Source organism: Pseudophaeobacter sp. (assembly GCF_048267565.1).
Lineage (GTDB): Bacteria > Pseudomonadota > Alphaproteobacteria > Rhodobacterales > Rhodobacteraceae > Pseudophaeobacter > Pseudophaeobacter profundi.
Genome location: NZ_JBLWXG010000005.1, coordinates 1 through 111,195, shown reverse-complemented (window position 1 = coordinate 111,195; position 111,195 = coordinate 1). Strand labels below are relative to the sequence as shown.

The 111,195-nt window shown below is 60.0% G+C and carries 108 protein-coding genes and 1 pseudogene (1 of these 109 only partly in view); 56 read left to right on the top strand and 53 right to left on the bottom strand.

What is annotated here, in order from left to right:
* On the bottom strand, positions 1–1,288 hold the 5' portion of the coding sequence (locus ACN0VH_RS13170; protein WP_417700840.1) for a KpsE/RkpR family capsule polysaccharide export protein. 464 nt of this gene lie to the left of the window's left edge; 1,288 of the gene's 1,752 nt are visible here — the first part of the coding sequence; it begins with the start codon at positions 1,286–1,288; its stop codon lies beyond the left edge, outside the window.
* Complete coding sequence (locus tag ACN0VH_RS13165; RefSeq protein WP_278923002.1) at positions 1,266–1,925, bottom strand: ABC transporter ATP-binding protein; 660 nt, start codon at positions 1,923–1,925, stop codon at positions 1,266–1,268. The genes ACN0VH_RS13170 and ACN0VH_RS13165 overlap by 23 nt, the downstream gene beginning before the upstream one ends.
* Positions 1,926–2,016: 91 nt before the next feature.
* Between ACN0VH_RS13165 and ACN0VH_RS13160 the strand changes: the two genes are divergently transcribed.
* Genes ACN0VH_RS13160 through ACN0VH_RS13150 form a run of 3 tightly spaced genes read left to right on the top strand, consistent with a single transcriptional unit; the run spans position 2,017 to position 3,658 of the window.
* Positions 2,017–2,220 carry a hypothetical protein gene (locus ACN0VH_RS13160; RefSeq protein ID WP_278923001.1) on the top strand — a complete coding sequence of 68 codons (204 nt, stop codon included), beginning with the start codon at positions 2,017–2,019 and terminating at the stop codon, positions 2,218–2,220.
* A 59-nt stretch (positions 2,221–2,279) separates the two neighbouring features.
* Positions 2,280–2,870, top strand: coding sequence for a uracil-DNA glycosylase family protein (locus ACN0VH_RS13155; protein WP_417700839.1), 591 nt, complete (start codon positions 2,280–2,282; stop codon positions 2,868–2,870).
* Entirely contained in the window at positions 2,867–3,658 is a 792-nt protein-coding gene (locus ACN0VH_RS13150) for an SseB family protein (RefSeq protein ID WP_278922999.1), read from the top strand. Before ACN0VH_RS13155 ends, ACN0VH_RS13150 begins: the two co-directional genes overlap by 4 nt.
* A gap of 445 nt (positions 3,659–4,103) precedes the next feature.
* On the opposite strand, the gene yghU is transcribed toward ACN0VH_RS13150, so the two are convergent.
* Positions 4,104–4,985 (bottom strand): glutathione-dependent disulfide-bond oxidoreductase, encoded by an 882-nt coding sequence (gene yghU, locus ACN0VH_RS13145; RefSeq protein WP_278922998.1) that lies wholly within the window; start codon positions 4,983–4,985, stop codon positions 4,104–4,106.
* A gap of 290 nt (positions 4,986–5,275) precedes the next feature.
* On the opposite strand from yghU, the gene ACN0VH_RS13140 reads away from it, so the two are divergent.
* The gene (locus tag ACN0VH_RS13140) at positions 5,276–5,791 is read left to right on the top strand and encodes a YHS domain-containing (seleno)protein (protein ID WP_278922997.1); all 516 of its coding nucleotides are present in this window, start codon (positions 5,276–5,278) and stop codon (positions 5,789–5,791) included.
* A 175-nt stretch (positions 5,792–5,966) separates the two neighbouring features.
* Here the strand turns inward: ACN0VH_RS13140 and ACN0VH_RS13135 are convergent, their stop codons facing one another.
* The gene (locus tag ACN0VH_RS13135; protein WP_278922996.1) at positions 5,967–6,560 is read right to left on the bottom strand and encodes a GcrA family cell cycle regulator; all 594 of its coding nucleotides are present in this window, start codon (positions 6,558–6,560) and stop codon (positions 5,967–5,969) included.
* Positions 6,561–6,720: 160 nt separating this feature from the next.
* Here ACN0VH_RS13135 and ACN0VH_RS13130 point away from each other — a divergent pair, with 160 nt between their 5' ends.
* Entirely contained in the window at positions 6,721–7,563 is an 843-nt protein-coding gene (locus ACN0VH_RS13130; protein WP_417700838.1) for an ABC transporter permease, read from the top strand.
* Here the strand turns inward: ACN0VH_RS13130 and ACN0VH_RS13125 are convergent.
* Complete coding sequence (locus ACN0VH_RS13125; RefSeq protein ID WP_417700837.1) at positions 7,553–8,476, bottom strand: DMT family transporter; 924 nt, start codon at positions 8,474–8,476, stop codon at positions 7,553–7,555. The two genes, ACN0VH_RS13130 and ACN0VH_RS13125, sit on opposite strands and share 11 nt — an antisense overlap.
* Before the next feature lie 385 nt (positions 8,477–8,861).
* Between ACN0VH_RS13125 and ACN0VH_RS13120 the strand changes: the two genes are divergently transcribed.
* From ACN0VH_RS13120 to ACN0VH_RS13110, 3 genes are all read left to right on the top strand, one after another.
* Positions 8,862–10,037, top strand: coding sequence for an aspartate aminotransferase family protein (locus ACN0VH_RS13120; RefSeq protein ID WP_278922993.1), 1,176 nt, complete (start codon positions 8,862–8,864; stop codon positions 10,035–10,037).
* A gap of 69 nt (positions 10,038–10,106) precedes the next feature.
* The gene (gene argF / locus ACN0VH_RS13115; protein WP_278922992.1) at positions 10,107–11,033 is read left to right on the top strand and encodes an ornithine carbamoyltransferase; all 927 of its coding nucleotides are present in this window, start codon (positions 10,107–10,109) and stop codon (positions 11,031–11,033) included.
* A gap of 94 nt (positions 11,034–11,127) precedes the next feature.
* Complete coding sequence (locus tag ACN0VH_RS13110; protein WP_417700836.1) at positions 11,128–11,721, top strand: isochorismatase family protein; 594 nt, start codon at positions 11,128–11,130, stop codon at positions 11,719–11,721.
* 103 nt (positions 11,722–11,824) lie between these two features.
* On the opposite strand, the gene ACN0VH_RS13105 is transcribed toward ACN0VH_RS13110, so the two are convergent.
* Positions 11,825–13,309, bottom strand: a complete 1,485-nt coding sequence (locus ACN0VH_RS13105; protein WP_278922990.1) for an inorganic phosphate transporter — start codon at positions 13,307–13,309, stop codon at positions 11,825–11,827.
* Positions 13,310–13,402: 93 nt separating this feature from the next.
* Positions 13,403–13,861: an NUDIX hydrolase gene (locus ACN0VH_RS13100; protein WP_278922989.1), complete on the bottom strand. Its 459-nt coding sequence runs from the start codon at positions 13,859–13,861 to the stop codon at positions 13,403–13,405.
* A 314-nt stretch (positions 13,862–14,175) separates the two neighbouring features.
* Between ACN0VH_RS13100 and ACN0VH_RS13095 the strand changes: the two genes are divergently transcribed.
* Positions 14,176–14,925 (top strand): SDR family NAD(P)-dependent oxidoreductase, encoded by a 750-nt coding sequence (locus tag ACN0VH_RS13095; protein WP_417700835.1) that lies wholly within the window; start codon positions 14,176–14,178, stop codon positions 14,923–14,925.
* 184 nt (positions 14,926–15,109) lie between these two features.
* Here the strand turns inward: ACN0VH_RS13095 and hrpB are convergent, their stop codons facing one another.
* The gene (gene hrpB / locus ACN0VH_RS13090) at positions 15,110–17,584 is read right to left on the bottom strand and encodes an ATP-dependent helicase HrpB (protein WP_417700924.1); all 2,475 of its coding nucleotides are present in this window, start codon (positions 17,582–17,584) and stop codon (positions 15,110–15,112) included.
* Between the two features lie 188 nt (positions 17,585–17,772).
* Between hrpB and meaB the strand changes: the two genes are divergently transcribed.
* The 4 genes from meaB to ACN0VH_RS13070 all read left to right on the top strand — a co-directional run bounded on the left by meaB (position 17,773) and on the right by ACN0VH_RS13070 (position 20,354).
* The gene (gene meaB, locus ACN0VH_RS13085) at positions 17,773–18,753 is read left to right on the top strand and encodes a methylmalonyl Co-A mutase-associated GTPase MeaB (protein WP_278922988.1); all 981 of its coding nucleotides are present in this window, start codon (positions 17,773–17,775) and stop codon (positions 18,751–18,753) included.
* A 283-nt stretch (positions 18,754–19,036) separates the two neighbouring features.
* Positions 19,037–19,327: a 50S ribosomal protein L28 gene (gene rpmB / locus ACN0VH_RS13080; RefSeq protein WP_232405101.1), complete on the top strand. Its 291-nt coding sequence runs from the start codon at positions 19,037–19,039 to the stop codon at positions 19,325–19,327.
* Between the two features lie 139 nt (positions 19,328–19,466).
* The gene (locus ACN0VH_RS13075; RefSeq protein WP_417700834.1) at positions 19,467–19,817 is read left to right on the top strand and encodes a DUF2946 family protein; all 351 of its coding nucleotides are present in this window, start codon (positions 19,467–19,469) and stop codon (positions 19,815–19,817) included.
* Between the two features lie 57 nt (positions 19,818–19,874).
* On the top strand, positions 19,875–20,354 hold the full coding sequence (locus tag ACN0VH_RS13070; RefSeq protein WP_417700833.1) for a copper chaperone PCu(A)C: 480 nt from the start codon (positions 19,875–19,877) through the stop codon (positions 20,352–20,354).
* Positions 20,355–20,444: 90 nt separating this feature from the next.
* Here ACN0VH_RS13070 and ACN0VH_RS13065 read toward each other — a convergent pair whose 3' ends face one another.
* Together ACN0VH_RS13065 and ACN0VH_RS13060 are read right to left on the bottom strand one after the other, a co-directional pair.
* The gene (locus ACN0VH_RS13065; protein ID WP_278922984.1) at positions 20,445–21,446 is read right to left on the bottom strand and encodes a LysR family transcriptional regulator; all 1,002 of its coding nucleotides are present in this window, start codon (positions 21,444–21,446) and stop codon (positions 20,445–20,447) included.
* Positions 21,447–21,734: 288 nt separating this feature from the next.
* Positions 21,735–22,076: a hypothetical protein gene (locus ACN0VH_RS13060; RefSeq protein ID WP_417700832.1), complete on the bottom strand. Its 342-nt coding sequence runs from the start codon at positions 22,074–22,076 to the stop codon at positions 21,735–21,737.
* Between the two features lie 711 nt (positions 22,077–22,787).
* Here ACN0VH_RS13060 and lepA point away from each other — a divergent pair.
* The 6 genes from lepA (at position 22,788) to ACN0VH_RS13030 (ending at position 29,273) form a co-directional block, all read left to right on the top strand.
* Complete coding sequence (lepA, locus tag ACN0VH_RS13055; RefSeq protein ID WP_278922982.1) at positions 22,788–24,587, top strand: translation elongation factor 4; 1,800 nt, start codon at positions 22,788–22,790, stop codon at positions 24,585–24,587.
* A gap of 253 nt (positions 24,588–24,840) precedes the next feature.
* A complete protein-coding gene (locus tag ACN0VH_RS13050; RefSeq protein WP_278922981.1) occupies positions 24,841–25,146 on the top strand; it encodes a TraR/DksA family transcriptional regulator in 306 nt (101 codons plus the stop codon).
* 211 nt (positions 25,147–25,357) lie between these two features.
* A complete protein-coding gene (locus tag ACN0VH_RS13045) occupies positions 25,358–25,891 on the top strand; it encodes a PhnA domain-containing protein (protein ID WP_417700831.1) in 534 nt (177 codons plus the stop codon).
* Between the two features lie 115 nt (positions 25,892–26,006).
* On the top strand, positions 26,007–26,660 hold the full coding sequence (locus ACN0VH_RS13040; protein WP_417700830.1) for a protein-L-isoaspartate O-methyltransferase family protein: 654 nt from the start codon (positions 26,007–26,009) through the stop codon (positions 26,658–26,660).
* Positions 26,661–26,773: 113 nt separating this feature from the next.
* The gene (locus ACN0VH_RS13035; protein ID WP_278922978.1) at positions 26,774–28,186 is read left to right on the top strand and encodes a TolC family outer membrane protein; all 1,413 of its coding nucleotides are present in this window, start codon (positions 26,774–26,776) and stop codon (positions 28,184–28,186) included.
* Between the two features lie 73 nt (positions 28,187–28,259).
* The gene (locus ACN0VH_RS13030) at positions 28,260–29,273 is read left to right on the top strand and encodes a hypothetical protein (protein WP_417700829.1); all 1,014 of its coding nucleotides are present in this window, start codon (positions 28,260–28,262) and stop codon (positions 29,271–29,273) included.
* 146 nt (positions 29,274–29,419) lie between these two features.
* On the opposite strand, the gene ACN0VH_RS13025 is transcribed toward ACN0VH_RS13030, so the two are convergent.
* Together ACN0VH_RS13025 and ACN0VH_RS13020 are read right to left on the bottom strand one after the other, a co-directional pair.
* Entirely contained in the window at positions 29,420–30,919 is a 1,500-nt protein-coding gene (locus ACN0VH_RS13025) for a cobyric acid synthase (RefSeq protein ID WP_417700828.1), read from the bottom strand.
* Positions 30,920–31,191: 272 nt separating this feature from the next.
* Positions 31,192–31,509 (bottom strand): DUF6280 family protein, encoded by a 318-nt coding sequence (locus ACN0VH_RS13020; RefSeq protein WP_009811619.1) that lies wholly within the window; start codon positions 31,507–31,509, stop codon positions 31,192–31,194.
* A gap of 218 nt (positions 31,510–31,727) precedes the next feature.
* On the opposite strand from ACN0VH_RS13020, the gene efp reads away from it, so the two are divergent.
* Positions 31,728–32,291: an elongation factor P gene (efp, locus tag ACN0VH_RS13015; protein WP_278922975.1), complete on the top strand. Its 564-nt coding sequence runs from the start codon at positions 31,728–31,730 to the stop codon at positions 32,289–32,291.
* 79 nt (positions 32,292–32,370) lie between these two features.
* On the opposite strand, the gene ACN0VH_RS13010 is transcribed toward efp, so the two are convergent.
* Together ACN0VH_RS13010 and ygfZ are read right to left on the bottom strand one after the other, a co-directional pair.
* Positions 32,371–32,946 (bottom strand): invasion associated locus B family protein, encoded by a 576-nt coding sequence (locus ACN0VH_RS13010; RefSeq protein ID WP_417700827.1) that lies wholly within the window; start codon positions 32,944–32,946, stop codon positions 32,371–32,373.
* Positions 32,947–32,988: 42 nt separating this feature from the next.
* Complete coding sequence (gene ygfZ, locus ACN0VH_RS13005; RefSeq protein ID WP_278922973.1) at positions 32,989–33,723, bottom strand: CAF17-like 4Fe-4S cluster assembly/insertion protein YgfZ; 735 nt, start codon at positions 33,721–33,723, stop codon at positions 32,989–32,991.
* A gap of 138 nt (positions 33,724–33,861) precedes the next feature.
* Between ygfZ and ACN0VH_RS13000 the strand changes: the two genes are divergently transcribed.
* Entirely contained in the window at positions 33,862–34,554 is a 693-nt protein-coding gene (locus ACN0VH_RS13000; protein WP_417700826.1) for a TIGR04283 family arsenosugar biosynthesis glycosyltransferase, read from the top strand.
* 69 nt (positions 34,555–34,623) lie between these two features.
* On the opposite strand, the gene ACN0VH_RS12995 is transcribed toward ACN0VH_RS13000, so the two are convergent.
* Positions 34,624–36,483 carry an ABC transporter ATP-binding protein gene (locus ACN0VH_RS12995; RefSeq protein ID WP_278922971.1) on the bottom strand — a complete coding sequence of 620 codons (1,860 nt, stop codon included), beginning with the start codon at positions 36,481–36,483 and terminating at the stop codon, positions 34,624–34,626.
* A gap of 292 nt (positions 36,484–36,775) precedes the next feature.
* On the opposite strand from ACN0VH_RS12995, the gene ACN0VH_RS12990 reads away from it, so the two are divergent.
* Complete coding sequence (locus ACN0VH_RS12990; RefSeq protein ID WP_278922970.1) at positions 36,776–37,999, top strand: pyridoxal-phosphate-dependent aminotransferase family protein; 1,224 nt, start codon at positions 36,776–36,778, stop codon at positions 37,997–37,999.
* 35 nt (positions 38,000–38,034) lie between these two features.
* Here ACN0VH_RS12990 and ACN0VH_RS12985 read toward each other — a convergent pair whose 3' ends face one another.
* Both ACN0VH_RS12985 and ACN0VH_RS12980 read right to left on the bottom strand, forming a co-directional pair.
* Positions 38,035–38,259, bottom strand: a complete 225-nt coding sequence (locus ACN0VH_RS12985; RefSeq protein ID WP_278922969.1) for a histidinol phosphate aminotransferase — start codon at positions 38,257–38,259, stop codon at positions 38,035–38,037.
* 107 nt (positions 38,260–38,366) lie between these two features.
* On the bottom strand, positions 38,367–39,491 hold the full coding sequence (locus ACN0VH_RS12980; protein ID WP_417700923.1) for a pyridoxal phosphate-dependent aminotransferase: 1,125 nt from the start codon (positions 39,489–39,491) through the stop codon (positions 38,367–38,369).
* Positions 39,492–39,583: 92 nt separating this feature from the next.
* On the opposite strand from ACN0VH_RS12980, the gene ACN0VH_RS12975 reads away from it, so the two are divergent.
* Both ACN0VH_RS12975 and ACN0VH_RS12970 read left to right on the top strand, forming a co-directional pair.
* Positions 39,584–40,666 carry an SMP-30/gluconolactonase/LRE family protein gene (locus ACN0VH_RS12975; RefSeq protein ID WP_278922968.1) on the top strand — a complete coding sequence of 361 codons (1,083 nt, stop codon included), beginning with the start codon at positions 39,584–39,586 and terminating at the stop codon, positions 40,664–40,666.
* A gap of 141 nt (positions 40,667–40,807) precedes the next feature.
* Positions 40,808–41,593, top strand: coding sequence for a crotonase/enoyl-CoA hydratase family protein (locus ACN0VH_RS12970; RefSeq protein WP_417700825.1), 786 nt, complete (start codon positions 40,808–40,810; stop codon positions 41,591–41,593).
* A 260-nt stretch (positions 41,594–41,853) separates the two neighbouring features.
* On the opposite strand, the gene ACN0VH_RS12965 is transcribed toward ACN0VH_RS12970, so the two are convergent.
* The 3 genes from ACN0VH_RS12965 to secG form a co-directional block, all read right to left on the bottom strand.
* Positions 41,854–42,750 carry a fructose bisphosphate aldolase gene (locus ACN0VH_RS12965; RefSeq protein WP_417700824.1) on the bottom strand — a complete coding sequence of 299 codons (897 nt, stop codon included), beginning with the start codon at positions 42,748–42,750 and terminating at the stop codon, positions 41,854–41,856.
* A gap of 215 nt (positions 42,751–42,965) precedes the next feature.
* Positions 42,966–44,609, bottom strand: coding sequence for a CTP synthase (pyrG, locus tag ACN0VH_RS12960; protein ID WP_278922965.1), 1,644 nt, complete (start codon positions 44,607–44,609; stop codon positions 42,966–42,968).
* 177 nt (positions 44,610–44,786) lie between these two features.
* Positions 44,787–45,158, bottom strand: a complete 372-nt coding sequence (secG, locus tag ACN0VH_RS12955) for a preprotein translocase subunit SecG (RefSeq protein WP_417700823.1) — start codon at positions 45,156–45,158, stop codon at positions 44,787–44,789.
* Positions 45,159–45,389: 231 nt separating this feature from the next.
* On the opposite strand from secG, the gene nthA reads away from it, so the two are divergent.
* The 5 genes from nthA to ACN0VH_RS12930 all read left to right on the top strand — a co-directional run bounded on the left by nthA (position 45,390) and on the right by ACN0VH_RS12930 (position 48,724).
* Entirely contained in the window at positions 45,390–46,025 is a 636-nt protein-coding gene (gene nthA, locus ACN0VH_RS12950; protein ID WP_417700822.1) for a nitrile hydratase subunit alpha, read from the top strand.
* The gene (nthB, locus tag ACN0VH_RS12945) at positions 46,022–46,717 is read left to right on the top strand and encodes a nitrile hydratase subunit beta (RefSeq protein ID WP_278922962.1); all 696 of its coding nucleotides are present in this window, start codon (positions 46,022–46,024) and stop codon (positions 46,715–46,717) included. The genes nthA and nthB overlap by 4 nt, the downstream gene beginning before the upstream one ends.
* A complete protein-coding gene (locus tag ACN0VH_RS12940) occupies positions 46,714–47,046 on the top strand; it encodes a nitrile hydratase accessory protein (RefSeq protein WP_278922961.1) in 333 nt (110 codons plus the stop codon). The genes nthB and ACN0VH_RS12940 overlap by 4 nt, the downstream gene beginning before the upstream one ends.
* Positions 47,047–47,174: 128 nt before the next feature.
* Positions 47,175–48,488, top strand: a complete 1,314-nt coding sequence (locus ACN0VH_RS12935; RefSeq protein WP_278922960.1) for an adenylosuccinate synthase — start codon at positions 47,175–47,177, stop codon at positions 48,486–48,488.
* A complete protein-coding gene (locus ACN0VH_RS12930; protein WP_417700821.1) occupies positions 48,488–48,724 on the top strand; it encodes a DUF2842 domain-containing protein in 237 nt (78 codons plus the stop codon). Before ACN0VH_RS12935 ends, ACN0VH_RS12930 begins: the two co-directional genes overlap by 1 nt.
* A 159-nt stretch (positions 48,725–48,883) precedes the next feature.
* On the opposite strand, the gene ACN0VH_RS12925 is transcribed toward ACN0VH_RS12930, so the two are convergent.
* Positions 48,884–51,259, bottom strand: a complete 2,376-nt coding sequence (locus ACN0VH_RS12925) for a chemotaxis protein CheA (RefSeq protein WP_417700820.1) — start codon at positions 51,257–51,259, stop codon at positions 48,884–48,886.
* 139 nt (positions 51,260–51,398) lie between these two features.
* Between ACN0VH_RS12925 and ACN0VH_RS12920 the strand changes: the two genes are divergently transcribed.
* On the top strand, positions 51,399–52,070 hold the full coding sequence (locus ACN0VH_RS12920; RefSeq protein WP_417700819.1) for a thiamine diphosphokinase: 672 nt from the start codon (positions 51,399–51,401) through the stop codon (positions 52,068–52,070).
* Here the strand turns inward: ACN0VH_RS12920 and ACN0VH_RS12915 are convergent.
* The 3 genes from ACN0VH_RS12915 to ACN0VH_RS12905 form a co-directional block, all read right to left on the bottom strand.
* Positions 52,036–53,064 carry a DMT family transporter gene (locus tag ACN0VH_RS12915; RefSeq protein ID WP_417700818.1) on the bottom strand — a complete coding sequence of 343 codons (1,029 nt, stop codon included), beginning with the start codon at positions 53,062–53,064 and terminating at the stop codon, positions 52,036–52,038. The genes ACN0VH_RS12920 and ACN0VH_RS12915 overlap by 35 nt on opposite strands.
* 70 nt (positions 53,065–53,134) lie before the next feature.
* Positions 53,135–54,508, bottom strand: a complete 1,374-nt coding sequence (locus ACN0VH_RS12910) for an L-serine ammonia-lyase (RefSeq protein WP_417700817.1) — start codon at positions 54,506–54,508, stop codon at positions 53,135–53,137.
* Complete coding sequence (locus ACN0VH_RS12905; protein WP_278922954.1) at positions 54,508–55,215, bottom strand: glutathione S-transferase family protein; 708 nt, start codon at positions 55,213–55,215, stop codon at positions 54,508–54,510. The genes ACN0VH_RS12910 and ACN0VH_RS12905 overlap by 1 nt, the downstream gene beginning before the upstream one ends.
* Positions 55,216–55,431: 216 nt before the next feature.
* Here ACN0VH_RS12905 and rpiA point away from each other — a divergent pair, with 216 nt between their 5' ends.
* The 6 genes from rpiA to ACN0VH_RS12875 all read left to right on the top strand — a co-directional run bounded on the left by rpiA (position 55,432) and on the right by ACN0VH_RS12875 (position 62,733).
* On the top strand, positions 55,432–56,220 hold the full coding sequence (rpiA, locus tag ACN0VH_RS12900; protein WP_278922953.1) for a ribose-5-phosphate isomerase RpiA: 789 nt from the start codon (positions 55,432–55,434) through the stop codon (positions 56,218–56,220).
* Between the two features lie 14 nt (positions 56,221–56,234).
* Entirely contained in the window at positions 56,235–57,590 is a 1,356-nt protein-coding gene (gene gor / locus ACN0VH_RS12895; protein ID WP_417700816.1) for a glutathione-disulfide reductase, read from the top strand.
* Positions 57,591–57,659: 69 nt separating this feature from the next.
* Positions 57,660–58,838 (top strand): FtsH protease activity modulator HflK, encoded by a 1,179-nt coding sequence (gene hflK, locus ACN0VH_RS12890; protein WP_278922951.1) that lies wholly within the window; start codon positions 57,660–57,662, stop codon positions 58,836–58,838.
* Positions 58,838–59,719: a protease modulator HflC gene (gene hflC, locus ACN0VH_RS12885; protein WP_417700815.1), complete on the top strand. Its 882-nt coding sequence runs from the start codon at positions 58,838–58,840 to the stop codon at positions 59,717–59,719. The genes hflK and hflC overlap by 1 nt, the downstream gene beginning before the upstream one ends.
* 517 nt (positions 59,720–60,236) lie before the next feature.
* Complete coding sequence (locus tag ACN0VH_RS12880; protein WP_417700922.1) at positions 60,237–61,766, top strand: Do family serine endopeptidase; 1,530 nt, start codon at positions 60,237–60,239, stop codon at positions 61,764–61,766.
* A 400-nt stretch (positions 61,767–62,166) separates the two neighbouring features.
* Positions 62,167–62,733, top strand: coding sequence for a thermonuclease family protein (locus ACN0VH_RS12875; RefSeq protein ID WP_278922948.1), 567 nt, complete (start codon positions 62,167–62,169; stop codon positions 62,731–62,733).
* Between the two features lie 85 nt (positions 62,734–62,818).
* Here ACN0VH_RS12875 and ACN0VH_RS12870 read toward each other — a convergent pair whose 3' ends face one another.
* A complete protein-coding gene (locus ACN0VH_RS12870; protein ID WP_278922947.1) occupies positions 62,819–63,487 on the bottom strand; it encodes a Crp/Fnr family transcriptional regulator in 669 nt (222 codons plus the stop codon).
* A 228-nt stretch (positions 63,488–63,715) separates the two neighbouring features.
* Positions 63,716–64,243, bottom strand: coding sequence for a peptidoglycan-binding domain-containing protein (locus ACN0VH_RS12865; protein WP_417700814.1), 528 nt, complete (start codon positions 64,241–64,243; stop codon positions 63,716–63,718).
* 247 nt (positions 64,244–64,490) lie between these two features.
* Between ACN0VH_RS12865 and ACN0VH_RS12860 the strand changes: the two genes are divergently transcribed.
* A complete protein-coding gene (locus tag ACN0VH_RS12860) occupies positions 64,491–64,814 on the top strand; it encodes a 2Fe-2S iron-sulfur cluster-binding protein (protein WP_278922945.1) in 324 nt (107 codons plus the stop codon).
* An 834-nt stretch (positions 64,815–65,648) separates the two neighbouring features.
* Here the strand turns inward: ACN0VH_RS12860 and ACN0VH_RS12855 are convergent.
* Positions 65,649–66,260 carry a LuxR C-terminal-related transcriptional regulator gene (locus ACN0VH_RS12855; protein WP_278922944.1) on the bottom strand — a complete coding sequence of 204 codons (612 nt, stop codon included), beginning with the start codon at positions 66,258–66,260 and terminating at the stop codon, positions 65,649–65,651.
* Between the two features lie 251 nt (positions 66,261–66,511).
* Positions 66,512–67,777 carry a phosphoribosylamine--glycine ligase gene (gene purD / locus ACN0VH_RS12850; RefSeq protein WP_417700813.1) on the bottom strand — a complete coding sequence of 422 codons (1,266 nt, stop codon included), beginning with the start codon at positions 67,775–67,777 and terminating at the stop codon, positions 66,512–66,514.
* Positions 67,778–67,970: 193 nt separating this feature from the next.
* Between purD and xseA the strand changes: the two genes are divergently transcribed.
* A complete protein-coding gene (gene xseA / locus ACN0VH_RS12845; RefSeq protein ID WP_417700812.1) occupies positions 67,971–69,422 on the top strand; it encodes an exodeoxyribonuclease VII large subunit in 1,452 nt (483 codons plus the stop codon).
* On the opposite strand, the gene ACN0VH_RS12840 is transcribed toward xseA, so the two are convergent.
* On the bottom strand, positions 69,419–69,841 hold the full coding sequence (locus ACN0VH_RS12840) for a hypothetical protein (protein ID WP_417700811.1): 423 nt from the start codon (positions 69,839–69,841) through the stop codon (positions 69,419–69,421). The genes xseA and ACN0VH_RS12840 overlap by 4 nt on opposite strands.
* A gap of 159 nt (positions 69,842–70,000) precedes the next feature.
* On the opposite strand from ACN0VH_RS12840, the gene ACN0VH_RS12835 reads away from it, so the two are divergent.
* From ACN0VH_RS12835 to ACN0VH_RS12820, 4 genes are all read left to right on the top strand, one after another.
* Positions 70,001–70,648, top strand: a complete 648-nt coding sequence (locus ACN0VH_RS12835) for a lysoplasmalogenase (RefSeq protein ID WP_417700810.1) — start codon at positions 70,001–70,003, stop codon at positions 70,646–70,648.
* A 75-nt stretch (positions 70,649–70,723) separates the two neighbouring features.
* The gene (gene ftsY, locus ACN0VH_RS12830; RefSeq protein WP_417700809.1) at positions 70,724–71,842 is read left to right on the top strand and encodes a signal recognition particle-docking protein FtsY; all 1,119 of its coding nucleotides are present in this window, start codon (positions 70,724–70,726) and stop codon (positions 71,840–71,842) included.
* A 130-nt stretch (positions 71,843–71,972) separates the two neighbouring features.
* Positions 71,973–72,875, top strand: a complete 903-nt coding sequence (locus tag ACN0VH_RS12825; RefSeq protein ID WP_278922938.1) for an EamA family transporter — start codon at positions 71,973–71,975, stop codon at positions 72,873–72,875.
* Between the two features lie 66 nt (positions 72,876–72,941).
* A complete protein-coding gene (locus tag ACN0VH_RS12820) occupies positions 72,942–73,571 on the top strand; it encodes an inner membrane-spanning protein YciB (protein WP_278922937.1) in 630 nt (209 codons plus the stop codon).
* 93 nt (positions 73,572–73,664) lie between these two features.
* On the opposite strand, the gene ACN0VH_RS12815 is transcribed toward ACN0VH_RS12820, so the two are convergent.
* A complete protein-coding gene (locus ACN0VH_RS12815; RefSeq protein WP_278922936.1) occupies positions 73,665–74,348 on the bottom strand; it encodes a glutathione S-transferase N-terminal domain-containing protein in 684 nt (227 codons plus the stop codon).
* Between the two features lie 354 nt (positions 74,349–74,702).
* On the opposite strand from ACN0VH_RS12815, the gene ACN0VH_RS12810 reads away from it, so the two are divergent.
* The gene (locus ACN0VH_RS12810; RefSeq protein WP_278922935.1) at positions 74,703–74,966 is read left to right on the top strand and encodes a spike base protein, RCAP_Rcc01079 family; all 264 of its coding nucleotides are present in this window, start codon (positions 74,703–74,705) and stop codon (positions 74,964–74,966) included.
* Between the two features lie 35 nt (positions 74,967–75,001).
* Positions 75,002–75,754: a hypothetical protein gene (locus ACN0VH_RS12805; RefSeq protein WP_417700808.1), complete on the top strand. Its 753-nt coding sequence runs from the start codon at positions 75,002–75,004 to the stop codon at positions 75,752–75,754.
* Positions 75,755–75,917: 163 nt separating this feature from the next.
* Here ACN0VH_RS12805 and ACN0VH_RS12800 read toward each other — a convergent pair whose 3' ends face one another.
* The gene (locus ACN0VH_RS12800) at positions 75,918–76,172 is read right to left on the bottom strand and encodes a hypothetical protein (RefSeq protein ID WP_278922933.1); all 255 of its coding nucleotides are present in this window, start codon (positions 76,170–76,172) and stop codon (positions 75,918–75,920) included.
* Between the two features lie 182 nt (positions 76,173–76,354).
* Between ACN0VH_RS12800 and ACN0VH_RS12795 the strand changes: the two genes are divergently transcribed.
* Together ACN0VH_RS12795 and ACN0VH_RS12790 are read left to right on the top strand one after the other, a co-directional pair.
* On the top strand, positions 76,355–76,546 hold the full coding sequence (locus tag ACN0VH_RS12795; protein ID WP_417700807.1) for a hypothetical protein: 192 nt from the start codon (positions 76,355–76,357) through the stop codon (positions 76,544–76,546).
* A gap of 277 nt (positions 76,547–76,823) precedes the next feature.
* On the top strand, positions 76,824–77,102 hold the full coding sequence (locus ACN0VH_RS12790) for a hypothetical protein (protein WP_278922931.1): 279 nt from the start codon (positions 76,824–76,826) through the stop codon (positions 77,100–77,102).
* 183 nt (positions 77,103–77,285) lie between these two features.
* Here ACN0VH_RS12790 and ACN0VH_RS12785 read toward each other — a convergent pair whose 3' ends face one another.
* Positions 77,286–77,603 (bottom strand): excinuclease ABC subunit A, encoded by a 318-nt coding sequence (locus tag ACN0VH_RS12785; protein ID WP_417700806.1) that lies wholly within the window; start codon positions 77,601–77,603, stop codon positions 77,286–77,288.
* A gap of 164 nt (positions 77,604–77,767) precedes the next feature.
* Positions 77,768–78,796 (bottom strand): glycosyltransferase, encoded by a 1,029-nt coding sequence (locus ACN0VH_RS12780; protein ID WP_278922929.1) that lies wholly within the window; start codon positions 78,794–78,796, stop codon positions 77,768–77,770.
* Positions 78,797–79,129: 333 nt separating this feature from the next.
* Between ACN0VH_RS12780 and ACN0VH_RS12775 the strand changes: the two genes are divergently transcribed.
* Entirely contained in the window at positions 79,130–79,336 is a 207-nt protein-coding gene (locus ACN0VH_RS12775) for a cold-shock protein (RefSeq protein WP_278922928.1), read from the top strand.
* Positions 79,337–79,510: 174 nt separating this feature from the next.
* Here ACN0VH_RS12775 and ACN0VH_RS12770 read toward each other — a convergent pair whose 3' ends face one another.
* On the bottom strand, positions 79,511–80,173 hold the full coding sequence (locus tag ACN0VH_RS12770) for a GntR family transcriptional regulator (protein WP_278922927.1): 663 nt from the start codon (positions 80,171–80,173) through the stop codon (positions 79,511–79,513).
* Between the two features lie 223 nt (positions 80,174–80,396).
* Here ACN0VH_RS12770 and ACN0VH_RS20875 point away from each other — a divergent pair.
* From ACN0VH_RS20875 to ACN0VH_RS12755, 3 genes and pseudogenes are all read left to right on the top strand, one after another.
* A pseudogene (locus ACN0VH_RS20875) lies at positions 80,397–80,531 on the top strand (dihydrodipicolinate synthase family protein); the annotation flags it as partial.
* A 218-nt stretch (positions 80,532–80,749) separates the two neighbouring features.
* Positions 80,750–81,682 (top strand): 4-hydroxyproline epimerase, encoded by a 933-nt coding sequence (locus tag ACN0VH_RS12760; protein WP_417700804.1) that lies wholly within the window; start codon positions 80,750–80,752, stop codon positions 81,680–81,682.
* A 353-nt stretch (positions 81,683–82,035) separates the two neighbouring features.
* Positions 82,036–84,333 carry a methyl-accepting chemotaxis protein gene (locus tag ACN0VH_RS12755; protein ID WP_417700803.1) on the top strand — a complete coding sequence of 766 codons (2,298 nt, stop codon included), beginning with the start codon at positions 82,036–82,038 and terminating at the stop codon, positions 84,331–84,333.
* Positions 84,334–84,461: 128 nt separating this feature from the next.
* Here ACN0VH_RS12755 and ACN0VH_RS12750 read toward each other — a convergent pair whose 3' ends face one another.
* The 9 genes from ACN0VH_RS12750 to ACN0VH_RS12710 all read right to left on the bottom strand — a co-directional run bounded on the left by ACN0VH_RS12750 (position 84,462) and on the right by ACN0VH_RS12710 (position 94,170).
* The gene (locus tag ACN0VH_RS12750; RefSeq protein WP_278922923.1) at positions 84,462–85,622 is read right to left on the bottom strand and encodes a M56 family metallopeptidase; all 1,161 of its coding nucleotides are present in this window, start codon (positions 85,620–85,622) and stop codon (positions 84,462–84,464) included.
* On the bottom strand, positions 85,612–86,028 hold the full coding sequence (locus ACN0VH_RS12745) for a BlaI/MecI/CopY family transcriptional regulator (RefSeq protein ID WP_417700802.1): 417 nt from the start codon (positions 86,026–86,028) through the stop codon (positions 85,612–85,614). Before ACN0VH_RS12745 ends, ACN0VH_RS12750 begins: the two co-directional genes overlap by 11 nt.
* Before the next feature lie 308 nt (positions 86,029–86,336).
* Entirely contained in the window at positions 86,337–86,615 is a 279-nt protein-coding gene (locus tag ACN0VH_RS12740) for a DUF2160 domain-containing protein (RefSeq protein WP_417700801.1), read from the bottom strand.
* Entirely contained in the window at positions 86,615–87,412 is a 798-nt protein-coding gene (locus ACN0VH_RS12735) for a carbohydrate ABC transporter permease (RefSeq protein ID WP_417700800.1), read from the bottom strand. The genes ACN0VH_RS12740 and ACN0VH_RS12735 overlap by 1 nt, the downstream gene beginning before the upstream one ends.
* Before the next feature lie 14 nt (positions 87,413–87,426).
* Positions 87,427–88,290 carry a carbohydrate ABC transporter permease gene (locus tag ACN0VH_RS12730; protein WP_027239267.1) on the bottom strand — a complete coding sequence of 288 codons (864 nt, stop codon included), beginning with the start codon at positions 88,288–88,290 and terminating at the stop codon, positions 87,427–87,429.
* Complete coding sequence (locus ACN0VH_RS12725) at positions 88,287–89,390, bottom strand: ABC transporter ATP-binding protein (protein WP_278922920.1); 1,104 nt, start codon at positions 89,388–89,390, stop codon at positions 88,287–88,289. Before ACN0VH_RS12725 ends, ACN0VH_RS12730 begins: the two co-directional genes overlap by 4 nt.
* Positions 89,391–89,399: 9 nt before the next feature.
* Positions 89,400–90,491 (bottom strand): ABC transporter ATP-binding protein, encoded by a 1,092-nt coding sequence (locus ACN0VH_RS12720; protein WP_278922919.1) that lies wholly within the window; start codon positions 90,489–90,491, stop codon positions 89,400–89,402.
* Positions 90,492–90,652: 161 nt separating this feature from the next.
* Positions 90,653–92,386 (bottom strand): ABC transporter substrate-binding protein, encoded by a 1,734-nt coding sequence (locus ACN0VH_RS12715; protein ID WP_278922918.1) that lies wholly within the window; start codon positions 92,384–92,386, stop codon positions 90,653–90,655.
* Positions 92,387–93,006: 620 nt separating this feature from the next.
* Positions 93,007–94,170, bottom strand: coding sequence for an S-(hydroxymethyl)glutathione dehydrogenase/class III alcohol dehydrogenase (locus ACN0VH_RS12710; protein WP_417700799.1), 1,164 nt, complete (start codon positions 94,168–94,170; stop codon positions 93,007–93,009).
* A 122-nt stretch (positions 94,171–94,292) separates the two neighbouring features.
* Here ACN0VH_RS12710 and ACN0VH_RS12705 point away from each other — a divergent pair, with 122 nt between their 5' ends.
* Positions 94,293–95,315, top strand: coding sequence for a GlxA family transcriptional regulator (locus ACN0VH_RS12705; protein ID WP_417700798.1), 1,023 nt, complete (start codon positions 94,293–94,295; stop codon positions 95,313–95,315).
* Between the two features lie 35 nt (positions 95,316–95,350).
* Here ACN0VH_RS12705 and ACN0VH_RS12700 read toward each other — a convergent pair whose 3' ends face one another.
* From ACN0VH_RS12700 to ACN0VH_RS12680, 5 genes are all read right to left on the bottom strand, one after another.
* Positions 95,351–95,998: a DUF1826 domain-containing protein gene (locus ACN0VH_RS12700; protein ID WP_278922915.1), complete on the bottom strand. Its 648-nt coding sequence runs from the start codon at positions 95,996–95,998 to the stop codon at positions 95,351–95,353.
* A gap of 29 nt (positions 95,999–96,027) precedes the next feature.
* Entirely contained in the window at positions 96,028–96,501 is a 474-nt protein-coding gene (locus ACN0VH_RS12695; protein WP_278922914.1) for a metal-independent carbonic anhydrase family protein, read from the bottom strand.
* A gap of 77 nt (positions 96,502–96,578) precedes the next feature.
* On the bottom strand, positions 96,579–98,498 hold the full coding sequence (thrS, locus tag ACN0VH_RS12690) for a threonine--tRNA ligase (protein ID WP_417700797.1): 1,920 nt from the start codon (positions 98,496–98,498) through the stop codon (positions 96,579–96,581).
* Positions 98,495–98,719, bottom strand: a complete 225-nt coding sequence (gene yidD, locus ACN0VH_RS12685) for a membrane protein insertion efficiency factor YidD (RefSeq protein WP_278923131.1) — start codon at positions 98,717–98,719, stop codon at positions 98,495–98,497. Before yidD ends, thrS begins: the two co-directional genes overlap by 4 nt.
* An 87-nt stretch (positions 98,720–98,806) precedes the next feature.
* On the bottom strand, positions 98,807–99,952 hold the full coding sequence (locus ACN0VH_RS12680) for a CobW family GTP-binding protein (protein WP_417700796.1): 1,146 nt from the start codon (positions 99,950–99,952) through the stop codon (positions 98,807–98,809).
* A 90-nt stretch (positions 99,953–100,042) separates the two neighbouring features.
* On the opposite strand from ACN0VH_RS12680, the gene hisI reads away from it, so the two are divergent.
* Positions 100,043–100,516, top strand: coding sequence for a phosphoribosyl-AMP cyclohydrolase (gene hisI / locus ACN0VH_RS12675; RefSeq protein WP_417700795.1), 474 nt, complete (start codon positions 100,043–100,045; stop codon positions 100,514–100,516).
* 678 nt (positions 100,517–101,194) lie between these two features.
* Here hisI and ACN0VH_RS12670 read toward each other — a convergent pair.
* The 5 genes from ACN0VH_RS12670 to ACN0VH_RS12650 all read right to left on the bottom strand — a co-directional run bounded on the left by ACN0VH_RS12670 (position 101,195) and on the right by ACN0VH_RS12650 (position 104,885).
* Positions 101,195–101,470, bottom strand: a complete 276-nt coding sequence (locus ACN0VH_RS12670; protein ID WP_417700794.1) for a hypothetical protein — start codon at positions 101,468–101,470, stop codon at positions 101,195–101,197.
* Between the two features lie 187 nt (positions 101,471–101,657).
* Complete coding sequence (locus ACN0VH_RS12665; RefSeq protein WP_417700793.1) at positions 101,658–102,290, bottom strand: tyrosine-type recombinase/integrase; 633 nt, start codon at positions 102,288–102,290, stop codon at positions 101,658–101,660.
* Between the two features lie 867 nt (positions 102,291–103,157).
* Positions 103,158–103,346, bottom strand: coding sequence for a formyl transferase (locus ACN0VH_RS12660; RefSeq protein ID WP_417700792.1), 189 nt, complete (start codon positions 103,344–103,346; stop codon positions 103,158–103,160).
* Positions 103,343–103,567 carry a hypothetical protein gene (locus ACN0VH_RS12655; RefSeq protein WP_417700791.1) on the bottom strand — a complete coding sequence of 75 codons (225 nt, stop codon included), beginning with the start codon at positions 103,565–103,567 and terminating at the stop codon, positions 103,343–103,345. The genes ACN0VH_RS12660 and ACN0VH_RS12655 overlap by 4 nt, the downstream gene beginning before the upstream one ends.
* A gap of 184 nt (positions 103,568–103,751) precedes the next feature.
* Positions 103,752–104,885: an AraC family transcriptional regulator gene (locus tag ACN0VH_RS12650; RefSeq protein WP_417700790.1), complete on the bottom strand. Its 1,134-nt coding sequence runs from the start codon at positions 104,883–104,885 to the stop codon at positions 103,752–103,754.
* Positions 104,886–105,038: 153 nt separating this feature from the next.
* On the opposite strand from ACN0VH_RS12650, the gene ACN0VH_RS12645 reads away from it, so the two are divergent.
* The 4 genes from ACN0VH_RS12645 (at position 105,039) to ACN0VH_RS12630 (ending at position 110,816) form a co-directional block, all read left to right on the top strand.
* Positions 105,039–105,959 carry an SH3 domain-containing protein gene (locus ACN0VH_RS12645; RefSeq protein ID WP_417700789.1) on the top strand — a complete coding sequence of 307 codons (921 nt, stop codon included), beginning with the start codon at positions 105,039–105,041 and terminating at the stop codon, positions 105,957–105,959.
* Between the two features lie 197 nt (positions 105,960–106,156).
* Positions 106,157–106,498: a hypothetical protein gene (locus ACN0VH_RS12640; RefSeq protein WP_417700788.1), complete on the top strand. Its 342-nt coding sequence runs from the start codon at positions 106,157–106,159 to the stop codon at positions 106,496–106,498.
* A gap of 25 nt (positions 106,499–106,523) precedes the next feature.
* Complete coding sequence (locus tag ACN0VH_RS12635; RefSeq protein ID WP_417700787.1) at positions 106,524–108,560, top strand: alpha/beta fold hydrolase; 2,037 nt, start codon at positions 106,524–106,526, stop codon at positions 108,558–108,560.
* A gap of 270 nt (positions 108,561–108,830) precedes the next feature.
* Entirely contained in the window at positions 108,831–110,816 is a 1,986-nt protein-coding gene (locus ACN0VH_RS12630) for an alpha/beta fold hydrolase (protein ID WP_417700786.1), read from the top strand.
* The last annotated feature ends 379 nt before the right edge of the window (positions 110,817–111,195 follow it).

Sequence of the window (111,195 nt, the reverse complement as noted above, 5' to 3'; positions counted from 1 at the left end):
GCGACAGGATGACGCCTTCAGGATCCAGCACCGTGCCATCTTGTTGCAGCTCGACCAGGCGGCGCTGGGCTTCGCGGCGTTTGGTTTCGGCCAGCACCAGGGCGGCTTCGGATTCGCGCACCTGATCCGCGCGCTTTTGTTCCGACAGGTGGTTCACTTCTTCCTGGGCATAGGAAATCAGGCGACGGGAAAAATCAGCCGAGACCTCGGGGTCGGCGGCTGAGACCTCCATGCGGACCACGCCTTCGGTGGGATCATAGCCGATTTTCACGTTGCGCTTGTAGGTTTTATAGGCCTGTTCATTGGTTGCATTCGGATCCAGCCGCTGGATCGGGTCGATCCAGTCCTGGGAAAAATGGGATTTGAAGCCGATTTCATCATCCAGGCGCAGCATGGCGCCCTTGGATTCCAGGTAGCCTTGTACCGCGATGGAATCCTGGCTGGTGGCAAACTGGGTGCCGCTCAGCAAGCCACTGACAGCGCCGGCACCATCAGCCTTTAGCACCAGAAAGGCGGATTTGGTCGCATACATCGGAGTGGCGACAACGTAAAAGAAATAGCCGGTGATCAGGGTTGGCAGCATGACAAAAAAGGCCAGACGCCCCATCAACAGAACCAGTTTACGACGGCGTCGTCTGGCGATATCTTGCTGAATTTCCTGAATTTCCCGGTTGCGTCGTTCTGCCGGGCTCAGATCGGTTGAGGGCAGATTGGTCTTGGCTGTCGGCACGGTCTGGGGCAGTTGTACCCGGCTGTCACCACCGGGGACACCGTCTGGCTTGGCCTTGTTTTGCGGCACCACCAGTTCCAGCATGTTGGCATGCTTAAAGGGGTCAATGCCCTTTTCGCGCAGCAGCCGCACGGCCTCAAAATCCGAGGTCGCCGGCAGGTTATGCTTTTGTGCGACGCGGCGTGCCATGCGCAGTTGTCGCCCCGTCAGCCCCTCGCTTCGGATCGCATCCATGTTGGTTTCCAGCTGGGTTTCACGGGCGGAACTGACCTCACCTGACAGGGCGTCCCCCGGTTTTGGCGCGGCCTTAGCCTTGTCGGATCCAGACGGTGCCCGGCTGGCAGAGCCGCTGACCTGCGCGGCATCGGACGGTATCGTCTCAGCCTGCCGAGAGCTGGCCGGGGCCATCTGGGCAGAGGCGCTGGCAGCGTCAGCACTGCTTTGGGCACTCGGCGCTGGGACTGCGCGTGCAGCTGCTGGTTCTGTCGCGGGACTGCCCCCCGCGGTTGCGGGGTTGCGGCGAATTCTGAACTTTTTAGCCTTGGGTTTGATAGTCATAGAGCTGTTTCGCTTCTTCCAAGGTTTCAAACTGATTTAATTGCCCGTCCAGCAGCACAGCCGCCGAGCGGGCAAATTTTTCCAAGGTCTTCGCCTGATGCGAGACGATGATGATGGTGGTGGTCTGCAAGCGTTCCTGCAGGATCGTGCCAGCCTTTTTGTTGAACTCCACATCGGTGGTGCTGGGCATGCCTTCGTCGATCAAGTAGATGTCGAAGTCCAGAGCCAGCATCAGCGAAAAGCTGAAACGGGCGCGCATGCCTGAAGAATAGGTGCCAATGGGCTGGTCGAAATATTCGCCCAGACCACAAAGCCAGCGGCAATAGGCTTCGACATAGTCGGGGTCCAGACCGTAAAGATTGGCGATATAGCGTGCGTTGGCCAGGGCAGACAGGCGGCTGACAACCCCCCCCATGAAGCCAAGCGGAAAAGAAATCTTGCAGCCGCGCCTGATTTCGCCCTCATCCGGTTTTTCCAGCCCGGCCATCATATTGATCAGGGTTGTCTTGCCCGTGCCATTGGGGGCCAGGATGCCAAGAGATTTGCCCAGCTCAACCCGAAAAGACGCCTGGTCGAGGATGACCTTGCGCTGGGTTCCAGTCCAGAAGGACTTGCTGACATTTTCAAATTCAAGCATCGTTTGTTCCGGTTGGTGCTGGTGGTCGGCTGGCTTTCTGGCCTTTGTGCTGGCCCGATGGGGCGAAGAATATATCAGGAATGTTAAGGGTATGGCCTCTGACTTGGGCTTTATTATGTCGAATTATGGCATAATTATTCAATCATTGAGTAACCAATTGGGCCAAGGTCAAGCAGGCATCATGCGCGAAACGATGGTGGATTATACCTTTAACTGTTTTGATTTTGGAAACAATGCGCTTGCGCAGCGCCATGCAGATAACTCTGTCGCGGCGCGGGCGGGTTGGCACCGGTGACGTAGCGCCGTAGTCGCGCGTCGGATCAGCCGTCGGGCCGCGATGAACAGGAGGAAACGATGCAGGCAGACGAGCTTTGTGTGCAGATCAGCGCCTGCCGAATTTGTGCCGATCGGTTTGCCAAGACGCAGACCGCGCACCAGCCGCGCCCGGTGGCCTGGTTTGCCACTGGCGCGCGCATCCTGATTGCGGGGCAGGCGCCGGGGCTGCGGGTGCATGACAGCGGGCGCCCCTTTACCGATGCCTCGGGGGATCGTTTGCGCGACTGGTTGGGGCTGGAGAAGGCGCAGTTTTATGATCGCGCACAGGTGGCTATCGTGCCGATGGCTTTTTGCTTTCCCGGCTATAACCGGCAGAAATCGGATCTGCCCCCGCCGCCGATCTGTGCCCGCACCTGGCATGACAAGGTGCTGCAGGCACTGCCGAATATAGAGCTGACCGTTCTGGTCGGTGGCCATGCGCAGTGCTATCATCTAGAAGGGAAGACCCCGGTCAATCAACGCGTTGCCGCCTGGCGGGACTATGCGCCGCGCGTCTTTCCCTTGCCTCATCCCTCCTGGCGCAATACCGGGTGGTTGAAACAAAACCCCTGGTTCGCGGCAGACCTGCTGCCGGTTCTGCGGGGCCGGGTAAAGGAGCTGATGAGATGAGCGAGACAACCCCACTGGATCAGGCGCATGCAGCCATGCAGGCCGCACCGGAGGATGATGGCGTCAGGCTGCGCTTCTATGAGCGGCTGGCGGATAGTGAACTCTTTATGATGCTGAGCCAGGAGGCCGATGGGGATCGCATCTCACCGGAGCTGTTTGAAACGCCAGAGGGGCGGTTTGTCCTGGTCTTTGACCGCGAAGACCGGCTGGCACAGTTTGCCGGGCGTGCGGTGCCCTATGCCGGGCTGGCCGGGCGCGGGGTGGTCGAAATGCTGGCGGGGCAGGGGATTGGCCTTGGCGTGAACCTGGAGGTTGCGCCCTCATCGACGCTGCTGGCAGCACAGGCCGTTACCTGGCTGCATGAGACCTTGCAGAATGTGCCAGATCAGGTGGAGGCTGCGATCCAAGAGCTCTTGCCACCTGGCGGTCTACCCGAGGTTCTGCTGGGGGCCCTGGATGCCAAACTGGCAACCGCTGCAGGTCTGGCCGCATCTGCCTATCTGGTCTCTCTGCGCTATCAGGGGGGTGGCCAGGGGCATTTGCTGGGCTTTGTCGATGCCAAGCCCGAGGCCGAAGGTGCCCTGGCCAAGGCGGTTGGCGAGGCACTGACCTTTTCGGGGATTGCCGCCGGGGCTCTGGATGTGGGGTTCTTCGCCGGGTCGGATCAGATGGCGGCCCGGCTGGCACGGGTTGGGTTGCGGTTTGATCTGCCACTGCCGGAAGAGCCAAAGATCTACCAGCCGCGCATTCCGGGCAGCGACCCGGAGAACCCGCCAATCCTGAAATAGTTGGGCCGACAGAACGTCATGTCGGCGGCTTTAGAGTATGATCACCCTGCAGGGGTAGGCTCCCGCCCGTCATCCCCCCTTGCGGGGGTCTTCCCGTTGGGCCCAGCGCCGCGCGATGCGCGGCGATAGTGGCTGGCGACAGCGAGTGGCAAGAGCCTGAGTGCTGCGATTTGTTGCGGACTTGCACCGGTATGGGGCACCGGGATGGGGCACTGGGTTCGCACATTGAGTTCAGGCACCGGGTCGGGTTCTGCCGATCCGGCAACGGCGTGGCCAAAGCATGTCCTGCTGGTGCAAATGCCGTGGCCACTCGCCATTGCAGCTTGCAGTATTGCGGTAGCGCACTGCGCTTTTGCGCAGTGCCGGGCCCAAGGCCATTGAGGTCATTTGGCCTTGGCCAAACGACCTCTGGGCGCGGGAGCCCCCGCCTGCTCGTGTTCTGGCGTTAGCTGTTGGTTTCGACCGCTTCCAGCTTGTCCTGCGTACGGGTGTCAAAGTCACTGGCGTCGTGGCGCTCGTGCAGCTGGGTGTGTGGCTCGCCAAAGGCGCGGTTGACCATGCGACCCCGGCTGACGGCGGGGCGGGCGTCGATCTCTTTGGCCCAGCGCATGACGTGCTCGTAGGATGCCACATCCAGGAATTCGGCCGCGCTATACAACCGTCCCAGCACCAGCTGGCCGTACCAGGGCCAGATCGCAATATCGGCAATGCTGTAGTCCTCGCCCGCGATAAAGCGGTTGTCAGCCAGCTGCCGGTTCAGCACATCCAGCTGACGTTTGGTTTCCATGGCGAAGCGGTCGATCGGGTACTGCCATTTTTCCGGCGCATAGGCGTAGAAGTGGCCAAAGCCGCCGCCCAGATAGGGCGCACTGCCCATTTGCCAGAACAGCCAGTTCATCACTTCGGTCCGGGCCGGACCTGATGCAGGCAGGAATTCGCCAAACTTTTCCGCCAGATGCACCAGCATTGAACCGGATTCAAATACCCGCAGAGGGGTCTCTCCGGTCAGGTCATGCAGGGCAGGGATTTTGGAATTGGGATTGATCGCAACAAAATCAGAGCCAAACTGATCGCCTTCACCGATATTGATCAGCCAGGCATCATATTCCGCGCCGCTATGGCCCTTGGCCAGCAGCTCTTCCAGCATCACCGTGACCTTTACCCCGTTGGGCGTCGCCAGCGAATAAAGCTGGAAGGGGTGCTTGCCGACAGGCAGTTCCTTGTCATGGGTCGGGCCGGAAATGGGGCGGTTGATCGAGGCAAACTGGCCGCCATTGCCCTTTTCCCAGGTCCAGACGGCTGGTGGGGTATAGGTTGTATCGCTCATCGTGTGAAAACCCTGTCTTATGTGAGTGATGGCCCCTGCGCCGAAAACGCCAGGCCGCTGCGTAAGCTAGATAAGACCCTTGCTTAATATTCCAATGACTGGAAGGTCTATTCTGATCAACTTTTTGCGTCATCACAATAACGCCGGGGAAGACACAGTGGCGTGAGCCCCCGTTTCGCGGTGCCTGGGAACCGGCTAGCTTGCTGTCATGCGGGCTGATCGGCCTGTCTGTTGCGGCTATGGCTGCCGCAGCTGTGAATGTAGAATAGATAGATAGGAGAGTGAGCCTGATGAAGAGATTTGCATATGCAGCCCTGGCAGCCCTGAGCTTTGGCCTGCCTGCCTTTGCTGGTGAACAATTTGTCGACCAGACCGGCTTTGCGGTCTCTGGCTATGACGTGGTGGCCTATCGCAGCCTCAAGCAGAGCCCAGTTGGCACGATGCAGGTGGCAGCCGTTCCTGGGCAGGCGGATATCACCGCAGAATACAATGGCGCGACATTCGCCTTTGCCAGCCAGGAGAACCGCGACATGTTCCTGGAAAACCCCGAATATTTTGTGCCGCAATATGATGGCCACTGCGCCTATGGGGTCTCCAAGGGGGGGAAGGTGCCGGGAAACCCCAATCTGTGGCGCATCGTGGATGACCGGCTTTATCTCAACATCACCAAGAATGTTGTTGGCTTCTGGGAAGAGGATATCCCCGGTAATATCACCTTGGCCGAAGGCAATTGGCCGGGGATCGAGCCAGACGCTGCCTCTGAAAACCCAATTCCCAATTTCACCTCTCAGGCGCCAGCGCAATAAGATCGCGCGCGCAGGCGAGGCAGAACAGGCAGGTGAGGTGGAATTGCCTGGCCCCGCATAGCAAAAGCCCCGCGCCATAGGCTGCGGGGCTTTTATCAAAATAGATCGCTGCGGACGAACGCTTGCGCATATTTTCAGCGACGCAATACTGGTCGCCACTATTGCATGGGGGGCTCTAACGTTTGCGGTCGCGGCGGGCACTCATTGGCTGGAAGGCGACGCCAACATGCGCCTCGCAATAGGGTTTACCCTGCTGCACTGGCAGGCCGCAGAACCAGAAATCTTCGGTGGCGGGGTCACCAACGGGCCATTTGCAGGTGCGCTCAGTCAGGTCCATCAGGGACAGTTTCTTGGCTTTTTTCTCAACCTCGTTGACCTTGGCAAGGGCCTCTGGGCTGATTTCATTGGCCGAGGGCTGCGGCGGCAGTGGCTGACCAGCCGGGATGATCTGCTTGCGGGCAGGCACCACGGGGCGCGATTCTGTGGTTGTCGCCGTATTTGCGGCTGGCGGGGTCGTGGGGCGCGCGGGTTCTGTCTTGGGTTGCGGTTTGGGCTTTGGCGCTGGTTTGGCGGCCGCGGCAGGCTTTTCCTTTGGCTCGGCTGCGGCCTTGGCGCCGGTGGTCGCACGGTTGGACAGGCCGAGGCGATGCACCTTGCCAATCACTGCGTTGCGGGTCACCCCGCCCAGTTCTTTTGCGATTTGGCTGGCCGACTGACCTTCGCCCCACATCTTTTTGAGCAATTCGACGCGATCGTCTGTCCAGGACATCTGTTGCCTTCCCAAGCTAAAAGCGGCCCCAGAATCCTGTGGCCGCCATCGAGTTCCATATTCTGGTCCTATCTTAATCACTGGTGAGCGAGTTACAAGAGACCTTGCACCTCAGAACCCAGCGGCTATGCAGGGAAAACACAACAAATGTGGGGAAATCATGCGTGACCATTCGTCAGACCAGCCGTCAAAGCCGCTGAACGGCTATCAAATCTCCCTCGGAGAGCGCAGGTTTGGCCGGATCAACTGGCTGGGGTTACAGACGCTGGCAGGGCGCGAAGTGACTCGGTTTCTGGTGGTCTGGACCCAAACACTTCTGGCACCACTGATGACGGCGGCCCTGTTCCTGATGATTTTCAACCTGGCCATCGGTCCTAGACGCGGTGATGTGATGGGGGTGCCGTTCCTGCATTTTCTTGCGCCAGGCATCATGATGATGACAGTGATCCAGAACGCCTTTGCCAATACGTCCTCTTCGATTGTGATTTCAAAGGTGCAGGGCAATATTGTCGATACCCTGATGCCGCCGCTTTCGGGGCTAGAGATCCTGCTGGGCTATCTGGCGGGCGCGGTGGTGCGGGGCACATTGGTGGCCTGTGGCATCGGGTTGGGGCTGGCGCTGGTCTTGCAGATGATCCCGGCGCATCCGCTGGTGGCCCTGGTCTTTATCGTGCAGGGGGCTTTGTTTCTTGGTGGCCTGGGTATCGTCGCCGGTGTTTTTGCGGATAAGTTCGACCAGATGGCGGCGATTACCAATTTCATCGTCACGCCCTTGGCCTTTTTGTCGGGGACCTTTTATTCGGTGCAGGCGCTGCCGCCGGTTTTGCGGACGCTGTCGCAGTTCAACCCGGTGTTCTACCTGATCGACGGGCTGCGCTTTGGCATGATTGGTACATCGGACAGCCCGCCGTTTGTGGGGATGATGATCTGCTCTGGTGCCAGCTTTGGTATCTGCCTACTGGCCTGGGTCATGCTGCGCAGCGGTTATCGCCTCAAGGCCTAAAGGCTGGGGCTTGGGGGGTACCCTCTGGCAGGCGCGGCTTTTGCCGCCCCTCACGCCAGGCCAGCACCGCCGCCCCAGTCAGGATTGCACCCGCCCCGGCAAGGGTCACGGCATCCGGAATGACGCCAAAGCCGAGATAGTCATAGAGGCTGGCAAAGATCAGCGTCGCATAGCTGAACGGTGCGGCAAACGATGCATCTGCCCGCGCCATACCATTGATGAAACAGGCCTGGGCACAGGCCATCAGGGTGCCAAGCGCCGCCAAAGCGCCCCATTGCATTGGGGTTGGCGCTTGCCAAACCGGAAGCACTGCCACGGTGGCGATCACCATTCCCAGCGCATTGTTGAACCATAGCACCTGCAGTGGGCGTTCGCGCCCGGCGAGCTTTTTGATAAAGATCAGCTCTAATCCGATCACCGCGGCGGCGCTCAGCGCCAGCAGGGCAGTGGGCTGAAAACTGTCCCCGCTGGGCCGCAGCAGGATCATTGCCCCGAGCAGGGCCAGCCCAGCCGCGCCCCAGCGCCAGCGGCCCACCCGCTCCCCCAGCAGTGGGATCGCCAGCAGCATGGCAAAGACCGGGTTCAAAAAGGCAATTGCGGTGGCGTCTGCCAGCGGGATATGCGCGACAGCAGCAAACATCAGCGTAATCCCCAGCCAGCCACAGCTGGTGCGCCCCAGATGCAGCCGCCACTGCGGCCCCTGCAAGCGAAAGCGCAGCAGCACGACGGCGCTGGAAATCACCATAAAGGCAAAGAGAAACCGCCCATGGCTGATCTGCAGCGGGTGCAGCGGCGTGCCAAGCGTATCGGTCCCCAGGGCTTTGGCCAACAATGTGGTCGCCGCAATAAAGACCGAGGCCATGGTGATCAACGCGGCAGCCAGGGGCGGGTTTTGTGGTGTGGTATGCATCATGATCCGCAGCTTTACCGCTTTCGCGGCATTTGCAAGACTTGCTGCTGCAAAACCCGCCCCGGCTGTTTCGCCTTATCGCAGTAGGGGATAACGGCAGGCGCAGGGGCGGCGGAACTGCGGCAATAGGGTGGTTGCCAAATTGTCCGTCTGTGGTGGCAAAAGGGCTTTCATTTTGTCAAATCCTCCGATATGGAGCTGACTTATGATCAAAGCCACGCATATCCCTTTGTTGCGACGTCGACGCCGACTGGCGTAATTCGACCACTTTGACCTATGGCCTGGCCGCTTTTGCGGTGCATTGGCACAAAACCATTCTCTCTTTCTTGACCCCTTGGCCCAGCTCATGCACTGCTTTGGCCGCAACCTGTGAAAAAGGATGATCCCGATGATCCCGTCCGTACTGCCCACCTACAATCGCGCTCCGTTGGAGTTTGTCAAAGGCGAAGGTTCCTGGCTGTTTGAGGCGGATGGACGCCGATTCCTGGATCTCGGCTCTGGGATTGCGGTGAACGCGCTGGGCCATGCGCATCCAAAGCTGGTTGATGTGCTGACCACCCAGGCGCAGAACCTCTGGCATGTTTCCAACCTCTACCGGATCCCGCAGCAGGAAAAGTTGGCCGATCTGCTGGTGGAGCACACATTTGCCGATACGGTGTTCTTCACCAATTCCGGCACCGAGGCCTGTGAATTGGCCGTCAAGATGGCGCGCAAGTATTTCTATGACAAAGACCAGCCAGAGCGGGTGGAGATCATTACCTTTGACGGGTCGTTCCACGGTCGTTCTTCTGCGGGTATTGCAGCGGCAGGCACGGAAAAGATGGTCAAGGGCTTTGGCCCGCTGCTGCCGGGCTTTGTGCATCTCACCTTTGGCGATATGGATGGCCTGACAAATGCCATCAGCGATCAAACCGCTGCGGTTCTGATCGAACCGATACAGGGCGAGGGCGGCATTCGCCCGCTGCCGGATGCCGAGCTGAAGGCGCTGCGCCAGATCTGCGATGCGGCAGGCATTCTGCTGATCCTGGACGAGGTGCAATGCGGTGTCGGGCGGAGCGGTAAATTCTTTGCCCATGAATGGGCCGGGGTCACGCCCGATATCATGATGGTGGCCAAGGGCATTGGCGGCGGCTTTCCCCTGGGCGCGGTGCTGGCCACGGAAGAGGCCGCGTCTGGCATGACTGCGGGCACCCATGGATCCACCTACGGCGGTAACCCCTTGGGCTGTGCCGTTGGCTGCGCGGTAGTCGAAGAGGTGATGGCGCCGGGCTTCCTTGCGGATGTGAACCGGCGCGCGGGCCTGTTTCAGCAAAAACTGGAAGGCCTGGTTGCCGCCCACCCGGATGTGTTCGAAGAGCTGCGCGGCGCCGGGCTGATGCTGGGGCTGAAATGCAAGGCTGCGAACATGGATGTCGTGCAGGCAGGCTACGACAATGAGGTGATCACCGTGCCGGCCGCCGATAATGTCATCCGTCTGTTGCCGCCACTCACCGTGAGCGACGACGAGATCAGTGAAGCCATTGCCCGTCTGGACAGGGCCGCCACCCAGGTGGCAAGCGCCTGAATTTCCAATCTTACCTTTCCCCGTTCGCAGGCAACCGCCTGTGGGGCTGATATGAAAAGCGAATACCCCATGAACCACTTTCTTGATATTCACAAAACCAGTGCCGCCGATCTACATGGCATTATCGACCAGGCCAAGGCGATGAAACAGGCGCGCCAGGGGCGCCCCAAGGGCATGCTGGACGACGAGCTGCCCCTGGCTGGCCAGATGGTGGCGCTGATCTTTGAAAAACCATCAACCCGGACGCGCATTTCCTTTGACGTGGGGGTGCGCCAGATGGGCGGCCAGAGCATGGTTCTGTCGGGCAAGGATATGCAGCTGGGCCATGGTGAAACCATTGCGGATACAGCGCGGGTGATGTCGCGTTATGTCGATCTGATCATGATCCGTACCTTTGACGAAACCGTGCTGACCGAAATGGCGGAATATGCCACGGTGCCGGTGATCAACGGGCTGACCGATCGCACCCATCCTTGCCAGATCATGGCCGATATCCAGACCTATGAAGAACACCGCGGCCCGATTAAGGGCAAGAAGGTGGTCTGGGCGGGAGACGGCAATAATGTCTGTGCGTCTTTCCTGCATGCGGCGGCGCAGTTTGGCTTTGACCTGACCTTCACCGGCCCGGCACAGCTGGATCCAGAGGAGGAATTTGTCGGCCTTGCGCGCAGGGCGGGCAGCAAGGTGGTGATTGAACGGGATGCGGTCAAGGCGGTAGCTGGCGCCGATCTGGTGGTGGCCGATACCTGGGTCAGCATGCACGACAGCCAGTCCTCAAAAGAGCGGCGGCACAACATGCTGCGCCCCTATCAGATCAATGACGCGCTGATGGCCCATGCAAAGGAGGATGCGCTTTTCATGCATTGCCTGCCCGCCCATCGCGAAGAAGAGGTGACCTCTTCGGTGATGGATGGCCCGCAGTCGGTCATCTTTGACGAGGCCGAAAACCGGCTGCACGCCCAAAAAGCCATCATGCGCTGGTGTCTGGGCCTCTGAACTGCCTGTGCCCCCGCCTGGGCGGGGCCTGCGGCTGGTAAACGCGGAAAATTTCTGCAACCCTCGCGCAGCACAACCTGCGCGGGGGATTATTTTGACACAAACAACAGATCAGGCCATGGGGTCAAATTGCGCGCTATTGGTGGTCGATATGCAGATGGAAATGGCAAATGCCACCGCTGCGGGACGTCCACGCGCCAACCCAGATGCCGAAGACAATGTCGCAAGCCTGCTCGCGGGCTTTCGTGGGGCTGGGTTACCGGTGCTACATGTGCTGCATGATGATCCGCGCCCCGAGAGTAAATTTCGCCGGGATCTGGCCTCTGGTCAGCCAATGCCCTGTGCGCAGCCGCTGCCCAGTGAAACGCTGTTCTGGAAAACCGGGTCTTCGGGGTTCGTTGGCACCGGGTTGGCTGCCACGCTAGAGGCCGAGGGGATTACCAATCTGGTTATCGTGGGCGGGGTGGCGGCGTTTTGCGTCAATTCCACGGCCCGTTCGGCGGCCAATCTTGGTTTTCAGATCGAGGTGGTCGAAGATGCGCTGATCGCCTTTGCGATGCCCGCGCGAAACGGCGGAGACATTGATGCGCATCTGGTGCTTGAGGTCACGCTTTCAGGTCTAGCGGCGGGTTTTGGCGCGGTGGTGCCCACGGCAGAGGTTTTGGCGCGGCTAAGCGTTGCTGCATGACCGCCCCCCCCCAAGGCGCTGCATGTAGCGCTAGTCGGGGAGGGGTGTTTTGGACCCGTCGGCAGGGCATTCGGTGACCCTGCCGGGGTGGCGGGGCAGCCTTCTAGTGGGTGACTGTTGCCAGCAGCAGGTAAATACAGCCGGAAAGCAGCGCGGCAGCCGGAACGGTTATCACCCAGGCGGCGGCAATGGTCATAAAGTGGCTGCGCCGGACCAACTTGCGGCGGCGGCGTTCTTCAGGGGCGATGCGTTTTTCTACCGGGCGGCCCACGGCGGATTGACGCGAGCGGCGCTCGTGATGCCATTCGCGGAAGAAGCCAACCCCAAAGACAGCCCCAACCGCAATATGGGTCGAGGAAACCGGCAGCCCCAGCCAGCTGGCGACAATCACCGTGATCGCAGCCGAGAGCGACACGCAGAAGGCGCGCATCGGGTTCAGCTTGGTGATCTGGCTGCCGACCATGCGGATCAGCTTGGGGCCAAACAGGAACAGACCAAAGGAAATCCCAAAGGCGCCAATAACCATGACCCAGGTGGGGATCGCCACCTTGGAGGCAAAGTCGCCAAACTCGGAGGCATGTACGATGGCGGCCAGCGGGCCAACCGCATTGGCCACATCATTGGCCCCATGGGCAAAGGACAGCAGCGCGGCGGAAATGACCAGCGGGATCCGGAACAAAACCTTCAGGGATTTGTTGCGGTTCTCCATGCCCTCGGACTGGCGCCGGATCAGCGGGGCGGTGATGACATAGGCCAGCGCCCCAATCATTGCACCGATCAACAAAGCCGTCTGCAGGTCAATCTTGACGATACGTTTCAGACCTTTAAGAGCCAGATAAGAGGCAAAGGCGCCAGCCATGATGCCGACCAGAACCGGCACCCAGCGCCGCGCGGCGGCAATTTTGTCGTCCTGATAGATGATCTTTGCTTTGATCAAGGCCAGGAACAGGGCGGCGACAAGACCGCCCAGAAGTGGTGAAATCACCCAGCTGGCCGCGATCTTGCCCATGGTTGCCCAGTTCACCGCGGCAAAGCCTGCTGCGGCAATACCTGCGCCCATGACGCCGCCAACAACCGAATGTGTGGTGGAGACTGGCGCCCCAATCCAGGTGGCAAGGTTGACCCAAAGCGCCGAAGAGACCAGCGCGGCCATCATGGCCCAGATGAAAATTTCCGAGGTGGCGACCACCTGCGGGTCGATGATGCCCTTGGAGATGGTGGAGACCACGTCGCCGCCCGCCAGAAGCGCGCCGGCGCTTTCGAATACGGCGGCGATGACGATGGCGCCGCCCATGGTGAGCGCATTGGCGCCCACTGCCGGCCCCATGTTGTTTGCCACGTCATTGGCGCCGATATTGATCGCCATATAGGCGCCAAAGACTGCAGCAGCCACCACGATCAGATTGGTCTGGCTACCCCCAAAGAGCATGGCAGCCCCAAGGCCGGCCAGAACCATGAACACCAGGGCGATACCGGGGGCGACCATGGGGCGGGCGACATATTGGGTTGCGGATTCAAGGTGCGAAAACCGGTGCAAGTCCCGGTCAAGCGTTTCGTGGTGATTGGCGTCGTTTGATGGGGTGCTCAAGATGATCGTCCCTTTGGCAGGCAGTTTGGGGACGCACTAAGTGAGCCCGCCGGATGGGGCAAGCTTAGCTGTCATAAAAATGTCGCGCGCGTGTTACAATTGACGCAGGATTTCCTGCAGCTCGGGTTCGCGTACCAGATTTGCAGCCTCTTGCGCAGAAAACCATTTGCGCTGCCGTTGGTGTGACTCGGGGTAGGTATCTGACAGCTCTACGTCGCCAACTGTATAGACATAGGTCTGAACCGGGATCGGCAGGCCTGTCTTCAACTCTTTTTCATAGCTGAAGGCACCAATGGGCGCGCCTTCGACACGGCCGTTTTGTACGCCAGCCTCTTCCCAGGCTTCCTGAAGGGCGGACTCACCGCCATCTTTGCCGTTGATTGGCCAGCCCTTGGGCAGGATCCAGCGTCCGGTGCCGCGACTGGTGATCATCAGGACTTCGGTTTCGCTGCTGGTTGTCCGGTGGCACAGGGCAGCAACCTGAACGCGCTTGGGGCGAAACAGAATAGGCTTGATCATTTCTTCCCAAGCCTGGGCGAAAATGTTGCTCATCTTGAACTGCCTTAATCGTGACTTTTTTTGGCAACTGTGCTGGTGAGTGAGATACATCACCGCCGCTGCGTTTTCCTTAACTGCCTTTAAATTAGGGCTTCGTGGATAAAGTACAACCCTTCAACAGGTTAAAGTACAGCCCATTTACATGTTGTGTGGCGCTGCCGCCGCAAAAAGGCAGTGCCGCTCTTGCCGATCTGGGGGGGCATGCCTGGGGGACAGGGCGGGGTCATGATGACTTTGCAAGGGCTGGGTTGACTCTGCAAAGGCTGGCGGGCTCAGTGACGGGACTAGGGTTTTGAATGGGCAAAATGATGAAAACAGCACTGATTACAGGCGCGGCGCGCGGAATTGGCCTGGCCACGGCGCGGGGGCTGCAAGAGGCAGGATGGCAGGTCGCGCTGATGGACTGGGACGGGCCAGAGCTGGCAAAGGCGGCGGCCCAGTTGCCAGAGGCGCTGGTGATTGAGGGCGATGTCTCCAAGCCACAGGATGTGGCGGGGGCGGTTGCCGAGGTCACGGCACAGTTTGGCCGTTTGGATGGTTTGGTCAATAACGCAGGCGTGGCAGATTTTGGCCCGATCCGCGAAACGACATTTGAACGCTGGCGCCGGGTGATGGAGACCAATCTGGACGGCCCCTTTCTGATTACGCAGGCCTTTACCGATTTGCTCGCGGCTGATGGTGGTGGGGCGGTGGTCAATATCACCTCAATCTCTGGTCTGCGGGCCAGCACACTGCGGGTCGCCTATGGCACGTCAAAGGCGGCGCTGGCGCAGTTGACTCTGCAGCAGGCGGTGGAACTGGGAGAATTGGGTATTCGCGTCAATGGCGTTGCGCCGGGGCCGGTGGCGACAAAGCTCGCCATGGCGGTCCACAGCCCCGAGATCATTGCGGCCTACCACGATGCGCTGCCGCTGAATCGCTATGGCTCAGAAGATGAAATTGCCGCGGCTATCAATTTTCTGCTGTCTGACAAGGCTAGTTTCATCACCGGCCAGATCCTGGCTGCCGATGGGGGCTTTGAGGCGACCGGGATTGGTTTGCCAGCCTTGCGATCCTGACAGAGCGGTGAATTGCTTCATATGTTGCACGCTGGTCTTTTGATGCGAGGCTCTGCCTCGCGCTCCGGGATATTTGAGGCCAAATGAAGAGGCAGCAGTTTTCATTTGGCCAGAAATATCCTGGGGGTGAGCGTCTTGGACGCGAGGGGGCAAAGCCCCCTCATTTGGCAGAGTTGTCCTGGTATCATCGGCGCTTTTTTGCCCGCAGGGTTGGGTCTTCGCGGGTGGGATCCTCGGGCCAGGGGTGGCGCGGGTATTGTGCGCGCATGTCCTTGCGCACATCGGCGTAGGAGCCAGTCCAGAACCCCGGCAGATCGCGGGTGATCTGGATCGGGCGCTGGGCCGGAGACAGGAGCGTGATCTTGAGGGGCACACCGCCGACGCTGGGATGTCGGGTGACGCCAAACAGTTCCTGCAGGCGGACCGAAATTTCCGGTGCCTCGGCGCCATAGGTGATCGGGATCTTGCGGCCCAGCGGCGTGGTGAAACTGCCCGGTGCCTCGCGGTCCAACAGTTGGGTCTGTTCCCAGTTGAGCGCGGCGCGCAGAGCGGGCAGCAGGTCGAATTGTTTCCAGGCAGCGGCTGTTTTTACCCCGCCCAGCATTGGTAGCAGCCAGCTTTCCAGGTTTTCCATCAGGCCGGGCATGGAAAAATCGGGCAGGTCATGGCCATCGGCGCGCAGCAATTCAACCCGTGCGGCCAGCCGTGCGGCGGCGCCGTCCAGCCGCAGGCCCAGATCCCCCACGCCCTCTAGCATGGCCGTGGCCACCTGGTCTGCCGGGGCGTCTTTCCAGAGTCGGTCATCCAGGGCAATGGCGCCAAAGCGTTCCTGCTGGCGGGTGATCACCCGGCGATCGCGTTTGGACCAGTGGCAATTGTCCTGCCATTCGATCTGATCGGCAAAGAGCGCGCGGATTTCCCCGAGCGTTATCTGGCAGGCCATGCGCACGCGGGCTTCACGCGGGTTGCCATCGGTATCCAGTGCCACGATGAAGGGCGCGGCAGCAAGCGGGTCGCCGGGATCAAGCACAACGCCCTTGCCGCCCGAGAGCACATAGCGCGGCTGATCCCCCTTGCGGCGCTGCCCGACGCGATCGGGATAAGCCAGGGCAGCCATCGCCGCCGACGAGAGATGGACCCGGTCTTTTGGAGCCGAATCTCCATGTTTTTGCAAGCGTCGCGTTTCGCTGCGAATGCGCTCAACCACTGGATGGAAGAGCTGATAGGAGCGGTTGCGCTGAAAGCCCTTGGGGTTTTTCAACGCTTCAAGGCGCAACGCCAGATCGGTTGGGGCACCACGCAGCGGGTCGCGCTCTGCCAAAAGCGCTGCCAGCTCGGCGGCTTTGGGACCGGCGCGCAACAGCATATGGCCCAGACGGGGATGGAGCGGCAGTTTGGCCAGTGCCTTGCCGTGATGGGTCATCCTGGTCTGCTGATCCAAGGCCCCCAGCATCTGCAACAGCCTGCGGGCCTCTGCCATGGAGCCGCTGGGCGGCGGGGTGAGAAAGGCAAGATCGTCAGGCGCAGCGCCCCAAAGAGCCAGTTCCAGCGCCAGCCCGGTCAGATCCGCCGAGGCGATTTCCGGCGGTGGGAAGGCCGCCAGCGCGCCTTCCTCGCCCTTGGTCCACAATCGATAGGCGGTGCCGGGGGCCACCCGGCCAGCCCGGCCCTGCCGCTGGGTGGCCTCGGCGCGGGTGACCTTTTCGGTGATCAGCCGCGACATGCCAGAGCCAGGATCAAACCGGGCCCGCCGCGCCTGGCCCATATCGACGACAACGCGGATGTCCTGAATGGTCAGCGAGGTTTCGGCGATTGAGGTCGCCAATACAATCTTGCGCCCGGATGTCGCGGGGCGGATGGCCGCCTGTTGTTCCGCAAAGGGCAGCGATCCAAACAGTGGCTGGATCAGACAATCGCCGGGCAGGCGGCCTTCCAGGTTTTTGGCGGCGCGGCGGATTTCGCCCTCGCCGGGCAGGAAGACCAGGATGCCGCCGCCCATCTGGGCGCCCCGGGCGGTATCGCGGCTATCGGCTTCAGCCCGCACCACCAGATCGCACAGCGCATCCAGGCGTCGCACCTGCGGGGCCAGCGGGCGATCAAGCCAGCGGGTTTCAACCGCAAAGCTGCGCCCCTCGGAGGTGACAAGTGGTGCCTGCATCAGCTCGGCCACCGGGGCGGCATCAAGGGTGGCAGACATGGCCAGCAGGATCAGATCGTCGCGTAGGGCGCCTGCTACCTCTAGACAGAAGGCGAGGCCAAGATCAGCATTGAGGGAGCGTTCGTGAAATTCATCAAAGATCACCGCGCCGACGCCGGGTAGGTCGGGGTCCGATTGCAGCATCCGGGTGAGGATGCCCTCGGTGACCACTTCGATACGAGTGGCTGTGCTGATCTTGGCCGCGCCGCGAATACGGTAGCCGACGGTTTGACCAACCGGCTCTTCCAGGGTTTCGGCCATGCGTTCGGCAGCGGCACGGGCGGCCAAACGGCGGGGTTCCAGCATCAGGATCCGCTGATCCGTCAAGCCCGCTGCGCGTATGGCCAGCGGCACCTTCGTTGTCTTCCCGGCCCCAGGCGGCGCCTGAAGCACGGCGCGGCGGTGCTGTTTCAGGGCGTCGATCAGCGCTGGCAGCGCGTCATCAATGGGAAGGCGAGGGATTGAAGGCTGTGTCATGCCCTGCTTATCGCCAAAGCGCCTGCCGGGGTCCAGAGCCGAGCTGTTGTGCAGACCCAGCAGGGGCCGACCTGTACCTGGCCTGCGCCAGCTTGGCTCTGGACAAGGGGTTCGCGGCTGCGTCAAGAAGGGCGGAGAAATTTCAAGACCTGACGAATAACGGGAGACCGGGCATGCAGATCGCCGCGTTGAGTGAGAAAATCCTTGAGGGAGATCGCCGGGCGCTGGCGCGGGCCATCACGCTGGTTGAAAGCGGGCGCGAAGATCACCGCGCCGCCGCAACAGAGCTGCTGGAGCGGTTGGCGAAATCCGGGCGACAGGCGCTGCGCATCGGCCTGTCGGGCACGCCAGGGGTGGGGAAATCCACTTTTATCGAAAGTTTTGGCATGATGCTGGTGGCGCAGGGGTTGCGGGTGGCGGTGCTGGCGGTGGATCCCAGTTCCGCCCGGACCGGCGGATCCATCCTGGGCGATAAAACCCGGATGGAACACCTGAGCCGCGAAAAAGCCGCCTTCATCCGGCCATCGCCCAGCCAGACCAACCTGGGTGGCGTCGCGCGGCGCACCCGCGAGGCGGTGGCCCTATGCGAGGCGGCTGGCTTTGATGTGGTGCTGGTAGAAACCGTGGGGGTGGGGCAATCGGAAACGGTTGTGGCGCAGATGTCGGATCTGTTCTTGCTGCTGCTGGCACCGGCCGGCGGGGATGAGCTGCAGGGCGTCAAGCGGGGCATCATGGAAATGGCCGATATCATTCTGGTGAACAAGGCCGATGGCGATTTGAAATCGGCAGCCATGCGTACCTGCGCTGATTATTCTGGTGCCCTGCGCCTGCTGCGCAAACGGCCACAGGATCCAACAGGTTTTCCCAAGGCGCAGACGGTTTCCGCCCTGCAAGAGGCTGGGTTGGAAAGCGCCTGGCAAGAGATGCAGGCCTTGGTGACCTGGCGGCGAGAGCAGGGCCACTGGGACCGAACGCGGGCCGAGCAGGCGCGCTATTGGTTTGGCGAGGATGTGCGCCAGGCGCTGTTGGCACGGTTGCAAACCCCCTGGGCGCGCGAACGCATGGCAGAGCTGTCGGATCAGGTGGCCGCAGGGGGCATGTCGCCCACCGTGGCAGCGCAGGATCTGCTCAAGGGGCTGGGGGTCTCGGCCTAGCGGTTTCGCGCGGCGAGGGCAGGTTGATACGAAAGGCAAAGAAGACTCGTCAAGGGGGATAAAAGCCCCTATAGCGCTGTTGAAAATCACGGGTTGGGGTGGGTTTTGCCATTTCATCGGAGGGTTGCCACAAAACGCCGTCATATGGCTTGACCCCTGCGGCGATTCCTCCTAAACGCATCCAACCAGTTTTCGGGCGTCGCCAATGGCTGCGCCCTTTGAGATATGGTAGATGATTCGAGGACTGCCCTCGGATACTGCCCCAGATACGAAGGATGAACCTATGTCGCGCCGTTGCGAACTGACCGGAAAAGGCCCGATGACTGGCAACAATGTCAGCCATGCTAAAAACAGAACTCGTCGCCGGTTTCTGCCCAACCTGAACGATGTCACCCTGCAGTCCGAGACGCTGGGTCGCGGCATCAAGCTGAAGATCTCTGCTGCAGCTCTGCGCACCGTTGATCACCGCGGTGGCCTGGACGCCTTCCTGGCGAAAGCCAAGGATGAAGAACTGTCCAACAGCGCGCTGAAAGTGAAAAAAGAAATCGCCAAGGCGCAGTCCGTAGAGGCCTGATCTCTGGCGCGTCTGGTCCCGTACCAGCGCATGTGATTTAAAACGTCGTGTATCTTTGCGGATACGCGACGTTTTGCCGTTATATGCACATTTTATTTACAACTTGCAGCCCCTGCCGGGTGGGGGCATATGCTTGGGCATGGCACATCTCCTGCGGATATCTTTGGCCCTTGTTCTGGCCTTGGTGGTGACCCTGACGGGGCATGCCTCTGCCGCTGCGCAGGGGGCGCGGGATGCCAGTGGCCAGATGGTGATCTGTTCCGGCAGCGGCCCCGTGACCATCTATATCGACGATCAGGGGCAACCGACCCAGCCGCCGCATTATTGCCCGGACTGCGTGATGCATCTGTTGGATGCTATCCCTGCGCCGGATGCTCTGGCCCTGCCGTCCTATGCCGGGCAGGCCTATGATCGCAGCTGGGTGAGCCTGCGCCTGCGTCATCGGCCCAAGCTGACCGCAACGGCACGGGCGCCTCCCGTCGCTGTCTGACGATCCAACAGCCAGAATTACACCTACAATTTCAGTAACTTGAGAAAGGAGACAGAGATGTCCCTGAAATCCGTTTTGTTTGCGGCGGTTGCCGCCGTGTCGCTTGCTGGTGCTGCCTCTGCCGAGGGCGCCAAGATCATGGTGCAGGACCAATATGCCCGCGTCTCTACCAAGATGGCCACTAGCGGGGCTGCCTTTATGAACATCATGAATATGAGCTCCGAAGCAGATCAGCTGCTTGCGGTGCGCTCTGACGTGGCCAAGCGGGTTGAACTGCACACCCATATGGAAAGCGGCGATGGCATCATGAAGATGGTGCATGTAGAGGATGGCTTTGCCATCCCGGCTGAGGGCAGCCATCTGCTGCAACGCGGCGGTGACCATGTGATGTTCATGGGCTTGACCGAAACGCTGGAGCATGGCGATGTGGTCCCCCTCACGCTGGTGTTTCAGAACGCCGGTGAGATCAGCATCGAAATCCCTGTGGATCTGGAACGCAAGCCCGGTCAGGGTGGCCATATGAAGCACACGAACTAAGCCGCAAGGCAGAGAGGGAGGCGGCGCGACCGTGCGGCCTTCCTCTGTATCGCGCTTGAGGGACCCGGCAGGGCAAACCGAGGCGCGAGGTTACAGCAATTCGTCCAGCAGCCGGAAGTCCTGCGCCAGCCAGGGCAGGCGGGCGATGGCGGGGGCCACCATCTGCCGCTTGATCAAGCCCTGGGTTGTCTGCGCCACAGTGCGGGGCAATTGATCGGCCCAGTCCTTGCCGGCAAAGAGCGATATCTTGCGTGCAGAAAGCCCGTCAGAGGGGCCGAAGGGCAGCGGAAAGGCGTCGATTTCATCGTGGAACCGCGCCGCACGCATATAGCCCAGTGGCGTTGTCACCGCCCAGCCGATACGGCGCGCTACCATGGCCATCAGCGCCAGGTGTGATCCAATTTCAAACCGATTTTCAAAGGCTTGTTCCTGCTCTAGCGCCTGTGTGCGATCCTGGACCAGGGCTTCGATTTGCTGCGAAATCAGCTGGTCGGCAGCATAGCGCAGAAATGGCAGCCGACCGAGCTGCTCTGCGGTGACCTTGGGTGTGGGGTAATAGCCCTTGGGGGCCACCAGAATAAAGGGATCGCGCACCAGCGGGAATTCTATCAGCCCGCCTTGCGGGGCGCCGGTGGTGGCGGTGATCGCCAGATGAAGCTCCCCGGCTTCGATGGCGCGCAGGATGTCATGGCTGGAGGCGGTGATCATCTTGAACCGGCATTCAGTCAAGCTCTCGGCGAGGGACGTCACCAGACGGGGGGTGAGATCGTTGTCAAAGTCATCAATCAGACCAATCGACAGCTCTGGCAGGTGGCTCAGATCCATCATTGACAGCTCGCTCTGTGCCAGTCGCAGTTCGGACAAAACCGCATGGGTCCGGGCCAGAAAGTTCCGCCCGGCAGAGGTTGGCACCATGGGGCGGCGGCTGTGATCGACCAGCTCTGTTCCCAGAGCTTTTTCAAGGTTGCGCAGCTGTTGGCTGACCGCAGGCTGGCTGAGGCCCGTCACATCGGCGGTCTGCGCAACCGAGCCGGTCTTGGCCAGGGTTTCAAAAACCTCTAACCCTCGAAGGGTGACCCCCTTGATCAACATGCCCGCGCTCCTGAAAAAAATGTTTGCCTGACGATAGTTTCCTCCAGCGCTTGCTGGTGGGTCAAGGGTGCCAATCCCCCGGCTATTCCCCCCCAAGGTCGCATCTGACGAGGGTTGAAAGCCCGGATGCGGAGGGAAGGGGCCGTATTGGTGTCGGCTTTGAGTTTCTGAAATCATCCCGCGTCGCGGTCTGTCGCTGCCGCCTGGGGGCAGGCCGGGCCTGTCTGATCTGCCTGTCTGGCCGACCTGTTCAATCGGTGTGTATTGGGGAAGGGGCGGACTGGTGCCTTAGCCGCAGGTCTTGGCGGCGGTGTCACCAAAAACCTTGTAGCGCAGCCAGAGCTGTTCGTCGCGCTTATTGCTGGACTGGCGCACCACCTGGGCCTGATGCGGGTCGGCAAACCATTTGGACACAGTGCGCCGCTCGGAAGAGGAGAGCTGCTGGTTGGCCACCTTCTGGATGCAGTTGCACAGGGCCGGGCTGGCGGCGAGCCGGTCAGAGCTGCGGCAGGCCCGTTCGATCGCACCGGCCTGGGCGGGCTGTACAAACACGATCTGCGCAGTAAGAACCTGAGCAGCCAATACGGCACAAAGCCCTGCAGGACGCAGGCAGGTGGGCAGCAATCTCATCAAATGTCCCTCGTGTGTTTACCCCGGATCCCGTGCCCGGTTTTGCGGGAATATGGCGAAGCGCGGGGTAAGTTTCAATCGTGGTTAAATTCGCTTTACAAATGCGCAACATCTTGCCGGGTTCGGGACTGGGTTGGGAACCGGTGTGGGGCGTGCCTGACCCTGGGCAGGTGCGACGCCATGTTTCCTCAAAGAGGTGGGGTGCGATCAGCTGAGGTTTTGACCGGAGGCCCCCCGGTCAACGCCCGACCTTCACCACCGGAGGGTGCTTCGCCCCCACCCGTGGTCAGGCGCTGACCTTTGTTGGACTAAAGCAAACCCAAAATACGCAGGCAAACTTGCGCAATGGCATAAAAAGTAGATGGAGTGCCGTACCGTCCACGTGTACCAGGCGTGCCGTCTTGATCTCATTGCGGTCGAAGACTTTCGCGCCGTTCTTCGTTGCGACAGGCATTTTCGATACTCGACAAAACACCCGTTTGTTGCGTCTGCGCGGATATGACGCTGGCGTGCAGTGTGGCGCGGGTGGTGATTGCGCGGCTGATGCTTTCATCTTGCGGCATTGGCCAGACATCCAGCGGGGCCAAATTTTTGCATTTGTCCACATCTGCCAAGCTCAATACGCCTTTGACTGCCGATTTAGATAAATAACTTCATCGCAGCATAGACGCGCGCTTGACCAGGACAAGAAACCAAATCATATCCACTTGCATGACAGATCTCGCCAAAATCCGCAATTTCTCCATCGTCGCCCATATCGACCATGGCAAATCCACTCTCGCTGACCGGCTCATCCAAGAGACGGGCACTGTGGAGGTGCGTGATATGAAGGCGCAGCTCTTGGACTCGATGGATATCGAGCGCGAGCGCGGCATCACCATCAAGGCCAATACGGTGCGCATTGACTACAAGGCGGACGATGGCGAGCAATACGTGCTGAACCTGATCGACACCCCTGGTCACGTCGACTTTGCTTACGAGGTCTCGCGCTCGATGCGTGCGGTTGAAGGCTCTTTGCTGGTGGTCGACAGCACGCAAGGGGTTGAGGCGCAGACATTGGCCAATGTCTATCACGCGATGGAGGCCGACCACGAGATCGTGCCGGTGCTGAACAAGATCGACCTTCCGGCCTCGGACTGTGACCGGGTGGCAGAGCAGATTGAAGATGTCATCGGCATCGAGGCCACCGGCGCCATTCGGGTTTCGGCCAAGACAGGCCAGGGCATCCACGAAACACTGGAAGCCATCGTCAATGAACTGCCTGCACCGACGGGCACCCGCGACGCGCCGCTAAAGGCGATGCTGGTGGACAGCTGGTATGACGCCTATCTTGGCGTGATCGTTCTGGTGCGGATCATGGACGGGGTGTTGAAAAAGGGTGAGCGGATCAAGATGCTCTCCAATGGCTCTACGCACCATGTGGATCGCATCGGCGTCTTCCGCCCGGCCATGACGGTGATTGACGAACTCGGCCCCGGCGAGATCGGCTTTCTGACCGCCTCTATCAAACAGGTGCGCGATACCCGGGTAGGCGACACCATCACCCATGAGAAAAAAGGCACCGAAGATGCTTTGCCAGGCTTTAAGCCTGCGCAGCCGGTAGTGTTCTGTGGCTTGTTCCCAGTTGATAGTTCCGAATTTGAAGATCTGCGCGATGCCATCGACAAGCTGGCGCTGAATGACGCGTCTTTCAGCTTTGAGATGGAAACCTCGGCGGCGCTGGGCTTCGGCTTCCGCTGTGGCTTCCTTGGCCTTTTGCACCTGGAAGTGATCCGCGACCGGGTCGAGCGCGAGTATGACATTGATCTGATCACCACCGCGCCTTCGGTGGTTTATCACGTCTATATGCGTGATGGCAGCATGGTAGAGCTGCACAACCCCGCCGATATGCCGGACCTGACCATTGTTGATCACCTGGAAGAGCCGCGCATCAAGGCGACCATCCTGGTGCCGGATGAATATCTTGGCGATGTGCTGAAGCTCTGCCAGGATCGTCGCGGCATCCAGCTGGATCTGACCTATGCAGGCAGCCGCGCCATGGCGGTCTATGATCTGCCACTGAACGAGGTGGTGTTTGATTTCTATGACCGGCTGAAATCGGTGACCAAGGGCTATGCCTCCTTTGATTACCAGATGACCGGCTACCAGCAGGACAACCTGGTCAAGATGTCGGTGCTGGTGAATGATGAACCCGTCGATGCCTTGTCGATGATGGTGCACCGCGACCGTGCCGAGGCCCGTGGCCGCGCCATGGTTGAAAAGCTGAAAGATCTGATCCCGCGCCATATGTTCAAGATCCCGATCCAGGCGGCGATTGGTGGCAAGGTGATTGCCCGCGAAACCCTGTCTGCGATGCGCAAAGACGTGACCGCCAAATGCTACGGTGGCGACGCAACCCGGAAGAAAAAGCTGCTGGAAAAGCAGAAGAAGGGTAAGAAAAAGATGCGCCAGTTCGGCAAGGTCGACATTCCGCAGGAAGCGTTTATCTCGGCGCTCAAGATGGATAGCTGAACGCCGTCCGGGGGTAGGGCGCTTTGCGCCCACCCTGGGTTCGCCGCTGTCCTTTGTTTTGTCGTGGCCGCTGTAGCTATTTCTAGATTGTCTGAAATTCACGCATGTGGTTGTGATTTTATGCGTTGCGCAAGCGGTCTTCGCGAAATTGTCGCAAGTTTTTGCTGATCTTCCCTCATTTTTCACGTCGTGAACTGCCTGTCCCTAACCTATGGTAGGATCGGGGCAGGTCACTGATTTGGGAGGGTCGGGGATGAGCTATTCAGCACAAAAAGCGATACTGGAGGCGCGTCGCCGGGCGCTGACGGTACCGGCGAAAGAGGCCGCACAGGTCTTTTCTGGCGCGCGACAGCAGGGTGGGGTACTGCCTGATCTGTTGCTTTATCCAGGTAGGCCTTTGGGTGACCAGTATGCGGATGAGTTGCACCAGATTGATGCCGCTCTGGCCCGCTTGCAGGAAGGCACTTACGGGTATTGCCAGATTTGCGGTGAAGAGATTGGCGGCCAGTTGCTGGATTCGGTGCCGTCGACCCGCTTTTGCAGCACCTGCGCCGAATAGCGCCCGGTTGCCCGTCGTCATGTGGAGCACAGGATGGCCTGTGTCGAGGGGGGCAGAGGGCGACGTATTGTCGGCGCTCGCGCGGGGGCTTTGCCTGGGCGGTGGCAGCTGCCCTGTAGGCCCGCGAGAGGCCCGCGAGGCTTTTCTTCCATGGAAGAAGCCGCTAAGGCGAGGGCAACCTAACCTTATTTCCTTTTTCCGGAGCCCCGCCATGTCCGCCGCCACACCAGCTTCCCCGGTTTGTGATCTGTGTTCTGCCGCGCAAGAGACCCGTTTTTATGCTGTCCCGGGCGGCCCCGAGGATGCAGGGGTGCAGATCTGCGCCACCTGTCAGACGCAGATCGACGGCGATCTGGATGCGGCGCATTGGCGCTGCCTGGGGGCGTCCATGTGGTCGTCAGAGCCCGCAGTGCAGGTTCTGGCCGCGCGGCTCTTGGCCCGGCTGGCAGAGCACGACTGGGCCCGCGATCTGGCAGAACAGCTCTGGCTGGAGGATGAGACCCGTGCCTGGGTGGACAACCAGGTGGCGGCTGGTGGCCATGTTGACAGCAACGGCGCGCCGCTTGCGGCTGGCGACAATGTGGTGTTGATCAAGGATCTGCCCGTCAAGGGCGCAGGCTTTACCGCCAAGCGCGGTACCGCGGTGCGGGGCATCTCTCTGGTGCAGGACAATCCCGAGCACATCGAGGGCCGCGTTGAGGGCCAAAGAATTGTTATTTTGACCAAATTCGTGAAGAAGAAATAGCTCTCAGTGCAACAGGACCTGCTTTTTGCCGCTGCGCGAGGTTATGCGTCGTTGCTGTAGATGCTGTGATATGGCACAATATCCCGCAAACAGACTGAACAAAAGAGTTTAGCATATGACCGACTTTGCCGAACGTCGCCGCATGATGGTTGACACCCAGGTCCGCCCTTCGGATGTGACCAAATACCCGATCATCGAGGCGCTGCTGGCTGTTGCGCGCGAAGATTTTGTTCCCGATGCACAACGCGAAGCCGCCTATGCGGACCGCAACATGGATCTTGGGGCCGGGCGCGCATTGATCGAGGTGCGCACGCTTTCGAAAATGCTGGACGCGCTTGATATCCAGCGGAATGAACTGGTGCTCGATGTGGGTTGCGGGCTGGGCTATTCCACCGCCGTCGCCGCCCAGATGGCGCAGATGGTGATCGGCGTCGAAGAAGATGAAGAAATGTCCGGTGAGGCCCAGTCGCAGCTTGCAGAGGCGGGCGCTGATAATGCCATCGTCCATGTCGGCCCGCTGACCGAGGGCGCTGCCGAACATGGCCCCTATGATGTTATCCTGGTGCAGGGCGGCGTCGAAGTCCTGCCCGACCAGTTTCTGGCGCAGCTGAAAGACGGCGGTCGCATTGCCGTCATCTTCATGACCGGAGCCCTGGGCGAGGTGAAGGTGGGATATAAACAGGGCGATCAGATTTCCTGGCGCTTTGAATTCAACGCAACTGCGCCGGTCATGCCAGGGTTTGAACGGGCTGCGGCCTTCGCGCTTTAGGGGGGCTTTGGTTCGGGGGCGTTGCAATGATATGCTAGGTCCGGCTGAATGTGGGGCCTGATACATAATAATCTTCCCGCGGCTGGCGGCGCGGCAAACGAATAGGGTTACCGATGTACAAGAAGAATTTGGCAAGTTTGTTTAAGGCTTTTGTATTCGCAGGCACTGCGGCGCTTGCCTTCACACTGCCAAAAGCCGCCAGCGCGGATAATCTGTCAGACGCACTGATTGGCGCTTATAAATCCAGCGGCTTGCTGGAACAAAACCGGGCTTTGCTGCGGGTGCAGGACGAAAACGTCGCTGCCGCCGTTGCCGGGCTGCGCCCGATTATCAACTGGACGATCACTGCCAGTCACCGAAACAGCGATACGGGGCTTTCAGCCCGCGACATTACGAACGATGAGCTGAGCACGGGACTGAACTTGAGCCTGCTGTTGTTTGATGGCGGCGCGACGCGCCTTCGACAGTTGGCTGCGCAGCAAACTGTTCTGGCCACTCGGCAAAGTCTGATCAACATTGAACAACAGGTGCTGTTCAATGCGGTGCAGGCCTATGTGAACGTGTTGCTGCAAAATGAAATCGTGCGGCTTCAGGGCAACAACCTGCGTTTGCTGCAAGAAGAGCTGAAGGCCTCGCAGGATCGCTTTGAAGTTGGCGAAGTCACCCGCACCGATGTTGCCTTGGCGCAGAGCCGCCTTGCTTCGGCCCAGGCCAATCTGATTGAAAGCCGTGGTAATCTGCTGGAAGCCAAAGCCTCCTATGTTGAGGCGGTTGGCAACCCCATCGGGACTGTTGCCGGCGCGCCCCCTTTGCCTAAGCGGGTGGCCTCTTTGTCCTCTGCCGAAGCCATCGCCAACCGCAATCACCCCAGCCTTCTGGCGCAGCAGCATTCGGTTAAGGCAGCTGATTATAGTGTTGAAGCCGCGCGCAAGGGGCTTGGCCCAAACGTCAGGTTTAGTGCGGATGTCAGCACCACCCTCGGGCTTTCCTCGACGGCTGACTCTGATACATCTGGTGCCAGCATCACCTTGACCCAGCCAATCTATGCCGGCGGTGCGCTGGCTTCGGCCCTGCGTTCCAGCATGGCCTCTGGCGATGCGGCGCGCGGCCAGTTGATCACCGTACAGCGGGCCGTGACCCAGGATGTCGCAGCGGCCTATGTCACGCTTGAGGCCGCCTCGGCCAGCCTTGTGTCCTCTAACGAAAGTGTGCGGGCGGCGCAGGTCGCCTTTGACGGGATTCGCGAAGAGGCCACCCTGGGTGCGCGTACCACGCTGGATGTGTTGCAGGCGGAACAGGATTTGCTGAATGCGCTGACCTCGCGGGTACAGTCGCGGGCCAACCAGGCGACCGCTGCCTATGCCCTGTTGCAGGCGCAGGGGCTTTTGACGGCTGAACACCTTGGCCTGGCTGTCGAAATCTACGACCCAACGCTGTATTATAACCTGGTCAAAAGTGCGCCAGCCCAGGTCAGCCAACAAAGCCGCGATCTGGATCGTGTGCTGCGGGCCCTGGGAAAAAACTAAAAGGCAGCAGAAATGTTGTGCGTGTGCAGCGGGGCAGCTACACTCGCGTAAAGGCTAGAGTGGTTTAAATACTATGTCCGATCCTGTAACGCAGGCTGAAATCGAAGATGTGCTCTCCTCTATCCGCCGTTTGGTGAGCGAAGATGGGCGCGTGGCCCCACCTGCGAGCGCGGCGGCAACGCCAAAGTCGCGGTTGGTTCTGACGCCTGCTTTGCGGGTGGCCGAGAGCGCACCGGAAGACGCCCCCGCTGCCGCAGAACAGGACGCAGTTCCCCCCCTGCAAGATGAAGCGGCTATCGTACTGGATGCACAGCCGGAGCTTGATCCAGCCGAGGTGTTGAGTTTTCAGACCAATAGGGACGTCAAGGATGGTCCGCTGCCAGGACTGACAGCGGAGATTGCCGAGGCGGCGCAGGCAGCGACTTCAGAGGCAGAACCGCCAGAGACCGTGGTCGCCGATGCCGAGATGGAAACCCCGGATGACACTGCCCCCTGGCAGGAGCCGGGGGCAACTCTGTTTGGTGCAGCAGATCCCTTTGCCGCCCCGCAAGAGACTCTGCACGGCGCGGATGCGCCTGCCAGCCCGGATGCTGCGCGCCAACCTTCAGAGGTGCAACTGACGCCGGAGCTGGATGGCAGCGAACGGGTTTCGGCTGTGGTGCAAAAGATTGCCGAGCTTGAGGCCAAGGTGGCGCGGGCGCAGGACCAGTGGGAGCCTGATGGCGATTCCAGGGATCCCTATGCCGGCACCAATATCGAAACGCTGGAATGGCAGGACGACATTGTCGCGCCTGCAGAGGACGCAGCCGAGACCGCGCCTGCATCAATTGCAGATGAACCGGCTGAGCAAGAGCCTCTGGATGCGGCAGATCTGGTGCAGGACGCGGTGACCCGCGAAACTCTGGACCTGTTGGAGCAGGGTGCCGGGGATGATCGCTACCTGGACGAAGACAGCCTGCGCGAAATGGTGGCAGAAATTGTCCGAAGCGAGCTGCAGGGGGCGCTCGGCGAGCGGATTACCCGCAATGTGCGCAAATTGGTACGCCGCGAAATCCAACGTGCCCTCGCGGCGCAGGATCTGATCTAGCGCATTTAAGACATGCGAAATCAAAGCCTATAGGCCTCCGTATGCTATCGGCATGTCGCCCCCGCCTGCCAAATCCGCTAGATTCCATGTCGATGGCTGTTAGGTCGCAGCACCCATCTGTGCCCGTATTTGGTGCCTCGTGGGGGCTATACTGTCAGATTTGGGGTGGGATCCGGTGACGGGATCTCTGTTGCCAAGGCCAGCAGTTGGTCCAGATCCATATGCTGCTCCAGATGGTTGGCCAGCGCGTCAAGCGTGGTTTCAACGCCTTCGTCATAGGGGGTCTGGCTGCTGTGGCCCAGTCCGGCCAGATACTGGCCGCGAAAGCGATCAGAGCTGAACAACCCATGTAGATATGACCCCAGTACCCGCCCATCGGGTGAGGCGGCGCCCTCGCGTCGGTCGCCGACCTGAAGCCAGGCGCGGGCGCAGTCGGCGCCGGTGGTGCGCCCCATGTGAATTTCATAGCCGCTGACTGGCAGCCCGGCCTCAAACAGGCCACCGCCCAGGCTTTCGGCCTCGGTCAGGGTGACGCGTTTGCTCTCGGCCATCACCGTATGCACATCCAGCAGCCCCAGCCCGGCAACCTTGTCTGGCCGCCCCTCGACCCCATGCGGATCGTCGATGGTCTGGCCCAGCATCTGATAGCCACCACAGAGCCCGAGCACATGGCCGCCGCGCCGGTGATGGGCCAGAATGTCGATGTCCCAACCCTGGGCGCGTAGATAGGCCAGATCGGCGATGGTGGATTTGCTGCCCGGTATCAGCACCAGATCCGCATCCCCCGGCAGCGCTTTGCCCGCGGGGACAATTTCAACCGTCACTTCTGGCTCTACCGCCAGCGGATCGAGATCATCAAAGTTTGCCATCCGTTCCAGCTGGGGCACGACGACCTTGCAGGCGCCGCCCTTGGTCGAGACGATATCCATCATGTCTTCGGCGGGCAGTTTCCAGGCCTCCCAGAACCAAGGCACCACCCCCAGTGATGGCCAGCCGGTACGTCGGGCGATGTCATCGCGCCCGGCGTCAAACAGGCTGATATCGCCGCGAAAGCGATTTACGGCAAAGCCAACAATGCGGTCGCGGTCCTGCTGGTCCAGCACCGCCTGGGTGCCGACGATCTGGGCAATTACTCCGCCACGGTGGATATCCCCGACCAGCACCACCGGCGCCTGCACCGCGCAGGCAAATCCCATATTGGCAATGTCGCCCCGGCGCAGATTGGTTTCCGCAGGCGATCCAGCGCCCTCGATCAGCACCAGATCAACCCCCTTGGCCAGCCGGTGATAGCTGTCCAGGGCCGCCTCCATCAGGCCGGTCTTGTCGCGCATGAAAGAGCCCGCAGCCTGACTGCCGCGCCGCTTGCCCTGAACGATCACCTGGGCGCCGGTATCCGTTTCGGGTTTCAGCAGCACCGGGTTCATATCCACATGTGGTGCGCGCCCTGCAGCCCGCGCCTGCAGCGCCTGGGCCCGGCCGATTTCTCCGCCTTCTGGGGTGACGGCGGCATTGTTGGACATGTTCTGCGCCTTGAAAGGTGCCACCTTCAGGCCGCGCCGATGAAAAGCGCGGGCAAGACCCGCCACAAGCATGGATTTGCCAACATTGCTGCCGGTGCCCTGAATCATGAGTGCGCGTGCCACCATTGGGGTTCTCCTGCCTGTGCTGTGGTTTGACCTGTGATTGCCGATTGGGCGACAGAGGAAAAGCCCTTTTTGATCAGGCTAGCGCATTGGCGGGGTGGGGGGCGGAAATTTACGCCCCAAAGTGGCACCTGCGCGACAGCTGCCCTGGGCCTGGGCGCGGGGAGAGGCGCTGCAAAGGGTAGTGCACAAAAGAAAAACGCGCCCCCCAGGACGCGTCTTTCTATAGATCGTTGGTCTGTCCCGGCCCTTCTGGGCCATGGCCAAGTTTAGCTTCAGGCAGCTTCTGCCTGGGCTGCATTGCGCCGTTCGCTTTCTTCGCGCGACAGGGCAACGGAGGTCCGAACCCCACGTCCGACAAAATCCATCAACCCGCCGACAACCCGTTCGTTCGGGTCAATGCCAGCACAGCTGAGGACTTCGCGCCCATCGCGTGAGCGTGCCCAGCGGGCAATTTGTTCAGGGCCGTTGCCATATTTTTTATCATCGGCAATGGCGTCATCCAGCGCGGCCAAAACAACAGCGGCAAAGAGCTTGCGTGCTCGGTTGCCCTGTTCATTGTTGTACGCGGTGCCGTCAACGAAATCTCGCATCCCGTTTCCTTTATTGTTCTTGCTATTGCAATTCGCGGCGTGGCGTTCCTTATGACGGAACTATGACGATTCGGATAGCCCGTGTGTGCATAGCTTTCATGCAAAATTTGCATGGCTTTAGTGCTTTACCTACGAGATATCGTTGTCTTGCCAGCGATGACCACGCCAGATATAGGGTCTCTTAAGATATCATCAACCTTCCCAGATGGATTTTTCAGATGCCCAAGATCAATGGTAACGAGATCCGCCCCGGCAATGTTCTGGAGCACAACAACGGTCTGTGGGCCGCAGTCAAGGTCGATCACGTGAAGCCTGGCAAAGGAGGCGCCTTTGCCCAGGTAGAGCTGCGCAACCTGCGCAATGGCTCAAAGCTGAACGAACGTTTCCGCAGTGCCGACAAGGTCGAGCGCGTGCGGCTGGAGCAAAAAGACCAGCAGTTTCTCTATGAAAGCGACGGCATGCTGGTGTTCATGGATGCCGAAACATACGAACAAATCGAATTGTCTGCCGAACTGCTGGGCGATCGCCGCCCCTTCTTGCAGGATGGCATGACCATCGTGATGGAATTCTACGAAGAGGAAGCCCTGAACGCGACCCTGCCGCAGAAAGTGACCTGCAAGATTGTCGAGACAGAGCCGGTGGTAAAGGGGCAGACTGCTGCCAATTCCTTTAAGCCTGCCATCCTGGAAAATGGCGTCAAGGTCATGGTGCCGCCCTTTGTCGGTCAGGACGAAATGATCGTGGTCAATACCGAAACCATGGAATACGCGGAACGCGCCTGATATTGGCGGTTCTGCCAGTTTAGATTTCTTCTAGCCCCCGCTGCCAGATCCTGGCGGCGGGGGTTCTGTCTGTTTTGTGTCAGTTCATCTGATCGACGAGTTCGATGCTGAAGCCGCATTCATCCATCATCTTGCCATAGGCCGCAGTAAAGCCCGCCAGCGAGACCTGCAGCACGGGTTCACCGGCACCATAGGGCTGCACCGTACGGATATCGATGTTCTGCCCGGCCTTCATCCAGCGCAGCATGTTTAGACTATCCTGCCAACGTGGCGATACCCGCGCCTGGGCAAAGCCATCGGCGTCATAGTAGCCATCCGCAATGCCATAAAAGGCGGCCTGCTTATCAAAGACAAACCCCAGCGCCTGACCGTTTTGCACCTGGGTCCCATGGCCGCGCGGGGCGCTTTCTTCTAGGGTTGGGGCGGGGTAGTCGGTGGGCGGGCCTGCATCCAGGTCATGCACCGTAAGGCTGAGCACGGGCAGCCCATCGCCGCCAGTGGAGGCCCGGCAGGTGCGGCTGACGTGTTCGGTGGTTTCCTGCACTGTGAGCGAGACGCGCCAGTCGCCAAATTCCCAATATTGGTTCTGTGCCTGGGCAGGCAGCGCCGTCAGTGCAGGGAGCACCGAAAGGGCAAGGGGAAGGAAATGTCGCATATTGTCTCCGAAAAATTGATTTGTGACATAAGAAGGCGCGTGTCAGGGCGTCCAGTGGAGCTGGGCGGTCTCGGCCTGCATATCGCCCTTGGCACGGTCAAAGCGGAGATAGGCGATGGCCTGGCCATGCGCCTGGCTGTACAGGGTGCCAACAGGTTTGCCAGCGGCGGTGATGGCACTGCCTACGGGTGCGGTGCCGGTGATATTTACCCGGCGCAGGCCTTTTCGCAGCTCGGTCTTGTGCTTCATGCGGGCGGTGATTTCTTGGCCGACATAACAGCCCTTGCGAAAATCAACGCCGTTCAGCGCCTCAAAGCCGGCTTCCAGGATATAGCTGTCCTGCCCCAGCTCAATGCCGCTTTGCGGAATGCAATGGGCCACATGCAGCCCGGTCCAGTCGCTATCGTCCTCGCCGGTTTCAGCGCCAATCAGCCGCCAGCCTAGCGACGGGTGGCGCGGATCGGCCAGTGCGCCGTCGGGGGCGGGGCCTGTACCGCGTGTGACGCCAAGGTCGGTAAGGGCAATGTCGACCTTGGCCCGCAGCCGGTACATGGTCAGCCGCTTCATCAGCGCCTCGGCCTGTTCGGCGTCGGCATCCAGCAGCACGGCGTCGCCGTCAGCGGCAAGAAAGAAATCCGCGAGGTATTTACCCTGAGGCGTCAGCAGGGCGGCATAGGTCAGGCCCTGATCGATCTTGTTGATATCATTGGTGATCAGCCCCTGCAGAAAGTCTCGGGTATCGGGGCCCGACAGGCGAAGGATCTTGCGCGCGTGCATGGCGTGGTCTCCTGATGGGTCCACCCATTTGGGTGGCGCGGTGATACGATCATGGGATGGCTGGCCCGCCAACTGGGGCGTGGCCAAGTCCGGGACCAGTGATATAGAAATAAGACCTGAATTGAATAGGAAAATCCCATGACGGCGCCAATTACTGTTGTGATACCAACCTTGAATGCGGCGCAGGCCCTGCCGGGGTGCCTGGGTGCGCTGATGGAAGGTCTGGGCGAGGGGTTGATCCGCGAGCTGGTGATCAGCGATGGCGGGTCTGATGATGCCACAGCGCAGTTGGCCGATGAGGCCGGGGCGCAGCTGGTGTCGGGGGCTGCCTCGCGCGGGGGGCAGTTGCGGCGCGGCTGTGCGCAGGCCCGTGGGGATTGGCTCTTGGTGCTGCATGCCGATACTGAACTGGCCCCCGGTTGGGCCGCAGTTGTGGCGCAGCATCTGCAGGCCGGGGAACAGGCCCCCGCCTATTTCCAGTTGCGGTTTCGCGCTAGGGGCTTTTGGCCCGTTGTGGTGGCGGGCTGGGCCAATCTGCGGGCGCGGCTGTTTGCCTTACCCTATGGCGATCAAGGGCTGCTGATCCCGCGTGCAGCCTATCTTGCGGCTGGTGAATACCCGGATCAGCCGCTGATGGAGGATGTCGCCCTGGCGCGCCGTGTAAGGGCGCATCTGGGGAGGTTCAAACCCTTGCAGGTCTTGGCGTACACCAGTGCTGCGCGGTATCAAGAAGAAGGCTGGCTGCGGCGCGGGGCGGCCAATCTGTGGACCTTGTTGCGCTACGCCCTGGGGGCTGATCCTGCAACCCTGGCGCGGGGCTATCAGAAATAGCCCGCGCCAGAGGATCGTTGTTTTCACTCGGTCTGATCCGGGTATGTCTTCGGCGACAGCCGGAATGGGTTAGCCGAGCAGGCGGCCCACAACCCGGCGAAGCCAGCCGGATTGTTCTTCTGGATCCTGTGGCTTGGCCTCTGACAATTGTGCAGCCATGCCTTGGCGGTCCAGCAAGGTCTTGCCGTCCTGAAATTGCAAGCGGTAGAGATCGGCATAGATGCCACCGCGCTCCAGCAGCTCTTCGTGGGTGCCTTGGTCGACAACCTTGCCGCGGTCCATCACGATGATCTTGTCGGCGTTGCGTACGGTCGACAGGCGATGTGCGATCACCAGCGTGGTGCGCCCACCTGCCAGGCGATCCAGTGCCTGCTGTACCACCTTTTCAGACTGCGCATCCAAGGCCGAGGTCGCCTCGTCCAGCAACAGCACCGGTGTATTGCGCAGCAGGGCGCGGGCAATAACCACCCGCTGACGCTGACCACCCGAAAGCGCAGAACCGCGCGGCCCCACCAGGGTCTGGAGCCCGTTTGGCAGTTTTCCCAGGAAATCAGAGACATGCGAATCCTTGAGCGCCTTTTGCAACTCTTCCTCGCTGACGTCTTCGCGCCCCAGTATGATATTTTCGAGCAGGGTTTCGTCGAACAGCAGCCCCTCTTGGGTGACAACTGAAAACAGCCCGCGCAGATCGTCGGTCGACAGATCGGCGACGCCGATCCCGCCAACCTGGACCGCGCCGGACTGTGGATCAACCATTCGGGTCAGCAGATTGAAGATGGTGGATTTACCGGCCCCCGAGGCACCAACCAGCGCAGTGGTCTTCCCAGCCTCGGCCTCTAGGTTGAGGCTATGCAGGATTTCGGCCTCACCATAGTTGAGATCCACGTTTTTCAGGCTGATGGAAGGCAGGCCCTTGGGGGGGGCGACTGGATTTTTAGGCGAGGTCAACAGGATCGGCGCATCCATCAGCGCCTTGATGCGCTCTAGTGCGGCGGCGGCTGCCTGCCAGATGCCGGCAATATTCGCCAATCGGCGCATGGGCTCAAAGGACAGGCCGATCGAGGTAAAGAAGCTCATGAACTGGCCGACGGTTTTGTCGCCCGCAATAATTTCGGACCCGCCATAGAGCAGCACCGACATGAAACCGACCCCGGCCATGATATCGGTCATGCCGGAAATGGCCGAGGTCCCAAAGGCAGATTTGACCTCGGCGTTCACAAAGCTTTCTGTGCTCTTGGTGAACCGGCCAACCTGATAGTCTTCCAGCTTGTTCAGTTTGATCGGCACGATGCCGTGAAAGATTTCATCCAGGCGGGTGGCCAGGCTGGCACCGAGATCACGCGCCGTAGAGGCTTGGCGGCGCACAAATTTCTGCAACAGGGAAATTGGCAGCAACATCAGCGGCACCCCGATAAGCAGAATTGCGGTCCAGCGCCAGTCGATGCTGATGGCGACGCTTAGCACCGCGATCAGCGCAACAGTGTCGCGCCCTGCACCGGTGATCATCGCCTGCCAGACGGCATTGATGGCACCAACGTCGCTTTGCACCCGTTGAAGCAGCAGGCCGGGGGCATGGACTTGGTGAAATGACGGGTCCTGCCGGATCAGCCGGGCCAGCATATCCTTGCGCAGATGCGCCGCAGATGTCTGTGAGACTTTGCTCAGCAGTACCTTTTGGGTGACGCTGGAGATGCCACGCAGGGTGAAAATGGCAAGAAAGGCAAGGCTGACCCAATACAGGGCATTGGTGTTGCCGGCGACAAAGATCAGGTCGAACATCGGCTGCATCATGTAGCCGAGCGCGCCCATGGTGGCACCTTCAAGCAGCATAAAGACCACGGCTATCGACAAGAGCCCCATGTAGTGCCGCAGATAGCCACGCCAAAGCCAGCCAAGCAGCTCGCGCGAGGAAGTGTATTCAGTTTTCATGAGGGGCAGACCTGATTGCAATAACGGCGGAATTGAACTGTCATTTTGCGCTTTCTAGTTACTTGCTGGCGCCATTTAAGCAGCTCATGGCTCAGGTGCAAGCGTTCTACCTTGCAGCGGTGGGGCAGTGGCCCTTGCTGGATGGGGCAAAGGGGCAATGTCGCGGCAGGCGCAAAGGCCCTGCGCCGGGCGTTTCGGCAATTGACCTCAGCCGGGTGCAGGCTAGGGTTGCGCCAGCGATAATCTGGCCGGGACACCGTCATGGCATCCCGGCCCCTGCGAGGGAGTGCAGATGAGCACCACAACAAACCTATCAGCCGGTCGGCCCTATCTTGCCATTCCTGGTCCCTCTGTCATCCCGGATGCGGTCCTTCAGGCGATGCATCGGCCCTCGCCCAATATCTATGCCGGCGAATTGCTAAGCCTGACCGATAGCCTGATCCCCGATCTGAAGGCGCTGGCGCGGACAGAACATTTTGTCGCAATCTATATTGCCAACGGCCATGGTGCCTGGGAAGCGGCGCTGACCAATACCCTGCAACCCGGTGACAAGGTTCTGGTGCCGGCCTCGGGTCGGTTCGCTATTGGTTGGTCGGAAATGGCCGCGGCCCTGGGAATCGAGATCGAGATCCTTGATTTTGGCACCGCCGCCCCCTGGGATCTTGAACAGGTGGCAGCGCGTCTGCGCGCCGATCCCGGCCATCAGATCAAGGCGGTTTTGGGTGTTCACGTCGATACCTCCAGTTCGATCCGTAATGACGTCGCGGGCCTGCGCGCAGTAATGGACGCGGCGCAGCATCCGGCGCTATTGATGGCTGATTGCATTGCCTCGCTGGGCTGTGATCGGTTCGAAATGGATGCCTGGGGCGTCGATGTCATGGTGTCGGCCTGCCAAAAGGGGTTGATGACGCCGGCTGGGATGAGCTTTGTTTTCTTCAATGACAAGGCAGCAGCGGCGCGGGCAAAACTGTCGCGTGTCAGCCGGTATTGGGACTGGACGCCGCGCGCCAATCCGGCTGAATTCTATCAGTATTTTGGCGGCACCGCGCCGACACATCATCTATATGGTCTGCGGGCGGCACTGGATCTTGTTCAGCAGGAAGGCCTGGAGCAGGTCTGGGCCCGCCATGCCCGTCTGGCCGAAGCCATCTGGGCCGCGTGCGAAAGCTGGGGGGCGATCGACGACCCTATGCAGGGGCTGCGGTTGAATGTTGTTGACCGGGCGCTGCGCTCGCATGCTGTGACGGCGCTGCATCTGCCCGCGCCCAGTGCTAGCAACCTGCGGCAGTGGCTGGAAGAGAACCTTGGCCTGACGCTTGGCATCGGGCTGGGGCTTGCACCTGCGGGCAGCCCCGAGTGGCATGGCCATTTCCGTCTGGGTCATATGGGGTATGTGAACGGTCACATGATCATGGGGCTTTTGGGCGGTATCGAAACCGGGCTCAAGGCGCTGCATATTCCGCATGGGCAGGGCGCGCTTGCCGCCGCCGCTACGGTTCTGGCACGGCCTGCGTAATCAGTGCCCCTCGCAGGGACAGGCCTTGCGGGGGGCTAGGACTGTTCCTGCGCGATGCGGTCTTCCAGCCGGTTGATCATATGGTTCAGCAGCAGGGCGAAGAACAGCACTGGCACCAGGCCAAACAGCATCCAGATGGCTAAGAAGAGCCAGATCAGATTAAGGCCGATAAACGACAGCGCGTTGGCAAACAGATCAAGCGAGGCCACCGGCTGCTGGCGCAGCCCATGCAGGTGATTGTTGCCTTTGTCATGGGACATGCGGGATCCTCCTGGGACATCTCTGCCAGGAAGGGTAGCGCGCAGGGAATGAAAACCAGGTAAAAACACCACAGCGCATCGGTACCATATGTGTTTTATTACGATGCTTAGGTTGATGCAGCCATCTGCGTCCGCGCTGACGTCAAGGCAATGGGTAGCGCTGCCGCAAAAAGGGCAAGGTCCTCTTCGGGGCCGCAGCTGACGCGGATGCAACGGTCCTGTGGCGCAGCAAATGGCATCCGCACAAAGACATCCTGGGCAAGCAGCGCCTCAAGCACGGCCTTGGCAAAGGCTCCGTCGCTGCCGCAGTCAACGGCGACAAAATTGGTTGCCGAGGGCAGGGCGGTCAGCCCATTTTCTGCGGCGATATCAGCAATGTGGCTGCGTGCTGCGGCGATTTCCCGTTGCACGTGCGATAGCCAGTCCTGATCCAGCAGAGCCGCCAGAGCACCAGCCTGGGCGGTGCGGTTCATGCCAAAATGATTGCGCACCTTATTGAAGGCCCGGATCAGATCAGCCTGCGCAAGGGCATAGCCGACCCGCGCGCCCGCCATGCCATAGGCCTTGGAGAAGGTGCGCATGCGGATGACGCGGGGATCATTGATGTCCACCGGCGCGGCGGTACCTTCCGGGGCGCATTCGACATAGGCCTCGTCCAGCAACAGCAGGCAGCCTTCGGGCAGGTCCTGCAGCGCGGCAACGATGTCGGCCCCGCTGTGATGGCTACCCATCGGATTGTCGGGATTGGCAAGATACACCAGCTTTGCGTCCACTTCCGCAGCCTTTGCAAACAGGGCCTGAATATCCTCGTGATCGTTCTTGTAGGGCACCATATGCAGGGTGCCACCAAAACCCGCCACATGGTAATTGAAGGTTGGATAGGCCCCCTGCGATGTCACCACCGTGTCGCCGGGGCCAATCAGCAGCCGCACCAGATAGCCCAGCAACCCGTCAATGCCTTCTCCGACCAGAATGTTTTGCGCAGGGATGCCATGATGCGCCGCCAGAGCCTGGACCAGATCATGGCTTTGCGCATCGCCATATTTCCAGATCTCTTCCGCAGCGCGCTGCATGGCCTCGATCGCCAGCGGCGATGGGCCAAAGATGTTTTCATTGGCACCCAAACGGGCGGCAAAGGGCTTGCCACGTGCGCGTTCTTGGGTTTCGGGACCAACAAAAGGCACGGTCGAGGGCAGGGATAGGGCAAGCGGGGTGTAGCGTGGCGTTTTCATGCCCAGCAGATAGCCCAGAATCTCAGCCCGCGGCAAGGCTTGCCTGATGTCGCAACCCAGAGCAGACTGCGCAAAACCTTGGGAGATTTGGAATGAAACGAATTCTGTTGCTGTTGCTCTGTGTGGGCTTGGGCTATTTGTCATTTTGGCCAGTCCCGCTGACACCAGAAGTTTATCGCCCGTTGAAGGCGCCGGGCTTTACCGGCGAGTTTGAAGCCAATGATGCCCTGGCCGGGTTGGATCTGGTGTCGCTGCCCGATGGGGCAATCGGCCCCGAGGATCTGGCGGTGATGCCGGATGGCAAGATCTATACCACCGATCTGGCAGGTGGGCTGTACCGTATTGATGGTGCCACACCGGAAAAGATCGAAGATCTGGGCGGTCGTCCCTTGGGCCTGAAGGCGGGGCCGGATGGCGCTCTGTATATCGCGGACAGTTTTCGCGGCATCCTGCGTTGGAGCGGACCGGGACAACTGGAAACCTTGGTGAGCGAGGTTGAAGGCGCGCCGCTGATTTATGCCAACCAGCTGGATATTGCGCGCGACGGGACGATCTATTTTTCCAATTCGTCGGATCGTTTTGATCCTGAAACTCTGGGTGGCACCAAACCCACCTCGGTGATGACCGTCTGGGAGCAGAGCGACAGCGGCTATGTGGCGCGGCGCCTGCCGGATGGGACAGTCGAAAAAATCGCCAGCGGCTTTGTCTATACCAATGGCATCGCCCTGTCGCAGGCCGAGGATTTCCTGTTGATCAACGAAACCGGTCGGGCGCAGGTGCATAAATTGTGGCTGACAGGCGACAAGGCAGGCGAGCAAGAGTTGTTTTTGGGCAATCTGCCTGGCTATCCCGACAATCTGGAGGCCCAGGGCGATGGCACCTTCTGGCTGGCCTTTGCCAGCCCACGCCTGCCCTCGGAGGTGCTGATGCCCTATCCGTTTTTACGCAGCGTGATCTGGCGTCTGGGGCCAAAGGTGCGCCCGGCGCCGGTGCATCGGGGCATGGTTATCCAGTTCGACGAAGAGGGAAATATTTTGCGAAATCTGCAGGATCCAGACGGCCTGCTGGGGGTGACCACCAGCGCCCTGGTAGCGGGGGATCAGTTTTATGTCATGTCCCTGGATGGGCCAGGCTTTGGTCGTGGCGCGGCGCGCGATTTGCCGCCTATGCAATAGGCAAGGCCAGGCTTGGGCCGCTGTTGAAAATATCGGTAACGCCGGGGGCTTCCTGCTGTGCCCCGGCGTTATGCTGGTATGGGCCGCGCCAACAGGGCACTCTGCCGCAAGCAACATAGATAACGCAGGGGAGGGGCCGCAATGGCGCGGGTTAACCTAGAAATCAAAGACCATATCGCCCATGTCACTTTGACGCGCGGCGACAAGATGAACGCCCTGGATGATGCCATGGTCAAGGCGATCCTGGCGGCGGGAGCCGAGGTCGCCGCCTCTGATGCGCGCGTGGTGGTGCTGTCCGGAGCGGGCAAGAGCTTTTGCGCCGGGCTTGATCTCATGAGCTTTATGGCGATGGGCAACACCCCCCCCGAGGACTGGCTGATGGAGCGCAGCCATCACGACGCAAATGACATGCAAGAGGTTGCCATGATCTGGCGTCGGCTGGAGATCCCGGTTATCGCGGCACTGCAGGGGGCAACCTATGGCGGTGGCCTGCAATTGGCGCTGGGTGCCGATATCCGCATTGCCGCCCCCGATACCAAACTGGCTGTGATGGAGATGAAGTGGGGTCTTATTCCCGATATGGGGGGTATGGTGCTCTTGCCAAAGTTGCTGCGCTCGGATGTGTTGCGCCAGCTGACCTACACGGCCAGCCCGATCACCGCCGCCCAGGCTGAAACCTGGGGGCTGGTGACCTCGGTCTGTGATGACCCGCTGACGGCAGCGCAGGCAATGGCGCAAGACATCGCCAGCAAGGGGCCAAATGCCATGCGCGCGGCCAAGCGGATGATCGACTATGCCGAATCCGGGGCTTCGCAAGCCGAAGTCCTGCTACGCGAAAGCGCCGAACAGGTGCAGTTGATCGGCAAGCCCGAGCAAATGGAAATGATTGCAGCCCAGATGCAAAAACGCGCTCCGGTCTTTAAATAGTCCGGCCGCGGCCTATATCGGGGGTACAGTCGTCCCTCCCAGACTGTTGAGACTTCTCACCCGGAAACGGGGTTGCAGAAGCAGGGGCGGTGCCGGTGAGCTGGCACCGCCCCTTTTTTGTTTGCAGGCCGGGCGCTTCGCGGGTGGTTCTGGCCTGCAGGTGGTTCTGGCCTTGGTCGATTGATCCTGTGGTCGTGCCCGCCATTGCAAAAGGCCGCCCATCGGGACGGCCTTTCACAACGGTTCAATAAGCCTGGATGTTAGAGCGAGGCCTGATAGATCTTGTCGATATTGGAGCCAAGCGCCTGATTATACTCGTCATCGGACATGGCGACATTCAGGCCCTCGGTCAGGGCGCGGCTAAAAGAGGCGATCATCTTTTTGTTCTGGGCCAGTCGGGCGCAGGCTTCATCGGTGCTGTAGCCGCCAGACAGCGCAACAACGCGCACCACGGCGGGGTGATCTGCCAGCGAATCATAGATACCGGCCTCATTCGGGATGGTCAGTTTCAGCGAAACCTTGGTGCCTTCGGGCAGGGCGTCCAGCTGATCCTTGATTTCGGCCTTTAGGAAAATTTCGGCCTCGCCCTTGGTGGGGGAGTTGATATCGACCTCGGGTTCGATGATCGGCACCAGCCCTGCGGCTGCGATTTGTTTACCAACTTCAAACTGCTGCGCGACAACATTCTTGATGCCCAGAGGGTTTGCCTCTTTCACCACCGAACGCATTTTTGTGCCAAAGATGCCCTTGTCAACGGCGCGCGACAGCAGCGCGTCCAGGTCCGGCATTGGCTTCATCAACTGTACGCCGTCCGCTTCATCTGCCAGGCCCTTGTCGACTTTGAGAAAGGGCACAACGCCGCATTTTTCCCACAGATATGTCGGGACAGGGATCCCGTCGATGGCATTGTCCATTGTCTTTTCAAACAGGATCGCGCCAAGAACCTTGCCAGAGCTGAAATCCGGCGCGCAGATGATACGGGCACGCATCTTCTGGATTTCGCCAAACATTTCGTCATCATTGGCATAGGCGTCTTCTGTCACACCATAAAGGGCTAGTGCCTTTGGAGTGGAGCCGCCGGATTGATCCAGCGCGGCAATAAAGCCGACGCCATTGGCGATACGGTCAAACTGTTCCTGGTGAATCTCTTGCGCCATGATCCTGTCTCTCCGCGAAAAAAACGTTTCTATATCTGGCCCTGTCTATAGCGCGCCTGTCACAGGAAACAAGTTGTGCTGTCGCCGCTTGCGCTAACGGAGTGGGGATTTCTGCCCATGGCGGCACTGCTTGGCGTATTGTCCGGTCCCGCACAAGAAACGGGCCCCCAAACTGGGGACCCGCATGAGATAGATTTCAGAAATCCGGGGCTGGATCACACCAGGCGCGAGGCCTCTTTGGCGGCGCGCACGAAGCCGTCAAACAGGGGGTGCGGCGCAAAGGGTTTGGATTTCAGCTCGGGGTGGAACTGAACGCCGATAAACCAGGGATGGTCGCTCCATTCCACGATCTCGGGCAGGCGGCCATCGGGCGACATGCCGGAAAAATTCAGACCGCAGGCCTCAAGTTTTTCTTTGTATTTGATGTCCACCTCATAGCGGTGGCGGTGGCGCTCTTCGATATGGCTGCTGCCATAGACATTGGCGACATTGGACCCTTCGCTGAGGGTGGCGTCATAGGCGCCCAGGCGCATGGTGCCGCCCTTGTCGTCATCCGCCTTGCGCTGGACCCGGTGATTGCCCTGCACCCATTCTTTCAGGTGGTAGACTACGGGTTCAAAACGCTTTTCACCGGATTCATGGTCAAATTCTTCGGAACCGGCTTCGCTGATACCTGCGACATTGCGGGCGGCTTCGATCACCGCCATCTGCATGCCAAGGCAAATGCCAAGGTAGGGGACCTTGTGTTCACGGGCATATTGGGCCGCCTTGATCTTGCCTTCGGTGCCGCGTTCGCCAAAGCCGCCAGGCACCAGGATCGCATGGAACCCCTGCAGATGTGGGGTGGCATCTTCACGGTCAAAGAGTTCGGCATCGACCCATTCGATCTTGACCTTTACCCGGTTGGACATGCCACCATGGGTCAGCGCCTCGGCGATGGATTTATAGGCATCTTCAAGCTGGGTGTATTTGCCAACAATGGCCACCCGCACTTCGCCTTCGGGGTTGTAGATGCGGTCGGCCACATCTTCCCAGCGGGCAAGGTTTGGTTTTGGCGCCGGTGAGATGCCAAAGGCATCCAGAACCGCCTGATCCATACCTTCACGGTGATAGGCGAGCGGGGCCTCGTAGATGGATTTGAGATCCTGCGCCGCAATCACCGAATCGGGACGTACATTGCAGAACAGCGCCAGCTTTTCGCGCTCTTTCTTGGGGATCGGCCCTTCAGACCGGCAGACCAGGATATCGGGTGCCAGACCAATCGAGCGCAGTTCTTTGACAGAGTGCTGGGTCGGCTTGGTCTTCAGCTCGCCGCTTGCCTTGATGTAGGGCAGCAGGGTGAGGTGCATGAACAGGCACTGGCCGCGCGGCTTGTCCTGGCTGAACTGGCGGATGGCTTCAAAGAAGGGCAGCCCTTCAATATCGCCGACGGTGCCGCCGATCTCACAGAGCATGAAATCAACCTCGTCTTCGCCAATCGAGATGAAGTCTTTGATCTCGTTTGTCACATGGGGAATCACCTGAATGGTCTTGCCCAGGTAATCGCCTCGCCGCTCTTTCTCCAGCACATTGGTGTAGACGCGCCCCGACGAAATCGAGTCGGTCTTGCGCGCAGGCACGCCGGTGAACCGCTCATAGTGGCCAAGGTCCAGATCGGTCTCGGCGCCATCGTCGGTGACAAAGACCTCCCCGTGTTCAAAGGGGCTCATGGTGCCGGGGTCAACGTTAAGATAGGGATCCAGCTTGCGCAGGCGGACTGAATAGCCGCGCGCTTGCAAAAGAGCACCAAGAGCGGCGGATGCCAGACCCTTGCCCAGTGATGAAACAACACCGCCAGTGATAAAGATGAAACGCGCCATGAGTGTCGGCTGCCCCCGTGAGAAGTCAGAATATAGCTGCCCGACGGTTGTGAGAAAACCGCTGCACCACGGGGCTATACATGTATAGGATTCGCGCAGAATGCGCAAGGGAACCGCAAGATGCTGTTACGGTTCCCGGCCAGAATTCTAGGTCTTGTAGATTTTATGTCGTGTTGCTTAGTCGGCGCTGGGAACCAGCGGCGCATTGTCGCCTTCGGCCGGTGGCAGCAGATCGCTGCCCAGGGGCGCGCTCGGCGCTTCAGCTGCATCGCCACCCTCTGTGCTTTGTATCTGGATGCCATCGGCAACCGAAGAACCAGCAGATTTCTGTGCCGCCAGAATGGTGAGGGTGATTGAGGTCGCAATAAAGGCCGCGGCCAGGACCCAGGTAACTTTGCTCAGCGCGGTTGCGGCTGAACGACCAGACATGGCACCGCCACCTCCGCCACCGCCCATGCCAAGGCCACCGCCTTCAGAGCGCTGCAAAAGCACCACGGCAATCAGGCCAAGAGCCAAAAGAAGATGGATGATGAGAACAACGTTTTCCATAGGTTCCTGCGGCTGTTGGCTAAACTATCGGGCGGTTGATAGGCAAGAATGGCGACAGGGGCAAGGGCTCAGTTTGCTTTGTTGCCACTGAGCGGCAGGCCAGACGCCAGGGACCAGGGCTGCAACGGCTGAAACAACCGTCAAATTATTGTCTGTTTCATGGGCCAAGCCGCGCGAAGAGCTGGAAAAAGTGGCTGGACGTGGGCGGCAAGGCTGGGGCATTCTCGGCCTATGCCACATGATCATTCTGACCACCCGCACGCTCTTTTACCGTCTGACCCTGCCTTGCGGGTCAAGGCGCTTGAAACGATTCTGACACGCAAGGGGCTGATTGAACCGGCTGCGTTGGATGAAATCATTGATACCTATCAAAACAAGATCGGGCCGCAAAACGGCGCCCGCGTCGTTGCCAGGGCCTGGAGTGATCCGGCTTTCAAGGCGGCGCTGCTGGCCGATGCCGATCCGGTCTTGGCCGAGCTGGGCTATTATGGCCGTCAGGGGGAGCATATGGTGGTGGTGGAAAACACCCCCGCCCAGCACAACATGGTCGTCTGTACCCTGTGCAGCTGTTACCCATGGCCGCTGCTTGGAATTCCACCCGGCTGGTATAAATCTGATGCGTACCGCGCCCGCGCCGTGCGTGAACCCCGCAGGGTTCTGGCCGATTTTGGCGTGACACTGCCTGCCGATACTGCAGTGCGGGTTTGGGATTCGACGGCAGAGGTGCGCTATCTGGTTCTGCCCATGCGCCCACAAGGCACAGCGGGTTTGGACGAGGCCGCGCTTGCGGCGTTGGTGTCGCGTGATTCCATGATCGGCACGGCGTTGGTCGGGGCGCCCCAAAGCAACGGCGAGGCACCAGCATGAGCCGGTTGCACGACATGGGCGGGCGAATCGGCGATGGCCCCGTGGTGCCTGATCCGGCGGATGCGCCTGTCTTTGAACATGACTGGCACGCCCGCGCCCTGGCGGTGACCCTGGCCTGTGGTTCTTTGGGCAAGTGGAACATTGATGTGTCACGCCACGCCCGCGAGCGGCTGTCCCCCAAGGATTACACCCGGTTTTCCTATTACGAGAAATGGATCTCGGCGTTGGCGGATCTGCTGGTTGAAAACGGCGTCCTGACCCGCGAAGACCTGCGCGGGCAGGGGGATGCGGGGCCGCATGTGCTGGCGTCCAGGGCGCTCAAGGCGGAAGCCGTTTCCGCAGTTCTGGCCAAGGGCGGCCCCGCCAATCGCGACAGTGATATTGCCGCCGCCTATCGCCCCGGCGACCGGGTAAAGACCCGCCACCCCGGTGGCAGCGCGCTGGTGGATGGCGGCCACACCCGTCTGCCCGACTATGCGGCTGGGGCCTGCGGCGAAATTTTGTTGCAGCATGGGGCGCATGTGCTGCCTGACAGCAACGCCCATGGATTGGGAGAGATGCCAGAACCGCTTTATGCGGTCGCTTTCAAGGCCGGTGAACTCTGGGCGCATCCGGAACACCCCAATGACGATGTCGTGCTGGATCTATGGCAAAGCTATCTGCAACCTGATCCAGAGGCAGCCGGGACATGAGTGACTGTATCAGCCATAGCGCCCCGGAACCCGCCTTTCTGGAACCCTGGCATGCTCAGGTTTTTGCGCTGACTGTTTCCCTGAACGAAGCCGGGCGGTTCAGCTGGGCCGATTGGGTCGAGGCGTTTTCGGCAACGCTGCGCCGCAATGGCCTGTCGCGCGAATTGGATGGTGGCGCGGATTACTTCAATGCCTGGCTGCAAACCCTTGAGGCGATTCTGGCCGCCCAGGGCAGTGCCAGCCCGCAAGAGGTGGCGCTGGTGCGCCGTGACTGGGAAGAGGCCTATCTGAATACTCCGCACGGCGATCCGGTGCGGTTGGCGCGCTGAGCCGCAGCCTGCGCGCCATTACTATTTAGCCTGCGGCGTTTTAGTGGTTTCCACGCGGGCGCGGCATCGCTATACGGGGCTCTGGTTTCCACCAGCATACATTTAAACCAGCATACAAAGGACCTGAGATGGCCAATGTCGTGGTAGTCGGCGCCCAATGGGGTGATGAAGGAAAAGGCAAGATCGTTGATTGGCTCAGCGAACGTGCAGATGTGATCGCGCGTTTCCAGGGCGGCCATAACGCCGGCCATACGCTGGTGATCGACAGCAAGGTTTACAAGCTGCACGCGCTGCCCTCGGGTGTTGTGCGCGGCGGCAAGCTGAGCGTGATCGGCAATGGTGTGGTGCTGGACCCATGGCACCTGCTGAAAGAAATCGAAACCGTGCAGGCGCAGGGCGTCGAGATCAGCCCTGAAACGCTGATGATTGCGGAAAATACCCCACTGATTCTGCCCATCCACGGGGAGCTGGACCGCGCCCGCGAAGAGGCGGCCTCCAAGGGCACCAAGATCGGCACCACCGGTCGCGGCATTGGCCCCGCCTATGAAGACAAGGTTGGCCGTCGCGCCATCCGGGTTGCCGATCTGGCCGATGACGCCACCTTGGAAGCCCGCGTTGATCGCGCCTTGCAGCACCATGATCCGCTGCGCAAAGGTCTGGGCTTTGAGCCGGTTGACCGCGATGCGCTGATTGCCCAGCTGCGCGAGGTTGCGCCTGCGATTCTGAAATTTGCCGCCCCTGTGTGGAAAGTGCTGAATGAAAAGCGCAAAGCCGGCAAACGGATTCTGTTTGAAGGCGCCCAGGGCGCGTTGCTGGACATTGATTTTGGCACCTATCCCTTTGTCACCTCGTCAAATGTGATCGCAGGTCAGGCCGCCACCGGTGTGGGCATCGGTCCAGGCTCGATTGATTATGTGCTTGGGATCGTCAAAGCCTATACCACCCGCGTAGGTGAAGGCCCGTTCCCGACCGAACTGCTGGATGCCAATGGCAAGCCTGACGCCGATGGTGAGCGTCTGGGGACACGTGGCCATGAATTTGGCACCACCACGGGCCGTCAGCGCCGCTGTGGCTGGTTTGATGCCTGCCTGGTGCGCCAGACCTGCGCCACCTCGGGTATCACCGGGATCTCCCTGACCAAGCTGGACGTGCTGGACGGGTTTGAAACCCTGAAGATCTGCGTGGGCTATGATCTGGACGGGACCCGGCTCGATTATCTGCCCACTGCCGCCGATCAACAGGCCCGCTGCACCCCGATCTATGAGGAAATGCCGGGCTGGTCCGAGTCGACCGAGGGCGCGCGCAGTTGGAATGAACTGCCCGCCAATGCGATCAAATATGTGAAACGCGTCGAAGAGCTGATCGAATGCCCTGTGGCGCTGCTCTCCACCAGCCCGGAGCGGGACGACACCATTCTGGTGACCGACCCCTTTGCGGACTGATGGCGGATAAACCCGGTCTCAGCTACAAGGCGCGCCGCCGTTGGGCGCTGGTGATCCTGTTGATTGGCATGCCGCTCTATATCATTGTGGCCGTCAATGTTGTCAGCCTGTTCGAGCGCCCACCGATCCTGTTGGAACTGCTTATCTACGCGGTGCTGGGGGTGCTTTGGGTCCTGCCGTTCAAGTTTGTCTTTCGCGGTGTTGGCAAGGAAGACCCTGAAGAGACGGACCAGTAGGCAGGTCAGTGACCTGTGGCATCTGGCCCGTTGAACCGGGTCTACCCCAGGCAAAATGCGCCAAAGCCGCAAAGAGAAAGGCCCGACCAGAGGAAACTCTGGTCGGGCCTTCTTGCCATGTGGCGGTTGGGTTTCGCAACCGGCGCTGCCGTCTGGGTCTTAGCCTGCGGCACGCTTGGCAGGGCGGAACCCGATATCGTCTGTGACCGAGAATTGACCGTTGGTGGCACCGCGTTGAATTTTACCCTCGCGCAGCATCTGGCCAAAGAAGCGCAGCCCGTTTTCACGGTTGAAATCGGCATGGCCGACGCTGCGCACCTTGTTCATCAATTGGGGCCGCGAGAAGTAATCGCGCCCTTCCACAAAGCTGAGATAAGCGGCGGCGGCCTCCAGCATCTCGTGCAGTTCGGCTGCACCGCGTTCCTGCACATAGTCGGCAAAGCTGCCAAAGGCAGCAGCCTGCGCCGGAAGTGGTTCTTCCTTGGGGGCCGAAATCCGGCGGGGGCGCACGGGATCAACCGGGCCTTTGGCAGCCGGGTCGATGCGCTGTTCGGCAACCAGTTTCAACGGGGCCGGACGGCTGCCTTTGCTGCGGGCGCGCGGCGTTTTGGCCGCGTTGGTTTCGGGGCGGCGGGGGCGTACCACATTGGCCAGGTCGGCGCGGTAGGGTTCGGCCTCATCCGCCTGGGCGCTGTTGTCACCGGCTGAGCGATCAGCCTCGGCAGCGGCAACAGCGGCGCGCAGATGGCTATAGGTCTCGCGCGAGGTTGCATTGTCGGGATCGCCCAACTTGCTTTCGGCGGCGGCCATCAGGCGAGAGACATCGCTGTCCGGTGACGGGGTCTTGTCGGGGCGTGTCTCTGTGCCTTCCGCCTGCTCGGCCGGTTCCTCTTGCGCGGAGGGCTTGCGGGGCTGCGGGGGCGCGGTTTCGGCGCTGGTTTTGCTGCTGGCCAGAAGATCGGCTTCGACCTCTGCCAGCTCTCGCATCAGGTCGGCTTCTTCTTCCGGGTCCAGCGAGCTGGTGATCTGGCTCTCGGCGCTTTCAGCGCTCATGGTCAGATCGTCTGCGTCGTCTTCCTCTGTGATCTCTTCCAGGTCGCCTGCGGCCATGGCGCTTTCTAGATCTGCGCGCTTCACCTTGACGATGCGCGCCCGCCGCTGCGGCTTGCTGGCATCTGTGGTCGGCGCTGGGGACGGGATAGCCGCTGCGGCGACCTCGGCCTGGGGTGCGGGGCTGTCAGGGGCGGCTGGCTCTGGCTGCCCCATTTCAGTTGCTTCGGCTTCTGTCTGTTCTGGTTGTTGCTGCTGAGGCAGGTTGAGACGAATCCCGCGTTTGGGGCTGCGGGGGCTTTCGTTCTGGGCCTCTGGCAGTGTGTCGTCCCGCTGTGTTTCGGCGCGCTTTTCCTGCGGCACGGGTTTCGCTTCGGCTTCAGGCTCAGCTTCCGACACGGGCTCGGCTTCAAGTTCGGCGGTGTGGTCGGCAGGTGCAGCGGCTGCAAGGCTTCCGGCGAGGTCAAGCCGATCCAGAATGCGGGAAATTTCATCGCCTTCTGCCTCGTCCTCTCCCTCTTCAGAGGTAAGATCCGCGCCCTCTGTGTCGTCGGCCTGTGCGAGGTCTGCGTGGACGGAGTCGATAAAGGTTTCGGCGTGCTCGTCTTCAGAGAACTCGTCATCGGCTGGCTGGCTATCGGGCGATTTGGCCACGACAGCGCGAATACGCTGCAGCTTGGCGGCAATGCTGTCAGCAGCGGGCGCCGGCGCATCTGCGGTGTCGCTTGCAGTGGCTTTGTCGTTGCCCATGTCTTCAGCAAGGTCTTCAGCAGGCGCTGTTGCGGCGGTCTCTGTGGGCTCGGCGGATACGGCGGCCGAGATGGCGGCAATGGTGGCCATATCAACCGAGGCCGCAGGGGCTGTTTCTGGCTCGGGGACGGGCTGTTGCTCCGCCATTTTCCCTGCCACTTTCTCTGCTTGGGACGCGACCTGCATCTCAGCCTCAGGATCTGGTTGTGCCTGGGGTTCGACTGGTACTTCGGCTGCGGGCTCTTCTGCCTCTGCGGCTGCGGCCTCTGGTGCGGTTTTTGCCATATCCTGTTGTGCCACGGCCTCTGGCGTATCCTCCGCAGGATTGGCATCTGCTTCAAACAGATCAACACTGCTGAGATCAAGTTCCTCTGCCTCGGCGGGCTGGGTCACCTCTTGTACTGGTGGCTGTCGCGGCGTTGTGGCCGCTGGCTCTGGTGCCTGTGCAGCTTGTGCGACCAAGGGGGCGCTGGGCACCGGAGCAGAGGTCCGCAGGTGGATACCTGTGCTGCTGGTGCGGGCTTCAACCTGGCGGGCAACTTCGCGCTGGGCAATCCGGGCCAGCATATCCGCATCGGGCTGCGGCGGTTCGGCACCAAAATACCGGTCATCCGAGGCGAGATCACGAAAGTACTCGGCGATGGCCTTCATGGTGTCAAAGGAATCTTCAAAGCCTTCAAGCGTGCAAGAAAAGGTTCCGTAGGAAACCGTGAGAACTTTGTTGTTTTGTACCATCGGTTCGTGCGTCCTCGCCAAAGTAATTGCAATTTACTATATGGGCTAGCTCGTCAAATTATGCTCAAATCCGTGCAATTCATCGTATCATTTTGTGTTTAGATTGTGGCTGGTTTCCAATTCTGCCAGTAATCTCGGCATGAATAAGCTGATTGTAGAACAAAATACCCCTGTGACCTTGATTGGTGGCGGCGAGTTGGGCGAGGCAGACCTTGATCTGGCGCTTTCGCTGGCCTCTTGTCTGGTGGCGGCGGATGGTGGCGCGGCCCACGCCTTGGCGCGGGGGCATCTGCCAAGCGCAATAATCGGAGATTTTGATTCGATTGCACAGGATATTCTTGTGCAGATCCCGCCGCAGCGCCGGTTCCATGAGGTCGAGCAAGACAGCACCGATTTTGAAAAGGCGCTGCGGGCTATCCATGCACCGCTGGTTCTGGCGGTGGGCTTTCTGGGCGGGCGGGTAGATCATCAACTGGCGGTACTGAATGCGCTGGTGCAGAACCAGGGGCCACCCTGTATTGTGCTTGGCGCGCAGGAGGTGATCTTTCACCTTCCGCCGTGCATTGCCCTGCCGCTCTTGGCCGGAGAGACGGTTTCCGTGTTTCCGCTGCGCCGGGTGCAGGCGCGTTCAACCGGGTTGGAGTGGAAGCTGGACGGGCTGACAATGCAGCCGGGTGGGCAGATTGGCACCTCTAACCGCGCCCTTGGTCCGGTGGAAATCCGGGTGGATCAGCCTGGGCTTCTGGCGCTGGTGCCACGGCACCATCTTGCGGCGGTCATGCAGGCTCTATTGGCTGCTCCGCAGGGGTAGGCTCTTCTGTGGTGGTCAGCGGTGCAGCAGGCAGGCTGGTGTCTGGCGCGGCGGCCAGCATTGCCTCTTGCTGCGCCTGTTGCGCGGCCTGCTGCCGGAGGCTGTGGTGTTCGCGCAGGATTGCATAAAGCCCCGCCGCGACGGTCAGCCCAATCCCGACGCTGGCCAGGCTGTTGGGCAGCTCGTTGAAGATCAGCCAGCCGACCAGGGTGGCGATGGGAATTTCCAGATACTGCATAGAGGCGAGGGTTGCGGCGGGCGCGTAGCGCAGGCTCCAGGTCATCATCAGATGCGCGGCGGTGCCAAACCCGCCGGCCAGCGCCAGCAGGGTCCAGCTGTCCCGGTCGGGCAGGCTGGGGCTTAGGCTGGCGATGTTCCAGCCCTGGCCCAGCCAGAACAGCGGCAGCATCAGCCCTGCTGCAATCACACCGGACATCGCCTGGAGCGGGATCGGGGCGGTATCCTTGGCGATGCGGCGGGTGACCAGCATGAACAAGGCAAAGATAACGGCCACGGCAAGCGGCCACAGCGCATTTGCCCCAACCACCGCAAAGCTGGGCTGGATCACCAAGAGCGTACCGATAAAGCCAACCACACAGGCGGCCAGACGGCGATAGCCGACCTCTTCGCCCAGCACATATTTACCCAACAGCAACATGATAAAGGGCATGACAAAGGCAATTGCCACCGCATCGGCCAGCGGTAGATAGCGCAGAGCGTTGAACATGGCGGTGATGCCTGCCATCTGCAATAGGGTCCGCAGCAGCACCTGCGGCAGCACCGCGCCGGGGATGCGCAGCGATTGCCGCAGCAACAGTGACAGCGGCAGCAGGATCAGCGCCTGGGCGGCAAAGCGCACAAAGACGATCTGCCCCACCGGCACCCGATGGGACAGCAGTTTGGCAATTGCATCGCCAAGCGGGATAAGCAGGCAAAAGCCCAGCATCAGGGCGATGCCGAGCAGGGGGCGATCTTGGGTGGTGTCTTGTGTCATGGCGCCACGCTAGGCGCGGCCGTAGAAAGGTGCAAGCTAAGGTTGCCTTTGAGCCGGTGCTACACCCCCATCAGCAATTTGGCACATTCACCGCCAGGCCGCCAAGCGAGGTCTCTTTGTACTTTTCGTGCATGTCTGCCCCGGTCTGGCGCATGGTTTCGATACAGGCATCCAACGGCACAAAATGCTGACCGTCGCCGCGCAGTGCCAGCGAGGCAGCCGAGACCGCCTTGATCGCTGCCAGCCCGTTGCGTTCGATACAGGGCACCTGCACCAGGCCCTTGACCGGATCGCAGGTCATGCCAAGGTGGTGCTCCAACGCGATTTCGGCGGCGTTTTCCACCTGTTCAGGCGTGCCGCCCATAACCGCACAGAGACCCGCGGCCGACATCGCCGCAGCAGAGCCGACTTCGGCCTGGCACCCGGCTTCGGCACCGGAGATGGAGGCGTTGAATTTGACCAGCCCGGCAATGGCGGCAGCGGTCAGCAGGAAATCCTCTACATGCGATTCTGACGCACCGGGCACATGATCGAGGTAGTAGCGGATCACCGCGGGCAGGGTGCCGGCCGCGCCGTTGGTGGGCGCGGTGACAACCTGACCGCCGGCCGCGTTTTCCTCGTTCACCGCCATGGCGTAGACGCTCATCCAGTCGTTGATGGTATGGGGCGGGCTTTGGTTCATGCCGCGTTCCGCCAGCAGACTGTCATGGATGGCCTTGGCGCGGCGGCGCACAAACAGACCGCCGGGCAGGATGCCTTCGCGTTCTAGCCCGCGATTGATGCAGTCGTTCATCACCTGCCAGATCCTTGCAGTGCCCTTGGACAGGCTTTCCGGGCAACCACGGGCCACCTCATTGGCCCGCTTCATCTGGGCAATGCTCTTGCCGCTGGATTTGGCCATGGCCAGCATCTCATTGGCGGACTTGAACGGGAAGGGAACCGGGGCGCCCTCGTCGGTGTCCTTGCCCTGGGCCAGTTCTTCTTCGGTGACGACAAAGCCGCCGCCGATGGAATAAAACACCTGCCGCAGGATGACATCGCCCTGGGCATCAGTCGCCATCAGGATCATGCCATTGGCATGGCCTTCAAGGGCGTGGTCATAGTCAAAGACCAGATCGGCCTTGGGATCAAAATGCAGCGCAGGCAGCCCTTCGGGCTGCATTTGGTGGGTCTTGGCCAGCTCCGCCAGAAAGGCCTCTGCCTTTTCGTCATCATAGGTGTCGGGCACAAAGCCGCCCAGGCCCAGAATGGTGGCGCGGTCGGTGGCATGGCCCACCCCGGTAAAGGCAAGAGAGCCATGCAGCGAGGCGCGCAGCCCGTGAAACTCGAAGGGCGAGGCGCGCATCATGTCAAGGAACCGCGCGGCGGCGACCATCGGGCCCATGGTATGCGAGGAGGAGGGGCCAATGCCCACTTTGAACATGTCAAAAACGGAGAGGAACATCAGGTGGCTGATCCTTCTGGGGGAATTGCAGGTTGGGGCTGGGTAAAGGGCGCAGGTCCCAGGCCCTCGGCGGTTTGGGCGGCATGGGTGGCTGGACGGTTTTCCAGCCCTGCCAGCATACGGTGCAGATGCGGGTAGTGGTCAAGCTGGTACCAGCTCAGATCATTCTTGGCAGGATAAAGCGCCATCCAGCGCATCATTGCAGCAATATAATAGTCCAGCACCGAGGGTTGTTCAGCCCCCAGCCAGGATGGCGCATGGCTGGCAAGGGTGTCCAAATGTCCCAGATGCACCGCCAGCCGAGACTGCATGCGACGGCGCAACACCGCCTGATCGCCTGGGTCGGGACCAATGTAGATGTCGGGATAGAACGAAATCCGTAGATCCGCATGCAGCGTGTTGGAGGCGAAAAACAGCCATTTCAAGAAGGCGGCCCGCTCTGGGTCGTCGGGCAATGGTGCCAGCTGCTGGTGGCGATCGGCCAGCCAGAGCAGAATGGCGGCGGTTTCAAAGATCGCCCCCTGCGGCGTTTCCAAGACGGGAATCAACCCGTTGGGATTAAGACTGCGATAGGCGCTACTGTGTTGTGCCCGCGCGCGGCGGTCTACCAGGCAGGTCTCATAGGGTTGGCCAAGCTCTTCCAGCACCAAGCGGATCACCAGAGAGGCATTGTCAGGGGCATAGTGAAGGCGGTAGCTGTGCATCATAGGGCCGTTGTACGGAGCGTGCTGCGGAAAATAGCGCCCGTTTCCGGCGTTTCCAATCGGAAACCCGCCTTTTTGCGACAGTGAACCAACTGGCTGCGGCCGGTGCGGTATCGGGGCAGGCTCCCGGGGGGCATGGGACGGGCGTTTCAATTGCCGCTCGCGCTTGTCGGGTGCTTTGCTTATAAGCAAGCAAACGCCAATCACGGAGCCAGCACCATGACCGGAGAACTGTCCCCCATTGACCGGGCCAAATTTGTCGCCGCCAAACGCGCGGCAGGCTTGGTCGAGCCGGGCATGCGGGTTGGTTTGGGAACCGGATCCACTGCCGCCTGGCTGGTGCGCTGCCTTGGCGAGATGGTGCGCGAAGAGGGGCTGCAGATCACCGCAGTGCCAACCTCGACCCGCACGGCTGACCTGGCGCGCGAGGTCGGCATCGCTGTCACCTCGCTGGATGAGGCAAAATGGCTGGACCTGACGATTGATGGCGCCGATGAATTTGACCGGGATCTGAACCTGATCAAAGGCGGCGGCGGGGCCCTGTTGCAGGAAAAGATTGTTGCCGCCGCCTCTGATCAAATGGTGGTGATCGCGGATGCGGGCAAAGAGGTGGAAAACCTTGGTGCCTTTGCCCTGCCGGTAGAGGTCGTGCCCTTTGGCTGGCAGACCAGCCATGCCCTGATCGAGGAAACCCTTGTTTCCATGGATGTTCTCGGTCGTTCCGCCAGTCTGCGGATGCACGGGGATCAGGCCTTTGTCACCGATGAAGGCAACTATATTCTGGATCTGCACCTGAACCGGATTGGCAATGCCCGCCAGTTGGCCCTGGTGTTGAACCAGGTCCCCGGAGTGGTTGAAAATGGCTTGTTTATCGATATCTGTGACACCGTCATTATCGGATACGGCGATGGCAATGTGGAACTGCGTGATATCAATGAAGGCACGGTAGAGCGGGAAAAACTGGATTTTGTCGAAAGCGACAATCTGTTTTCCGATCTCTCCGACTGAAAGGCAAAATTAGAATGAGCTTCGACTATGATCTTTTTGTAATTGGCGGCGGTTCTGGCGGTGTGCGGGCTGCGCGGGTGGCCGCACAGGAAGGTGCCAAGGTGGCCCTGGCCGAGGAAGACCGCTATGGTGGCACCTGCGTCATTCGCGGCTGTGTGCCCAAGAAGCTGATGGTCTTTGCCAGTGAATATTCTGCCATGGTGGGCGATGCCCAGGCCTATGGCTGGGATATCACCGGCGGCGCCTTTAACTGGGATGCCTTCAAGGGCAAGCTGCACGCCGAGCTGGACCGGCTGGAAGGGATCTATCGCAACCTGCTGAAAAACAGCGGCGTAACCAGTTATGATTCCCGCGCCACCCTGGTAGATGCCCATACGGTGGCCTTGGCCGACGGCAGCCAAAAGACTGCCAAGCATATTCTGATAGCGACTGGTGGCTGGCCCAGTGTGCCAGACCTCCCCGGAGCCGAGCTGGCGATCACCTCGAACGAGATGTTCCATCTGGATACCCTACCCGAGAAAATCCTGATTGTTGGCGGCGGCTATATTGCCTCGGAATTTGCCGGCATCATGAATGGGCTGGGGGTGAAAACCACCCAATTCTATCGCGGCACCCAGATCCTGCGCGGTTTTGACGAAGAGGCGCGCGCGGTCGTAGCCGAGGGTATGGTCGCGAACGGTGTTGATTTGCAGCTGGAAACCAATGTGGTTTCGATGGTCAAAGAGGGCGACAAGATCCGCGTTACCGATACCAAGGGGCACGAGCACCTGTTTGACCAGGTGATGTATGCCACTGGCCGTCATCCCAATGCCGACAACCTCGGCCTTGAGGCGCTGGGCGTTGCGCGTGGTAAAAAGGGTGAAATCCTTGTTGATGCTTACAGCCAGACGGGCGTGCCCTCGGTGTTTGCCATCGGCGATGTCACTGATCGGGCCAATCTGACGCCGGTTGCAATTCGCGAAGGCATGGCCTTTGTTGAAACCGTGTTCAAGGGCAACCCCACCAGCCCCGATCACGATCTGATCCCCACGGCGATTTTCACCCAGCCGGAAATGGGCACGGTCGGGCTCAGCGAAGAAGAGGCGGCGGCGCAGGAACCGGTCGAGATTTATTCGGCCAGCTTCAAACCCATGCAGCAAAGCTTTGCCGGGCGGGCGCAAAAGGTTCTGATGAAGCTGATCGTCAGCAAGGCAAGCCGACGGGTTTTGGGCTGTCACATCGTGGCGCCGGGCGCTGGCGAAATGATCCAGCTGGCCGGGATAGCGGTAAAAATGGGGGCAACCAAGGAAGATTTCGATCGCACGGTTGCGGTTCACCCCACCATGTCGGAAGAATTGGTAACACTGAAACAACCAACTCGAACGACTTGAAATCACAAGACAAGACCATAAATTTGACGATCATGCCGCAGGCAGCGGCAGAAAAGGGATAGGAGACAGATGGCGGGCAATAGCGGTGGCCCCTGGGGGGGCGGAGGCTCTTCTGGTGGCGGAGGCAATCAGGGCGGCAACAACAGCGGCAATGGCAGCGGAAACAACTCTGGTGGGAATAAGGGTGGCGGCGGAGGTCGGCGCCCCGAAGACCCGCAGATCCCCGAAATCGACGAGTTGGTCAAAAAGGGCCAGGAACAGCTGCGCGTCCTGATGGGCGGTCGTGGTGGTGCTGGTCAGGGCGGCGGTCGTGGTCAGGGTGGGGGCGGTGCGCCCCTGTTTACCAAGGGCACCATCGGCATTGCGGCCATTGCGGGTGCGGTGCTCTGGGGTATGGCCAGCTTCTATTCGGTCAAAACCGAAGAGCGCTCGGTCGAGCTGTTCCTGGGGGAATATATGGATACCGGCATGCCGGGTCTGAACTTTGCCCCTTGGCCGCTGGTCACCTATGAGGTGATTCCGGTGCTGGTGGAGCAGACTGAAAACATCGGCTCGGGTTCACGCGGCAGCGATGCCGGTTTGATGCTGACTGGTGATGAAAACATCATTGATGTTGATTTCCAGGTGGTCTGGAACATCAGTGATCCGGCCTTGTACCTGTTCAACCTGCGCGATCCAAAGGCGACCATTCAGGCTGTTTCGGAATCTGCGATGCGTGAAATCATCGCCCAATCGGAATTGGCACCGATTCTGAACCGGGATCGTGGTGCGATCACCACCCGTCTGGAAGAGCTGATCCAATCGACGCTGGACAGCTACGACAGTGGTGTCAATGTGGTGCGGGTCAACTTTGACGGAGCCGATCCGCCAGAGCCGGTGAAAGATGCCTTCCGCGAAGTGCAGTCTGCGGGCCAGGAACGTGACCGGCTTGAAAAACAGGCGGATGCCTATGCCAACCGCAAACTTGCGGCGGCACGTGGTCAATCTGCCCAGACCCTGGAAGAGGCCGAAGGCTACCGCGCCCGCGTGGTGAACGAGGCCCAGGGTGAGGCAAGCCGTTTCTCTGCGGTTCTGACCGAATACGAAAAGGCGCCAGAGGTCACGCGCAAGCGTCTCTATCTGGAAACCATGGAGCGGGTCCTTGGCGATGTGGACAAGATCATTCTTGACCAGCCCACCGGCGAAGGTGGCCAGGGGATCGTGCCCTATCTGCCGCTCAATGAATTGCGCCGCACGGGAGATAAATGATGAATAAGACAACTTTCCTTCTCCCCATTCTGGTGTTGGCCGTGGTGGGGGTGCTGTCTTCGATCTTTATCGTGGACGAGCGTGAAAAAGCCCTGGTGCTGCGCTTTGGTCGTGTGGTTGCCGTACAAGAAGTTCCCGGTCTTGCCTTCAAGGTGCCGCTGATCGACGAGGTTGTCACCTATGATGACCGGATCCTCAGCATTGAGGTTGGCCCGCTGGAAGTCACCCCACTGGATGACCGGCGTCTGGTGGTGGATGCCTTTGCCCGCTACCGGATTGTTGATGTAAAACAATTCCGCGAAGCGGTTGGCGCAGTCGGGGTCAGCGGTGCTGAAACCCGTCTGGACAAGATCATGCGGGCCCAAACCCGCGAGGTCCTGGGCTCTGTCAGCTCCAATGACATTCTGTCATCGGACCGGGCGGCCCTGATGCTGCGGATCCGCAATGGTGCCATCACCGAAGCCGAAGGCTTTGGGCTGGAGGTCATTGACGTGCGCCTGAAACGTACCGATCTGCCGCAGGCCAACCTGGAAGCCACCTTTGCGCGGATGCGGGCGGAACGGGAACGCGAAGCCGCCGACGAAATCGCCCGTGGTGACGAGGCGGCGCAACGTGTGCGTGCCCTGGCAGACCGGACCGAGGTTGAGCTGGTTTCCGATGCAGAGCGCGAAGCCGAGGTGATCCGCGGTGAAGCCGATGCGGAACGCAACGCGATCTTTGCCGAAGCCTATGGCCGCGACCCGGAATTCTTTGAATTCTACCGTAGCCTGAATGCCTATGAGGGCGCGCTGAAAGGGGGGAACTCTTCCCTCGTGCTGTCGCCGGATTCTGAATTTTTCAATTATCTGAAATCTTCGCGCGGCACCGCCACATCTAACTAGATCTCTGACCTGAAGAGGTGGAGATCATCAAGGGGCTGACCTTCGGGTTGGCCCCTTTTGCTTTGCGCCTTGGCGATGAACGAAGGCGCGTGATCAAAGGTTCTACTGTTAATGCATTCTTTTCCTTCTTTGTTTTCGACGCCTGATATCGGCAAAAAGGATGCTAAGACTGCCAGAGAGGGGACAATTTGAAGGGGTAACAGGGCTGGGGCGTTGGACGGTTTGGCGTTTCAAGCGGGATGTTGCCTGCTTGATTTCATCACTGTGAAACTGGCCGGCCGTGTTTTACCAGTATTTTCAGGAGCGGCGTTTGACTATGCGGCATTTCACAACGACTTGAACGGCCCGACCGGGTGTTGCGATTGTAAAAACTCCCCCTACATTGAGAGCGTAGTACTATAGGATCTCTGTACCCCCCAAGAAGGATGGTTTGCATAGCAAGGCGGGCGGGCGTTAGGCCAGTGGCAAATGCTCTGACAGAGTTTGCAAGCCCGGTTCTGTGGGAAAGGGCAAGATGATGGCAAAAACAGGAATGGTGATGACAAGGAGTAGCTTCGTGCAGCCTCAGGCGATTGCAGTTTCAAAAGAACAAAACGGACAGGCCACACTGTGGCGGATGCTGTGGCTGGCTGGCGTCAGCCTGGTGATGGTCCTGATGCAGGTGCTCACCGCACAGGCCCGGCCCGAAAGCCTGGCCCCCCTGGCCGACAAGGTCAGCCCGGCGGTGGTGAACATCACCACAACAACGGTGATCGAAGGGCGGACTGGCCCCCAGGGCATCGTGCCAGAGGGATCACCTTTTGAAGATTTCTTCCGCGAGTTCCAGGACCGTAACGGCGGCGACAATGGCAACCGCCCGCAACGCTCTTCGGCGTTGGGGTCGGGGTTTGTGATCTCTGAAGATGGCTATATTGTTACCAATAACCACGTGATCGCAGACGCTGATGAAATCGAGATCGAGTTCTTCCCTGGTGATGGCCAACCCAGAAAGCTGTTACCTGCCAAGGTGATCGGTACCGATCCAAACACCGATATTGCCCTGCTCAAGGTAGAGGCACCGTCTCCCTTGAAATTTGTCACCTTTGGCGACAGTGACACGGCCCGCGTCGGTGACTGGGTGGTGGCGATGGGCAATCCGCTGGGGCAGGGGTTTTCGCTTTCGGCCGGGATCGTTTCTGCGCGCAATCGCGAATTGTCTGGGTCCTATGATGACTACATCCAGACCGATGCGGCGATTAACCGGGGGAATTCGGGCGGGCCGTTGTTCAATATGGATGGCGATGTGGTCGGTGTGAATACCGCAATCCTTTCTCCCAATGGGGGGTCTATCGGGATTGGCTTTTCGATGGCCTCTAATGTCGTCAGCAAGGTTGTGGTGCAGCTGAAAGAATTCGGGGAAACCCGTCGCGGCTGGTTGGGCGTGCGGATCCAGGATGTCGACACCGACGTGGCCGAAGCCATGGGGCTGGACACTGCCAAGGGTGCACTGATCACCGATGTTCCAGAGGGTCCCTCGAAAGAGGCAGGCCTGCTGGCCGGGGATGTGATCCTCAGCTTTGATGGCGCCGAAGTGGCAGATACCCGCAGCCTGGTGCGCACGGTTGGCAACACCGAAGTGGGCAAAACGGTTCGTGTGGTGGTCTACCGGGAGGGCAAGACCGAAACCCTGAAGGTGACCCTTGGCCGCCGTGAAGATGCAGAGCGCCAGTCTGGCGGTTCGGATGATGATGGGTCTGACCCAGATGTCACCGAGAAAGAGCTGCTCGGCCTATCGATTGGGGTGCTGACCGACAAGATGCGCAACGAACTGAACCTTTCGGCGGATACCGATGGGCTGATTGTTCTTTCAGTGAACGAAGCCTCTGAAGCCTGGGAAAAGGGCCTGCGCGGAGGTGATGTGATCACCGAGGCAGGCCAGCAAAAGGTGGCATCGATCAGCGCGCTGGAGGCCCGTATCTCTGAGGCGGAAGAGGCTGGTCGCAAGTCTCTCTTGCTCTTGGTGCGCCGCAACGGCGAGCCGCGCTTTGTCGCGCTGAACCTGCAGTAAGATTGCCAAGCCCTGCGCGCCAGGGCCGCGCACTATCAGGAAAGGCCGGGGGAGATCCCGGCCTTTTTCTATTCAGCGGTGGCTTTGGGCCGGAAGATCGAACCCACAGGGGTAAAAAGGGAAAGAGCCATATGCTGGCGGGCATATGGCTCTTGTTGGAACAGGCAGTCATCGGGATGGAATGATAATGTCTGTCTTGCAGTGACTATGGCAGGATCGGGCAGGGCGCTCTGTGATCTGGTTCACAGCCGGGGCGGGTTTTGAATTTTATTCACCCTCCTTCTGGCAAGAAATGCAGTACTCTCTTGCCGTGAACTGGCAAGAGTTAACGGATTCTTGGCCTCTTTGGGTGCAAGTCAGGTTGGACGATGACCTAACCCACAACAAGAGTGGCCACCTGATGATGAAAAGAACCTTTGTAAGCGTTGTATTTGCTCTGGCTGCAAACACTGCTGCCGCCTCTGATCTGCCGTTGGGAGATTCCGCCTCGGCGAAGGTGTTTTTACAGCTTAGCGGTATTCAGCAGTTGGCCGCTGTCATGGATCCGCTGCTGTCGGTGCCCGGCGGTGCCTTTCGCATCGTAGAGGGTGATTTCCTGGCTTTGGGGAATTTGCGCATCCGCTTGGCGGGCATTGATGCGCCCGAAATTGCGCAGCGGTGCAACACTGCCCAGGGCATGCTCTGGGAATGTGCCGCGCAGGCAGAGGACCGTATGCGTGATATCCTGCGCGCGGCTGACCGGGTTGAATGCTTTAGCAACGATCAGGACAACTATGGATACTACGTGGCATCCTGCAAGGCGGATGGCGCAGACATCGGCGCCCAACTGGTCTCTGAAGGGCTGGCCTGGGCAGATGAAACACAGGGCTACTACCAGGCCGAAGCAGCCCGGGCACAGGCGGCAAGCTTAGGGATCTGGCAGGCCGAAACCGCCTCTCCATCGGAATGGCGCCGGGCGCATAAATAATCGATAGTATCAGACAGTCCAGCCTAGGCCCACGTTCTGAAACCTGGTTTTCAAGGTTCGGTTGTGAGCGGCGGCTGGTCCGGGGTTAGATTGATTCCGGTTCAGCCAAGAGCGCCAGAGCGCTGCGGTCCAGAATCTGCAGACCGCCACGACTGATTTCAATCAATTGGCTGCGTTTCCAATTCGACAGGGTCTTTGACACGGCTTCGCGGGTGGCGCCAACATATTCTGCCAGTTCGGCCTGAGACAGGGCCAGACGGCCATTGCCATTGTCCGGCGCCAGATACAGCAGTTTGCGCGCAAGACGCACGGGCATTGGCAAAAACACCTGTTCGTTCAATTGCATATTCATCCAGCGCATGCGCTGCCCGGCAAGGCGCAGCAGGTCCCCGGCAAGTTCGGGCTGCTGTTGGATCTGGGCCAGAATATCGCGATTGCGCAGGCGCAGCAGCCTGCTGGGTTCGGCAGCGGTGACGGTTGCAGTGCGCAGGCCGGGATCAAACAGCACGATTTCGCCAAATACTGCCCCGGGGCGCATCAGATCAAGCGAGAGCTTGCGCCCTGCCGCCGAGAGGGTGGAAAATTCCAGCGAGCCTTCGATGATGGCATAAAAGGCATCCCCCGTGTCGCCCTGTTCGAACAGGACCTCGCCATTGGACAGACGCAGCTCGCTCGCCTGGCTTTCCAGCATTTGGCGCAGGGGGGCCGAGGCGGCAGACAAAAAGCCGGTTTCTGGCAAGCGGTCGTTTCGCATGGGATCGGGTCTCCGTCAGTATTGCGTTACGTGCCCAGGCTGGCTGGAAGAGCTGGCGCATAGGGGCCGGGCGGGGACGGAACTGGCGTCGCCACCTGTTGCTGCTGGCTTCTAGCAGAGCGCGGCGGTTTGTGAAACTCTGGCGTTTGCGCTGGCCGCCCTTTGGCGCGGGGGCTTATGTGGCGGGCAGGTGACACGGCTGGCGGTGTCAGCGGCGGCGCGTCTGTTCTACCGGGCGATCGCCACCAGTCCCAACTGCCGTGCTGTCGCAAGTGAAAGCGTGCTGCTATCCAGCCCTGCCTCTTTCTGGTAACGGCGCAGGCCAATCCTGGTGGCGCGATCCATCCGCCCGGTGGGGGCACCGCGATAATAGCCCCGTACGGCAAGGGCCCGTTGAACCGAGGCGATAAAACCTGGGGTCAACTCTGCCGGGCAGGGGGTTTCGACCCAGGTGTCACGCCGCGGCTGAACGATTTCTTGCCGGGTTACAGTGCGAAACACGGCAGGGCGGGTGATCTGGCCTGTGGCATCCAGTTGTTCGGGTGTAACCATGACTTGATCGGTGACGGTCTCGATCACGGCGGGGCTGGTGTTGCGGTGCCAGCAGGTGCCGGGGGGCGCGCCTGGAGGGGCGACGGGCGGGGCATCTGTTGCGGTCGGCGGCGGGGCTGACGGATCGGCAGGGATACAGGCCGCCAGGCCAAGCAGCGCGGTCAGCGACAGGGCCGCAACAAGGAAGTTGTTAGGTCTGCTCATGGCTTGGTGCTCGATCCCTTGGGGTGCTTTTGTCGCGCCCTTTGGGCGAGACTAAACCAGATCTGCAAAGGGCGCAAAGGCGGGATCGTGGCGGGATCTGGTTCGTGTGACGAACCGGCATGCAACAAATATGGAACAGTGGCGGCGCGGATCGGCAGAGGCCTTCGGTTGTCGCAAATTGGGCTGGTGCCGGGGCGGGGCCTTGGCTACATAATCAGCTAAGAACCGAGAAGGGGAAGAACCGACGATGGCAAAGATCACTTATGTCGAACACAATGGCACCAAACATGTCGTGGATGTGGCCAATGGCCTGACCGTGATGGAAGGGGCTCGTGACAACAACATTCCAGGTATTGAAGCAGACTGTGGCGGCGCCTGCGCCTGTTCCACCTGCCATGTCTACATCCATCCCGATTGGGTTGAGAAGCTCCCGGCGAAGGATGACATGGAAGAAGACATGCTGGATTTTGCCTTCGAGCCGGACCCTGTCCGCTCGCGCTTGACCTGCCAGGTCAAGGTCAGCGATGCCCTGGATGGGCTGGTCGTGCAGATGCCTGAAAAGCAGATCTGATGCGCTTTGGGGCCAGGGCGCGGCGTCTGCCGCTTCGCCCTTGGCCCCGTCTTATGCGCCGCGCGCTGCATGTTCTGGCGCTTGCGGCAGGTGTTGCTGGTGTAGAGCCGCTGGCGGCTGAGGGTGCCGCAGACCTGTGTTCTGATCCGACCCTTCACTAACAGCATGGCGCGCTTGGGGGGATCGAATAGAACCGCCGTTTTGTTCATTGGCGCAATAGGGGTGACGTAAGGCGAAGGTCGGCTGCCGACGCGCGGACTGGCATAGCAGGCGTGACCTTGCCCTGAACGCGGGAGTTTGAAGATCTTGCCCCGGGTCTGGTCGATCTTGATGGCGATCAGCGTGGTCGAAAGCGATGTCCAACCGGGCGCGGGGCGGGCGATTTATGATCATCCGGGCAATCCCAGCCGCCACGCCTGCCATCGCCTCCGCTTTCGCTGGCTGCCCAGGATAGGGGCGACGGATCTTGATGGCGGCGAGGGGCTGGGATTGCCTATATCGACCGCCCGTTTGCCGGGCCACCACCCAGCCTGGAGAAGGCGCTGGATCGCCTGTGATTGGCTAGGCTTTAGTCGATCGGCCTGAAATTGATCCGCCTGCGTTCCACCAACCCGTGGGTCTGACGTTTGGGTCGCGATAGCAACCACCGCGCCGCGCCTTGGCGCGGCGCTCGGCCCAAGGGTGCGGCATTCTTTGAATGCCAGAGCGCGCGGGAGCTTCCCCCCTTTTTTCTGCCCTGTTTGCGCCACTTCGCGGGGGCTATGACAAAGATCACATGATGCCGAAGCGCCCCGACCGCAGCCTGCCCAAACAGGACGATCCGGGGACAAATGGCTATCGCTGCGCGACTACGTGATCGCCGCCAATATCCCCCAGCGAAGAAAACAGGCTGGCGGTGTTGTTCACCCCCATTTTCTTCAGCAGCCTTGCGCGATGGACCTCTACGGTGCGGTAGCTGAGATTGAGAGAACGGGCAATTTCCTTGCTGGTCTGGCCTTCGCCAAGCAGGGAATAGACCTCTCTTTCGCGGCGGGTCAGTGGCAGATAGGGGCGGGATCCGGATAGATCGACAAAGCTCCAGACGGCGCGCCCCAATGGGGTGTTGGGGGTGAAGCTATGGCCGCGCACCCGAACCCAGAACAATTCGCCGGACCTGCGTCGCATGACCCGTTCGTCCCAGTAGGGATTGCCTGCGCTCAGGTTTTTATCGCCACGGGTGCGCAGGTTCTGGAATTCTTCCTCGGATGGGTAGAGGAAGGCAAAGAGCTGATCCAGCAGATCCTCACGCGGATAGCCGAACATTTCGCAAAAGCGCTGATTGCATTCCCGCACCACCCGGTTTTCGGTGACCACAAGGCCAACAGGGGCAAAGTCGAAGGCAAGTTTCGCCAGATCCCGGTTTGCAAAAAGGGGGTCGAGCGTATCAGAGCAGGGGTATTGTTCCATCGTCCCTCCAGGAGCTTATGGCGATTGTAGCCGCTAAGGACGCGGGTTCAAACAGATTTGACCAGCCGCGCTGAATTGCCACCCGGAGGGGATAGGCACCGCCCGAAGGGGACGGCGCGCGTGTCGCCCCCCCCTGTGATACGCCCCGCCTTGTTGTGCCCTGCAAGAGGTAGGCAATTGGCGACAGCTCACCCGAGGCAGGTCCAGATATCATTCAGCCCGTATCATTCAGCTTGCGAGGTCGCCGGGCGCTAGTCCAGCGCGCGCCAGCCGATGTCGCGGCGGCAAAAGCCCTGCGGCCAGTCGATCTGATCCACCATGGCATAGGCGCGATCACGGGCTTCTTGCAGGGTGTCACCCCGGGCCGTCACATTCAAAACCCGCCCACCGGTTGCAATGATTGCGCCGTCTTTTTGCGCGGTGCCTGCGTGAAAGACCATATTGGCACTATCCTCGGGCAGGGCATCCAGACCTTTGATCGGGCTACCCTTTTCATAGGCGCCGGGATAGCCGTTGGCGGCCATGACCACGGTAATTGCGTGATCGTCGGCCCAGTTTATCTGGGCCTCGGCCAGGCGTGACTCGGCGGCGGCCTGCATCAGATCCAGCGCCTGTGCACCCAGGCGCATCATCAGAACCTGGCATTCAGGATCGCCAAAGCGCACGTTATATTCCACCAACCGGGGCTGACCGTCCTTGATCATCAGCCCGGCATAAAGCACGCCTTGGTAGGGCGTGCCACGCTCTGCCATCACTTTCATTGTCGGTTTGACAATCTGTTCCATGGCGCGGGCTTCGATTTCAGCGCTCAGCACTGGCGCGGGCGAATAGGCCCCCATGCCGCCGGTATTGGGGCCGGTGTCGCCTTCACCGACGCGTTTATGATCCTGGGCGGAACCAATGGACAGAACCTCTTCGCCATCAACCAGCACGAACAAGGAGGCCTCTTCCCCCTCCATGAATTCTTCGATCACCACCTCGGCGCCGGCGCCACCAAAGGCACCGCCAAACATATCGTCAATGGCGGCCTCGGCTTCGGCCTCGGTCATGGCGATGATCACGCCCTTGCCGGCGGCCAGCCCATCGGCCTTGACCACTGTCGGCGCGCCATGTTTACGGATATGCGCCTTGGCAGCCTCGGCATCGGTGAAATGCCCATAGCCTGCGGTCGGGGCCTGGGCCGCATCGCAGACCTCTTTGGTGAAACTCTTGGAGGCCTCCAGTCGCGCCGCCGCCTCGGAGGGGCCAAAGACCAGAACACCCGCATCGCGCAGCCGATCAGCGACCCCGGCTGCCAAGGGGGCTTCGGGGCCGATGATGACAAAGCCGATGGCATTTGCTTCGACAAAATTGGTGACTACGGCCCCATCCATGATGTCGAGGTTGGCGCATTCCGCGATCTGGGCAATTCCGGCGTTACCCGGCGCGACGATCAGCTTGTCGCATTTTGGGTTTTGCATCACAGCCCAGGCCAGGGCATGTTCACGCCCGCCGCTGCCGAGGATAAGAATATTCATTGCGTCGTCTCCGATCTGCTGACCCGGCGCTGCTGTGGCAGAGACCGTGATCAGTTGCGCCCATGAACCCCGAAGCCGCGCGCCGGGGCTTGTCTTGCTTGCGGCGGGTTCTATGCTGCGCGAGCCCGCAAAACAAGAACCCGCAGGTTCTGCGGGTTCAGAACGCAAACTTTGCCGCAGGAGTGCCCCCCGCGTGTCCGACCTATTTGACGACCCCCAACCTGGCCAGAACGCGCCGGAATTCAGCGTTTCCGAAATCTCGGGCGAGGTGAAGCGCACGCTAGAGGGGACCTTTGGCCGCATCCGGGTGCGCGGCGAGGTGGGCCGGGTGTTCAAGGCGCGCTCAGGCCATTTGTATTACGACATCAAGGATGATCGCTCGGTCTTGGCCTGCACCACCTGGAAGGGCCAGATTTCCAGCCTCGCCGTGGTGCCGGAAGAGGGACTGGAGGTGGTGGTCACCGGGCGGCTGACCGCATTTGGGGCGCAGTCGAAATACAACATGAATGTGGATGAGGTGGCCGTCGCGGGGCAGGGGGCCCTGATGGCCTTGCTGGAAAAGCGCAAGAAGCAGCTCGAATCAGAGGGTCTGTTTGCGCCGGAACGCAAGAAATCGCTGCCCTATCTGCCGCATATCATTGGTGTTGTGACCTCGCCGTCAGGCGCCGTGATCCGCGATATTCTGCACCGCCTGCGCGAGCGGTTCCCGCGCAAGGTTCTGGTCTGGCCAGTTGCGGTTCAGGGCAGCAACTGCGCGTCAGAAGTGGCACGCGCCATCGAGGGCTTCAACCAGATGACACCGGGGGGGGCCTTGCCGCGCCCAGATCTGATCATTGTCGCCCGCGGTGGTGGTTCCATCGAGGATCTCTGGGGCTTTAACGAAGAGGTCGTGGCCCGCGCTGCTGCGGCCTCGCAGATCCCGCTGATTTCGGCAGTGGGCCATGAAACCGATACCACGCTGATAGATTTTGTCTCTGACCGCCGGGCGCCAACACCGACGGCAGCGGCTGAACTGGCGGTGCCGGTGCGAATGGAACTGATGGCCTGGGTTGAGGATCAGGGCGCGCGGCTGTTGCGGGCCTCAAATCAGGCGGTGCAGCAGCGCCGCCAGCGGCTGAGCGACCTGTCCCGTGCCATGCCCCGCCCCGAGAGCCTGTTGGATACGCCGCGCCAGCGCCTGGATCATGTCTCTGACCGGCTGCCGCGCGCTCTGATTTCCGGGGTGCAGAATCGCCATGTTGCGCTTAGCCGGGCGTCTGCGGCGCTGCGCCCGGCAACCCTGCGCCATCTCATCGAATCCCGTCGCGAACGGCTGCGCAATCTATCCACGCGGTTGAGCCTGCGCCCCATTACCCAGGAGGCTGCGCGCCAGAAAGTGCAATTGGCCCGGTTGGCAACTGCCCTGGAAACCGCCCAGACATTGCGGCTGGATCGCAACCGGCAACAGCTGAAATCTGCCGGACGTCAGCTGGATATCCTTAGCTATAAGGGAACGCTGGCGCGGGGCTATGCGGTGGTGCGCAGTGAAGATGCTATTGTCACCAGCCGCAAAGAGGCCGCCGCCGCCAGTGGGCTGCGTATTGAATTTGCCGATGGCGAGTTTGATTTAACGGCCCGGCGGGCGGATCAGCACGGCGTGAGCTAGACCCCAACCTCTGGGCCGAGGCAGATCATTTCCTGGTCGACCTCGTTTGCCTCATACAGATGGGTTGCCTGCGGATCGTTCTGGAACCGCGCATTCAGCCCATCGGGCGTCAGAGTAAAGCTCCAGCATTGGGGCGGGCCCAGATTCTGATAGACGAAACAGATCTGGTCTGCCTCCTGGTACCAGATGCCCTCTTGGCAGCGGCCATCGAGAAAGGACCAGATCACCCGATGGTTGGGCAGGTAGCGTTCAGCCCCGTAGGGGCTGCCATCCAGGCCGTAGAACAGCGTCTTGCCCTGTGTGTAGCGATCAAATTCTGCCGCGCTCATGGGCTCAGCCGCCTGGGACGGCAGGGGCAGTACGGCCAGCTCGGCCAAAAAGACGGGCAAGACGGCAAAGGGAATCAACATCTGGCGCATGTCCCAACTGTGCCAGAGCACAAGCGCCAGGCCAAGAATTTAGCGCCAGGGATACAGTGTCGTCGCGGCTGATTTCCTGGCGGCTTGCCTTGGCGTTGCCTTTGACCTGACCCGGTAATCGCGACACAGAGGGTAGATGCGGGGTGCGGAGGGCATAATATGGTCGCAGTGACATGTATCGAGGCAGTGGCAGGGCTGGCGGCGCTGGCCTATCTTGGCTTTACCGCCCGCGCCCCCAATGCGCTGCGGAGCCTGCTCAAAACGGCGGCGGTGGCGTTGCTGGCAGGAGCGGCTTTGGCCACGGGCGCGCCGTTCTGGCTGGTGGTGGGGCTGGGAGCCTGCGCCTTGGGGGATTATTGCCTGTCGCGCAGTGGGGAGACGATGTTCATGGCCGGGGTTGGGGCCTTTGCGATGGGGCATCTGGCCTATGTCGCGCTGTTTCTGGGCGATGACAGCGCTGTGCTGCGCCAGATCTGGACCCTGCCTGGCCTTGGGCTCACTTCGGTCCTTGTGCTCCTGGGGGGGGGCATGGCAGCGATTTTGGCACCTGTTGCGGGGCAGCTGCGCGGCGCAGTGCTGGGCTATATCCCGATCATCCTTGCCATGGGGCTGGCGGCGCTGACCCTGACGGACCCGGGGCTGGTCTGGGTGCTGCCGGCGGCACTGGCCTTTGTGGCTTCGGATGTGGCGCTCGCCTTTGAAACCTTTGTGCTTTCGCCGCAGCATCAACTGCGCCGGGTACTGCCCTATGTGGTCTGGCCGCTCTATTGGGGGGCGCAGGCGGGGTTTTATCTGTCTTTTTCCTGACCAAGGGGCGCATCCGCTTTGCAACCGGGGACAATCCGCATTAGGTGAAGGGGAAACCCTTTTGCGGAGGCCCAGATGGCGTTTTTCTCAAAGCTCAAGGAGCGCTTGTTCAAATCCTCTTCCAAACTGGACGCGGGGCTGGACGCCATTGTCGAAGAGGGCGACGGCGCCGAGCCATTGGCTGCGCCCGTCGCCGCTGCCCCGATCGCCGACCCCGCGCCGAAATCAGCACCACCCGCAGAGCCGAGCGAACCGACATCGCCGCAAACGCCTCGGGTGGCCGCCGCGCCGGATGCAGAAAAACCAAGCGGCGTTCTGGGGCGCCTGATGGGGCGCAGCGGCGGTACAGAACAACGCCGCACCCTTGATGATGAGATGCTCGAACAGCTGGAAGAGCTGCTGATTGCCGCCGATATGGGGGTCAATACCGCGCTGCGCGTCACCGCCAATATGGCAGAGGGACGCCTGGGGAAGAAACTATCGGCTCGTGAAATCAAGGAACTGCTGGCCGCCGAAATCGCGCGGGTGATGGAGCATGTGGCAAAGCCGATGCCAATCTATCCGCATCGCCCGCAGGTGGTTCTGGTTGTTGGGGTCAATGGCTCTGGCAAGACCACCACCATTGGCAAACTGGCCAGTCAGTTCAAGGGCGCAGGCAAAAAGGTTGTTATTGCCGCTGGCGATACCTTCCGCGCTGCCGCAGTAGAACAACTGCAGGTCTGGGGAGAGCGAGCGGGCGTGCCGGTGCTGACAGCACCCGAAGGCTCTGATCCGGCCAGCCTGGCCTTTGACGCCATGACCAAGGCACAAGAGGAGGGGGCTGATCTCCTCATGATCGATACCGCCGGGCGGTTGCAAAACCGGGCAGATCTGATGGAAGAACTGGCCAAGATCATCCGCGTCATTCGTAAAAAGGACGAAAGCGCGCCGCATAATACGCTTTTGGTGCTGGATGCGACTACTGGTCAGAACGCCCTGCGCCAGGTCGAGACCTTTCAAAAACTGGCAGATGTTTCTGGCTTGGTAATGACCAAACTCGACGGCACCGCCAAGGGGGGGGTGCTGGTGGCACTGGCAGATAAATTTGGCCTGCCCATTCACGCCATCGGCGTTGGCGAACAGATCGACGACCTGGATGCGTTTGACCCGGAAGATTTTGCTGCTGCGCTGACCGGTTTGGACCGCACCCGATGATCGCAGCCTCCCGTCTGCCCGCCTTTCCGGACCGCGCTCCGGGCTCAGGCTTCATTTGGCTGCAAATATCCTCCGGGGGTTTGGGGGTGGAAAACCCCCAAGCGCTGCCCCTGCAAGCAATGGATAACGCATGAGCGACTGGCTGATCTCGCTGGAGGGCACCGAGGCGGGCCACCAGGCAGCACTTTGGCTGGCGCTGATGGCGGCCTTTTTACATGCGGTTTTTGGCGCGCTGCAAAAGGGAAAACACGATCCTTGGCTGTCGCGTGGGTCGATTGACGCCTCCTATGGGCTGATGGCGGCCCCCTTTGCGCTGTTTGTGGTGCCCTGGCCCGAACCGCATATGTGGCCTATTTTTGCCATGGTCTGGCTTATTCACGTTATCTACAAGGTCTTGCAGGCGCTGGCCTATACCAAGGGCAGCTATACGGTGGTCTACCCGGTGGTGCGCGGGACCGGGCCGCTGTTCACCGTCATCGGATCTTATTACCTGTTCGGAGAGGTGTTTTCTCTGGTGCAATGGGCCGGTATCGGCGTTTTGCTGGCAGGGATTTTTGGGCTTGCGGCCTATAATTATCGCTATCTGGTGACCGACCGCGATACTCTTGGGCTGGCGATGGCTTTGGCGCTGGTGACGGGGCTCTTTGTGGCGCTTTATACCACATATGATGCCTATGGGATCCGCGCCACTGTCGATCCTTTCACCTTTCTGGCGTGGTTCTTCCTGATAGATTCCCTGGCGCTGCCGCCCTATGCCTATCTGCGCTGGCGACGCATGGCTGATCGGCCAGCTCTGGCGCCGCTTGCCGTGCGCGGGGTGTTTGGCGGGCTGGTGGCCTTTGCCTCCTTTGGCGCGGTGATGCTGGCAACCCGGCTGGACAAGGTGGGCGAGGCCGCAGTCTTGCGCGAAACCTCCACCGTTTTTGCCGCCCTCATCGGCTGGCTGGTGCTAAAGGAAACCGTTGGTCCGCGCCGCATTGCCTTGATGGCTTTGATCGCGCTGGGGGCCGTGATAGTGGAAATGGGGGGCTGATCTCAGTTGGCACACAGCCCATGGTACAGACCCCAGTCGGGTAAAGAGACAGCAACAGGAGAGCCCATGACGCGCCCAGAAAAAACTGCAGACAAGCAGATCAATCCCACCCTGAAGATGGTGCTGGAGCTTGGTCCTATTGTGCTGTTTTTCATTGGCTACCTGAAGCTGCGCGAGGATGTGTTCTTGATCGCAGGTCAGGAATACAAAGGCTTTATCGTGGTCACGGCCGCCTTTATCCCGCTGATGATCCTGTCGACCCTGGCCCTGTGGAAACTGACCGGGCATTTGTCAAAGATGCAGATTGCAACGCTGGTGCTGGTTGTCTTCATGGGGGGGCTGTCGGTCTGGCTCAATGATGAGCGGTTTTTCAAGATGAAACCGACGCTGATCTATTTGCTGTTTGGTGGCGCGCTGGGGGCTGGGCTGTTGCGGGGGCAAAGCTATCTAAAGCTGGTGATGGAAGAGCTGATGCCGCTGGAACACGAAGGCTGGATGATCCTGACCCGGCGCATCTGCCTGTTCTTTCTGGCGCTGGCCGTCGCAAACGAGGCGATCTGGCGCAGCCAGAGCACCGACACCTGGGTCTATTTCAAGACCTTCGGTTTGCCGGTTGCGATGTTTGCCTTCTTTATGTTTCAGGGGCAGGTCTTTCAGAAGCATGGTATTCCTGATGACGATGAGAACGAGGTCTAGGCCCCTAATCTCTTCAGTCGGCACCCCAGGGGCGAGCGCCTAGGCAATTGTCAAAGCCTTGTCCCGTCGGCGCCTGCCACTGATGCAATGCGATCATTTGCCAAACAATACCTTCTGCGCCTGGCTGTCAGAGCGATCGGCGCGCCTTTCGGCTTCCAATTTGCGCCCGGCAATGACGCCAGGCCGTGCCCATAGGTCCTGCAACCAGCGCGCCATATGCGGCTTGTCTTCAAGGGTTTGTTCCTGCCCCTCCCAGAGAGAGGCCCATGGCCAGATCGCCATATCGGCAATGGTAAAGCTGTCGCCTGCCACAAACTGATGATTGGCAAGCTGGCGGTTCAATACGCCGTAAAGCCGCGCAACTTCGGACCGGTAGCGATCCTGGGCATAGGGGATGGGATTCGGGGCATATTTCAGAAAGTGATGCGCCTGACCGGCCATCGGTCCCAGCCCGCCCATCTGCCACATCAGCCATTGATCCACGGCCAGCCGCTCTCGTTCGGTATCGCCGTAAAACTGCCCGGTTTTGCGTGCCAGATACTGCAGGATTGCACCGCTTTCAAACAGTGAAACGGGCGCGCCATCCGGCCCTTGCGGATCAATGATGGCGGGCATCCGGTTGTTGGGGGAGATTTGCAGGAAATCCGGTGCGAACTGATCCCCCTTGGAGATATCAATCAGGTTGACGCGATAGGGCAGGCACATTTCTTCAAGTGCGATAGAGATCTTCCAGCCATTTGGCGTTGGCCAATAATAAAGCGTAATTGGGTCCTGCATGATCCGTCCTTCTGTAAACCGCGTTGCGCCAAAGCAGAGCATGTGCCGCGCGCAAGAACAAGGTGGCCCTGTCTGGTCTGCGCAATCAGCAGGCTGGCGCGCGGACCCAGACCACCAGGGGCGGACAGGGGGGCTGCCGTTGCCAGACCGGCGTGCGTATCCGCGAAACTTTTTCAATCCGGTGATGGCTATAGTGGCGCAATATTTTTGCACGAGGACCTGTATTTGCGGACCCGGATTACCAAAGCGCTGGGCTATTTTGCGTCAATGGCATGCTGGCAAATCTTGCCGAGGTTCTGACCCAATCGGTCCCTTGCGGGCCAGATCATTCACCCCAATCCATGAGGCCAAACCATGCCACAGACCGATCCATTTGCGACCCAAGCCCGTGGGCTGACCAGCCCGGCGACCCATCATTTCACCATTGCGCCAGCCGATGGCACCGATCTGCCGACCCGCCCCCGCGTGTTGCGCGCGCTGACGTCGGGCGATGTTGCGCTGCGTGATGCCGCCGGGATGGTGATCACCTATCCCGTGGCTGCCGGGGAAACCCTGCAGTTTTCGGCGGTCGGGGTTGAGGCAACCGGCACCACTGCGGTCCTTGTGGGGTGGGTGTAATGCTGGGGCTGGGCCTGGATCTGTGGAGAGGGGGAGTGCCCCAGCCGAATGAGGGGGGCAGCGGATTTAATCCGGCGTCTCTTTTTGCGGGTGGGGAATTGGGGGTCTGGTATGACCCCGCAGACCTATCAACCCTCTGGGCTGATACATCCGGCACGACACAGGCGGGCCTTGGCGATGCCGTTGCACGCATGGATGATAAGTCCGGGAATGGAAACCACATTATCCAGGTCACGGCAGCCTCGCGGCCTATCCTGCGCCAATCAGGCGGTGGAGAGTATTGGCTGGAGTTTGACGGGGTGGATGATTACCTGCTCACTGCACCCGGCGCGCTTGGTGGCAGTGCCACAATCTTCACCATGGCCGCTGGGGTTTCAACTGATGTTGGTGCTGGGGCTTCTGGCAACCACCGCCCCCTGTCCTTGGGCAATGTAACCCATGGCACCGCTACCTCTGGCGCTAAAGAAGCATTCGGCCAAGCTCAGGACGGTACGCTGCGATACGATGGCGCCTTTACGGCTGGTGCCATTTCCGTGCCAAGTGAGATTGTCCGATTGTCCAGCCGCGACGGCGGATCAGTTGTGGATCGGGTGAATGCTGCTGCGAGCATCAACATGGTTGCCCCTCTGGCGCCAACCGTTGATGAGGTAGCAATATGCGCGCCCGGTGGATCAGTCTATGCCCAGGCAAATGTCCATGGCGTGATCGTCATTGGCCGAATTCTAACGGCCCAAGAGATCGCCGATACCGAGGTCTACTTGGCTGAAAACAGCGGGGTGGCGCTATGAGGGGTACAGCAGCCGCACCAGTTGCCACGCTGAATGATTGCAATGAGTTTGCAATGGCCTTGACCTTTGGCATCCAGCTGTCGAGCAGTCCTTGTGAACTGTGCAGCATCACGCACTTTGGACTCACAGCCGACTTTGCTGTTAGGCGTACCATCGAGGGCTACTACTTAAACCTATAACGGTCTGCTGCCCTGCTGAGGTGTTCGGCGCGGTTGGTTTCAATCACGCCTCTGGGCAGGACGCCGGAACAGTTTTCGAGTAGATCTGTGGCAATGACGCTGGCGACCTGTTGCCAAAGGTCATGTGTGGGCCAGCGGGCGCGGTTGCTGTCACTGGTGGGGCAGGTGTAGCGGATCTTGTCGCAGAGCTCGGCATAGGCGTCGCCAACCATATCGCGCAGATCTTGCCAGCTTCGCATTTTCCAGCGATTGCGCCGTTGCTTGGACGCCATGCGTAGCGCGAACCGCCAGACTTGGCTTGCCAGTCGGTCAGACAGATCCAGGCGGGCGGTTCAGTTGGGCGCGGGCGTCGTTCCAGATGGTGAGCCAGCCCAGCTTGCCCCTTTTGCATCACCTCTAGTCGTTTGTCATAGATCGCCAATTGTCTGTTGGCGACGCCACCGGCGTGCAGGCTGGGGAGGTGTGCGCCGGTGGCGTGGGGTTGCTGCCGCCGAAGCTGGTGGAGGCCAGGTCTTCCCTGGTCATGACAGAAGCAAACGACGCCTTTCCGCAGAGCAAAGTGGACGTCGCCGTCAAACATCACAAAATTGCCTGGCTATATCGCCTGCTGTGAAGCCGTGAACGCGCGTATGGCCATGACAGCGGTGCTCAGAGAGAATTTGGCCCGTACCCTGCCGCGCTGGAAGTGAGCAATCCGGCAGTCATGGTGTCGTGTGAGTGGTCCCGCCTGACGGGGTGGTGCGGGGATGTGCGCCTATCGTTTTGGTTTAGCCTGCTTTATAGATTGGGGTCGCGGTGGAGACCGTTACCAATCATAAAGAAATGATGGCCGATGTCTGCTGGCTGCAGACCAGACATGCCATTTATCACACTCAGCCAAGGACGGCGCAATGACAGACACAACCGCAAACTCCGACAAGACGCACTATATCTGCCAGACATACGTTGAAAAGGCGGGTGCCGCTGGGCAGGTCAGCCTGCAGATCGACAAGCAATTGCAGTATTCGTCAGAATCGCAAGCGCAAGACAGGGCAGACCGAGAGTTTGAGAGGGGAAACTGTGTAGGTGCAGATGCCTATATGATTACGGAGGACGCAGGCTCGGGCGAGGTCAGCCCCCCAACCTTTATCGTAAGGCACGGGACTGTCCCGGATATCGACGATCTTTGATCTGTGGAAATCTAGAACATATCGTTCAAAAGCGTGTGCAAGTACTGCGCAACTAAAATAAGTGAAATCAAATTGGTAAGGCGTGATTTCTTGAGGTCAGCAAAGATCATGCCCACTAATTCTGATCGCCTTGGTGCGGTTGCCATCCTGCATTTCGGGTCAATCGGGCGTCGTGTCAGTCGTTCAATCCAGTATCGCGGCAACCGCACCGATCAGATCAAGCACTACTTTGGTGTCGCGGTCTACTTGGTAGACATAATCGCCAAGCCGATAGTAGGTCTTTCCCGGTTCCAGGCCATATCGGCCGGGTTTTTTGACCAGTGTATAATCGCCTTCAAGGTAGTCTCCGCGCCCAAGTATCCTCTTGGCGTGGCCAGGAGGCAGGCAGCCGTTGTTCTTTCGGGCCAAGCCAGGGGGGCAGCCTTTTGGTCCGCCTGCCAACACCGCAACAGGCGCAACGCAGAGCAGCGTTGCCATCGAGAACTGGATAAGTTTGCGCATCGCAATCTCCTGTAGCTGTGGGGACCGAACCTGGCAAAAACGTTGCGCTTTGCAACGCATCGGGCGGCAAAGCAGCAAGGCTCCGCCGAGCCTATTTGGCGATGGACAGCCTTGTTATCCTGGCACGCGACAGCGGATCGACTTCTGGGTATCTCGGGGCAGGTTCACATGTTTCCTTGCGCACGCGCGAGATTTCTTTTCTGTCGCTTGGGGGTCATTTTGCGCAACCGGTTCACCATAGAGAGCAGTGCCTTGAACTTTTGTCGCGACAGCAGTGCCTTGCATGCGGCCCGAAAAGGGGCGTTGAACAGTTCCAGCTGATACTCGGCGATTTCCAGCTTCTTCTGCAGCAGCTTGATCACGCCGGTCTGGTCGGGGCGCATCTTCTGACAGTCCTTCAGACGTTGGCGATAGGTGTCATGGGCCCGCTGCCAGTTCTTACGTTCCTGCGCGACACCTTGCTGAAAGGATTTTGCTTTTGGCTGAGAAAGCCCCACACCCAGGCGGTAATCGACCAGCGGTTCTGGCACATGAATAATCCGGTCCATCAACGTGGCGCGGAAGAAGAAGATCAGATCATCAAAGGTTGCGTCCCCTTCAATCGGACCAAAGAGGCGCCGAATGTCGGGGTGCCAGGCGCAGGTCGCCCCGATGCCAAGCGCCAGCGAGCCAGCAGTATCTTCCAGTGTCATATCGGCAAGGATCTTTTGGCGTGACGTCGTGGACCCGGTCAGCATGCCGTGCTGATCCATGTTGTTGACGTCCGAATGCACCAAAAGCGGCCGGTCCTGTGCAAAGGCATGATAGAGTTTACTACAACGATCGGGGTGCGAAATGTCATCGCCGGGGGCGTAGACGATCAGACCTCCACGGCTAAGGTCGAAGATCTTGTTGAGATGACCAATAAAGCCCAGGTTTGTTGGGTTTAGGTTCAGTCGCACCTGGTGCGGGCCCTGATAGTCTTGGGCCAGGCGCTGCATGATTTCAAAGGTGCCGTCGGTTGAACCGTCATCCGACAGGATGATTTCAAGATTTGCGTAGGTCTGGGCAAAGGCGGATTTTACCGTTGCCTCGATATAGTCTGCCTGATTGTACGACATGACAAACATCGAAACCAGCTCTGGCTCAGGGTTGGGGGATGCTTCTGCAGGGGCGGCCGTTTGGTCGAGTGCAGTGTCTTTTTGTTGCGGCATGATTTTGTCTTCCACTCGTTGCAGGCCCGGGCTGGTCAATACAGCCTGAACAGTACTGGGTGTCCGTGTCATAGAACATGCCGAGCGGTTTATCCACTGGGGGCGATGCATGTCACGCAGGTCGCGGGGTGCGCAAAAAATTGCCAATATCCCGGTTCGAGGGCGCCTGGGCTATTGCCAGACGCAAAAAGCAGTCGCATATTTTGAGGGCTTGTGTATCTCTATGTCGACCTACTGTCTCCTATTTTACGGCGTTCAGACTTCGATTACAGACCAGACAACGCCGGGCTGTCGCACTCCTGCGGGCAGCAAATCAAAAGGGAGAATACGGAAATGGCCACTGGCACCGTGAAATGGTTTAACGCAACCAAAGGCTTTGGATTTATCGCCCCCGATGGCGGCACCAAGGATGTGTTTGTGCATATTTCGGCAGTCGAACGCTCTGGCTTGACCGGGCTGGCTGACAATCAGAAAGTCAGCTTCGATATCGAACCCGGCCGGGATGGTCGTGAAGCCGCTGTGAATCTGGCACTGCTGTAAGGATCCCGTAGGCCAACAAGGCCCGCCAGACTGTGTTTTGTGAACGCGGCCCCGGAAACGGGGGCGCGTTTGTGTTTTCCATGCTTGCACGCACTGCGGGCAGGGGGCGGTGGTTTGGGCATATAAAACATGCCAAGCCAAATACTGAACATGCAGGATTAATGGGGCCTGACCCTAGCGCAGCCCGTTGATGTTCTGCATCAGGGATTCACGCGCCCCCGTGATATGCTGCCGAGTCAAATCGGCCGCCTGGGCGGCATTGCCGTTCACGCAGGCCTCCCAGATTGCGATATGTTCCTCATTGGCCCGCTGCATGCCGTTGGACATGACCAATTGCGCCCGCAGATAGCGATCCACTCGGTCCATCGCATTGTCAATGATGTCCAGATGGTACTGCAGACCGCTGGCCCGGTAGAGCGTGGCGTGAAAGTCCCGGTTTAGCTCTCCCCAGCGCATTGGTTCGGAAGAGGTGGAAAAGGCAGTCCAGGATTCGCGGGCACGTTCTAACGTTTCCTGCGACATCAAAGGCACGGCCCGGCGGATCACCTCTGGTTCTATCAGGGCGCGGAAATCGAAAATTTCTTCGGCCTCAGTTTGCGACAGCCCAGAGACAACGGCCCCCTTGTAGCGCTGGGTTTTGACAAGGCCTTGTTCTTCCAGCCGTGAAATCGCCTCGCGGACAGGGATTCGGCTGGTGTTGAATAGTCGGGCAATTTCATCCTGGCGCAGGGGTTCCCCTTCTTTGACGTCCCCTTCGATGATCGCCTTGCGCAGGGCATCAAAGACGATCGAAGACGCCGAAGCGGTCTTTGAAATATCGACGGAATTCAATTTCATAGGGGCCTCCTTGCGTATTTATACCGGCTTTTCCCGGGGGATGAAAGTTATGAAACAAAATATATTGTAAATTGGATCCAATATGAAATAGAAGATTGGCAGGTGCCGCACCTCCTGCCTTGCCGATACCCAGGGGCAATCCCCCTGGGGCCGTAGGGTTTGCGGCTGTCAATTGCCTGTCGCTTTGTCACCCGCTGGCTGGCCCGCTCGTAAGGAAAAGACCATGACCACAGATATCTTCTCCGGTTGCATTCCAGCCCTGATGACACCCTGCACGGCTGATCGCGGCCCGAATTTTGACGCCTTGGTGCGCAGGGGCCAAGAGCTGATCGCGGCAGGCATGACGGCGGTGATCTACAACAGTCCCTATTACGGCTTTGCCACCCGTGCCGATCTGTCTCTGGTGCTCTACTACAAGCATCTCATGGCGCTGAATGAAGATTGTGAATGTGCGCTACGCCTCAACAAGAGTGATGCCCTGACCGATAGCCAGTGCGGCTATGCCGAGGCGCAGTATAGTCTGTTCAAAGCCTGGTATCAGACCTGGACTGCCCAGTCTAAGGCCCGGATCTGATCATGCGTGTCATCGACAGCCACACCGGCGGAGAGCCAACACGTCTGATCCTGACTGGTGGGCCAGACCTTGGCACTGGCCCCCTGGCAGAGCGGGCGGCGCAACTGGCAACCAGCCATGCGGATTTCTGTGCCGCAGTCCTGGCAGAGCCCCGCGGGCATGATGCCATGGTGGGCGCGCTGCTCTTGCCGCCAGAGGATCCGGCCTGTGTGGCTGCGGTGATCTATTTCAACCCGGCTGGCCCTTTGGGCATGTGCGGCCATGCTACCATCGGCCTGCTTGTCAGCCTGTATCATCTGGGGCGTATCGGGCTGGGGCAGCATAAGATTGAAACCCCGGTTGGGGTGATCCTGGCAGAGCTAACCTCGCCCAATCGGGGGGTGGTGCAAAATGTGGCCAGCTATCGCCACTCCAAGGACGTCCACATCGATGTGCCAGGGCAGGGCAGGGTGACTGGTGATGTCGCCTGGGGTGGCAATTGGTTCTTTTTGACCGCCGATTGTCCGGCCCCCCTGCTGCCCGCACAGGTGGGGCGCCTGACCGGGGCGGCGCTTGCCATTCGTGCTGCGCTGGACCGCGCGGGGATAACTGGCGCGCAGGGTGCACGGATTGACCATGTGGAATTCTGCGGTGCCGCCATGTCGCCCCAGGCCGATGGGCGTAACTTTGTGCTATGCCCTGGTGGGGCCTATGATCGTTCGCCCTGTGGTACGGGAAGTTCCGCCAAACTGGCCTGCCTGGCCGCAGATGACCTGCTGGCGCCCGATACGCCCTGGGTGCAGGAAAGCGTCATCGGCAGTTGCTACACCTTGCGATATCATCTTGATGGGGCAGGGCAGGTGATCCCCACCATCGCGGGTGAGGCCTATGTCACGGCAGAGGCCTGTTTGGTCTTTGCCGCGCAGGATCCCTATCGCAGTGGGATCCCGGTCTGAGAACAGTGCCACAGAGACCGGGGCACGGCCTTTGCCATTAGCGGGATTGCCTCGCCGACTTTGCTAGGAGGCTGCGCCAGGCACCGCTTTGGTTGCTGGACCCAAAGGACCCGCTGTCGACCCTGCGGCGCTGTGCTTTGTAGCTTGCCCCCTAGAGATCTTTGATCTGCCCCAGTCGGGCAAAACCCGGCGAACTTCAGGGATGATCTGTGCGTTTTGCGCGCGAAACGGCCGAAGTCAATCTTTTATAAGGCTTTCTGAAACATCATTCAGGCTGCTCACCTCATATGTGGCGAGGCCAGTAGTGCTGGCGAACGAAGGGCAGGATGGCCGCCCCAGATAAGGATCCGGTGATGTTTAATATGAAAAAGCTCCCCCTTACGGCAAAACTGCCGATAGTCATGGTGGCGCTGACAGCGACCTTTCTCGTTACTGTTGCCTTTCTGGTCTATTCGATGGCCGAAAAGAGTATTCGCAAAAACATCTATACGGCACATGAGAGCGAGGCCAAGGCTGGTGCGCAGGCGCTGGAATTCCTGATCTCTTCGGCCCATGCCAACCTGGCAAGCCAAGCAGCCCAGCCAACGGTTTTTCGCGCTGTCAGCAATTTTACCCGTGTGATCGGCATGATCGAAGAGCCGGACCCAATTGCCTATCTCAAGCGTGTCTATGGCAGCGAAAACCCCAATCCGGTTGATCAACGGGCGCAGCTGGTCGATCCGGGGGATGGGTCCTATTACAGCCAGTCGCATGCCAGCTATCACCCGACCTTTCAGCGCATCGTTGACCTGAATGGCTATGAAGATCTCTATCTTTTTGATGAGGCGGGACTTCTGATCTATTCGGTCAACAAGCTGGACGACTACGCCAATAGCTTTGCCACAGGGGAATTGGCCGAAACCGGGTTGGGGCACCTGTTTGCCGAAGCTCTGGCCGTGGAACCGGGCCAAGTGGTGAATTCCGACTTTACCCTCTACGGCCCGGCCGGCGATGTGCCCTCTGCCTTTCTGGCGACCCCGGTGGTCAACAAGCAGCAAAAGACTGTTGGCGTGATCGCCGTGCGTCTGGGCAGTGCTGGGGTGGTTCAGGCCCTGACGAAAAATCTGGAAGACCTGGGGCATCAGAACATCTATCTGGTCAGCCCGGATGGACTGGCGCGCAGCCCCTCTTCGCTGGGGGATCAGTTCGGTGTGTTGGATGCCTTGCCGGATCTGCCGCAAACCCAGGCGGCCCGCACCAGAGAGACAGCCCGTTTTGATGGGGTTCCGGCCATGGCAGGGGGCACGGCAACCGCCCTGGTCATGCCGCTGGAGCTGCCTGGTTTTACCTGGTCTCTGGTGCTGGAAACCGACGAGGCAACCGCCTTTGCAGAGCTGAACCAAATTCGCCTGATTGCCATGGCGGTAATTGGCGGGGCTGTGTTGATTGCTATTGTCGTGTCCTTTGTCGCTGCACGCCGTGTGACGGTGCCTATCCAGGCCCTGCGTCAGGTAACTAATGCCCTGGCCGAAGATGATTATCATATTGAGATTACGGGAAAATCACGCGGAGATGAGCTGGGCGACCTGGCCCGCAGCCTGGACAGTTTCCGTGATAAACTGAAGCAGGCGGATGCCGCCGCCGCCCGCGAGGTGCAGACCGCCCGGCAAACTGCGGCTGTGGTTGATGAAATGAGCCGAGCGCTGTCGCAGTTGCAGGCTGGCAACCTGGCCTGTGATATCCGCGCGCCCTTTGCGGATAACTATGAAACGCTGCGCGAAAACTTCAATCATAGCCTGGCCAACCTGCGCGATTCCATGGGCGAAGTTGTCAGCGCCTCGGAGCATGTCGGTAGGTTTTCCCAAGAACAAAGTACCGCAGCAGATGAGATGGCACATCGTACCGAAAGCCAGGCCTCTACGCTGGAACAGACAGCCACGGCGCTGCGTGATCTGACCGCGAATATCCGAACCACCGCCGAGCAGGCGGCGCAGATGGACAAGGCAATGGGCCGAACCCGGTCCGAGGCCGAAGGCAGTACCAAGGTTGTGACCGCAGCCGTAGGGGCAATGGATCAGATCCAGCAGACCTCTAACGAGATTTCCAAGATTATCAACATGATCGATGACATCGCCTTTCAGACCAACCTGTTGGCGCTGAATGCCGGGGTCGAGGCCGCGCGGGCGGGTTCTTCCGGGGCAGGGTTTGCCGTGGTGGCCTCGGAGGTGCGCGCCCTGGCGCTGCGGACCTCAACGGCGGCCGGGGAAATCCAGCAGTTGACCTCGGCGAGCGAGGCCCATGTGGCCAATGGCGTGAATATGGTGGGCCAGGCCGGAGAGGCCTTGTCGAGGATCATTGGCAAGGTGAGCGAGGTTTCCGGTCTGGTGAGCGAGATCGCTGGTGGGGTGCGCAAGCAATCCAAGGGTCTGGAGGATATCAATGGTTCGATGGAGACCATGGATGGGGTCACCCAGCAGAATGCTGCCATGGCGGAAGAGGCCTCTGCCGCCAGCCAGCTGTTGCAGCAAGAGGCGACCAGCCTGTCCGGCATCGTCGGCCGTTTTGATCTTGGGCAGGGCCAGCTGCCTGCAGATTGGAGAGAGGCGCAGGCCGCCGGTTGGCAAGAACCCACAGACTGGGCGGATGCAGCGGATCAGCAGCAATCAGCCTAGATATGCGCGAAGACCGCTGCAAACGGCAAGGGGCGCAAACAGACGCCGGATACCACACAATGGACGGGCAGGGCCAATGGCGCTGCTATTGGCCTGTAGTGAAAGGGTGGTGGTCGAAAGTGGCGGCGTCAGGGAGAGGCGACAGGCATGAAACTGCGCTGCAAGATCGCCGTGGCCGAGGGCATGCCGTCAGTGCTTGACGCGGAGGAGCGGGAGGCCATGCGCTCCAGGTTGACGATGGTCGACAGCATCAACCGGTCATGACTCCAGTCGCCGGGGCGCTGTATCAACATGGCGGTGGCGAGCACGGCAGTGATCATCATGCCCGAAACCAGTGCCCAGCCAAGGCCCGCTTCGCCATGTGGGGCATTGGTGGTGACCGCAATGATCCGCTGCTGCAGGGTGGAACTGCTCCGGGTTTCGCGGCGATCCACCAGGGCCACAGCAGGGCTGCGGCGGGTAAAGAAGACCCGCTCTCTTGCGGCTTCGGCGCAGGCACGGATCAGGCATTCGCAATAGGCGCGCAGATCCAGACCTGGCCGCGCCATTAGCGCCTGATCACAGGCAAATTCACGCAGATGGCGCACTTCACGACGCCAGAGGAAAAAAGCAGGATTCCAAAACAGCGCCGGGCGCAGCATTTCCAGCAGGAACTCGCATTCGATGTCGCGCTGGCGAAAATGCTGCAGTTCATGCGCCAGGGTCAGCTTGAGATCCTGCGGCGCGGTCAGCAGGGGAGATGGCAGCACCACGTAGCGGTTAATCAGCCCCCGGGTGGAATAGGCGACCGGGGTCTCATCCGAGACCAGGATCCGGGTTTTGCCAATGCTTTTCCACAGGAACGCCCGGCCCAGGGCGCGGCGCAGACGCAGCACCGAGATGACCACATGGATGGCGCAGACCAGCCCGCCCATGGCAAGTGCGGCAGCAACCAGCCGGGTCCAGAGCAGTTGCTGGGAGGACAGTACCCGCACGGTGTCTTCGCGCAGGCCCAGAAGGGTTTCAAAACTGGCGGCGCTCATGCTGACGTTGCCTTGCAAAAACTGCGAGACCATCAGATCGGAAATATTGGGGGGGTGCGCCATTACCAGCCGGGTGAAGCCAAACATCAAGAGCGGCGACAGCGCCAGCAGCAGCGTCAGCGCATTCATCAGCCGCAGTTGTGCGCCAAAGGCATGTGCCAGCCTGGTAAGGGACAAGAGTTTTCGCGCTGAAAGCCAAAGCAGGGTGCCTGCAAGCACCAGAAGATTCAGATCCAGATATCCATTGATCAGCGCGTCAGTTTCCATTGTCCCCCAACCTTTCGTTCAGCAGCGCCCGCATCTCAACGAGCATGTCGTCGGTAACTTCCTCATCATCAACAAGGCGGGCGACCAGAGCCGCAGGCGCGCCGTTGAACAGCTTGCTCGAAAGGTTTTTCAGAGAGGTTTTTTGATACTCTGCTTTGGGAATGGCGGGGCGATAGATCAGCGAACGGTCTGCCCTTTCGCTGGTTAGAAAGCCCTTTTGTTCCATGATCTTGAGCACCGTTGCCACCGATGTGTAGGCGCGTTCCTGTGCCTGGTTCAGCACCGCAAGGATTTCCCTTACGGTACCGCCCCCGGTAGCCCAGACGACGGTCATGAATTCAAGCTCAACCTCGGTCAGCAGTGAATTGTCCTGTTTCTTACGCATGTCGTCTGATGTCCGGTCCATTTTGGTCTTTTCATGATGATAGGGGATGGCGGTGTCTATTGAAAACTATTTCTTTAGCAGCGTGCTGGTTCAGAGCCGAGGGATGTCACAATGAGCGCTTCCGCGCGCCTATTTCTGCCTGGGGCGGGGGTGATATGCCGGCCCTGGCCAGGGGGCTGAGGAAGCTGGTAAGGATTTGCTGAGAAGGTCTGAATGGGCAGGACTGTCCATTCAGACCCTCGGCAATTTTGTTCAGGCAGACGCGTCAAGGGCAAGCCGCTGGCGCGGGGCCTTTGTCCCCCTTGACCCGCCACTCCAAGGCGGCGCTGTTACACCTTCCAGAAGGTGAAGATGCCCCAGAGAATGGAAAGCCCCAGCGGGTACCAGAGCGGCATGCCGAACAATCCAAGCCAGGCGAGGAAGATGTAGCTGGTGCCCAGAAGGGTGATGAACAAACGGTCACCGCGTGTGGTGGAGAGCCCCAACACACCTTTGCGTGTATCCCCACCGGGGTTGCGAATTTCCAGCATGACAAGCACGCCAATGGCAGAGAAAATACCGATAAAGACCAGGGCTGTCGGCCAGGTCCAGGCCATCCAAGAAAGCATTATACCCTCCCCATCGCAAAACCTTTTGCGATATAGTTGCGGACGAACCAGATCACGATGGCCCCCGGAATGATTGTCAATGTGCCCGCTGCCGCCAAGAGGCCCAGCTCGTAGCCGGCACTTGAGGCGGTTTTGGTCATGGTGGCGGCGATGGGTTTTGCCGCCACGGCTGTCAGGGTCTTGGCCAAGAGCAGCTCCACCCAGGAGAACATGAAGCAGAAGAAGGCGGCAACGCCGACGCCTGCCTTGATCGAGGGGATAAAGATGGTGGCAAAGAACTGCGGGAAGGAATAGCCGTCTACATAGGCGGTCTCGTCCAGCTCTTTGGGGATGCCGCCCATGAAGCCCTCCAAGATCCAGACGGCCAGCGGGATGTTGAACAGGCAATGCGCCAGGGCCACGGCCAGGTGGGTGTCAAAGATCCCCACCGCAGAGTAGAGCTGAAAGAAGGGCAGGGCAAAGACCGCAGCCGGCGCCATCCGGTTGGTCAGCAGCCAGAAGAACAGCTGTTTGTCGCCCAGAAAGCGGTAGCGCGAAAACGCATAGGCGGCCGGCAGCGCCACGGCGACCGAGATCACCGTGTTGATGCTGACGTAGAGGATCGAGTTGATATAGCCCCAGTACCAGGTCGGATCGGTAAAGATGGTGACGTAGTTTTCCAGCGTGAAGGTCTGCGGGAACAGCGAGAAGCCCGAGAGGATTTCATTGGTGGTCTTGAAGCTCATCGCGACCAGCCAGTAGATTGGCAGCATCAGGAAGAGAATATAGACAATGGGGATGATGGATCGTTTTTGCATCTCTCAAACCCTCCTTAGTTCAGGTCGTCTTTGGTCATCAGCGTGTAAAACAGCCAGGAGACCAGAAGCGTGATTGCGAAATAGATGAGCGACATGGCGGCGGCGGGGCCAAGGTCAAACTGACCCAGGGCGATTTTCACCAGATCAATCGACAACAGCGTGGTGGAGTTGCCAGGGCCACCACCGGTGAGCACAAATGGCTCGGTGTAGATGTTGAAACTGTCCATAAAGCGCAATAGAATGGCGATGGTGAGGACGGTTTTCATTTTGGGCAGCTGGATGAACCGGAACACGGCCCAGTTGGAGGCGCCGTCGATTTTTGCCGCCTGGTAATAGGCATCCGGGATCGACACCAGGCCAGCATAGGCCAAGAGCACCACCAATGATGTCCAGTGCCAGACATCCATGGTGACAATGGTCACCCAGGCCGCCAGCGGATTCTGGGTCATGTCATAGGAGACGCCCAGCACATGGTTGAGGAAATAGCCCAAGAGGCCAATGTCGGGCAGGGTAAAGATGTTCCACATCGCGCCAACCACGTTCCAGGGGATCAGCATCGGCAGCGCCATGGTGACCAGACAGACCGGCACCCAAAATCCTTTGCGCGGCATCGCCAGGGCGATGATAATGCCAAGCGGCACCTCGATGATGAGGATCAGAAAGGTAAACAGGAACTGCCGCCCCAGCGCAGCATGAAAGCGATCAGAGCGCAGGATTTGTTCGAACCAATCCAGGCCCTGCCAGAAAAACACATTGTCGCCAAAGGTTTCCTGCACCGAGTAATTCACCACGGTCATCATCGGGATCAGCGCGTTAAAGGCCACCAGCACCAGCACGGGCAGCACAAAGAACCAGGCTTTTTGGTTTTCGGTTTTCATTGTGTCGCCTCCGCTGCGGTGTCGGGGGTGTCGGGGGTGCTGGCCAGCCAGCCGTCCACATAAAGCCGGGTTTGGTCCCGGCGAAAATCAAGATGCACCGGGGTGCCGGTTGCAGGGCCGGCGCCCTCGATCACTGCGTTGATGCGGCTGCCACTGGCCTGGCACTCCACCACCGTGTGGCGTCCCACATCGGACACTTTGGTCACCGTTGCGGGCAGGCCGGTGTCAGCCAGCGAGACAAATTCCGGTCGGATGCCGACTTCGGTTTTGCCCTGGGGCTTGCCACGGATTGGTCCTTCCAGCGCAATGGTCTGGTCTGCAAAACGGGCCGCGCCGGCCTGCAGGGTGCAGGGCAGGATATTCATCCCCGGCGAGCCGATGAAATGGCCGACAAATGTATGGGCGGGGCGATCAAACAGCTCGACCGGCGTGCCGATCTGCACCACTTCACCGTCCTGCATCACCACCACCTGATCGGCAAAGGTCAGCGCCTCTGTCTGGTCGTGGGTGACGTAGATCATCGTGGCCTTGACGCGCTGGTGCAGTTCTTTCAGTTTTGAGCGCAGCTTCCATTTCAGATGTGGGTCGATCACTGTCAGGGGTTCGTCAAACATCACCACATTGACGTCTTCGCGCACCAATCCGCGCCCCATGGAGATCTTTTGCTTGTTGTCAGGGCTGAGGTTCGCCGCGCGGGTCTGGAGCATGTCGGTGACCTCCAGCATTTCGGCAATCGCCATCACGCGGGTTTTTACCGTCGCCTCGTCGCGGCCGCGATTGCGCAGCGGGAAGGCAAGATTGTCGTAGACCGTCATGGTGTCGTAGATCACCGGGAACTGAAACACCTGGGCAATGTTGCGCTGATCCGGCGGCAGGGCGGTAACGTCCTGACCATCAAACAGGATCTGGCCCTCCGAGGGCACCAGCAGCCCCGAAATGATGTTGAGCAGGGTGGATTTGCCGCAGCCGGATGGGCCAAGCAGCGCATAGGCGCCGCCGTCGCTCCAGTCCAGATCAATCTCTTTCAGCGCATAGTCTGACGGGGATTGGGGGGCGGGCATATAGCTGTGTCGCAGCTTTGAGAGTGTAATTTTTGCCATTCTTGAGCCTCAGGCTGCGCGGGAGCCATCGGGTGCAAAGAAGTAGCACGCCGAAGGGTCCATATAGAAATCATGCATTTCGCCAATCTTGTAGGGGTGGACGCCCGCCGAGAGGGATACCCAGTTGGCCTGGGCCTCGCCGCCTGCGGTGCCGCCAAGGCCAAGATCGAAATGCGCAGAACTTTCCGAGCCTGACAGCTCGGTCACCAGTACCCGGCCATCAAGGCGCACAGAGGCCTTTTCGCTGGCGCTGGGCAGGACGTGATAGGGGCGGATGGCGATGGAATAGCTGCCATCGCGCAGACCCGCAGCAGCGCCGTCCAGCTGCCACTGCACATCGGCGCCCAAACGGGCAGTGGTGCCTTCTTTGGTCACCGTTGCGGTATTGATCGGCGGGTCCGAAAACACCCGCGCCGCATCCAGATTGCCGGGGTCGCGGTAGATTTCGGCCGTAGGGCCAAACTGGGTGACGCGCCCGTCGCGCATCAGGGCGGTTTTGCCGCCCAACAGCAGCGCCTCTTCGGGTTCCGATGTGGCATAGACCACCACGGCACCGCGTCCGGCAAACAGCTCGGGCAGCTGGTCGCGCAGCTCTTCGCGCAGCTTGTAGTCGAGGTTGGCCAGCGGCTCATCCAGGAACACCGCGCGGCTTTCCTTGGCGATGGCGCGGGCCAGGGCACAGCGCTGTTGCTGGCCGCCGGACAATTCGTGCGGGCGGCGGTGCAGCATTGGCTCCAGTTGCAGGATTTTGGCCGCTTCCGCGACGCGATCTTCGATCTCGGATTTTGCCATTCCGACCACTTTCAGCGGCGAGGCGATGTTCTCGTAGACCGTCATATGGGGGTAGTTGATGAAAAACTGGTGCACCAGACTGATGTTGCGCTTCTGGGTGCTGAGCCGCGAGACATCCTCGCCCTCCATTAGCACCTGACCGCTGGCCATCGGGTCCAGCCCGGCCATCAGTTTGATCAGCGAGGTCTTGCCCGACCCGGTGGCGCCCAACAGGACGTTAAAGTGACCAGGTTCCAGCAGCAGGGAGGTGTCCTTGATATGCTCGATCGCGCCAACGCGCTTGGTCACGTTTCTTAGTTCAAGTGCCATCGTTATTTAACTTTCCGGCAACCGGCCATGCAGCAAAAGCTGACTGGGGCCGTGTCTGTATTTTGCGGGGGAGAAAGAGCCCCGAAGCATTGCAAAACAACGCTCCGGGGCAAAGTGTCGGGCCAGAGACCGAAGGGGTCAGGCCCGACGGGGAGGAGCGGTTACTGCGAGGCCCAGCGGGCGACCAGTTCGTCATAGTTGACGGTCTGGCCTGCAGGTTTTTCGTTCTCCAGTGGTGGCTTGGCGCCGCCATTGGCATACCACCACTCAGCGTCTTTTTCCTCGTTCAGACGCGGGCCGCAGCCGCCGTAGATTTCTGCCTGCTCGTCTGCACGCTGCATCCGGGCCATGGTGATATCCATTTCTTCGGCCAGACGGTTCATCGCTTCCTGCGGGGTAAAGGCCCCCGAGTTCACGTCGCCGATCTGCTGCCACCAGATCTGGGCCAGCTTTGGATAGTCGGGCACGTTCACGCCGGTTGGCGACCAGGCCACACGATCCGGCGAGCGGTAGAATTCTACCAGACCGCCCAGGTTTTCGGCCCGCTCCGAGAAGCTCTCGTGGTTGACCGAGCTGTCACGAATGAAGGTCAGACCCACATGGGACTTCTTCACGTCGACAGTTTTGGACACAACAAACTGAGCATAAAGCCAGGCTGCCTGCGACCGCTCCAGCGGCGTCGACTTGAGGAAAGTCCAGGAGCCAACGTCCTGATAGCCAACCTTCTGGCCTTCTTCCCAGTAGGGGCCATGTGGGCTTGGCGCCATCCGCCACAGCGGCTTGCCAGCTTCGTCCACTGTGTTGTTGCCTTCGGACTGCGGCTTTACCATATCGGCGGTAAAGGCGGTGTACCAAAAGATCTGCTGGGCAACATTGCCCTGCGCCAAGGCTGGCAGCGACTGGTAGAAGTCATATGACGCGGCACCGGGAGGCGCATATTTGCGCAGCCATTCGTCCCATTTGCGGATCGCATAAACAGCGGCCGGACCGTTTGCAGCACCGCCACGGGTGACAGATGCGCCAACGGGGTTACAGGTGCCGGCTTCCATGCGGATGCCCCATTCGTCGATTGGCACGCCGTTTGGTTCCCCCTTGGAACCGGCACCGGCCATCGACAGCCAGGCATCGGTCATACGCCAGCCAAGGTCAGGCGCACGTTTGCCGTAATCCATATGGCCATAGATCGCTGTGCCGTCGATTTCCTTTACGTCTTCGCTAAAGAATTCGGCGATGTCCTCATAGGCAGACCAGTTGACCGGAACACCCAGATCATAGCCGTATTTTGCCTTGAAGGCCTCTTGCAGATCGGCGCGGTCAAACCAGTCTTTGCGGAACCAGTAGAGGTTGGCAAACTGCTGGTCGGGCAGCTGATACAGATCCCCATCGGGACCGGTGGTGAACTGGGTCCCCATGAAATCGTCAAGGTCCAGGCCAGGGTTGGTCACCGACTTGAAATCGCCCGCCATCATATCCGTCAGGTTATGGGCCAGCTGCAGCCGCGAGTGGGTGCCGATCAGATCCGAGTCATTGACATAGGCATCATACAGATTGCGCTGTGTCTGCATCTGGGTCTGAACCGCCTGTACCACTTCGCCTTCGCCGAGGATCTGGTGGTTGACCTTGATCCCGGTGATTTCTTCAAACGCCTTGGTCAGAACTTCCGACTCGTAAGAATGCGTCGGGATGCCCTCGGAGAGCACGTTGATCTCCATCCCTTTGAAGGGCTCCGCGGCGGTGATAAACCACTGCATCTCGCTCATCTGTTCATCTTTGGTCAGGACCGAGGGCTGAAATTCCTCATCGATCCATTTAAGTGCGGCTGCTTCATCGGCATAAACCGCCTGTCCCGCAGCCACGGCGCATACCGCTGCTGCGGACAAAAGATACCTGCGCATCTTTTCCCTCCCTAAAAGTCTGTAAGGCCAGCTACGCTTTTTCGCATCTGACTGCTAATTAGCTTTCATGTTGGCGTCACAGTTGTCAAACTAATTTTTTAGTTTGTTTTATTGCATTGAAATATAAAGGTTTTCATGGGTGCGCTGTGGTGGCTACGGTTTCCAAATTTGGACACAGATTATAGGGGGTGGTTGTAGTTGTAGCGGGACACCGATATCTGCAGCAAATGATTTTGGGCAGCAGATAGCCCCGCGCGCCCCGCTAGCGCATTGGCTTGAGGCTTTGCAAGGCCGTTTCAAGTGGGGCGTTAAAGGTGGTTTGAAAGCCCCCTTTCAACGGGCCTGGATGTGACTGTAATCCGGCCTGAGGTGCCCCCCAGGTGACGATGACCTGCGCCGCACTCAAGGGCTTGGACGGCGCAAACACGGCTATCTTTCGGGATCGACTAAACGCCCCGGCTGACTGCCGAGATACCAGCTTCATTTTAGTTGCAACCGCACCCTAGCCAAGGGATTGACGCGGTGCCGAGATCAGCCCAGCCGCAGCCTGCAGGACCGCACATGTCGAGATGTAAATGGCCCACCATCGTTGTGGGCCATTTCGCTTGTTGCCGTATCAGTCAGGCTGGAACGAAGATCCCGGGCAGGTCGTTTACCAGCATGGTGTCCGACGGCTGGAAATGGATCACCGACCGGATCGACTTGCCTGCGTGTAACAGGTCAAAGGCCGTGTTGATCTGATCGTGCGTCATATTGTGGGTGATGTAGGGATCGACGTCAAAATCCCCCCGCAGCCATTCATCCACCATGCCCGGTAGCTGGCTGCGCCCCAGCACGCCACCAAAGGCCGATCCGCGCCAGACCCGTCCGGTCACCAACTGGAACGGACGCGTGGCGATCTCGTCACCGGCACCGGCGACACCGATGACCGTGCATTCGCCCCAGCCTTTGTGGCAGCACTCCAGGGCCGCGCGCATGACATTGACGTTGCCGATGCACTCAAAGGAGTAATCGACGCCGCCGCCCGTCATCTCGACGATCACGTCCTGAATGGGCAGTGAGAAGTCCGCCGGGTTGATGCAATCATGCGCACCGAGGCTGCGGGCCAGTTCGAACTTGTTCGGGTTGGTGTCGATGCCGATGATGCGGGAGGCGCCTTGCATTTTAGCGCCCTGGATGACGGCCATACCGACCGCCCCGAGACCAAAAACCGCTACCGTTGCCCCAGGTTCGACCTTGGCCGTGTTGCGCACCGCGCCCATGCCGGTGGGAATGGCGCAGCCCATAACGGAAGCTTTGGCCAGCGGGGCCTCCTTTGAGATCTTTGCCACCGCGATTTCAGGGAGAACCGTGTATTCGCTGAAGGTGGATGTGCCCATATAGTGATGGATCATCTTGCCTTTGTAGCTGAACCGCGAGGTGCCGTCGGGCATCACGCCCTGGCCTTGGGTCTTTCGGATGGTCTGGCAGAGGTTGGTCTTGCCCGACTTGATATAGGGGCAGTTCGGATCCTCGGGCGTATAAAGTGGGATGACATGGTCGCCGGGCGTCAGCGAGGTTACGCCCTTGCCCAGTTCCTCGACGATGCCGACGGCCTCATGGCCCAGAACAGCCGGGAACAGGCCTTCGGGATCAGCGCCGGACAAGGTGAACATATCGGTATGGCACAGGCTGGTTGTGACGATACGGATAAGCACCTCGCCCTCTTTTGGCCCATCGAGATCAATCTCTTCGATTTCAAGCGGACGGTTGGGTTCCCAAGCGATGGCGGCACGGGTTTTCATGGCATTTCTCTCTGTTATGGAGTGGTTGCCTGATGATACACTATCACATTGCAGGGGCGAGGCGTTCGATCCCTCAGATCTGGCCAATCAACGGGCCGTATTGGCCACAATGGGGATCAGACATGTCTGCATATCAGCATCTTGCATCAAGAATGGATCAACGGCGGCCAGTTGCTTTGGTGATCTACCCGGGCTTCAAGACACTGGAGGCGACGGGGCCGCTCAGTGTTCTGGGTTATGCCACGCGACATCTGGCCGAGGCGGGGCACGCCGGGGGGTATGACGTCACCATCGCAGCTCCCGAGGTCGGTCATGTCCCCTCGGATACGGCAATGTCGCTCGAGGCAACGGTCGCCCTAGAGGATTTTGGCGCGCCGGATACGGTCCTGATCGCTGGCGCTGCCCGGATCGAAGAGTTGCTCGGTGGACAACACGCGCTGGTGGACTGGTGTCGCGAGAACGGACCGAGGGTTCGGCGCTGTGCCGCGCTTTGTACGGGGTCGTATTTTCTGGCGGAGGCTGGTCTTCTGGAGGGTCAGCGCGCGGCAACACATTGGAATTACGTCGAACGGCTGCGCCAGCGCTACCCGGAGATTGATGTGGATGCCGATGCGATCTTTGTACAGGCGGGCCGTTTCTGGACCTCTGCGGGGGTCACGGCGGCGATCGACCTGACGCTGGCCTTTGTCGAACAGGATTACGGTCGTGACATTGCGCTCGGGGTGGCGCGCGACATGGTGATGTACCTCAAACGCCCCGGCGGGCAATCACAATTCAGCACCTTGCTGACGGGGCAGATGGCGGGCGCAACCAGCATGACCAAGGTGCTCACCTGGATGAGCGACCGGCTGGATCAACCGCTGAGCCTGAGCGATATCGCCGCCGCGCATGGGATGAGCGTGCGCAGCCTGACCCGCGCGTTCACGGCCGAGTTTGCAGTCGCCCCGATGACCATGCTCGAAGCCCTGCGATGTGATCGGGCCAAGGCGTTGCTGCTCGATACGGACCTGCCATTAAAGACCCTGGCCTACCGCGCCGGGTTTCAGTCGGACGAGCAAATGCGCAAGGCCTTTCGCCGCCGCTTTTCCCTGTCGCCGCGCGACTACCGGGCGCGGTTTGCGACCTCTGGCACACAGCCTGAGTAGCGCCCCGCAGTGCGAACACCTGGGGCGCGTTGCGGTCAGTGCTTGTAGGCCGCCGCCGCTTCCTCTGCCGGATCATTGATCGGGTCGAGCACCAGCAGCAGCCGTGTTTCACCGGTGCCCGCGATGGGCGGCGAGCGGTGCAGCAGCCCCGAGACCGGAGTTTCCGGCCACCGCGTGCCGCGCAGAATGATCGGCGCGCCCGTTGGGACGGTCAGGATCTGCGCGGGGTCGTGGCCATTTTCGGACAGGCCATACTGCGTGCCGGTTCCGCGATAGGTGCAGACCAGACGGGCCTTCACGGCATCGATATGAAACTTGCGACACGCATTGGTATCGACGACGTCCAAGCGCATCCTGACGTAGGCACTGTCCATGACATTCGCAAAAATGGACGCCAGTGCAGAGGCATCTTCGATCAACATGTTGCGCTCCTCACATGTCGGCGTACCGCATTGATTGGCAATATTGATGAGCGCGTCACAGACCGCATCCGGCCGCAGGATCAGCCGCGTCTTTGGCAATTGTTCGGGCGGCAACGCATCGATCCAGCTCTGGAATCGTGGCAGCGGATCGCGCTTCCAGATCGTCGCCGCGCAGGCGGGCTGGTGAATGGCCGTCAGGCCGCTTGGTGCGGTGACCGATGTCGTACAGTCGTCGAGCGCGGGGGGCGTGTCGAGGATCATCTGGCGAACTCCTGTTTCAGGCATTGATTTCAGGGCTGGTAGGGCAGGGACGAATGATGAAGGACGATGCGCAGGGTGCCTGTTTCATCCTTCGTGTAGCCAAAGCTCTTGTCCACCGTGGTGACGGACCCGTCCTTGTTGGTGAGCTTGACCCAGCCCATCCACATCGCGACATCTCCCTGGATGAAGTGGGCCGAAGGGATGCTCTCCATGGCGCGCCAGCCCATGATCGCAAAACCGTTGTCGAGGGGGTATTCATCGGAATGGCCGCAGAAATAGGCCAAGGCCCCGGCTTTGGTCGGACGAAAGGTCTGCGCGCCGCTGGCCATGGTCGGTTTGAACAAGACAGGCCCGAGGGTGTAGCCGTAGTAAGTGTCGATATTGGTAGCGGCGACCGCGCGGGCAGCCTCGATACCGCCGTTCTCAAAGGCCTTCGAGATGGCGATTTTTCCATTCCCCCAGATGGTCAGGGCGTTCTGGATGTCTTTTTCGGTGATCTGCAAGGAAAAATCCTTTTGTTTGTTGGGGTCACAAGGGGGGGGGGCGGTCAGCCCCCTATGGCAGAGTGGGCGACGGGGCCTTATGCGCCGCTGGGAGAACGCGCCTCTGTCACCAGCAGTCGGACCGCCTCTTCCAGGGGCAGGGTCTCGGTCTTGTCGGTTCCGTGGCGCCGGATCGTCACGCTGCGCGCGTCTGCCTCGCGCCCGCCGAGCGCGATCTGGACGGGGATCTTTTGCAGCGCGTGTTCGCGCACCTTGTAGCCGATCTTCTCATTGCGCAGATCGGTCTCGACCCGCAGCCCCGCCGCCTTCAGTGCCTGTGCAACCTCGGTGGCCCAGTCATCGGCGGCTCCGGTCACCGTGGCGACAACCGCCTGCACCGGCGCCAGCCACAGCGGCAAATGCCCGGCGTGGTGTTCAATCAGAATGCCGGTGAACCGCTCCAGCGATCCAAACAGCGCGCGGTGCAGCATGACCGGTGCCAGCTTGTCGCCTGACGGGGCTACATAGGTGGTGCCGAACCGTTCCGGCAGATTGAAATCCACCTGAAGCGTGCCGCATTGCCAGTCCCGCCCGATGGCGTCGCGCAGGACATATTCGAGCTTTGGCCCGTAGAACGCGCCTTCGCCTTCAAAGATCGTATAGGGATGACCGGCCTGATCCAGCGCCTGACGCAGCGCATCCTCGGAGCGGTCCCAGCTTTCGTCACTGCCGATACGGTTCTTCGGGCGGGTCGAGAGCTTGATGCGCACATCGTCAAAGCCGAAGTCGCGATAGATCGACATCACCAGATCGTTGACCTTCAGGCATTCCTCGGTCAGCTGCTCCGGCGTGCAATAGATATGGGCGTCATCCTGGGTGAAGCTGCGCACGCGCAAAAGCCCGTGCAATGCGCCGGATGGCTCGTAGCGATGCACCTCGCCAAATTCGGCGATCTTCAGCGGCAGGTCGCGATAGCTCTTGGTGCCTTGCCCGTAGATCAGCATATGGCCGGGGCAGTTCATCGGTTTCAGCGCGTAGTCGCGGTCGTCCTCGGTCTTGGCGAGGAACATGTTCTGGCGGTAGTTCTGCCAATGGCCCGAGGTCTCCCACAGGGCGCGGTCCATGATGTCGGGGGAGTTGACCTCGATATAGCCCGCCTCTTCCTGACGCTCGCGCGTGTAGCCGATCAGCGTCTGGAACAGGCGCCAGCCCTTTGCGTGCCAAAAGACAGACCCGGGCGCGACTTCCTCAAAGTGAAACAGGTTCATCTCGCGCCCCAGTCGGCGGTGATCGCGTTTTTCGGCCTCGGCCATCATGGACGTATGCGCATCGAGTGCGGCTTTGTCGGCAAAAGCGACCCCATAGATGCGGCTGAGCATCGGGTTGTTGCTGTCCCCACGCCAATAGGCGCCCGCCACGCGGGTCAGTTTGAACGCGCTGTCGGCATCAGCGGTGCTGCGCATATGCGGCCCCCGGCAGAGGTCGAGCCATTCCCCCTGGCGATAGATCGTGACGGTCTCGCCCTCGGGGATCGCATCAAGCAGCGCCAGTTTGTATCCTTCGCCTGCGGCCTCAAAATGCTGGCGGGCCTCTTCGCGGGTCCATTCCTCGCGGGTGAAGGGGGTTCTGGCGGCGATGATCTGGCGCATCTTTTTCTCGATCACCGGAAGATCCTCGGGGGTGAACGGCGTGTCCCGTTCGAAATCATAGTAGAACCCGTGTTCGATGGCCGGTCCGATGGCGGTCCTGGTGCCGGGCCACAGCGCCTGAACCGCTTCGGCCAACACATGCGCGAGGTCGTGGCGGATCAGCGCCAGCGCCCGCGGGTCATCCCGCGTCACCAGCTCCACCACGGCGCCGTCGGGCAGGGGGCGGGACAGATCCGTGACCGTTCCGTCAACAACCGCAGCGACCGTGCGCTTGACAAGGCTCGGGCTGATGGCGGCGGCGAGATCGGCGGCGGTGCTGGCAGGCTCAAGCGCGCGGGTTGCGCCATCGGGCAAGCGGATATGGATCATTTCGGGGTCTTTCTGTCAGGGAGGGGAGGCACCGGGTCATAGCCGGATCCTCCCCAAGGATTGCAACGGGCGAGACGCCGGAGCACAAGCCATGCCCCGCGCCACGGGCCATGGATGTCGAGCGCCTCGATCGCATAGGCAGAGCAGGTGGGTTGAAAGCGGCAGGCATGTCCCAGCCAGGGCGAGAGCAGCAGCCGATAGCCGCGCACGGGGAGGATCATCAGCCAGATCACAAGTCGCGCCAACGGGCCGCGCGACGGATGCGACGGGGCGGCGTCGCGGGTGCAGGAGCAACAGACCGGCATGGCTCAGAACGGCAACTCTAGGGTGTCGACCATCATCCCGCCGGGCAGATCCGGCGGTGCGGCCTCGGCCTTTGGTTTCATCAGGAGCATGTCGAGGCTGGCCTTGAGGTCGGCCTCTTCCATGTCGCGCGCGATGACAACGACCCGGCTTGTGGTATCCGTGCCCGACCAGCTTTTGAGCGGCACAGGGGCGTCAAAAATATGTTGCACCCCGTGAAAGACAAACGGGTATTGCAGACCCTCGACGTGCAGGATGCCCTTCATGCGCAGGATGTTCTGCCCCTTGAGCGCAATCAGCGAGTCCAGCCAGAAATCAAAGACATTTGCGGCAATGGGATCGGTCACTGCAATCGAGGCGGAGGTGATCCGATGGTCAGGTGTGGCGGGCGCTGATGGGCTGAAGACCAGTGGTGCCGGGGGCGTCGTCGCGGCGGCAAAGCCGGAGACCCCGGCCAGCGGATCGGGCTGTGCCATCTCTTGCGACAAACCCAGCCAGCGTTCCACATCCGGCGCGGCCACGCCTTCGCGCAGGGCGGAAAGGCCAAACAACGCGCCCACCGGCACGCGCCCACGGTCGGCCCGGATGCGCGTGCCGGTGGCGTTCAGACCGTCCAGGCGTTTTTCAAGCCGGGACAGGTCAAACCCGTCGGTCAGATCGGTTTTCGACAGGACCAGCGTATCGGCCATGGCGACCTGCTGCACTGCCTCGAACTGCCGATCGAGCGTTTCCATGCCCGTCGCCGCATCCACCAGGGTCACCACCCCATCCAGCCGGAAGGCCTGTGCAATCTGGTAATCGGTCGTCAGCGTATGCACGATCGGTGCCGGATCGGCGATGCCGCTGGTTTCAATCACCACCCGGTCAAATTGCACCTGACCCGCGTCCCGCTTTGCGATCAGGCCCTCGAACGTCTTGGCCAGATCCCCCAGGATCGCACAGCACAGGCAGCCCGATGGCAGCAGGATGGTCTCTTCGGTGGCTTCTTCGATCAGGTCGTGGTCCAGACCGATATCGCCGAATTCATTCATGATGACGGCAATCCGCCCCGCGTTTGGGTCGCGGATCAGATGGTTTAGCAGCGTGGTTTTCCCGGCCCCCAGAAACCCGGTCAGCAAGGTCACGGGAATGCGTTTGTCCTGCTCGGTCATCACGACGCTGGCCCCTTTACAGTGTGTTGCCTTTCGTTCAAACTTGTTACGTTATAACGAAACGTTTTACAAGGAGCCGGAGAAGGCGATATGACACAACTGTACTTCCAGCCCCGCACCACCGTGGAACAGGTCGAGGAAAGCACCGACCTTGCGCCCAAATTCGGCGAGGATGGTCTGATGCCTTGTATCACCACGGATGCAACCACGGGCGAGGTGCTGATGCTGGGCTGGATGAATGCCGAAGCCTTTCGTCTGACCATCCAAACGGGCGAGGCGCATTATTTCAGCCGCGCCCGGCAGGTGCTGTGGCACAAGGGGGCGACCTCTGGCCTGATTCAGACCGTGGTCGAAGCGCGGATTGACGACGATCAGGACGCCCTGTGGCTGCGTGTCGATGTGACCGGCTCCGGCGCGTCCTGCCACGTGGGCTATCGGTCCTGTTTCTACCGCATTGTGCCGCATGGTGCGCAGGCCGGAGCGCCGCTAACCTTCATGGAAAAGATCAAAACCTTCGATCCGGTTGCCGTCTATGGCGATGCGCCGAACCCGACCAAACTATGATGTCACTTGGAGGCAGCAGGTCCATGCTTTCACAAGCGGCTGGGCCTGTCGTCTCTTGTGCTATCCTCCAGCAAACTAAGTGATGGGCGAGAGAGATATAACACGCACCGAGGTGCCATCCCCAGAGGCGGGGTGCCCTCAGCTTACAATCATTGCACCGAACGTGCTCCTGCCGGGTTTCATTCAGCGATGAAAGATCACAATCCTACACAGGCGATCCAAGTATTTTGGCACACGCAGCGAGTAAAGCGACTGGTACGGGAGTACTTCGGGTCTGGCGGGTCTGTCCTGATTTCTGTGCGCGAAACGATCTGCACTGATCCTGATTGTCCGGGGCCGAGAACTGAGATTCGGATCACGGATCTTCTCTGGCGTGAAATCCGCTTCTCCATCCACAAGCCGGTGTCGAAGGTGTGCCGGTTAGACGTTTCACAATCGATTTAAGCTGCCATGCGTCGAACGCAGATCGCTGCCTGCAAAGTTCATATAGCGTTGTCAGGATCGAAAGGAGCCGCTGGATCCTTCTAGGATTCACACTTGGACTTTCCGCGCTGCCAACCTTCAATATGGTGATGGTATTACCCCTGCAGCGGATGGCTGGCATGGGGACGCTGCGGCGCAGAGCTGACAACTATCGTGGAGGGCCGTTCTGGGCCGCTGTTCCACAGCATAGAAGAGTTAGCTTTTCTTTTTGTGATCTTTGGCGACAATGATGCCAGCCTTGCCCATGACAAGAACGAGAACGCCACCGATCCAACCTGCTATAACTGAATTTATGGCTACAGCTGTGCCCATCAACGCTAGTCCCATGTTTCCGACCAACAGCGTAAGCGCGATGGCGCATAAAATTGGTACGACTAAGACAAGCTGTACGAAGAGTGGATAACCACGGAACCGTTTCCAAATAGCGGCGGCAAGAGGTTTAGCGCGTTCGAACATTTGTTGGATTTCCACTGATAAACTCCCATGAGGGATGCCTGTCTTAGCCGTTTGAAGTCAATGACTACTTTAGGTAGCGTGAACCTCGGTGCGCATCTAATTTAGTATGTGCAGAGAATGCCCACTTTGACGGGCCGCGCGCAGCATTTGACAACTCTACTCAAGGTCCGTTCTGGGCCGTCCGTGAAGACGGCCCATGCCTTTAGATTTCGATGGATTCGGCGATAGCCAGTGCATCCTCAAGCTCAACGCCGAGGTATCTGACAGTGCTGTCCATCTTGGTATGGCCCAACAATAGTTGGACCGCCCGAAGGTTTCCCGTCTTCTTGTAGATTTGGGTCACCTTCGTTCGCCGCATTGAGTGCGTGCCATAGGCGTCGGCCTCCAGACCGATAGATGTAACCCACTCACGGACAATACGCGCATACTGGCGGGTCGAGATGTGAAGCCGCTCGTGAAATCGCCCAGGCCAGAGGTATTCGGATCCGATCATCAGCGGCTCCCGCATCCACCTTGCCAGCGATGCGCGGGTGCCTTCAGCGATTTCGAAGCGCACGGGTTTTTGGGTCTTGCTCTGAAGAACCGACGCGCGTTCCTTGATTTGGCCTGACGCCATGACATCGACCACCTTCATCTTCACGAGATCGCAGCCGCGCAGCTTGCTGTCGATGGCAAGATTGAAGAGGGCCAGATCACGATGATTCTCGGCCAGTTCCAGACGCACCCTGATCGCCCAGACGTGTTTGGGCTTGAGCGGTCTTTTCTGGCCGACGATCCGGCCTTTGTTCCAGGCCGGGCGCAGTGCGCGGATGGCGGGTAGGTTTGGTGTTTGCATGACGGATCCTCCGATCCACCACGCCCTCCCATATCGACAACCCGACGTTGACAAGACATCATATCACATAGTGTCGCGACGCATCCGAGGTCGGCTTTGAGCCCAGACCTGACCAGACCTATGGGCATATTGTCGGAAGATAAGGATTGCGCACAGCGTCAAGAATTTCGAATCTCATCCATTTTCTTGACCAGTTGTAGTGTTCTGTTCGCCCGTCAATGTTCGCGACGAGGATGGCATGGTACGACCAAATATACCTCCCGTTCGGAGAGGTTGTTCTCGACGCAATTTGAGGGAGGCGCATTTCCCATATAGAGCTGAGTTGTCTGTCGTACTCATTGGGTTTGGGAACAAGAATACAGGCATCGTTAGTATAACTATTTATCCCGCGATGCGTATACATGCTGATCGCTGAGGTCCAAGACCAGATAGTGATAAGAAAAAGAACTACAAATCCGATACGATAATACCTACCTATGGTTTGTCTGGGGATTAAAACACCAATGATCATAAAGAGATAGCCTGCGAACCCCAAGACAAAGAAGAGCGTGATCCCTCCGTCCACAGACGCGCTTTTTATCCATGCCCTCAACGCCAGGAGCAGGCCGCCGATCAGAAGTGCGAAGGCCAGCGCCGAAGTCGCTTTTTCTGGCCAAACAAGTTCTCCAAGTCGCTTTTGAACTAGGTGAGTAGTAATCAGTCCGAGGATGCAGCCAACAACAACAAATATGGCCCACTTATCTGCCGATATTGGAAACCAACTGCTGATCCAAAAAAGGAGCACAAGGAATGACGATGAGGCTTTCAAGTGGTTCTGCGTCCCTTGGTAGCTTTACAAGATACATTACGATGGTTTCAGATTTGATATCATATCTGCAGCCGCGCCCCCACTAGCAACAGATCGGCTCCCAGCGGAGCCAAGGCCCGGTTCCAAAGCTGCAGGGCCGTCTCAGCTGGTAGGATCTGGATGCGCCGCTGAAGCCTCTGCCCATCCGCGATAACCACCGGCCCGCCGTCAACCTGATCGGTCAGCCAATAGACCGTGCCCCCGGTCATGCGCTGGTCATCAACCAGACAATCGCGGATTGCGTGGCGGCCGGGTTAGGCGGGCAGCAGCGAGGGGTGGTAGGCGAGAGGCGCCCCTCGCGGGCGTTGTGCTCGGCAATGCCTTCGGCCAGAATTTCCAAAAACTTGTCGACCGGATGCGGCTTTGCCAAACCGGCCGTTTGGAAATGATGAAGCAATCTTTGCGGTTGCTTGTTTGCAGGGAAGGTCAAACCGACATTCCAATCGTTAATCTAAGGACTGCTTGGTTGATTTCTTCTTCAATCCAGAAGTGTTCTGCTCCGCGTCGGCGCCTGTGCTGTGGCTGTGTTTGAGGGCTTGCCAGACGCCGTTCGTCATCACCCTGTTCCACCGTCTATAATGCAGGGCCTTCGGAGCATGGCCAATCCGGTATCGTCATCGCTTTCGCAAGGTCTGTGAAGGTGCCTCGCCATATATGTCTCGGTAGGCCTTTGCAAAGCGTCCCATATGCGTGAAACCGCAGTTCATCGCGATGTGGGTAACCGAAAGCGATGGGTCTGATGTCATCAGATCGAGCCGCACGTTCTCCATCCGGATCGAACTCAACATGGCAATTGGTGACCGGTTGCCACAACTCCGGAACGCGTCCTGAAGGTTTCGTGGGCCTGTGCTGACCGCTGCGGCAATGTCAGAGACAGTGATCGCGTCGGCATAGTGAGCCCGCATGAAATCGATCGCCGCCCACACCATGCGCATTGAAGATGGCGAGGATTGAACTGACGATGGGATTGTCGTGTCGGTCCTGGCCAAGAAAGCGCGGAAGTGCTCCCATAGAAGAGCTTCGGCCGTTGCTCCAGCCGAGCGGTTGTTCAGGAGGGAGTCCGGCGATGCGAGGTCACATACAAGATAGCGCAAGAAGTCACGCAAGGGGCCGGTCGCCTTCGAGGTGTCTTCGACGGCTGCGAAATCGCTGCCCCGGCGGGGAAAGGTCTGGCCATCCATAGTCTCGAATACGTTTGCCGGAACCTTGAACATGATGGCCTCGAATGGCTCGCCACCCGATCCGGCAACCTGCGTTCGGCGGCGCGACGGTCGCAGGGTCAGACTTTCACCCGCAACCAGCCTGAAATCGGCGTTTCCGGATTCCACCTTCAGTGCGCCGACGATTGGCATCATGATGGACAGGCTGGTTGTATCCTCGGCCTCGATCATGTGCCCGCTTGACGTGATGTGATGAAGCCGGGCCCCAGAGACGGGCAGAATAGCGGTGACGACCGAAAGCTTCGCAACAGTGTCCGGCACGAGCGCGAAGTCGATCGGATCGCTTACCAAAAGCTGTCGATAACCGTCGTCGCGCGGATGGACACTTGTCCATTCCGCCGCAGAATATCTGATGCCTGTTTCCTTATGCAAGCGTCCCAAGGCCTCCGTAAGACGTTCCTGCGCGATATGGACAAATACCACGAACGGAACGCTTCTGCACTTTAATTGGATGAGAGCGTGACACAGCACCAGAATATCTAATGCGGCCGCATTCCGGATAATCTGCCTCGCAATACGGATATACACAACCTAAACAATTGTTAAAGTGCAGTCGTGGGTCACTGGTTGAGCTGCTGCGAACCATGAGCGGGATTGTTCCAACACTTTCCGGAGGAACGCGATGCTTGCACCCGCCCTGCCTGGTTCAATGGCGAGGCGTTAAAGCAAGAGGAGGCGAAGATGCGAAATCTAATCTGGGCAATCACGGCGATCAGTCTCGCTGGGGGGGTAATCTTCGGTTCGGCCGCGCGCGCGCAGGACCAGGTCCGCCGGGTGGACGTCAGCTTTGCAGCCGGAACGTCCGGAGCAAGCTACAGCGACACGATCGTCGGCTACGACTCCGTGGAATATTTCCTGAGTGCCAGTGGCGGTCAGCAAATGCGCATCGACCTGAGCACCTCGAACCCATCGAATTACTTCAACGTTTGGCCACCCGGAGCCGATACCGCCATATTTGTCGGTTCAAGCAAAGGGGACCATTTCAACGGCGTTCTGCCGCGCTCGGGCGAGTATCGGGTGCAGGTGTTCCTCATGCGCAATGCTGCGCGGCGCAACGAAACCGCAAACTTCACACTCGACATTGCGATCACGGGAGCGGTGGCCTCGGCCTCGACAAAGCAACCGGACTTTGCAGATGGCAATGCCGGTGGGCCGGACTGGTACGTCGTGCGAGGTGTATCCGCGGGTGACAAGCTGAACGTCCGCGCGGGTCCATCAACGGAAAATGCGATCCTGGGGCAAATCGAAAATGGCGCACAGTTGCGTAACCTCGGCTGCCAAGGCCAGGGTCAGGCGCGCTGGTGCCAAATCGAAAGCGCCGATGGGCGCCTGCGCGGCTGGGTCAGCGCCCGCTTTATCGCAGAGGGCGCGGCGCCGAATACGGCGCAATCGCCGCAACAGAGGCCGACCCAACCCGTTGCAGACGTGCCCGAGCTTTTTCGCCGATCGACAGGGGAGTTTGAGGTCGGCTTCGCGTCCGGCTGCGGGCTGCTTTTCAATCCCGCGGGAAAACTCATCACCGCAGGATCATCATGCTCCCCGGCGCAATCGGTCCGCGCGGCAGAGGCTGTGGCCGCTTACCGCCTGGAACAGGGCCTCTAGGGTATTGGTCCGACATGCAGAGGAATGACAGCCATGACGTATGTGCTTGCCAATGTGTGTTTCGGATCCGGTCTCGCAACTGCACCTTCATCTGTCGAGGCTCTGGGGCATCCGCACATTCGAACGGGTGTCATGTATCGCGCTGGACCTGAAGCGCTTTGATTGGTCACCCTTCCACGCGACAAGGAGAAGAACGAATGAAACTGATCAAGATATCTGCCCTTCCCGTGGCCCTGCTGCTTGGTGGTTGCGAAAGCGACGGTACGTCCGTCGGCACGGGCGCCAACAGTACGGGCGGGACGACGTCCGGCACGATCCGGCTTCGGGATGACGGCAACTACGCCCTGGGCGTCTCCACGACGGGCGGTTTCTGCTCCGCCGTCTACCGCGCACCACGCCCGAACGGAACTGAACTTCAGCAGCTCGCCTGCACCAGCGGCGCTGGCGGCAACGCCACAGTCCGCTACGGCAGCGATGGCACACCGGTCAGCGCCACTTATGGCGGGCTCCAGATAGGGTCGGGCACGATCACCTTCTGAACATGAGCAGGCAGGGAGCTGAGACATGACAAGTATCTCACTGGCACGCAGGGCGGCCCCGATCCTTGCCATACTGGCTGCCCTGGCCACGGCCCCATCGTATGCACAAGAGGTCGGTGTCTTCGAGCCGACGCCTTGCCCCATACCGCTCTCCCATGAAGGCGAGGTCGAGGGGGAGACCTACGATTGCGGGATCGTCGCCGTGCCAGAGAACCACGAGGCCGATGGTGGGCGGACGCTCGAGATCGCCGCAATGCGGCTCCGCGCCACCACGCTGTCGCCGCGACCCGATCCCGTCTTCTACCTCGCTGGCGGGCCGGGTTCTTCTGGTCTGCACGAGTTCGCGTCGAACCCGACCCTTTTTCAGAATATGCAGGCGATGCGCCAGCGGCGGGATGTGATCACTTTTGACCAACGCGGCACCGGGCATTCGCAGATCCTGGCCTGCGGGCCGTTCTTTGCCGGCATCGGGGTCGTGGGCGAGAATTTCGACGAGGTGAATATCGCCGATCTGGAAGAGATTGTGGAAGGCCGTGGCGCCATGTCCTTCATTGTTGCCGTCTGCGGGATGAGCTACGCGCGCGTCGGCGTCGACCTCGGGCAATACAACTCCGTCGCCAGCGCAAAGGACATCGCCATAATGGCCGACGCAATGGGCTATGGCGGCAGTTACAACGTCTACGGCACGAGTTACGGTACGCGGCTGGCACAGCACACGCTCAGGACCACCCCGCAACGCGTACGTGCCGCGATCATGGACGGGACCGTGTCGGTGTCCGAACCCGGGAACGCCCATACGTCAACGAAACTCGGAACTCAGTTCGATACGATCTTCGAACTTTGCGCAGGCGACGCTTTCTGCAACGAACGATTTCCCGACTTGCGTGCCCGCTTCATCGCCGTACTGGAGGATCTCTCAACCGCTCCGCTTGTGCTCGACCCGCCGCTTGTCGGCAGCGATTTCTTCCGCAACGGCGGATTTGTCGCGGTCGACCGTATCGACGTGTCGTTTTTCAACCGGCTGGGCGTGTTCAACAACGGGGCCGGACGCGGCGGGGCGGCGGCCTTTGTGCCGATGCTTATCCAAGCGCTGGAGGACCGCAACACGGAATACCTGCGCGATATCATGGGGCGCGGAACCCTGCCGGATCAGCTGCAGGTCAACGCATCTCCCGATGCGGCCGATGTGTTCACCCCCGACGACAGCCTGATCGCGCCCTCCATAAATCTGATCTTGCAATTGGCGGAAGCATCACTTGCAGCCGATGGCGGTTCGTTCAGCACTGACTGGCTTGGAGCCGTGATTGGCGAGATGAATGCGCGCCTTCTCGAGGGAGAGACGCAAGCAGGCATCATACGTGATCTCGTGGAACTCAGCCTCGTTCCTCTGCAGCCAACCGGCGCCTCGGCGCTTGTCGATTTTGCCGACAGGCATCTGAGCTCGGACACCGCCGCAACCGCCAATGCATTGGCCAACGCAATGGACCGGCAACAGGTGCGTGAGACCTTCTGGTCCATCCAGGACATTGCTGAACGGATGAGCGGCGGCGGCGAGCGGACCGGCGTGCCCGGAGTGGCCATGGGGATGCTGAACGCGGTCAATTGCGCGGAAGATGTGGGCTTTTTCCCGCCCGAGGTGGCGGAGGAATTCGTCGCGCAGACCCCATACCCTGGCATCGGAGTGCAACCTGTCGAAACCTACAGGGTCATGTATGCGGCTTGTGGATTGCTTCCCTCACCCTTCTCTCAAGCTGAAATCACCGCGCCGGTAGAAAGCGATGCCCCTGTACTGATCTTTTCTCAAGGTATGGACAGCCAAACCCCGGTGACCCAAGGCCCGCTTGTGGCCGAAACACTGCCCAACAGCATCCTGCATGTCTGGCCGTCAGAAGGTCACGTGATCGCCTCGCGCAGCCCCGATGGCTGCGCCGGGGCTATCGCGGCGGCATTCCTCGACGATCCAATGTCTGTGCCGGATTTCAGCTGCTCGGATGACGATTATTACCGCGTGCCCTTCGATGTGGCCTACGAGCTCGTCTTTGGCGACGAGGAAGGCCAGTGATGGAGAGCACGCGCACGACTGCGTCGCGGATGCTGATTTCGCCGCAGTGGTTGCCGTTCCTTTGCCGGGCGCAGCACTGGCGCAGGTCGCCTGCGGGTCTGCCGGAGCACCGGCAAGTGCGATCCTGGCGACCTCCGACAAGGGCCGCGCATGCGATGCGGTTTTCCAATCTGCGGTTGACCACGTGAAAAATGATCATTTCTGCTCGGATGGCAACACCGGCATTTTCTACAGTTCGCGCCAGGCAGCTTTGTTCAAGGAGAACACCACATGGAAGAAATCTTCGCGATGCTGCTGGCGCTGACCGCGCCGGAACCGGACGGGGCCTATTTCGAAGCGCGTCTCGCGCAAGGGGAAGGCGCGCCGCTGGAGGTGACCAACTGCTTTGGACCGCTGGCCACGCCCGAGATCGTCGGCGAGACGATCATCTGCGGCACGGTCACGGTGCCGGAGAACCATGATGCGCCCGACAACGGCCAGACGGTGGACCTCGCCTTCGCGATCCTGCGCGCCGAGACGACCTATCCCGCGGATGATCCCCTGGTCTACCTGCACGGCGGCCCCGGGATCGGCAATCTCGATCACGGGCTTACCTTCATGGCCGAAGCCTTTGCACCGTTCCGCGCCACGCGCGACGTGATCATCTTCGATCAACGTGCGGCGGGGATCTCATCGGGCAGCGTGTCCTGCTATGACGAGATCACGTCGAATATCGCGGATATCGCTGTCGAAGGCTCCATGCCGTTTGAGGCCAACGAAAACGGCAATCCGGTCGTGGCGCAATTCCTGCGCGACTGCATTGCAGAGATCGGGGCCGGCGGCACCGACCTGACGGCCTACAACACGCGGCAGAACGCGCTTGACGTGCCGACCATCCTCACTGCGCTCGGCTATGACGAATGGAATCTCTACGGAATTTCCTATGGCACGAAACTGACGCTTGAGACGATGCGGTCGGCGCCAGAGGGCATCCGCTCGGTCGTGATCGACGGTGTCGCACCGCCCTGGGTCCATCTCTATGAAACGCTCGCCGTGCCGCTGTCGGAATCGATGGAGCGGCTGGTGCAGGACTGCGCGGCAGAGCCCGCCTGCAACGCGGCCTACCCCGATCTTGGCACGGTGCTCAAGGACGTGATCACGCGGTCGACAGCGGGAGAGATCACGTTCGAAGGAGAGCAGATCCCACCACAGGTCGTCATCAGTTTCTTCACCGAACGGAACAACCGTCATCACCTTGGCTCGCTCACGCCCTACATCCCGGCGATGATCTACGAGCTCGCGCGCGGCGAAGACGGACCGACCATCGACATGGTGGTCAACGAATGGGAGTGGTCCGTGCCGCCAACCGATGCCGCCGCCGTGATGGCGGCGCGCAAGGACGACCTCACCGAGCAGCAGGCGCAATTGCTGAGGCTCGCCCTGGGGGATGCGGAAATCATCGGCAACGCCACCGACGCGCTTGGCGTCGCCGTGGCCGACCTGCGCCGACAGCTCCACCGCGACCGCGCGCTTGGCCCCATGCCCGGCCTGTTCGACGCGGAACTGTCGGCGGCCCTTCCGGAAACGATCACGACAAGTGACGCGGCACGCGCAGCGCTGCAGGACTACGCCGCTCTGCGCCTCGGTGAGCCCACGCGCGACCTCCTCTCGGATTTCGTCCAGACGCATTTCGATGGCCCGCACCTGTCCCGTCTTCTCGCCCTTCTCGCGGCCATGACGGAAGACGAGGTCGCGGCGATCTTTGACTATGCGGCAACGATAGTCCGGTCCCGCACGCTCGATTTCCAGGAAAACTGGATCGATCTGATGCTCTACGCATGCCAGGAGGACATGCCCTACAACACGTACGAGGGCTACCAGAAGGTCACTGCTGAACAACCCTACGACGTTTCGTCTTATTTCAACGATGCCGGGATGGGTGTTTTCATGGTCTGTGAGGCCTTCGAGCATGTTGAGCGGGACAATTGGCACGAGGTCGTCGAAAGCGATATCCCGACGGTCTCCATCGGTTCGGGCTGGGACACGCAGACGGCGGCAAGCTGGGCCGAGGAAGCAACCCGCGGACTGACCAAGGCTCAGCACTTCTTAATTGCCGAAGCTGGCCACGGCGCGCTCGCCTATGTCAATTGCGTCGGCGACATGACCGCCGCTTTCGTCAACGATCCGACGCGGGAGCTGGACGATTCCTGCGTCAAAGCAACAGCCGTGCCGCCGTTTTACATTGCGCCCTGGGTCGAGGAGGCGGACGCAAACTAGCTTCAGCGACTGTCTCGAAGGTCGGCAACGGGGGGGGGGCAGTACAGAGCAGATATTTCGCTGCACTATCGGGATGGTGAACAGAAAATTTCATTTGAAAAGGCATCTGAAGGTCAACGCGCAGGGGCTTTGCTCTTTACGCGACAATAGCCTGGCGACCCTTTTTGGTGGATCAGCCTGAAGGTGACATGGACAAAAAATTATCTCTGATCCTGCGGCTAAACTTCACGAGGCCAAGCAACGCTGCGAACAAGCGTCCCGCGACCGAAAAGACAAGTACGGATACTGGTCATTGAACGTCGGCTTCTCTAATTGGGTGTTTGGGTCAAGCTCGTTTTCCTTCTTTCCTTTGGGTCTTTGTCACTCATCCGGGTCACGC

Coding starts and splice junctions, on each gene's coding strand:
- ACN0VH_RS13165 (WP_278923002.1), bottom strand. CDS start 1,925: ATGCTTGAATTTGAAAATGTCAGCAAGTCCTTCTGGACTGGAACCCAG.
- ACN0VH_RS13160 (WP_278923001.1), top strand. CDS start 2,017: ATGGCCTCTGACTTGGGCTTTATTATGTCGAATTATGGCATAATTATT.
- ACN0VH_RS13155 (WP_417700839.1), top strand. CDS start 2,280: ATGCAGGCAGACGAGCTTTGTGTGCAGATCAGCGCCTGCCGAATTTGT.
- ACN0VH_RS13150 (WP_278922999.1), top strand. CDS start 2,867: ATGAGCGAGACAACCCCACTGGATCAGGCGCATGCAGCCATGCAGGCC.
- yghU (WP_278922998.1), bottom strand. CDS start 4,985: ATGAGCGATACAACCTATACCCCACCAGCCGTCTGGACCTGGGAAAAG.
- ACN0VH_RS13140 (WP_278922997.1), top strand. CDS start 5,276: ATGAAGAGATTTGCATATGCAGCCCTGGCAGCCCTGAGCTTTGGCCTG.
- ACN0VH_RS13135 (WP_278922996.1), bottom strand. CDS start 6,560: ATGTCCTGGACAGACGATCGCGTCGAATTGCTCAAAAAGATGTGGGGC.
- ACN0VH_RS13130 (WP_417700838.1), top strand. CDS start 6,721: ATGCGTGACCATTCGTCAGACCAGCCGTCAAAGCCGCTGAACGGCTAT.
- ACN0VH_RS13125 (WP_417700837.1), bottom strand. CDS start 8,476: ATGATGCATACCACACCACAAAACCCGCCCCTGGCTGCCGCGTTGATC.
- ACN0VH_RS13120 (WP_278922993.1), top strand. CDS start 8,862: ATGATCCCGTCCGTACTGCCCACCTACAATCGCGCTCCGTTGGAGTTT.
- argF (WP_278922992.1), top strand. CDS start 10,107: ATGAACCACTTTCTTGATATTCACAAAACCAGTGCCGCCGATCTACAT.
- ACN0VH_RS13100 (WP_278922989.1), bottom strand. CDS start 13,861: ATGAGCAACATTTTCGCCCAGGCTTGGGAAGAAATGATCAAGCCTATT.
- ACN0VH_RS13095 (WP_417700835.1), top strand. CDS start 14,176: ATGAAAACAGCACTGATTACAGGCGCGGCGCGCGGAATTGGCCTGGCC.
- meaB (WP_278922988.1), top strand. CDS start 17,773: ATGCAGATCGCCGCGTTGAGTGAGAAAATCCTTGAGGGAGATCGCCGG.
- rpmB (WP_232405101.1), top strand. CDS start 19,037: ATGTCGCGCCGTTGCGAACTGACCGGAAAAGGCCCGATGACTGGCAAC.
- ACN0VH_RS13075 (WP_417700834.1), top strand. CDS start 19,467: ATGGCACATCTCCTGCGGATATCTTTGGCCCTTGTTCTGGCCTTGGTG.
- ACN0VH_RS13070 (WP_417700833.1), top strand. CDS start 19,875: ATGTCCCTGAAATCCGTTTTGTTTGCGGCGGTTGCCGCCGTGTCGCTT.
- ACN0VH_RS13065 (WP_278922984.1), bottom strand. CDS start 21,446: ATGTTGATCAAGGGGGTCACCCTTCGAGGGTTAGAGGTTTTTGAAACC.
- ACN0VH_RS13060 (WP_417700832.1), bottom strand. CDS start 22,076: ATGAGATTGCTGCCCACCTGCCTGCGTCCTGCAGGGCTTTGTGCCGTA.
- lepA (WP_278922982.1), top strand. CDS start 22,788: ATGACAGATCTCGCCAAAATCCGCAATTTCTCCATCGTCGCCCATATC.
- ACN0VH_RS13050 (WP_278922981.1), top strand. CDS start 24,841: ATGAGCTATTCAGCACAAAAAGCGATACTGGAGGCGCGTCGCCGGGCG.
- ACN0VH_RS13045 (WP_417700831.1), top strand. CDS start 25,358: ATGTCCGCCGCCACACCAGCTTCCCCGGTTTGTGATCTGTGTTCTGCC.
- ACN0VH_RS13040 (WP_417700830.1), top strand. CDS start 26,007: ATGACCGACTTTGCCGAACGTCGCCGCATGATGGTTGACACCCAGGTC.
- ACN0VH_RS13035 (WP_278922978.1), top strand. CDS start 26,774: ATGTACAAGAAGAATTTGGCAAGTTTGTTTAAGGCTTTTGTATTCGCA.
- ACN0VH_RS13030 (WP_417700829.1), top strand. CDS start 28,260: ATGTCCGATCCTGTAACGCAGGCTGAAATCGAAGATGTGCTCTCCTCT.
- ACN0VH_RS13025 (WP_417700828.1), bottom strand. CDS start 30,919: ATGGTGGCACGCGCACTCATGATTCAGGGCACCGGCAGCAATGTTGGC.
- ACN0VH_RS13020 (WP_009811619.1), bottom strand. CDS start 31,509: ATGCGAGATTTCGTTGACGGCACCGCGTACAACAATGAACAGGGCAAC.
- efp (WP_278922975.1), top strand. CDS start 31,728: ATGCCCAAGATCAATGGTAACGAGATCCGCCCCGGCAATGTTCTGGAG.
- ACN0VH_RS13010 (WP_417700827.1), bottom strand. CDS start 32,946: ATGCGACATTTCCTTCCCCTTGCCCTTTCGGTGCTCCCTGCACTGACG.
- ygfZ (WP_278922973.1), bottom strand. CDS start 33,723: ATGCACGCGCGCAAGATCCTTCGCCTGTCGGGCCCCGATACCCGAGAC.
- ACN0VH_RS13000 (WP_417700826.1), top strand. CDS start 33,862: ATGACGGCGCCAATTACTGTTGTGATACCAACCTTGAATGCGGCGCAG.
- ACN0VH_RS12995 (WP_278922971.1), bottom strand. CDS start 36,483: ATGAAAACTGAATACACTTCCTCGCGCGAGCTGCTTGGCTGGCTTTGG.
- ACN0VH_RS12990 (WP_278922970.1), top strand. CDS start 36,776: ATGAGCACCACAACAAACCTATCAGCCGGTCGGCCCTATCTTGCCATT.
- ACN0VH_RS12985 (WP_278922969.1), bottom strand. CDS start 38,259: ATGTCCCATGACAAAGGCAACAATCACCTGCATGGGCTGCGCCAGCAG.
- ACN0VH_RS12980 (WP_417700923.1), bottom strand. CDS start 39,491: ATGAAAACGCCACGCTACACCCCGCTTGCCCTATCCCTGCCCTCGACC.
- ACN0VH_RS12975 (WP_278922968.1), top strand. CDS start 39,584: ATGAAACGAATTCTGTTGCTGTTGCTCTGTGTGGGCTTGGGCTATTTG.
- ACN0VH_RS12970 (WP_417700825.1), top strand. CDS start 40,808: ATGGCGCGGGTTAACCTAGAAATCAAAGACCATATCGCCCATGTCACT.
- ACN0VH_RS12965 (WP_417700824.1), bottom strand. CDS start 42,750: ATGGCGCAAGAGATTCACCAGGAACAGTTTGACCGTATCGCCAATGGC.
- pyrG (WP_278922965.1), bottom strand. CDS start 44,609: ATGGCGCGTTTCATCTTTATCACTGGCGGTGTTGTTTCATCACTGGGC.
- secG (WP_417700823.1), bottom strand. CDS start 45,158: ATGGAAAACGTTGTTCTCATCATCCATCTTCTTTTGGCTCTTGGCCTG.
- nthA (WP_417700822.1), top strand. CDS start 45,390: ATGCCACATGATCATTCTGACCACCCGCACGCTCTTTTACCGTCTGAC.
- nthB (WP_278922962.1), top strand. CDS start 46,022: ATGAGCCGGTTGCACGACATGGGCGGGCGAATCGGCGATGGCCCCGTG.
- ACN0VH_RS12940 (WP_278922961.1), top strand. CDS start 46,714: ATGAGTGACTGTATCAGCCATAGCGCCCCGGAACCCGCCTTTCTGGAA.
- ACN0VH_RS12935 (WP_278922960.1), top strand. CDS start 47,175: ATGGCCAATGTCGTGGTAGTCGGCGCCCAATGGGGTGATGAAGGAAAA.
- ACN0VH_RS12930 (WP_417700821.1), top strand. CDS start 48,488: ATGGCGGATAAACCCGGTCTCAGCTACAAGGCGCGCCGCCGTTGGGCG.
- ACN0VH_RS12925 (WP_417700820.1), bottom strand. CDS start 51,259: ATGGTACAAAACAACAAAGTTCTCACGGTTTCCTACGGAACCTTTTCT.
- ACN0VH_RS12920 (WP_417700819.1), top strand. CDS start 51,399: ATGAATAAGCTGATTGTAGAACAAAATACCCCTGTGACCTTGATTGGT.
- ACN0VH_RS12915 (WP_417700818.1), bottom strand. CDS start 53,064: ATGACACAAGACACCACCCAAGATCGCCCCCTGCTCGGCATCGCCCTG.
- ACN0VH_RS12910 (WP_417700817.1), bottom strand. CDS start 54,508: ATGTTCCTCTCCGTTTTTGACATGTTCAAAGTGGGCATTGGCCCCTCC.
- ACN0VH_RS12905 (WP_278922954.1), bottom strand. CDS start 55,215: ATGATGCACAGCTACCGCCTTCACTATGCCCCTGACAATGCCTCTCTG.
- rpiA (WP_278922953.1), top strand. CDS start 55,432: ATGACCGGAGAACTGTCCCCCATTGACCGGGCCAAATTTGTCGCCGCC.
- gor (WP_417700816.1), top strand. CDS start 56,235: ATGAGCTTCGACTATGATCTTTTTGTAATTGGCGGCGGTTCTGGCGGT.
- hflK (WP_278922951.1), top strand. CDS start 57,660: ATGGCGGGCAATAGCGGTGGCCCCTGGGGGGGCGGAGGCTCTTCTGGT.
- hflC (WP_417700815.1), top strand. CDS start 58,838: ATGAATAAGACAACTTTCCTTCTCCCCATTCTGGTGTTGGCCGTGGTG.
- ACN0VH_RS12880 (WP_417700922.1), top strand. CDS start 60,237: ATGGCAAAAACAGGAATGGTGATGACAAGGAGTAGCTTCGTGCAGCCT.
- ACN0VH_RS12875 (WP_278922948.1), top strand. CDS start 62,167: ATGATGAAAAGAACCTTTGTAAGCGTTGTATTTGCTCTGGCTGCAAAC.
- ACN0VH_RS12870 (WP_278922947.1), bottom strand. CDS start 63,487: ATGCGAAACGACCGCTTGCCAGAAACCGGCTTTTTGTCTGCCGCCTCG.
- ACN0VH_RS12865 (WP_417700814.1), bottom strand. CDS start 64,243: ATGAGCAGACCTAACAACTTCCTTGTTGCGGCCCTGTCGCTGACCGCG.
- ACN0VH_RS12860 (WP_278922945.1), top strand. CDS start 64,491: ATGGCAAAGATCACTTATGTCGAACACAATGGCACCAAACATGTCGTG.
- ACN0VH_RS12855 (WP_278922944.1), bottom strand. CDS start 66,260: ATGGAACAATACCCCTGCTCTGATACGCTCGACCCCCTTTTTGCAAAC.
- purD (WP_417700813.1), bottom strand. CDS start 67,777: ATGAATATTCTTATCCTCGGCAGCGGCGGGCGTGAACATGCCCTGGCC.
- ACN0VH_RS12840 (WP_417700811.1), bottom strand. CDS start 69,841: ATGCGCCAGATGTTGATTCCCTTTGCCGTCTTGCCCGTCTTTTTGGCC.
- ACN0VH_RS12835 (WP_417700810.1), top strand. CDS start 70,001: ATGGTCGCAGTGACATGTATCGAGGCAGTGGCAGGGCTGGCGGCGCTG.
- ftsY (WP_417700809.1), top strand. CDS start 70,724: ATGGCGTTTTTCTCAAAGCTCAAGGAGCGCTTGTTCAAATCCTCTTCC.
- ACN0VH_RS12825 (WP_278922938.1), top strand. CDS start 71,973: ATGAGCGACTGGCTGATCTCGCTGGAGGGCACCGAGGCGGGCCACCAG.
- ACN0VH_RS12820 (WP_278922937.1), top strand. CDS start 72,942: ATGACGCGCCCAGAAAAAACTGCAGACAAGCAGATCAATCCCACCCTG.
- ACN0VH_RS12815 (WP_278922936.1), bottom strand. CDS start 74,348: ATGCAGGACCCAATTACGCTTTATTATTGGCCAACGCCAAATGGCTGG.
- ACN0VH_RS12810 (WP_278922935.1), top strand. CDS start 74,703: ATGCCACAGACCGATCCATTTGCGACCCAAGCCCGTGGGCTGACCAGC.
- ACN0VH_RS12800 (WP_278922933.1), bottom strand. CDS start 76,172: ATGCGAAGCTGGCAAGATCTGCGCGATATGGTTGGCGACGCCTATGCC.
- ACN0VH_RS12790 (WP_278922931.1), top strand. CDS start 76,824: ATGACAGACACAACCGCAAACTCCGACAAGACGCACTATATCTGCCAG.
- ACN0VH_RS12785 (WP_417700806.1), bottom strand. CDS start 77,603: ATGCGCAAACTTATCCAGTTCTCGATGGCAACGCTGCTCTGCGTTGCG.
- ACN0VH_RS12780 (WP_278922929.1), bottom strand. CDS start 78,796: ATGCCGCAACAAAAAGACACTGCACTCGACCAAACGGCCGCCCCTGCA.
- ACN0VH_RS12775 (WP_278922928.1), top strand. CDS start 79,130: ATGGCCACTGGCACCGTGAAATGGTTTAACGCAACCAAAGGCTTTGGA.
- ACN0VH_RS12770 (WP_278922927.1), bottom strand. CDS start 80,173: ATGAAATTGAATTCCGTCGATATTTCAAAGACCGCTTCGGCGTCTTCG.
- ACN0VH_RS12760 (WP_417700804.1), top strand. CDS start 80,750: ATGCGTGTCATCGACAGCCACACCGGCGGAGAGCCAACACGTCTGATC.
- ACN0VH_RS12755 (WP_417700803.1), top strand. CDS start 82,036: ATGTTTAATATGAAAAAGCTCCCCCTTACGGCAAAACTGCCGATAGTC.
- ACN0VH_RS12750 (WP_278922923.1), bottom strand. CDS start 85,622: ATGGAAACTGACGCGCTGATCAATGGATATCTGGATCTGAATCTTCTG.
- ACN0VH_RS12745 (WP_417700802.1), bottom strand. CDS start 86,028: ATGGACCGGACATCAGACGACATGCGTAAGAAACAGGACAATTCACTG.
- ACN0VH_RS12740 (WP_417700801.1), bottom strand. CDS start 86,615: ATGCTTTCTTGGATGGCCTGGACCTGGCCGACAGCCCTGGTCTTTATC.
- ACN0VH_RS12735 (WP_417700800.1), bottom strand. CDS start 87,412: ATGCAAAAACGATCCATCATCCCCATTGTCTATATTCTCTTCCTGATG.
- ACN0VH_RS12730 (WP_027239267.1), bottom strand. CDS start 88,290: ATGAAAACCGAAAACCAAAAAGCCTGGTTCTTTGTGCTGCCCGTGCTG.
- ACN0VH_RS12725 (WP_278922920.1), bottom strand. CDS start 89,390: ATGGCAAAAATTACACTCTCAAAGCTGCGACACAGCTATATGCCCGCC.
- ACN0VH_RS12720 (WP_278922919.1), bottom strand. CDS start 90,491: ATGGCACTTGAACTAAGAAACGTGACCAAGCGCGTTGGCGCGATCGAG.
- ACN0VH_RS12715 (WP_278922918.1), bottom strand. CDS start 92,386: ATGCGCAGGTATCTTTTGTCCGCAGCAGCGGTATGCGCCGTGGCTGCG.
- ACN0VH_RS12710 (WP_417700799.1), bottom strand. CDS start 94,170: ATGAAAACCCGTGCCGCCATCGCTTGGGAACCCAACCGTCCGCTTGAA.
- ACN0VH_RS12705 (WP_417700798.1), top strand. CDS start 94,293: ATGTCTGCATATCAGCATCTTGCATCAAGAATGGATCAACGGCGGCCA.
- ACN0VH_RS12700 (WP_278922915.1), bottom strand. CDS start 95,998: ATGATCCTCGACACGCCCCCCGCGCTCGACGACTGTACGACATCGGTC.
- thrS (WP_417700797.1), bottom strand. CDS start 98,498: ATGATCCATATCCGCTTGCCCGATGGCGCAACCCGCGCGCTTGAGCCT.
- yidD (WP_278923131.1), bottom strand. CDS start 98,719: ATGATCCTCCCCGTGCGCGGCTATCGGCTGCTGCTCTCGCCCTGGCTG.
- ACN0VH_RS12680 (WP_417700796.1), bottom strand. CDS start 99,952: ATGACCGAGCAGGACAAACGCATTCCCGTGACCTTGCTGACCGGGTTT.
- hisI (WP_417700795.1), top strand. CDS start 100,043: ATGACACAACTGTACTTCCAGCCCCGCACCACCGTGGAACAGGTCGAG.
- ACN0VH_RS12665 (WP_417700793.1), bottom strand. CDS start 102,290: ATGCAAACACCAAACCTACCCGCCATCCGCGCACTGCGCCCGGCCTGG.
- ACN0VH_RS12660 (WP_417700792.1), bottom strand. CDS start 103,346: ATGACCGGGGGCACGGTCTATTGGCTGACCGATCAGGTTGACGGCGGG.
- ACN0VH_RS12645 (WP_417700789.1), top strand. CDS start 105,039: ATGCGAAATCTAATCTGGGCAATCACGGCGATCAGTCTCGCTGGGGGG.
- ACN0VH_RS12640 (WP_417700788.1), top strand. CDS start 106,157: ATGAAACTGATCAAGATATCTGCCCTTCCCGTGGCCCTGCTGCTTGGT.
- ACN0VH_RS12635 (WP_417700787.1), top strand. CDS start 106,524: ATGACAAGTATCTCACTGGCACGCAGGGCGGCCCCGATCCTTGCCATA.
- ACN0VH_RS12630 (WP_417700786.1), top strand. CDS start 108,831: ATGGAAGAAATCTTCGCGATGCTGCTGGCGCTGACCGCGCCGGAACCG.